The organism is Mesorhizobium sp. M8A.F.Ca.ET.208.01.1.1 (assembly GCF_004791315.1).
Lineage (GTDB): Bacteria > Pseudomonadota > Alphaproteobacteria > Rhizobiales > Rhizobiaceae > Mesorhizobium.
In genome coordinates this window covers 114,195-227,937 of the sequence record NZ_SRUT01000001.1, presented here as the reverse complement: position 1 = coordinate 227,937, position 113,743 = coordinate 114,195, and the positions used below count along the sequence as shown (strand labels likewise).

At 64.0% G+C, this 113,743-nt stretch carries 105 protein-coding genes, 1 other RNA gene and 2 pseudogenes (2 of these 108 only partly in view); 36 read left to right on the top strand and 72 right to left on the bottom strand.

What is annotated here, in order from left to right; translation table 11 throughout:
• On the bottom strand, positions 1-119 hold the 5' portion of the coding sequence (locus EN851_RS01070) for a dienelactone hydrolase family protein (protein ID WP_135928353.1). The gene continues 769 nt to the left of window position 1, outside the view; 119 of the gene's 888 nt are visible here — the first part of the coding sequence; the start codon lies at positions 117-119; its stop codon lies beyond the left edge, outside the window.
• 372 nt (positions 120-491) lie between these two features.
• On the opposite strand from EN851_RS01070, the gene EN851_RS36120 reads away from it, so the two are divergent.
• Positions 492-644, top strand: a complete 153-nt coding sequence (locus EN851_RS36120; protein ID WP_189521829.1) for a hypothetical protein — start codon at positions 492-494, stop codon at positions 642-644.
• A 9-nt stretch (positions 645-653) separates the two neighbouring features.
• On the top strand, positions 654-1,085 hold the full coding sequence (locus EN851_RS01065; RefSeq protein WP_127277585.1) for a hypothetical protein: 432 nt from the start codon (positions 654-656) through the stop codon (positions 1,083-1,085).
• A 279-nt stretch (positions 1,086-1,364) separates the two neighbouring features.
• Here EN851_RS01065 and EN851_RS01055 read toward each other — a convergent pair whose 3' ends face one another.
• Positions 1,365-3,680 (bottom strand): glucose/quinate/shikimate family membrane-bound PQQ-dependent dehydrogenase, encoded by a 2,316-nt coding sequence (locus tag EN851_RS01055; RefSeq protein WP_135928352.1) that lies wholly within the window; start codon positions 3,678-3,680, stop codon positions 1,365-1,367.
• Between the two features lie 258 nt (positions 3,681-3,938).
• Here EN851_RS01055 and EN851_RS01050 point away from each other — a divergent pair, with 258 nt between their 5' ends.
• On the top strand, positions 3,939-6,563 hold the full coding sequence (locus EN851_RS01050; RefSeq protein ID WP_135928351.1) for a UvrD-helicase domain-containing protein: 2,625 nt from the start codon (positions 3,939-3,941) through the stop codon (positions 6,561-6,563).
• A 39-nt stretch (positions 6,564-6,602) separates the two neighbouring features.
• On the opposite strand, the gene EN851_RS01045 is transcribed toward EN851_RS01050, so the two are convergent.
• The 4 genes from EN851_RS01045 to EN851_RS01030 all read right to left on the bottom strand — a co-directional run bounded on the left by EN851_RS01045 (position 6,603) and on the right by EN851_RS01030 (position 11,796).
• On the bottom strand, positions 6,603-6,917 hold the full coding sequence (locus EN851_RS01045) for a hypothetical protein (RefSeq protein ID WP_127871667.1): 315 nt from the start codon (positions 6,915-6,917) through the stop codon (positions 6,603-6,605).
• 55 nt (positions 6,918-6,972) lie between these two features.
• Positions 6,973-7,728: a DUF4239 domain-containing protein gene (locus EN851_RS01040; RefSeq protein WP_135881896.1), complete on the bottom strand. Its 756-nt coding sequence runs from the start codon at positions 7,726-7,728 to the stop codon at positions 6,973-6,975.
• An 89-nt stretch (positions 7,729-7,817) separates the two neighbouring features.
• On the bottom strand, positions 7,818-9,371 hold the full coding sequence (locus EN851_RS01035; protein ID WP_135928350.1) for a trimethylamine methyltransferase family protein: 1,554 nt from the start codon (positions 9,369-9,371) through the stop codon (positions 7,818-7,820).
• 13 nt (positions 9,372-9,384) lie between these two features.
• Complete coding sequence (locus tag EN851_RS01030) at positions 9,385-11,796, bottom strand: FAD-dependent oxidoreductase (protein ID WP_135928349.1); 2,412 nt, start codon at positions 11,794-11,796, stop codon at positions 9,385-9,387.
• Between the two features lie 281 nt (positions 11,797-12,077).
• Here EN851_RS01030 and EN851_RS01025 point away from each other — a divergent pair, with 281 nt between their 5' ends.
• Positions 12,078-13,547 (top strand): esterase-like activity of phytase family protein, encoded by a 1,470-nt coding sequence (locus EN851_RS01025; protein WP_135928348.1) that lies wholly within the window; start codon positions 12,078-12,080, stop codon positions 13,545-13,547.
• Positions 13,548-13,867: 320 nt separating this feature from the next.
• On the top strand, positions 13,868-15,328 hold the full coding sequence (locus EN851_RS01015; protein WP_245520671.1) for an MATE family efflux transporter: 1,461 nt from the start codon (positions 13,868-13,870) through the stop codon (positions 15,326-15,328).
• Positions 15,329-15,358: 30 nt separating this feature from the next.
• Here EN851_RS01015 and EN851_RS01010 read toward each other — a convergent pair whose 3' ends face one another.
• Together EN851_RS01010 and EN851_RS01005 are read right to left on the bottom strand one after the other, a co-directional pair.
• Positions 15,359-16,567 (bottom strand): MFS transporter, encoded by a 1,209-nt coding sequence (locus EN851_RS01010; protein WP_135928346.1) that lies wholly within the window; start codon positions 16,565-16,567, stop codon positions 15,359-15,361.
• Between the two features lie 191 nt (positions 16,568-16,758).
• Positions 16,759-17,187, bottom strand: coding sequence for an SH3 domain-containing protein (locus tag EN851_RS01005; RefSeq protein WP_245520670.1), 429 nt, complete (start codon positions 17,185-17,187; stop codon positions 16,759-16,761).
• A gap of 240 nt (positions 17,188-17,427) precedes the next feature.
• Here EN851_RS01005 and EN851_RS01000 point away from each other — a divergent pair, with 240 nt between their 5' ends.
• Positions 17,428-18,003 carry a TMEM175 family protein gene (locus tag EN851_RS01000; RefSeq protein WP_127280053.1) on the top strand — a complete coding sequence of 192 codons (576 nt, stop codon included), beginning with the start codon at positions 17,428-17,430 and terminating at the stop codon, positions 18,001-18,003.
• 57 nt (positions 18,004-18,060) lie between these two features.
• Here EN851_RS01000 and EN851_RS00995 read toward each other — a convergent pair whose 3' ends face one another.
• Positions 18,061-18,342 carry a hypothetical protein gene (locus tag EN851_RS00995; RefSeq protein WP_023792142.1) on the bottom strand — a complete coding sequence of 94 codons (282 nt, stop codon included), beginning with the start codon at positions 18,340-18,342 and terminating at the stop codon, positions 18,061-18,063.
• 137 nt (positions 18,343-18,479) lie between these two features.
• On the opposite strand from EN851_RS00995, the gene EN851_RS00990 reads away from it, so the two are divergent.
• Positions 18,480-19,346: an SDR family NAD(P)-dependent oxidoreductase gene (locus EN851_RS00990; protein WP_127871677.1), complete on the top strand. Its 867-nt coding sequence runs from the start codon at positions 18,480-18,482 to the stop codon at positions 19,344-19,346.
• 3 nt (positions 19,347-19,349) lie between these two features.
• Here the strand turns inward: EN851_RS00990 and EN851_RS00985 are convergent, their stop codons facing one another.
• The 3 genes from EN851_RS00985 to EN851_RS00975 all read right to left on the bottom strand — a co-directional run bounded on the left by EN851_RS00985 (position 19,350) and on the right by EN851_RS00975 (position 21,403).
• The gene (locus tag EN851_RS00985) at positions 19,350-19,775 is read right to left on the bottom strand and encodes a low affinity iron permease family protein (RefSeq protein ID WP_135928345.1); all 426 of its coding nucleotides are present in this window, start codon (positions 19,773-19,775) and stop codon (positions 19,350-19,352) included.
• A gap of 382 nt (positions 19,776-20,157) precedes the next feature.
• The gene (locus EN851_RS00980) at positions 20,158-20,799 is read right to left on the bottom strand and encodes a DapH/DapD/GlmU-related protein (protein ID WP_127280862.1); all 642 of its coding nucleotides are present in this window, start codon (positions 20,797-20,799) and stop codon (positions 20,158-20,160) included.
• Positions 20,800-20,884: 85 nt separating this feature from the next.
• Positions 20,885-21,403, bottom strand: a complete 519-nt coding sequence (locus EN851_RS00975) for a CreA family protein (protein WP_127280861.1) — start codon at positions 21,401-21,403, stop codon at positions 20,885-20,887.
• A gap of 194 nt (positions 21,404-21,597) precedes the next feature.
• On the opposite strand from EN851_RS00975, the gene EN851_RS00970 reads away from it, so the two are divergent.
• From EN851_RS00970 to EN851_RS00960, 3 genes are all read left to right on the top strand, one after another.
• Positions 21,598-22,176 carry an SCO family protein gene (locus EN851_RS00970; protein WP_135866380.1) on the top strand — a complete coding sequence of 193 codons (579 nt, stop codon included), beginning with the start codon at positions 21,598-21,600 and terminating at the stop codon, positions 22,174-22,176.
• A gap of 65 nt (positions 22,177-22,241) precedes the next feature.
• On the top strand, positions 22,242-23,114 hold the full coding sequence (locus EN851_RS00965) for a 50S ribosomal protein L11 methyltransferase (RefSeq protein ID WP_135928344.1): 873 nt from the start codon (positions 22,242-22,244) through the stop codon (positions 23,112-23,114).
• A gap of 232 nt (positions 23,115-23,346) precedes the next feature.
• Complete coding sequence (locus EN851_RS00960; protein ID WP_135928343.1) at positions 23,347-25,191, top strand: aminopeptidase P family protein; 1,845 nt, start codon at positions 23,347-23,349, stop codon at positions 25,189-25,191.
• Between the two features lie 244 nt (positions 25,192-25,435).
• Here EN851_RS00960 and EN851_RS00950 read toward each other — a convergent pair whose 3' ends face one another.
• Positions 25,436-25,732: an AzlD family protein gene (locus tag EN851_RS00950; protein WP_135881907.1), complete on the bottom strand. Its 297-nt coding sequence runs from the start codon at positions 25,730-25,732 to the stop codon at positions 25,436-25,438.
• Complete coding sequence (locus EN851_RS00945) at positions 25,729-26,457, bottom strand: AzlC family ABC transporter permease (RefSeq protein WP_127279895.1); 729 nt, start codon at positions 26,455-26,457, stop codon at positions 25,729-25,731. Before EN851_RS00945 ends, EN851_RS00950 begins: the two co-directional genes overlap by 4 nt.
• 220 nt (positions 26,458-26,677) lie before the next feature.
• On the opposite strand from EN851_RS00945, the gene EN851_RS00940 reads away from it, so the two are divergent.
• Positions 26,678-27,436: an SDR family oxidoreductase gene (locus EN851_RS00940; protein ID WP_135919267.1), complete on the top strand. Its 759-nt coding sequence runs from the start codon at positions 26,678-26,680 to the stop codon at positions 27,434-27,436.
• Positions 27,437-27,559: 123 nt separating this feature from the next.
• On the opposite strand, the pseudogene EN851_RS00935 reads toward EN851_RS00940, so the two are convergent.
• From EN851_RS00935 to mraZ, 21 genes and pseudogenes are all read right to left on the bottom strand, one after another.
• A pseudogene (locus EN851_RS00935) lies at positions 27,560-28,257 on the bottom strand (TIGR02453 family protein).
• Positions 28,254-30,458 carry an NAD-dependent DNA ligase LigA gene (gene ligA, locus EN851_RS00930; protein WP_127871685.1) on the bottom strand — a complete coding sequence of 735 codons (2,205 nt, stop codon included), beginning with the start codon at positions 30,456-30,458 and terminating at the stop codon, positions 28,254-28,256. The pseudogene EN851_RS00935 and the gene ligA overlap by 4 nt, the downstream one beginning before the upstream one ends.
• 134 nt (positions 30,459-30,592) lie before the next feature.
• Positions 30,593-32,266, bottom strand: coding sequence for a DNA repair protein RecN (gene recN, locus EN851_RS00925; protein ID WP_127871686.1), 1,674 nt, complete (start codon positions 32,264-32,266; stop codon positions 30,593-30,595).
• A gap of 183 nt (positions 32,267-32,449) precedes the next feature.
• The gene (locus EN851_RS00920) at positions 32,450-33,319 is read right to left on the bottom strand and encodes an outer membrane protein assembly factor BamD (RefSeq protein ID WP_127279708.1); all 870 of its coding nucleotides are present in this window, start codon (positions 33,317-33,319) and stop codon (positions 32,450-32,452) included.
• A 263-nt stretch (positions 33,320-33,582) separates the two neighbouring features.
• Positions 33,583-34,533, bottom strand: coding sequence for a UDP-3-O-acyl-N-acetylglucosamine deacetylase (gene lpxC / locus EN851_RS00915; RefSeq protein WP_127279709.1), 951 nt, complete (start codon positions 34,531-34,533; stop codon positions 33,583-33,585).
• 280 nt (positions 34,534-34,813) lie between these two features.
• Positions 34,814-36,493: a cell division protein FtsZ gene (gene ftsZ, locus EN851_RS00910; protein WP_135928342.1), complete on the bottom strand. Its 1,680-nt coding sequence runs from the start codon at positions 36,491-36,493 to the stop codon at positions 34,814-34,816.
• Between the two features lie 66 nt (positions 36,494-36,559).
• A complete protein-coding gene (gene ftsA, locus EN851_RS00905; RefSeq protein WP_010910249.1) occupies positions 36,560-37,867 on the bottom strand; it encodes a cell division protein FtsA in 1,308 nt (435 codons plus the stop codon).
• Complete coding sequence (locus EN851_RS00900) at positions 37,864-38,805, bottom strand: cell division protein FtsQ/DivIB (protein ID WP_135928341.1); 942 nt, start codon at positions 38,803-38,805, stop codon at positions 37,864-37,866. The genes ftsA and EN851_RS00900 overlap by 4 nt, the downstream gene beginning before the upstream one ends.
• Positions 38,793-39,719 (bottom strand): D-alanine--D-alanine ligase, encoded by a 927-nt coding sequence (locus EN851_RS00895; RefSeq protein WP_127280468.1) that lies wholly within the window; start codon positions 39,717-39,719, stop codon positions 38,793-38,795. Before EN851_RS00895 ends, EN851_RS00900 begins: the two co-directional genes overlap by 13 nt.
• A 676-nt stretch (positions 39,720-40,395) precedes the next feature.
• Complete coding sequence (gene murB / locus EN851_RS00890) at positions 40,396-41,361, bottom strand: UDP-N-acetylmuramate dehydrogenase (protein ID WP_135928340.1); 966 nt, start codon at positions 41,359-41,361, stop codon at positions 40,396-40,398.
• Complete coding sequence (murC, locus tag EN851_RS00885; RefSeq protein WP_127871689.1) at positions 41,358-42,758, bottom strand: UDP-N-acetylmuramate--L-alanine ligase; 1,401 nt, start codon at positions 42,756-42,758, stop codon at positions 41,358-41,360. Before murC ends, murB begins: the two co-directional genes overlap by 4 nt.
• Positions 42,755-43,882 (bottom strand): undecaprenyldiphospho-muramoylpentapeptide beta-N-acetylglucosaminyltransferase, encoded by a 1,128-nt coding sequence (murG, locus tag EN851_RS00880; RefSeq protein WP_135928339.1) that lies wholly within the window; start codon positions 43,880-43,882, stop codon positions 42,755-42,757. The genes murC and murG overlap by 4 nt, the downstream gene beginning before the upstream one ends.
• Before the next feature lies 1 nt (position 43,883).
• Positions 43,884-45,035, bottom strand: coding sequence for a putative lipid II flippase FtsW (gene ftsW, locus EN851_RS00875; protein ID WP_127275791.1), 1,152 nt, complete (start codon positions 45,033-45,035; stop codon positions 43,884-43,886).
• A complete protein-coding gene (gene murD / locus EN851_RS00870; RefSeq protein WP_135866372.1) occupies positions 45,035-46,435 on the bottom strand; it encodes a UDP-N-acetylmuramoyl-L-alanine--D-glutamate ligase in 1,401 nt (466 codons plus the stop codon). Before murD ends, ftsW begins: the two co-directional genes overlap by 1 nt.
• Before the next feature lie 8 nt (positions 46,436-46,443).
• Positions 46,444-47,526: a phospho-N-acetylmuramoyl-pentapeptide-transferase gene (mraY, locus tag EN851_RS00865; protein WP_015317207.1), complete on the bottom strand. Its 1,083-nt coding sequence runs from the start codon at positions 47,524-47,526 to the stop codon at positions 46,444-46,446.
• A gap of 17 nt (positions 47,527-47,543) precedes the next feature.
• Entirely contained in the window at positions 47,544-49,016 is a 1,473-nt protein-coding gene (locus tag EN851_RS00860) for a UDP-N-acetylmuramoylalanyl-D-glutamyl-2,6-diaminopimelate--D-alanyl-D-alanine ligase (RefSeq protein WP_135928338.1), read from the bottom strand.
• Positions 49,013-50,467 carry a UDP-N-acetylmuramoyl-L-alanyl-D-glutamate--2,6-diaminopimelate ligase gene (locus EN851_RS00855; RefSeq protein WP_127275794.1) on the bottom strand — a complete coding sequence of 485 codons (1,455 nt, stop codon included), beginning with the start codon at positions 50,465-50,467 and terminating at the stop codon, positions 49,013-49,015. The genes EN851_RS00860 and EN851_RS00855 overlap by 4 nt, the downstream gene beginning before the upstream one ends.
• Before the next feature lie 54 nt (positions 50,468-50,521).
• Positions 50,522-52,246: a penicillin-binding protein 2 gene (locus EN851_RS00850; RefSeq protein ID WP_127275795.1), complete on the bottom strand. Its 1,725-nt coding sequence runs from the start codon at positions 52,244-52,246 to the stop codon at positions 50,522-50,524.
• Positions 52,243-52,638, bottom strand: coding sequence for a hypothetical protein (locus tag EN851_RS00845; RefSeq protein ID WP_127275796.1), 396 nt, complete (start codon positions 52,636-52,638; stop codon positions 52,243-52,245). Before EN851_RS00845 ends, EN851_RS00850 begins: the two co-directional genes overlap by 4 nt.
• Positions 52,639-52,642: 4 nt before the next feature.
• The gene (gene rsmH, locus EN851_RS00840) at positions 52,643-53,659 is read right to left on the bottom strand and encodes a 16S rRNA (cytosine(1402)-N(4))-methyltransferase RsmH (protein ID WP_135866365.1); all 1,017 of its coding nucleotides are present in this window, start codon (positions 53,657-53,659) and stop codon (positions 52,643-52,645) included.
• Positions 53,656-54,129, bottom strand: coding sequence for a division/cell wall cluster transcriptional repressor MraZ (gene mraZ, locus EN851_RS00835; RefSeq protein ID WP_127275798.1), 474 nt, complete (start codon positions 54,127-54,129; stop codon positions 53,656-53,658). The genes rsmH and mraZ overlap by 4 nt, the downstream gene beginning before the upstream one ends.
• 407 nt (positions 54,130-54,536) lie before the next feature.
• Here mraZ and EN851_RS00830 point away from each other — a divergent pair, with 407 nt between their 5' ends.
• The gene (locus EN851_RS00830; protein WP_135928337.1) at positions 54,537-55,652 is read left to right on the top strand and encodes a cystathionine gamma-lyase; all 1,116 of its coding nucleotides are present in this window, start codon (positions 54,537-54,539) and stop codon (positions 55,650-55,652) included.
• Between the two features lie 8 nt (positions 55,653-55,660).
• Here the strand turns inward: EN851_RS00830 and EN851_RS00825 are convergent.
• The 4 genes and pseudogenes from EN851_RS00825 to EN851_RS00810 form a co-directional block, all read right to left on the bottom strand.
• Positions 55,661-55,953, bottom strand: a pseudogene (locus EN851_RS00825) (type II toxin-antitoxin system RelE/ParE family toxin).
• The gene (locus tag EN851_RS00820) at positions 55,950-56,234 is read right to left on the bottom strand and encodes a type II toxin-antitoxin system ParD family antitoxin (protein WP_135866360.1); all 285 of its coding nucleotides are present in this window, start codon (positions 56,232-56,234) and stop codon (positions 55,950-55,952) included. Before EN851_RS00820 ends, EN851_RS00825 begins: the two are co-directional and overlap by 4 nt.
• A gap of 178 nt (positions 56,235-56,412) precedes the next feature.
• Positions 56,413-56,812: RNase P RNA component class A (rnpB, locus tag EN851_RS00815), an RNA gene on the bottom strand.
• Positions 56,813-56,877: 65 nt separating this feature from the next.
• Positions 56,878-57,462: a transglycosylase SLT domain-containing protein gene (locus tag EN851_RS00810; protein WP_245520718.1), complete on the bottom strand. Its 585-nt coding sequence runs from the start codon at positions 57,460-57,462 to the stop codon at positions 56,878-56,880.
• On the opposite strand from EN851_RS00810, the gene EN851_RS36945 reads away from it, so the two are divergent.
• Positions 57,383-57,601 (top strand): hypothetical protein, encoded by a 219-nt coding sequence (locus EN851_RS36945; RefSeq protein WP_245520723.1) that lies wholly within the window; start codon positions 57,383-57,385, stop codon positions 57,599-57,601. The two genes, EN851_RS00810 and EN851_RS36945, sit on opposite strands and share 80 nt — an antisense overlap.
• Positions 57,602-57,808: 207 nt before the next feature.
• Here the strand turns inward: EN851_RS36945 and EN851_RS00805 are convergent, their stop codons facing one another.
• The 3 genes from EN851_RS00805 to EN851_RS00795 form a co-directional block, all read right to left on the bottom strand.
• Positions 57,809-58,564, bottom strand: coding sequence for an N-acetylmuramoyl-L-alanine amidase (locus EN851_RS00805; protein ID WP_127871694.1), 756 nt, complete (start codon positions 58,562-58,564; stop codon positions 57,809-57,811).
• Positions 58,561-59,280 carry a DnaJ family molecular chaperone gene (locus tag EN851_RS00800; RefSeq protein ID WP_127275803.1) on the bottom strand — a complete coding sequence of 240 codons (720 nt, stop codon included), beginning with the start codon at positions 59,278-59,280 and terminating at the stop codon, positions 58,561-58,563. The genes EN851_RS00805 and EN851_RS00800 overlap by 4 nt, the downstream gene beginning before the upstream one ends.
• Positions 59,281-59,419: 139 nt before the next feature.
• On the bottom strand, positions 59,420-59,626 hold the full coding sequence (locus EN851_RS00795) for a hypothetical protein (protein ID WP_127275804.1): 207 nt from the start codon (positions 59,624-59,626) through the stop codon (positions 59,420-59,422).
• Positions 59,627-59,811: 185 nt separating this feature from the next.
• Between EN851_RS00795 and EN851_RS00790 the strand changes: the two genes are divergently transcribed.
• The 3 genes from EN851_RS00790 to EN851_RS00780 are packed head-to-tail and all read left to right on the top strand — an operon-like array spanning position 59,812 to position 65,575.
• The gene (locus tag EN851_RS00790) at positions 59,812-63,564 is read left to right on the top strand and encodes a hydantoinase B/oxoprolinase family protein (protein ID WP_135928335.1); all 3,753 of its coding nucleotides are present in this window, start codon (positions 59,812-59,814) and stop codon (positions 63,562-63,564) included.
• Between the two features lie 32 nt (positions 63,565-63,596).
• Positions 63,597-64,895: a DUF3419 family protein gene (locus EN851_RS00785; RefSeq protein ID WP_135928334.1), complete on the top strand. Its 1,299-nt coding sequence runs from the start codon at positions 63,597-63,599 to the stop codon at positions 64,893-64,895.
• The gene (locus EN851_RS00780) at positions 64,892-65,575 is read left to right on the top strand and encodes a class I SAM-dependent methyltransferase (protein ID WP_135928333.1); all 684 of its coding nucleotides are present in this window, start codon (positions 64,892-64,894) and stop codon (positions 65,573-65,575) included. Before EN851_RS00785 ends, EN851_RS00780 begins: the two co-directional genes overlap by 4 nt.
• Here the strand turns inward: EN851_RS00780 and EN851_RS00775 are convergent, their stop codons facing one another.
• The gene (locus tag EN851_RS00775) at positions 65,576-66,955 is read right to left on the bottom strand and encodes a serine hydrolase (RefSeq protein ID WP_135928332.1); all 1,380 of its coding nucleotides are present in this window, start codon (positions 66,953-66,955) and stop codon (positions 65,576-65,578) included.
• Between the two features lie 287 nt (positions 66,956-67,242).
• On the opposite strand from EN851_RS00775, the gene EN851_RS00770 reads away from it, so the two are divergent.
• Together EN851_RS00770 and EN851_RS00765 are read left to right on the top strand one after the other, a co-directional pair.
• The gene (locus EN851_RS00770) at positions 67,243-68,043 is read left to right on the top strand and encodes a GH25 family lysozyme (protein ID WP_135928331.1); all 801 of its coding nucleotides are present in this window, start codon (positions 67,243-67,245) and stop codon (positions 68,041-68,043) included.
• A gap of 292 nt (positions 68,044-68,335) precedes the next feature.
• Positions 68,336-69,514, top strand: a complete 1,179-nt coding sequence (locus EN851_RS00765; protein WP_127279250.1) for a lytic murein transglycosylase — start codon at positions 68,336-68,338, stop codon at positions 69,512-69,514.
• Between the two features lie 187 nt (positions 69,515-69,701).
• Here EN851_RS00765 and EN851_RS00760 read toward each other — a convergent pair whose 3' ends face one another.
• A complete protein-coding gene (locus EN851_RS00760; RefSeq protein ID WP_189521739.1) occupies positions 69,702-69,983 on the bottom strand; it encodes a hypothetical protein in 282 nt (93 codons plus the stop codon).
• Positions 69,984-70,232: 249 nt separating this feature from the next.
• Positions 70,233-71,453 (bottom strand): alanine racemase, encoded by a 1,221-nt coding sequence (locus tag EN851_RS00755; protein ID WP_135928329.1) that lies wholly within the window; start codon positions 71,451-71,453, stop codon positions 70,233-70,235.
• Positions 71,454-71,731: 278 nt separating this feature from the next.
• Between EN851_RS00755 and EN851_RS00750 the strand changes: the two genes are divergently transcribed.
• Complete coding sequence (locus tag EN851_RS00750; protein ID WP_135881928.1) at positions 71,732-72,649, top strand: DMT family transporter; 918 nt, start codon at positions 71,732-71,734, stop codon at positions 72,647-72,649.
• 410 nt (positions 72,650-73,059) lie between these two features.
• Here EN851_RS00750 and metF read toward each other — a convergent pair whose 3' ends face one another.
• Both metF and EN851_RS00740 read right to left on the bottom strand, forming a co-directional pair.
• Positions 73,060-73,977: a methylenetetrahydrofolate reductase [NAD(P)H] gene (gene metF, locus EN851_RS00745; protein WP_135928328.1), complete on the bottom strand. Its 918-nt coding sequence runs from the start codon at positions 73,975-73,977 to the stop codon at positions 73,060-73,062.
• Positions 73,977-74,999, bottom strand: a complete 1,023-nt coding sequence (locus EN851_RS00740; protein WP_127279245.1) for a metalloregulator ArsR/SmtB family transcription factor — start codon at positions 74,997-74,999, stop codon at positions 73,977-73,979. Before EN851_RS00740 ends, metF begins: the two co-directional genes overlap by 1 nt.
• A gap of 177 nt (positions 75,000-75,176) precedes the next feature.
• Here EN851_RS00740 and tsaA point away from each other — a divergent pair, with 177 nt between their 5' ends.
• From tsaA to EN851_RS00720, 4 genes are all read left to right on the top strand, one after another.
• Positions 75,177-75,701 (top strand): tRNA (N6-threonylcarbamoyladenosine(37)-N6)-methyltransferase TrmO, encoded by a 525-nt coding sequence (gene tsaA / locus EN851_RS00735; RefSeq protein WP_135916652.1) that lies wholly within the window; start codon positions 75,177-75,179, stop codon positions 75,699-75,701.
• Complete coding sequence (locus EN851_RS00730; protein WP_135881930.1) at positions 75,698-76,012, top strand: DUF2293 domain-containing protein; 315 nt, start codon at positions 75,698-75,700, stop codon at positions 76,010-76,012. Before tsaA ends, EN851_RS00730 begins: the two co-directional genes overlap by 4 nt.
• A gap of 137 nt (positions 76,013-76,149) precedes the next feature.
• Positions 76,150-77,106, top strand: a complete 957-nt coding sequence (locus EN851_RS00725; RefSeq protein WP_135928327.1) for a D-amino acid aminotransferase — start codon at positions 76,150-76,152, stop codon at positions 77,104-77,106.
• A 154-nt stretch (positions 77,107-77,260) separates the two neighbouring features.
• Positions 77,261-78,100 carry an SDR family oxidoreductase gene (locus EN851_RS00720; protein ID WP_135928326.1) on the top strand — a complete coding sequence of 280 codons (840 nt, stop codon included), beginning with the start codon at positions 77,261-77,263 and terminating at the stop codon, positions 78,098-78,100.
• Between the two features lie 38 nt (positions 78,101-78,138).
• Here EN851_RS00720 and EN851_RS00715 read toward each other — a convergent pair whose 3' ends face one another.
• Together EN851_RS00715 and EN851_RS00710 are read right to left on the bottom strand one after the other, a co-directional pair.
• Positions 78,139-78,756 carry an MOSC domain-containing protein gene (locus tag EN851_RS00715; protein ID WP_135928325.1) on the bottom strand — a complete coding sequence of 206 codons (618 nt, stop codon included), beginning with the start codon at positions 78,754-78,756 and terminating at the stop codon, positions 78,139-78,141.
• A gap of 37 nt (positions 78,757-78,793) precedes the next feature.
• Positions 78,794-79,522 carry a TetR/AcrR family transcriptional regulator gene (locus tag EN851_RS00710; protein ID WP_245520669.1) on the bottom strand — a complete coding sequence of 243 codons (729 nt, stop codon included), beginning with the start codon at positions 79,520-79,522 and terminating at the stop codon, positions 78,794-78,796.
• On the opposite strand from EN851_RS00710, the gene EN851_RS00705 reads away from it, so the two are divergent.
• From EN851_RS00705 to EN851_RS00695, 3 genes are all read left to right on the top strand, one after another.
• Positions 79,522-79,941, top strand: a complete 420-nt coding sequence (locus EN851_RS00705; RefSeq protein WP_135928324.1) for a tautomerase family protein — start codon at positions 79,522-79,524, stop codon at positions 79,939-79,941. The two genes, EN851_RS00710 and EN851_RS00705, sit on opposite strands and share 1 nt — an antisense overlap.
• Before the next feature lie 5 nt (positions 79,942-79,946).
• Positions 79,947-80,363 (top strand): glyoxalase/bleomycin resistance/extradiol dioxygenase family protein, encoded by a 417-nt coding sequence (locus EN851_RS00700; RefSeq protein ID WP_135866336.1) that lies wholly within the window; start codon positions 79,947-79,949, stop codon positions 80,361-80,363.
• 117 nt (positions 80,364-80,480) lie between these two features.
• Entirely contained in the window at positions 80,481-81,047 is a 567-nt protein-coding gene (locus EN851_RS00695) for an isoprenylcysteine carboxylmethyltransferase family protein (protein ID WP_135928323.1), read from the top strand.
• A 20-nt stretch (positions 81,048-81,067) separates the two neighbouring features.
• On the opposite strand, the gene EN851_RS00690 is transcribed toward EN851_RS00695, so the two are convergent.
• The 3 genes from EN851_RS00690 to ettA all read right to left on the bottom strand — a co-directional run bounded on the left by EN851_RS00690 (position 81,068) and on the right by ettA (position 84,774).
• On the bottom strand, positions 81,068-82,189 hold the full coding sequence (locus EN851_RS00690) for a beta-ketoacyl-ACP synthase III (protein WP_135919289.1): 1,122 nt from the start codon (positions 82,187-82,189) through the stop codon (positions 81,068-81,070).
• Between the two features lie 117 nt (positions 82,190-82,306).
• Positions 82,307-83,077: a trans-aconitate 2-methyltransferase gene (gene tam, locus EN851_RS00685; protein WP_135928322.1), complete on the bottom strand. Its 771-nt coding sequence runs from the start codon at positions 83,075-83,077 to the stop codon at positions 82,307-82,309.
• 47 nt (positions 83,078-83,124) lie between these two features.
• Positions 83,125-84,774: an energy-dependent translational throttle protein EttA gene (ettA, locus tag EN851_RS00680; RefSeq protein WP_127278582.1), complete on the bottom strand. Its 1,650-nt coding sequence runs from the start codon at positions 84,772-84,774 to the stop codon at positions 83,125-83,127.
• A gap of 260 nt (positions 84,775-85,034) precedes the next feature.
• Between ettA and EN851_RS00675 the strand changes: the two genes are divergently transcribed.
• Positions 85,035-86,321: a GGDEF domain-containing protein gene (locus EN851_RS00675; RefSeq protein ID WP_135919291.1), complete on the top strand. Its 1,287-nt coding sequence runs from the start codon at positions 85,035-85,037 to the stop codon at positions 86,319-86,321.
• 49 nt (positions 86,322-86,370) lie between these two features.
• On the opposite strand, the gene EN851_RS00670 is transcribed toward EN851_RS00675, so the two are convergent.
• A complete protein-coding gene (locus EN851_RS00670) occupies positions 86,371-87,378 on the bottom strand; it encodes a ribonuclease (RefSeq protein WP_135928321.1) in 1,008 nt (335 codons plus the stop codon).
• A 189-nt stretch (positions 87,379-87,567) separates the two neighbouring features.
• Between EN851_RS00670 and EN851_RS00665 the strand changes: the two genes are divergently transcribed.
• From EN851_RS00665 to EN851_RS00655, 3 genes are all read left to right on the top strand, one after another.
• The gene (locus EN851_RS00665) at positions 87,568-88,500 is read left to right on the top strand and encodes an alpha/beta hydrolase (protein ID WP_135928320.1); all 933 of its coding nucleotides are present in this window, start codon (positions 87,568-87,570) and stop codon (positions 88,498-88,500) included.
• Between the two features lie 99 nt (positions 88,501-88,599).
• Complete coding sequence (locus tag EN851_RS00660) at positions 88,600-89,775, top strand: CaiB/BaiF CoA-transferase family protein (protein WP_135866325.1); 1,176 nt, start codon at positions 88,600-88,602, stop codon at positions 89,773-89,775.
• Positions 89,772-91,421, top strand: a complete 1,650-nt coding sequence (locus EN851_RS00655; RefSeq protein ID WP_135928319.1) for a thiamine pyrophosphate-binding protein — start codon at positions 89,772-89,774, stop codon at positions 91,419-91,421. The genes EN851_RS00660 and EN851_RS00655 overlap by 4 nt, the downstream gene beginning before the upstream one ends.
• Before the next feature lie 132 nt (positions 91,422-91,553).
• Here the strand turns inward: EN851_RS00655 and EN851_RS00650 are convergent, their stop codons facing one another.
• The 5 genes from EN851_RS00650 to EN851_RS00630 form a co-directional block, all read right to left on the bottom strand.
• Complete coding sequence (locus EN851_RS00650; RefSeq protein WP_127279293.1) at positions 91,554-91,997, bottom strand: CHRD domain-containing protein; 444 nt, start codon at positions 91,995-91,997, stop codon at positions 91,554-91,556.
• A 203-nt stretch (positions 91,998-92,200) separates the two neighbouring features.
• A complete protein-coding gene (locus EN851_RS00645) occupies positions 92,201-93,172 on the bottom strand; it encodes an ABC transporter substrate-binding protein (protein WP_027160663.1) in 972 nt (323 codons plus the stop codon).
• Positions 93,173-93,212: 40 nt separating this feature from the next.
• Complete coding sequence (locus EN851_RS00640) at positions 93,213-94,367, bottom strand: ABC transporter permease (protein ID WP_135928318.1); 1,155 nt, start codon at positions 94,365-94,367, stop codon at positions 93,213-93,215.
• Positions 94,364-95,242, bottom strand: a complete 879-nt coding sequence (locus EN851_RS00635) for an ABC transporter permease (protein ID WP_135919295.1) — start codon at positions 95,240-95,242, stop codon at positions 94,364-94,366. Before EN851_RS00635 ends, EN851_RS00640 begins: the two co-directional genes overlap by 4 nt.
• A gap of 396 nt (positions 95,243-95,638) precedes the next feature.
• Positions 95,639-96,430, bottom strand: coding sequence for an ABC transporter ATP-binding protein (locus EN851_RS00630; RefSeq protein WP_127871720.1), 792 nt, complete (start codon positions 96,428-96,430; stop codon positions 95,639-95,641).
• Positions 96,431-96,568: 138 nt separating this feature from the next.
• Here EN851_RS00630 and EN851_RS00625 point away from each other — a divergent pair, with 138 nt between their 5' ends.
• Positions 96,569-96,973, top strand: coding sequence for a cupin domain-containing protein (locus EN851_RS00625; RefSeq protein WP_135881947.1), 405 nt, complete (start codon positions 96,569-96,571; stop codon positions 96,971-96,973).
• 23 nt (positions 96,974-96,996) lie between these two features.
• Here EN851_RS00625 and EN851_RS00620 read toward each other — a convergent pair whose 3' ends face one another.
• The 5 genes from EN851_RS00620 to EN851_RS00600 all read right to left on the bottom strand — a co-directional run bounded on the left by EN851_RS00620 (position 96,997) and on the right by EN851_RS00600 (position 102,025).
• Complete coding sequence (locus EN851_RS00620) at positions 96,997-97,374, bottom strand: hypothetical protein (protein ID WP_135881948.1); 378 nt, start codon at positions 97,372-97,374, stop codon at positions 96,997-96,999.
• A gap of 2 nt (positions 97,375-97,376) precedes the next feature.
• The gene (gene hydA, locus EN851_RS00615) at positions 97,377-98,828 is read right to left on the bottom strand and encodes a dihydropyrimidinase (RefSeq protein WP_135928317.1); all 1,452 of its coding nucleotides are present in this window, start codon (positions 98,826-98,828) and stop codon (positions 97,377-97,379) included.
• A 64-nt stretch (positions 98,829-98,892) separates the two neighbouring features.
• A complete protein-coding gene (locus EN851_RS00610) occupies positions 98,893-100,143 on the bottom strand; it encodes a Zn-dependent hydrolase (RefSeq protein ID WP_135866313.1) in 1,251 nt (416 codons plus the stop codon).
• A complete protein-coding gene (locus tag EN851_RS00605) occupies positions 100,144-100,557 on the bottom strand; it encodes an endonuclease domain-containing protein (protein WP_245464486.1) in 414 nt (137 codons plus the stop codon). It abuts the gene before it with no gap.
• Positions 100,558-100,696: 139 nt separating this feature from the next.
• Positions 100,697-102,025, bottom strand: a complete 1,329-nt coding sequence (locus EN851_RS00600; RefSeq protein ID WP_127871725.1) for an aspartate aminotransferase family protein — start codon at positions 102,023-102,025, stop codon at positions 100,697-100,699.
• Between the two features lie 225 nt (positions 102,026-102,250).
• Between EN851_RS00600 and EN851_RS00595 the strand changes: the two genes are divergently transcribed.
• Positions 102,251-102,886, top strand: coding sequence for a TetR family transcriptional regulator C-terminal domain-containing protein (locus EN851_RS00595; protein ID WP_127279388.1), 636 nt, complete (start codon positions 102,251-102,253; stop codon positions 102,884-102,886).
• Positions 102,887-102,977: 91 nt separating this feature from the next.
• Here EN851_RS00595 and EN851_RS00590 read toward each other — a convergent pair whose 3' ends face one another.
• Positions 102,978-103,865, bottom strand: a complete 888-nt coding sequence (locus EN851_RS00590; protein WP_135928316.1) for a helix-turn-helix transcriptional regulator — start codon at positions 103,863-103,865, stop codon at positions 102,978-102,980.
• A gap of 103 nt (positions 103,866-103,968) precedes the next feature.
• Here EN851_RS00590 and EN851_RS00585 point away from each other — a divergent pair, with 103 nt between their 5' ends.
• Together EN851_RS00585 and EN851_RS00580 are read left to right on the top strand one after the other, a co-directional pair.
• Positions 103,969-104,808 (top strand): SDR family NAD(P)-dependent oxidoreductase, encoded by an 840-nt coding sequence (locus EN851_RS00585; protein ID WP_135928315.1) that lies wholly within the window; start codon positions 103,969-103,971, stop codon positions 104,806-104,808.
• Positions 104,805-105,527 (top strand): SDR family oxidoreductase, encoded by a 723-nt coding sequence (locus EN851_RS00580; RefSeq protein WP_135928314.1) that lies wholly within the window; start codon positions 104,805-104,807, stop codon positions 105,525-105,527. The genes EN851_RS00585 and EN851_RS00580 overlap by 4 nt, the downstream gene beginning before the upstream one ends.
• Positions 105,528-105,536: 9 nt before the next feature.
• Here the strand turns inward: EN851_RS00580 and EN851_RS00575 are convergent, their stop codons facing one another.
• The 7 genes from EN851_RS00575 to EN851_RS00545 form a co-directional block, all read right to left on the bottom strand.
• Complete coding sequence (locus EN851_RS00575) at positions 105,537-105,914, bottom strand: DoxX family protein (RefSeq protein WP_135928313.1); 378 nt, start codon at positions 105,912-105,914, stop codon at positions 105,537-105,539.
• A gap of 69 nt (positions 105,915-105,983) precedes the next feature.
• Positions 105,984-106,442, bottom strand: a complete 459-nt coding sequence (locus EN851_RS00570; protein WP_127871730.1) for a carboxymuconolactone decarboxylase family protein — start codon at positions 106,440-106,442, stop codon at positions 105,984-105,986.
• Between the two features lie 28 nt (positions 106,443-106,470).
• Positions 106,471-106,989 carry an Rrf2 family transcriptional regulator gene (locus EN851_RS00565; protein ID WP_135866435.1) on the bottom strand — a complete coding sequence of 173 codons (519 nt, stop codon included), beginning with the start codon at positions 106,987-106,989 and terminating at the stop codon, positions 106,471-106,473.
• Between the two features lie 406 nt (positions 106,990-107,395).
• On the bottom strand, positions 107,396-108,709 hold the full coding sequence (gene preA, locus EN851_RS00560) for an NAD-dependent dihydropyrimidine dehydrogenase subunit PreA (RefSeq protein ID WP_127873165.1): 1,314 nt from the start codon (positions 108,707-108,709) through the stop codon (positions 107,396-107,398).
• Between the two features lie 14 nt (positions 108,710-108,723).
• Entirely contained in the window at positions 108,724-109,566 is an 843-nt protein-coding gene (locus EN851_RS00555; protein WP_135928312.1) for a methyltransferase domain-containing protein, read from the bottom strand.
• A 5-nt stretch (positions 109,567-109,571) separates the two neighbouring features.
• On the bottom strand, positions 109,572-110,927 hold the full coding sequence (locus EN851_RS00550; RefSeq protein ID WP_135928311.1) for an NAD(P)-dependent oxidoreductase: 1,356 nt from the start codon (positions 110,925-110,927) through the stop codon (positions 109,572-109,574).
• Between the two features lie 116 nt (positions 110,928-111,043).
• On the bottom strand, positions 111,044-111,775 hold the full coding sequence (locus tag EN851_RS00545; RefSeq protein ID WP_135928310.1) for a gamma-glutamylcyclotransferase: 732 nt from the start codon (positions 111,773-111,775) through the stop codon (positions 111,044-111,046).
• Positions 111,776-111,952: 177 nt separating this feature from the next.
• Between EN851_RS00545 and EN851_RS00540 the strand changes: the two genes are divergently transcribed.
• Positions 111,953-112,729, top strand: coding sequence for a VOC family protein (locus EN851_RS00540; protein WP_135928309.1), 777 nt, complete (start codon positions 111,953-111,955; stop codon positions 112,727-112,729).
• 41 nt (positions 112,730-112,770) lie between these two features.
• On the opposite strand, the gene EN851_RS00535 is transcribed toward EN851_RS00540, so the two are convergent.
• Positions 112,771-113,259: a hypothetical protein gene (locus EN851_RS00535; protein WP_135928308.1), complete on the bottom strand. Its 489-nt coding sequence runs from the start codon at positions 113,257-113,259 to the stop codon at positions 112,771-112,773.
• A 200-nt stretch (positions 113,260-113,459) separates the two neighbouring features.
• Between EN851_RS00535 and EN851_RS00530 the strand changes: the two genes are divergently transcribed.
• A protein-coding gene (locus tag EN851_RS00530) for a DoxX family protein (protein WP_135928307.1) crosses the window boundary here: on the top strand, positions 113,460-113,743 show its 5' portion. It continues 112 nt past the right edge of the window; the window shows 284 of its 396 coding nt (coding positions 1-284); the start codon lies at positions 113,460-113,462; the stop codon falls past the right edge of the window.

Sequence of the window (113,743 nt, the reverse complement as noted above, 5' to 3'; positions counted from 1 at the left end):
CCAGCAAGCCTGGTCAGTTGCTCCATGAAGCGACGGCGATCGAGCGTCAGATGGGTGTATTCGTCATAGGCGTCGATCATCGCCTGGGTGATGACGGGCTTGGTGGTGACGTCGGTCATGGGCTTCCTCGATCTCGGTGTCTTGACTTCGGTTTCCTTGCCGTCCGCAGGATAGGGGCGAGCCTGTCATCGTCCACTGGACGGTGACACCTCGCCGCCTCCAAGACCGCCAGCCAGGCCGCTGAAGATCATCACGTTTTTGTCATCGGTGAATAATCTTGATGGCGCTGCCACAATAGTGGGGGAAACTGGCTGGCCGGCCGCTTTTGGCGGTCACGGTAGAGCAATTCCAGGAAAAGTGCGTAGCGGTTTTCCCGGGAGAAGCGCGCAGCGCTTCCCCTTGGGAATTGCGTAAAACAAGAAGTTAGAGTGGGGCGGAGGTTCTATCAAACTCTGAACCGCTCTAGGCCCGATCTGGAAGGAACAATGCCGATGACCATGACCTCGCCGATGCTCGCAACAGCTTTCATGGTTGCGGCCGCCGTTCTGGCGATGCGCGCGGCCGTTGTTGCGGCGAGCCGCAAGTCCATGGTCAAGGTACGCAGCCGCCAGCGTCATCCGGCAAACACGAAAAACCCAAGGTGAGGTGAAGTCATGGACGTCCAGGACATCGTGAACACCGTCTCGCAGAAGGCCGGTCTCGACCAGGCTACGACCGAAAAGGTCGTCGGCACCATTTTCTCGGTCCTCGAGCATGAGGCCGAAGGCACCAGCGCCTCCTCCTTCTTCGCCAAGATTCCGGGCGCCGATGCGCTGGCGCAGAAATACGACGTCATGGCCGCCCCGGCCGGCGGCGGCGGCTTCCTGTCCTCGCTGCAAGGCGCGCTTGGCGGCGTTCTCGGCGAGAAAGCCGGCGCGCTGGTCAACGGCCTCGCCGCGCTCAAGGCATCCGGCCTCGACATGGCGCAGATCCAGAAGGCAGGCGAGACGCTGGTCCAGCAGGCCGAGGCAGCCGCCGGCCCCGATTTGACCAACCAGGTGCTCGGCTCGGTGCCCAGCCTGAAGAGCCATCTGGGGCTCGGCTAAGACGGCGACGCCGGCCGCCCGGTCGAAGGCAGAAAAACGTCCTGCATTGCGACGCTTTGCTGACCATGGCTGGCGCTGCCCCTCACCTGCCTGCCGGCATCCTCTCCCCGTATAGTGACGGGGAGAGGGGCGCTGTCATCGCCGATTTCGCTAATCCCCAATGATGCAAGAAGGCGCCGCGGTTGCGTCCAGCCCCTTCTCCCCGTCACTATACGGGGAGAAGTGCCCGGCAGGGCGATGAGGGGCGGCGCTAGCGTCGCGAAAACTGGACCCCGCCCCTTACTTGGGCAGCGCGTAGGCCATCACATAATCGCCAGGCTTGGTGCCGACCGAGCCGTGGCCGCCGGCAACGATGACCACGAACTGGCGCCCGTCCGCGACCGTATAGGTCATCGGCGTCGATTGCCCCCCGGCGGGCAGCCGCGCCCGCCAGAGCTGCCTGCCTGAAGTCAGGTCATAGGCGCGCAGATAGTCGTCGACGGCGGCGCCCAGGAAGGCGACACCGCCGGCCGTGATCATCGGCCCGCCGATGCCGGGCACCCCGACCTTCAGCGGCAACGGCAGTGGCGTCATGTCGTAGACGGTGCCGTTGCGATGCTTGTAGGCGATCTGTCCGGTCCTCAGATCGACGCCTGCGACATAGCCCCAGGGCGGCGCCTGGCACGGAATGCCGAGCGGTGACAGGAATGGCCCCATGACCACCGCGTAGGGGGCGCCCTCATTGCGGTTCAGCCCCTGTTCGCTGCCGCGCCCCTCATCCGGCGGCGGCACCTGGTCGCGGGGGATGAGCTGTGACTTGAATGCCAGGTAGGTCGGCATGCCGAACATCACCTCCCGCACCGGATCGACCGCTACCCCGCCCCAGTTGAAGGTGCCGAAATTACCGGGATAGATCAGCGAGCCCTGTACGGAAGGCGGCGTGTAGCGGCCCTCATAACGCAGGCCCTGGAATTCGATCCGGCAGGCCAGCTGGTCGAACATGGTGATCCCCCACATGTCGGCGCCGGTCAGCGGCTTCGGCATGAAGGTAAGATCGGAAACCGGCTGCGTCGGCGATGTGTGATCGCCTTCGATGGCGCCGCCCGGCGCCGGCACTTCGTTCACCGCGACCACCGGCTCGCCGGTGCGCCGGTCGAGCACATAGAGGTCGCCCTGCTTGGTCGGCCCGACGAGCGCGGGCACGACGGAACCGTCGGCCTTGGTGATGTCGACCAGGCTCGGCTGCGCCGGCACGTCCATGTCCCAGAGGTCATGGTGCACGGTCTGGCGCACCCATTTCAACTGCCCGGTGTTGAGGTCGAGCGCGGTGATCGAGGAAGAGAATCTCTCGACATTGGCGCTGCGGCCCATGCCGAGCTGGTCCGGCGTCTGGTTGCCGAGCGGCACATAGAGCAGGCCGAGCTTTTCGTCGGCGCTCGGCGTCGACCACATGTTGGGCGAGTTGGCGGTGTAGGTCTGGCCGGCCGGCAATGGCGTCGTCTGGTCCGGATTGCCGGAATCCCAGTTCCATAGCAGCTTGCCGGTGCTCGCATCATAGGCGCGAATGACGCCGGACGGCTCCTGCGTCGAGTAATTGTCGTTGACCGCGCCGCCGGCGATGATCTTGCCGCCCGCGATCAGCGGCGCCGAAGTCGAGTAGTAATAACCGGACTTCGGATACGGCATGTTGGTCAGCAGATTGAGCGTGCCGCCCTCGGCAAAGGCTGGGCAAACCTGCCCGTTGGCGGCGTCGAGCGCGATCAGCCGCGCATCCGAGGTCGGCAGATAGACGCGCGTCGCGCAGGGCTGACCGGCGGCGCCGGCGGCATCGGCATAATAGGAGACGCCACGGCAGGTCTGGTGCTGCCGGTCCTTGTCGAGCTTGATCTTGGGATCGTAGCGCCACTTCTCCTTGCCGGTCGCCGCATCGACCGCGATGGCGAAATTGTGCGGCGTGCAGATATAGAGCGTGTCGCCCACTTTGAGCGGCGTCACCTGGTAGGTGGTCTCACCGACATCGTCCGGACCCTTCACGTCACCGGTGCGGTAGGTCCAGGCCGGCTGCAGATTGGCGACATTATCCGGTGTGATCTGGTCGAGCGGCGAATAGCGCTGGCCGAACTGCGTGCGCCCGTAATAGTGCCATTCGCCCGCCGGCACGTCGCCGCCGAGATTGGCGTTGGGGATCACCTTGTCGGTGTCGAGCGCGCCGCCGATGTCCTTCGGGTCCGTGGTCATCGAATAGCCGGCCACCGCCAGCGATGCCAGCACGGCAAGGATCAGTGGCGCGCGGCCGTCCGGACCGGCAAGGCCCCGCCGCGCCCACGGCGTCAGCAGCCACAGGGCCACCAGCACGATGATGCCGCCGCGCGGGCCGAGTTCCCACCAGTCGAAACCGGTTTCCCAGACCGCCCAGGCAAGCGTTCCGAGCACGATCGCCGCGTAGAGCCAGAGCGCCGTCGAACGGCGCCGGTAGAGCAGCCAGGCGGCGACCAGGAAGGCGAGACCGACGATGATGTAGTACCAACTGCCGCCCAGCGAAGCCAACCAGATGCCGCCGGCGCCAAGCGCCAGGCCGATGAGGAAGAGGATGAGGGAGGTGATCGTGACAGCCAAGATGATACTCCTTCGACTGTTGCGCGCATGGTGCGGCCCTAGGCAACCCGGCATTGCGTGCTGCCCCATACGCAACTTTCTCCCGACCGCCGCGCCTGTCAAGCGCAGGTCAAGGGTCCGCGGCGGCAACCTTGTCCCCCTGCGGTTGTTCACAACGCCGGCCGCCATATCGCTCGAGTGGCCGTATCAGGCACTTTACCCAGAACAAAACGTAGACAGTTCTGGTCTTTCCCTCCCGAATCACTACATTCGGGGGAGATGTCCGGCTTTTCCGAAGACATGCCCTTTTTCGACGAACCCAATGCGCGGCCCACGGCCCCGTCGGGCATTGCCGCGCGCGCCATGGCTGCCCGCGGCGGCCAGAACAATGCGCCGGACTATCTCAAGGGGTTGAACCCCGAGCAGCGGCTGGCGGTGGAGACCACCGAAGGCCCGGTTCTGGTGCTGGCCGGCGCCGGCACCGGCAAGACTCGCGTGCTCACCACCCGCATCGCCCACATCCTCGCCACCGGCAGGGCCTTCCCCTCGCAGATCCTGGCCGTCACCTTCACCAACAAGGCCGCGCGCGAGATGAAGCAGCGCATCGGCATCCTGATCGGCGAAGGCAATGTCGAGGGCATGCCGTGGCTCGGCACCTTCCACTCGATCGGCGTGAAGCTGCTGCGCCGCCATGCCGAGCTTGCCGGCCTGAGATCCGACTTCACCATCCTCGACACCGACGACGTCGTGCGGCTGATCAAGCAGCTGATCCAGGCCGAGGGCCTGGACGACAAGCGCTGGCCCGCAAAACAGTTCGCCCAGATGATCGACGGCTGGAAGAACAAGGGCCAGGGTCCGGCCGACATCGCCGAGGGCGATGCGCGCAGCTTCGCCAACGGCAAGGGCCGCGAGCTTTACAAGGCCTATCAGGAGCGTCTGCAGACGCTCAACGCCTGCGATTTCGGCGACCTGCTCTGCCACCCGATCCGCATCTTCCGCGCCAATCCCGATGTGCTGAAGGACTATCACCGGCGCTTCAAATACATCCTCGTCGACGAGTACCAGGACACCAACACCGCCCAATACATGTGGCTGCGGCTGCTCGCGCAGCGACCGGAAGGCAAGCCGATCTCCCCCCTTGAGGGGGAGATGTCCGGCAGGACAGAGGGGGGCGCCTCGCGCCACAGGGCCACCGTTAACATCTGCTGCGTCGGCGACGACGACCAGTCGATCTATGGCTGGCGCGGCGCGGAGGTCGACAACATCCTGCGTTTCGACAAGGATTTTCCCGGCGCCACCATCATCCGGCTGGAACGCAACTACCGCTCGACCGCACACATATTGGGCGCCGCTTCCCATCTCATCGCTTACAATGAGGGCCGTTTCGGCAAGACGCTGTTCACCGACCGCAACGATCCCGAGGATGGCAAGGTCAACGTCCACGCCGCCTGGGATTCGGAGGAGGAAGCCCGCGCCATCGGCGAGACCATCGAGGCCTACCAGCGCCAGAAGCACAATTTGAACGACATGGCGATCCTCGTCCGCGCGTCCTTCCAGATGCGCGCCTTCGAGGACCGCTTCATCACGCTCGGCCTGAACTACCGCGTCATCGGCGGCCCGCGTTTTTACGAGCGCATGGAAATCCGCGACGCACTGGCCTTCTTCCGCGTCGTCGCCAACGGCACCGACGACCTCGCCTTCGAGCGCATCGTCAATGTGCCCAAGCGCGGCCTGGGCGAAGCGACCATCCGGCAGATCCACGACACGGCGCGCGGCATGCGCATCCCAATGCTGGAGGCGGCGGGCACGCTCGCCGAAAGCGACGAGCTGAAGCCGAAACCGCGCGCCGCGCTGCGCGAGGTCGCGGCCAATTTCGAACGCTGGCAGAAGGCGCTGGAAACCACGCCGCACACCGAGCTCGCCGAGACCATTCTCGAAGAGAGCGGCTACACCGACATGTGGAAGAACGACCGTTCGGCGGAAGCCCCCGGCCGGCTGGAGAACCTGAAGGAACTGATCCGCTCCATGGAGGAGTACGAGTCGCTGCGCTCCTTCCTCGAACATGTCGCGCTGGTCATGGATGCCGAGCAGAATGCTGGGCTCGATGCCGTTTCCATCATGACGCTGCACTCGGCCAAGGGCCTCGAATTCGAGACCGTTTTCCTGCCCGGCTGGGAGGAAGGCCTGTTTCCCCATCAGCGCGCGCTGGACGAAGGCGGCCGTTCGGGGCTCGAGGAAGAGCGCCGCCTCGCCTATGTCGGCCTGACGCGGGCCAAGAAGAACCTGCATATCTGGTTCGTCTCCAACCGCCTCATCCACGGCCTCTGGCAATCGACCATCCCCTCACGCTTCCTCGAGGAACTGCCGGAAGCCCATGTCGAGGTCGCCGAAGCCGGCAACTCCTACGGCGGCTACGGCAATCCCTATGGCGGCGGCTCGTTCGCGTCCGGCCGTGGCGGCAGCCAAGGGGCAGGAAGACAGAACCCGTATGGCGCCTCGCGCTTCGACAATATCGGCGGCAATTCGGGTGGCGCGGAAAAATCCGGTGCCTTCTCCAACACCTATTCGACACCGGGCTGGCAGCGCGCGCAGGCCAACCGCACCGAGGCGACCGACCGCAACTGGGGCACGCGCTCGGGCCATCAGGTCGAGCGCATCGGCTATGGCGAGACAGACTCCGGCTACGGCGCCGGCCGCACCAGCGTAAAGGGCCGCACCATCGACGGCGAACTGGTCGCCAAATCCGTCTCCGACACCCCGTCGGCCTTCAGCGTCGGCGACCGCGTCTTCCACCAGAAATTCGGCAACGGCAACATCGCGGCCATCGAAGGCAACAAGCTGACCATCGACTTCGACAAGGCCGGCCAGAAACGCGTGCTGGACGGGTTTGTCGCGGCGGTGTGAGTTGGGGCCGTAGCTTTGACAAGAAGCCGGCGAAGCCGTTCAATCCACCTTCTTTTCGCCCCGCTCGCCGGCCTTCACGATATCCCCTGTCGTAAACAGGATTTCCTTCAGTTCCGCGCGCCAGTCGGTCTTCTGGCGCAGCAGGAATTCGAGGTCCATGCCGAAATGCTTGAACTCCTCGCTCTGCGCGTTCTTCATGATCGCCTTGGCTTGCGGGTCCTTCTCCACCGACATGCGCTGTTCGTACCAGCCGATCGCTTCCGCCTCCTCGATCAGCGAGGCGATCATGCGGGCGAAGGTGCGCACTTGCTGCGACAGTTCTTCCGGCGGTTCGTGATACTGGTCGAAACCCATGTCGTCCTCCATTGGCCATCCCGATGAATGTCTGGGGAATGCCGCCGGTTCCGCATCATCGCTGCAATTCCGCCAAGGCCCGCTCCAGCGGCGCCGACGAAATCTGGATCGGCCCGGAGAACGCCACATCCATGTCCAGGATCAGGTAGATCGCCCCGGCGATCAGCGCGGCCGAGACCATGAAGGTCGCGGCAGTGATCGCATTCCTCGGCGCCCTGAACCCGAAACTGGCGAAGATCAGCGCCAGCCACGTAACCAGCATGACGATCAGCGGCCAAGGGATCGTGCCCTCCGACTGCTCGATCAGCACCCAGCGCAGTTCCAGCACTTTCTGCAGCCGCTGACGGACGTCCTGCAAGACGGAGGCGCGCGCCGCGTCGGCCGGGGGCAGCGCGCTCAGCCGCGTGCCGATCTCCGTCAACAGATGTTCGGACAGCTCATTGCCGGCGGCAGGCGTCTCGTCGCCCTGCATGGCATCGGCCACCACCCCCTGCACATAGGCGACCAGCGGCTGGCGCACCGCGTCGGTTTGCGGTCCGTATTGGCGCAAGGTCCTGTCGAGCAGGATCAGCTCCGTCGCATAGGCATGCACATTGTGATCGATCGATTCGAAGGTGTTCTTGGCCGAGTTGATCATCAGCCCAAGCATCAGCGAGGTCATCACTCCGAACAGATTGGCGGCGAGCCGGACCACGGCATTCGTATCGTCGTCGCGATGCCTGACCGGCATCCTGGGCCACACGGCCATGGCGGCGAAAGCTGCCCCCGCCAGGCACAGGAAGATCACCGTTGCGATTAAAGTTTCGCGCATGCCGCTCATTTCTGCACGAGACGCGCGGATTGCCAATGGCTGCTGGAATTGAGCCAGCTTCAGACCTCTTGGTGCGCGTTTGCCGGCCTTCAGGAAACCGGTGCCGCTCCACCTTCTTCGGTGCGCCGGGCGATGAACGCGTCGAGCACGCCTGACGTGGCGGCGGCCGAAGCGGGCGGCTCGAAATCGGCCAGGATGCGCTTCCAGATGCCGGTGGCGCGTTCGGTGGCGTTCTTCGAACCGCTTTGCGTCCAGTTGCCGAAATTCGACCAGTCGGCCACCAGCGGTTCATAGAAGGCGGTGCGGTAGCGCGCCATCGTATGGCCAGCCGAGAAAAAGTGGCCGCCCGGCTGCACTTCGGCTATCGCCTCGAAGCCAATTGCGTCGTCGTCGCCGGGCGTCGCGGCGCAGAGTTCGGCGACAGTCTGCAGCGCCTCGATATCGGTAACCAGCTTTTCAAGGGAAACACTCAAGCCCCCTTCCAGCCAGCCGGCCGCATGGATGCAGACGGTGGCGCCCGACAGCACCGAGCCCCAAAGCGCGAACTGCGTCTCGTGCGCGGCTTGCGCGTCCGAAATGTTGGCCGCGCTGCCGCCGCCCGAGCGCCATGGCAGACCGGTGAAGCGCGCCAGTTGGCCCGCGCCCAGTGTGGCCTTGATATGCTCCGGCGTGCCGAACGCCGGTGCGCCCGATTTCATGTCGACATTGGAGGAGAAGGAACCGTAGACCACCGGCGCGCCCGGCCGCACGATCTGCGCCAGCGTCAGCCCGGCCAGCGCTTCGGCATGCTGCAGCGTCAGGGCGCCGGCCACCGTGATCGGCGCCATCGCACCGGCCAGGCAGAACGGCGTGATGATCAGCACCTGCCCCGCCTTGGCAAAATCGATGATGCCTTGCGCCATCGGGATGTCGAGCTGGCGCGGCGAGTTGGTGTTGATGACGGTGTAGCAATGCGCGCCGGAGTGGAACTCGTCTTCGGACAGCCCGCGGGTCAGCCTGATCATCTCGAAACTGTCATCGACCTGCGGCGTGCCGCGTGCGAACACGAACGGGAATTTGTCCGACAGGGTCAGCTGCGCCCGGTTGACGGCATAGTGGCGAAAACGGTTGTCGATGTCCTGCGGCTCGATGCACGGCCCCAGCATGTGCAAGACATCGAAATGCTGCACCAGCTTGATGAGCTCCTCGAAAGCGACCAGCGTTCCGGGTCGCCGGCCGCGGTCGAGATCGGTGACATTGGGCGCGCCGGAGCCCGCCAGGAATGTCATCGAACCCAGTTCGAGCAACAGATCGCGAGCACGCGCGCCTGCATTGGCGTGGATCGATCGCGGCGCCGAGGCCAAGGCTGCCATCACCATGTCGCGGCCGATGCGCACCATGTCGGTCTCGGGATCGACCAGCGCGCCGGCGCGGGCGAGCACTTCGCGCGCCTGCGGCAGCAGCACCTTGATGCCGAGCTCTTCCAGCACCCGCAGCGCCGTGTCGTGGATCGACGCCACCTGGTCGTCGGAAAAGATCGGCTGCGGGAGGAATGGATTCTTCAGCGACCGGTAATTGGGCTTGCGGCTGGATTCGCTGCCCGCCTCGCCGGTGCGTCCGCGCCGGCGTTCGCGCCTGCTGTCTCGTGCCGCCTCATCGATCATCGGAAGTTCCTCCTCATTGCCGCATCGCCTTGCCCTGGGGATCATAGGGCGAGGCAGAGATGACCCGCGCAGGCCGTTCGACGCCGACAATGTGTACCGAAAGCGCCGTCCCCTCCCCGGCGAAATCGTCGTCCACCAACGCCAGCGCGACGCTCTTGCCGATCGTGTAGCCAAATCCGCCGGAGGTGACGAAGCCGACGCGCCGGCCGCCATGCCAGACCGGCTCGAAGCCGCTGGCATCGGCATCGACGGCGTCGATCTCCAGCGTCACGATCCGCTGCGCGGCGCCGGCGTCTCGTTCCTTCAGCGCCGCGTCGCGGCCGACGAAATCGCCCTTGTCGAAGGCGATGAAACGATCGAGCCCGGTCTGGCCGGGCGTGTAGCCCTGCGTGAATTCGCGCGACCAGATGCCGAAGCTCTTCTCCAGCCTGAGCGCATTGAGCGCGTAATAGCCGATCTCGGCCAGGCCGAGGTCCTCGCCGGCGGCAAGCAGCGTTTCGCGCAATGTGGCGTGCATGGTCATGGGGCAGCTGATCTCGAAGCCTAGTTCGCCGGCGATGGAGAGACGGGCAACCCGCGTGTGCACCATGCCGACATCGAACGCGCCGCAGGCCATGAACGGCAGCGCCTTGCCCGACACGTCCTGATGCGTCGTTCGTTCCAGGATCTTGCGCGCATTCGGTCCGGTCAGCAGGAAGCCGCTCATGGCATCCGAAATGTCGGTGACCGTGACGCCCTCTCGCGCCTGTCTCTCGAACCAGCGCAGGTGGAACTCCCGGAGATAATAGGAGCCCATCAGCCAATAGTCGCCGCCGCCCCAGTTGATGACGGTCAGATCGCCCTTCAACCGCCCGTCCGGCCCGAGCATGGGCGCCAGCCGCGCCTGGCCGGCTTTCGGCAGCCGGCAGGCGAGCAGCCGGTCGAGCCACGCCTCGGCGCCCGGCCCTGAAATCGCGTAGCGCGAATAGGCCGAGATATCGATGAGGCCGGCGGCACGGCGCACCTGCAGCGCTTCGTCGCCGACGATGTCGAAGGCGTTGGAGCGCTTGAGCGTCGTGTTCTCGCAAAAACCCATCGGCGCGAAATAGGCCGGGATTTCCAGCCCCCAGGAGGCCGTCCATTCGCAGCCGGCAGCAGCCATCCCGTCATAGGCGCCCGGGCGCTTCAAAGGCCGGCCCGCCGGCAATCGCTCATTGGGAAAGGTCATGACGAAGCGGCGTGAATAGAACTGGCGTGTCGTCTGCCTGAGATATTCGCGGTTGGCGGCGAAGGCGCCGTAGCGGGCGATGTCCATGCCGAAGATGTCGGCCTGCGGCTCGCCGTAAATCATCCACTCGGCCAGCGACTTGCCGACGCCGCCGCCCTGGCTGAAGCCGGCCATGACGCCGCAGGCGACCCAGTAATTTTTCACGCCGCGCACCGGCCCGACGATCGGATTGCCATCGGGGGTGAAGGTGAAGGCGCCATTGACCCATTTGCGGATGCCGGCCGTCGCCAGGCAGGGAAAGCGTTCATGCGCCTTGGCGAGTTCCGGGCTGATGCGGTCGATGTCTTCCGGAATCAGCTCGATGCCATAGTCCCATGGCGCGCCGTCCATGTTCCAGTGCTTCGGGTTCTGCTCGTAAACGCCGAGCAGCACGCCCTTGCGCTCCTGGCGCAGGTAGGAGAAGCCGTCGAGATCGACGGCGATTCCGATCTCCCGGTCGAGCGCCGCGATCTCGGGAATGTCCTCGGTGACGAAATAGTGATGCTCCATCGGCGTCACCGGCAGGTCTACGCCGGCCATGCGGCCGACCTGCTTGGCCCACAACCCGCCGGCGTTGACGACATGCTCGGCAACGATGGTGCCCTGCTCGGTGACGACATCCCACTGGCCGTCGGTGCGCGCCTTCAGCTCGACCACGCGGTTACGCAGGATGACATCGGCGCCACGCTTCTTGGCAGCACCCGCATAGGCATGCGTCGTGCCGTAGGGATCGAGATGACCTTCGTTGGAATCGTGCAGGCCGCCGAGCACGCCGGTGACGTCGACGATCGGGCAGATCGCCTTGATCTCGTCGGGCGTAACCAGCCGGGCGGTCTCAATGCCAACCGATTGGAACACCGCCCACGCCGATTTCAGCCACTCCCAGCGCGCCGGATCACTGGCGATGTTGACGCCGCCGGTCATGTGCAGCCCGATATCCCAGCCGGATTCGGCCTCGATCTCGCGGTAGAGGTTGATGGTGTAGTCCTGCAGCGCAGCGACATTGGGATCGGCGTTGAGCGCATGGAAACCGGCCGCCGCGTGCCAGGTCGAGCCGGCGGTCAGTTCGGCGCGCTCGATCAGCGCCACATCGCTCCAGCCGAACCGCGTCAGGTGGTAGAGCACCGAGGCGCCCACCACGCCACCCCCAATGACAACTGCGCGGTAGTGCGACTTCAAGGCTTCCCTCCCGGTCTGTCAGAGGCAGCACCATATACGCGCTGTACATAAGTGTCTAGTACGCTGAATACTGCAGATGGACGGTCAACAATCTCATGCCGTCCAGCGTTTTCATCGGCACTTGGAGATCGCCGCTGGTCGGCGTCGCGCACTGTCACGCAAGCATCATGTTGACGCCTTAGATCGCTTTCGGGGAGGCATGCGCGGCATCATCGATGCGGCACCTCTTTCCGTTTGTCCTTCGGCCGCTCCGGCATGCTTCGTCACAAAGAGGATTGTCCATGAAACACCTGCACCGAACCGCCTCGCTCGGCGTCGCGCTGGCCTTGTTCACCGCTCTCACCCCGGCGCTTGCCGACGGCGTGGCCTACGTCAACAAGGGCCTGGTCGGCGTCGGCCGCATCCCGGCCGACCAGCGCGACAAGTTCGGCGAGACCTTCGGCTCGGGCTCCGGCATGGCGATCGACACATCCGGCTGGACGCATGATGCGGGCACCTACAAGGGATCGCTCTGGCTCCTGCCCGACCGTGGCTACAATGTCGCCGGCACCACCGACTACCGGCCGCGTCTCAACACCATCGGCATCGAGTTCACGCCTGTCGCGCCGGGCGCTGCTCCCGCCGCCGGCCAGGAGCAGAAGGGCGTCAAGGCGACGCTTGCCGACACGATGCTTCTTACTGACGACAAGGGCGCCGATGCCACCGGGCTCGATCCGCTGTCGGATGTGCGCCCGGCCGCCGGCGACATGCCGATGCTGCCCGTCGCCACCAACGGCAAGCTCGCTCTCGACAATGAGGCCATCGTGCGGCTGCCCGACGGTTCGATGTTCATCTCCGACGAGTACGGCCCCAACATCTACAGGTTCTCCGCGCAAGGCCGCCTGATGTCGGCGACCCAGCCGCCGGCGGCCCTCGTTCCGATGCGCAAGGGGACACCGAACTTCTCCTCCGACAATCCCGGCCCGGGCGCCGCCGACCCCGATCCGAAGGATCCCGAAACCGGACGCCAGAACAACCAGGGCCTCGAAGGCATGGCGATGACGCCGGACGGCAAGTTCCTGATCGCCGTGCTGCAGTCGGCTCCGAGGCAGGATGGCGGCGATTCACCCTCGACACGGCAGAACACCCGGGCGCTGGTCTATGATGCCTCCGACCTCGCCCATCTGAAGCTCGCGCATGAATATGTCGTGCCGCTGCCGGTGTTCAAGGATGCCAAGGGCAAGACCAAGGTCGCCGCGCAAAGCGAGATCGTGGCGCTTTCGGACACGTCCTTCCTGATGCTGGCGCGCGACAGCGGCAACGGCCAGGGCCTGAAGAAGGGTGACGCGTCACTCTACCGCCAGATCAACATCGTCGACCTGTCCGGCGCGACCGACATCGCCAGCGGGCCTTTCGATGCCGCCGACAAGCCGGTCGCGCCCAAGGGCGTGCTCGACCCGTCGGTGACGCCGGCCAAGCTGACACCGTTCATCGACATCAACGACGCCGCTGAGCTTGGCCGCTTCGGCCTGCACAATGGTGGGGCGAAGGACCACAATGAGCTCTCGGAAAAGTGGGAAGCGATGTCGGTCGCCAGCGTCCTCGATCCGAAGCTGCCCGACGACTATTTCCTGTTCGTCGGCAACGACAATGACTTCCTCGCCCAGGACGGCTTCCAGGTCGGCGCCCCCTACAAGGCCGATGACGGCGCCGATGTCGACACCATGTTCCTGGTCTATCGGGTGACGCTGCCGGGTCTCGGCAAGAAGTAACGATCACCGCACAAGCGGGCGCGCCTGGCGCGTCCGCCTGAGCAGGTCGTGAAGGCAGTTACTTCAAGAACTCGGCGTCCTTCGGCACGCCCGCATCGATCGGCTTGGCCGTCCTGCTCGACACGGCCATGATCTTGCCGGCGGCCGACAGGTTGGGCCGCACGAAGACCTGGGCGGGCTCCGTTGACCCGGCTGTCGAGGTCGATGATGTCCCATCATGGCGCGAACGCCTTGGACCGTCCGCCTACATCGACCTGTCCGGTTGAATCTGCGATCATCGCGCACCGGACTCGAGATAGGCCTTAGCCATGGACGAAAAAATGCCCGCGCGTCGGCGCACCGGCGACCTGACCAGCGGCCCGATCCCGCGCACGCTGCTGCTGTTCGCCCTGCCGGTGCTCGGCTCCAATGTGCTGCAATCGCTGAACGGCTCGGTCAATGCCGTCTGGGTGGGCCGATTCCTCGGCGAATCGGCGCTGACCGCGACCTCCAACGCCAACCTCGTTCTGTTCCTGATCCTCGGCACGGTGTTCGGCATCGGCATGGCGGCCACCATCCTGGTGGCGCAGTCGGTCGGCGCCCGCGACCTGCCGGAGGCGCGCCGCATCGTCGGCACCAGTGCCACCTTCTTCTTCCTCGTTTCGGTGGTCTTCGCGGTCTGCGGCTGGATCTGGGTCGATACCATCCTGGGCGCGCTTGGCACGCCGGCCGACGCCTTGCCGCTGGCGCGCTCCTACCTGCGCATCATCTTCGTCGCCGTGCCGATGATGAACCTTCTGTCCTTCGTCATGACCGTGCTGCGCGGTGCCGGAGATTCCCGCACGCCCTTCATCTTCATGGCGCTGGCGGTGGTGCTCGACATTGTGCTCAATCCCCTGCTCATCCGCGGCATCGGCCCGTTTCCCGAACTCGGCATCGCCGGTTCCGCCACCTCGACGCTGATCGGCCAGACCGTGAGCGTCATCGCCATCCTAGTCGTGCTCTACGCGCGCAAGCATCCGTTGCGGCTGGCCGGCGCCAATCTCGCTCTGCTGCGCCCCGATCCGGCGCTGCTGCGCATCGTCGTCTTCAAGGGCGTGCCGATGGGCCTGCAGATGATCGTCATCTCGGCGGCGGCGCTGACGGTGATGGGCATCGTCAACTCCTATGGTTCGCAGGTTGCCGCCGCCTACGGCATCGCCGCGCAGCTCTGGACCTACATCCAGATGCCGGCACTCGCCATCGGCGCCGCGGTCTCTTCGATGGCGGCGCAGAATGTCGGCGCGGGCCGCTGGGACCGGATCGGCCGCGTTGCCGCCTCCGGCGTCGGCTTCAATCTCGTCCTGACCGGCGCCCTCGTCGCGCTGCTATGGGTCTTCGACCGCTCGATCCTGGGCCTGTTCCTGAGCAGTGACAGCGCCGCCATCGATATCGCCGCCCACATCAACACCGTCGCATCCTGGTCGTTCGTCCTGTTCGGCATCACCATCGTCGTGTTCGCCACGGTGCGCGCCACGGGGGCCGTGATGCCGCCGCTGATCATCCTGGTGATTTCGGTGCTCATCGTGCGCACCGGCTTCGCCTATTACATGCGCGGCGTGATCGGCGAGGAAGCACTGTGGTGGAGTTTCCCGGCCGGTTCGATCGCCTCGCTGGTCCTGGCCGCGGCCTACTACCGCTTCGGCGGCTGGCGCAGCTTGCACATGATCGAGAACAGGCCGGCTGCCGGCGAACCGCCCGACACCGGCCTTGGCATGCCGCGCCAGCGCGCGAACATGACGCCTGAAACGCCGCACGGCTGAAGCACGGCTGCCGGCCAGTTGACGGCTGTCTCAGCGTCTTTGCCTGAGCCCGAAGGCAAGCGCCACCAGCGCGAACACGATGATCATGACCGCGAAGGCCAGGCTCGCCGCGACAGGGTTGGCATAGGTCGACACGACGCCGATGCCGATGACAGGCAGGGCGTTGCCGACAAAGCAGCAGACGAAGAAGCTGGACACCACTTCGGCACGGCGATCCTGCGGCGCGATCTCGTTCACCACCTGCAGGCCGCCCCGGTAGCCAAGGGCGGCCACGACACCGCAGCAGGCCGTCGCCACGATCATCAATGCCATCGAGGCCAGCATCTGCGCCGCCACCACCAGCAGCACGCTTGGGATCATCGAGGCCAGGGCGGCCAGCATGGCCTTGCTGCTCTGCACACGCATCAGCGCCACGATGCTGGCCGCCGCGACGATCGCCAGTTCAAAGAACAGAGCGCCGGCAACGGCATGGTTTGCCTCGTGCAGCTGCTGCGCCAGGATGCTCGGCGCCAACGCGGCATAGAAGCCGACCAACGCCATCGCGCCGAAACCGGTCACCGCCGGCGCGACGAAGCGCGTGCGTATCTTCTCAGGCACGGAGAGGTGCGGCCGCATCGAAATCCGCCCAAGGCCACCCGGTTTCGCCACGGTTTCACGGGTGCGCCAGACCAGGACCGCCACCACCGCGAGCGCCATGAGATAGACGATGAAGACCAGCCGCAGCGGCCAGGGCTCGTATTGAGCCAACAGGCCCGATATCAGCGACCCGAAACCGAGACCGAGGAAGTTGGTGCTGGTGGTGATGATGCTGGCACGTGATTTGTCGGCGGCCGGCAGAAGCTCGGCAATCCAGGCGGTCCCGGTCCCCGCGCCGATGCCGATACCAAGCCCGCTCAGGATGCGTGCCACGTCGAGCGACACGACATTTCCGGCGAACAGGAAGATAAGCGCGCTGACAATGGCCACAATCATCGCCGCCAGCGCTGCTGGCCGGCGTCCGACCACGTCCGACACGCCACCGAACACCAGCAAGGCGCCGAGATTGCCGACGACATAGACCGCGTAAATCAGCGTCAGAGTGATCTGCGAAAAGCCGAATTGCTGCTTGTAGATGATATAGAGAGGCGTCAGCACCGTGCTGCCGGCAAACAGCACCGCGATCATCGCCGCGACAGCCGGGATCGCGAGGACGTCGCCGCTGGCCTCGTTCTGGGTCTGCGCCAAATCGCGAAAGGCCATGGCCAACCTCGTCACCAGTTTCAGGGATCGCGACGTTAACGCGCCCTTACGACAGGCGTTCCGGTGAACGGCCACGCTCCTGACACCACGGTGGGCCTTGCCCCACCAGGCCCATTGCCAAAAACGCTGATCGGGGCCAGCGGCCCCGATCAGTCACGGCATCCCTTCGTGCCGTATTGGATGCAAGCGGTCTATTTGCAGGAAACCGGGCCTACTTGCAGGGAAAGCCGGGCGCGATCTTGCATTTGCCGGGACGCGGCTTGTGCGGCGGGCGGTGGTGCGGAGGACGGTGATGAGGCCGATGGTGCCAGTGCGGCGGCCGATGCGGCGGGCGCACGATGATGACCGGCGGATGCACGACATGGGTCCGCGAGAGATAGCCGGAACTGGCCCAGCCGCTGACAACCGCCGCCATGGATCCTGCACCAGCCAGGCTGGCAGCCGGTCACGTCGACCCTGAAGCCGGCCGGCAGCGTCCCGACCTTGGCGTATCCCGCGCCAGGCCCGGTGCGCACGTTGAGGCTGGTCGTGGTATGGGCGCCGTAGGCGAAGGCGGCGGCGGACGTCCCCAAGACGGCGGCCAGAATGGTCGCTATCGCAAGCAGAAATCGAAGTTTCATCAGTCCCTCCATTCGGTCGCCGGCCGTTCGACTGCTTCGGCCGGGACTGCATCGCAAGGGGAGAGGCAGCGCCAAGAAAAGTCAACAAGTGGCCAACGCCAACCACCACGATCACCGGTCCGGGCGTATGGTTTCCCCTGATATAGTTGAGGATTTTTTCGTGCGCCGTTTATCGGCGCGCCAACATCCGCTAACGATTTACTATCTTTCGGCAATTCGTCGCGGACCGAGGCAGTGATCATGGGCAAAGGCAGGGTCGAGGCATTCACCGACGGTGTGGTGGCGATCATCATCACCATCATGGTGCTGGACCTGAAGGTACCGGAGGGCGAGGATTTTTCGGCCCTGCTGCCGCAGTGGCCGATCTTCCTGTGCTACGTGCTCTCCTTCATCAATGTCGGCATCTACTGGAACAATCTGCACAACATGTTCCACACCGTGCAGCGTGTCGACGGCCACGTGCTGTGGGCGAACCTGCATCTGCTGTTCTGGTTATCCCTAATGCCGGTGACGACCGCCTTCATGGGCGAGAACCATTTCGCCACGGTGCCGGTCGCGGTCTACGGTTTCGACCTTGTAATGTGTGCAACCGCCTACAGCATGCTGGTGATTGCACTGCATCGGCTGCATGGGCCGGATACCGGATTCGCCAAGGCCATCGGTCGCGACCGCAAGGGAAGGATTTCGCTTGCCGTCTACGTAGCGGCCGTTGGGCTGACCTTCCTCGACCGGTGGATCGGCGTGGCGCTCTATGTTGCCGTCGCCCTGGTTTGGCTGGTGCCGGACACCCGCTTTGCACGGGTATTGGAAAAATAGCTTCTTTGTCCGGCGCAATTCCTGAGGGAAAACCACCTCACACTTTCCTGGACTTGCTTAACCGCGCATCGCTTTCAGCTTCTCCGCCACGGAAGCGGCAAGGTCGGCGTAGCGCTCTTCCAGCCGCTCCGCCGCCTTGATGATCGAGAAATCATGGCCGAACTTCTCCAGCGCCATGCGCAGTTTCTCGACGAACTCCGCTTGCTTTTCCAGTGCGGAGAACAAGGTTTTCACCTGAGCTTCGCTGATATCCGGGTTGGCCAGCATCTGTGGCACCTCGCGTCCCATCTGGTCGCCGGTGGCGGTCTGCTCCTTCAGAATTGCAACCCAATCCGTCAATCGGAAATCTCCCTTTTGGCGTCACAGCATGCGCAGCCACGACCGGACTGGTCAACCCGACGAGCCCCCACAAAGGCTTGCACAAGCCCGTTCCGGCGCTAAGTTCGGCGCCGTTCGAAAAAAGGAAACCACCGCCGATGATCCCCGACGCCGAGATCCAGACTGCCCTGCCAGCGCTTGGCCGAGGCAATACCGCCGTCATCACCGGCGCCGCCAGCGGCATTGGCCTCGCGGCGGCCAAACGGCTGGCGTTGATGGGCATGAAGATCGTGCTCGCCGACATCGCTGGTCCGCGCCTCGACGATGCCTCGCGGGCCGTTGCCGCCATCGCCGGCGACGACGCCGTGCTTGCGGTTGCATCGGACGTTTCGAAGGCCGATGAGGTCGATCGCCTCGCCGACCGGGCATTCGGCGCCTTTGGCGAGGTCTCGCTGCTGATGAACAATGCCGGCGTCGGCGACAATCCTGGAAAGCCCTGGGAAAACCGCGATGGCTGGAAGCGGCTGCTCGACATCAATTTCTGGGGCGTCGTGCATGGCGTCGAAGCCTTCGCGCCGCGCATGCTGGCGGCGGCCAAGCCGGGCCTGATCGTCAACACCGGCTCCAAGCAAGGCATCACCACGCCGCCCGGCAACCTCGCCTACAATGTTTCCAAGGCTGGCGTGAAGACCTTTACCGAAGGCCTGGCGCACGCGCTAAGGAACGAGCCCGGCGGCCGCCTGTCGGCGCATCTGCTCATCCCCGGCTTCACCTATACCGGCCTCACCGAAGGCGCGACGGAAAAGCCCGCTGGCGCCTGGACGGGTGAACAGGTCGTCGATTTCATGCTGGAATCGCTGGTCAGGCGCGACTTCTACATCCTGTGCCCGGACAATGAGGCGGCGCGGCCGCTGGACGAAAAGCGCATGGCCTGGGCAATCGGCGACATTATCGAAAACCGTCCTGCCCTGTCGCGCTGGCATCCCGACCACAAGGACGCATTCGCGGCGTTCATGAAAGGCTGAGCTTCAAGCCACGCTCTTTTTCGCGCCTCGCTTCTGGGCAACCGCCTTCTTTGCCGCCGTGGTTGCGATCTTCTCGTCGTGCCGCTTAGCGGCTCGCTCGCATTTGGCGCGGATCTCCTCGACCTCGGATTCGGTCAGGTGTTCGATGCCGATAAAGTTGTTGTGGCCCTCGCTGACCCGGATCAATTCGTCGAGCTTGGCCTGGATCGCCGCGCCGTCACGGTTCTGGGTGTTCTGGATGAGGAACACCATCAGGAATGTAATGATGGTCGTGCCGGTGTTGATCACCAGTTGCCAGGTGTCCGAGAAACCAAAGACCGGCCCGCTAACCGCCCAGACGATGACGACCAGGCAGCAGCCGGCAAAGGTCAGCGGCAGGCCGGTTATATGGGCGACCCAGTTGGCGGCCTTGGTGAAAAGCTTTTCCATGTATCGAGCGCCCTCAATGTTTGCGGCATTGAGAAACAAGCGGCGGACCTTTGGGTTCCCATCGAGAACCGAATGTAACCGGCGCAATTGAATGCACGCTCAGCGCGCATTCGGCGCAAAACACACCTTATCGGTTCAATGTCATGGTAACCGTGCAGGCAAAGAGCCTGTTCCTCCGCTTCACAGCGGTTTACCTCCAGCCCCTTCCGCCGCGCCACCCCCGCATGGCGGAAGGGGCTTCATTCCGGAAAGCGCGAAGAATAGTTCCCCGAAGAGCCAACTCGCACCCAGACAGCCGGCCGCTTCACTTACCCGCAAGGCATTGGCCTGTTGATACTCTGCACGGTCGCGACGGCCAGGCCCTGCCGTTCTCTGCCGGAACTCAAACGGCGTCGTTTTCCCAGCGGTCGAGGAAGGCCTCGATCGGCATCGCCTGCATGTCGGGAACCGCCCTGGCGAGTTTTTCGACCGGCCAGTCCCACCAGGCGAGAGCATCGATGCGCGCCGCTATTTCGGGGGCAAAGCGCGGCTTGATCGGCTTCGCCGGCACGCCGGCGACGATGGTGTAGGACGGCACGTCCCGCGTCACCACCGCATTGGCGCCGATGACCGCGCCATTGCCGATGGCGATGCCAGGCAAGATGACCGCGCCGTGGCCGATCCAGACATCATGGCCGATGGTCACGGCCTTCGAGCGCCGCCGCTCGCGGAATGCCGCATCGACGCCCAGCCAGCGAAAATATTCGTTCGGCCGATAGCTGACCTTGTGCTGGGTCAACCGCTCGATCGGATGTTCCAGCGCATTAATGCGGCTGTTGGCGGCGATCGAGCAGAATTTGCCGATCGTCGTATAGATCGCCTCGGCATGGCGTTCGAAATAGGAGAAGTCGCCGACGATGACCTCGCGCAGCACGACGCGTTCGCCGATCGCGGCGTAGCGGCCGAGCTTGCAGCCCTTCATCTCCGCGGTCGGGTGGATGCGCGGCTCAGGGTCTTTCGCGACGAGATCTTCGGAACGGTCCATGCCGGCGGCTTTACGCCGTGATGATTGGTCCCGCAAGCCGGGGCCGATCATCGGTCAGAACAGGACCAGGAAGACGTTCGCCCGCCTATTTCGGTTTGCCCTTGCTCCACACCACGTTCTGGCCGTAGAGCGGCACGGTCGTGACCGACATTTTGGCCGAGCCGTTCTGCACCTGGCGTGAATGCGACAGATAGATCAGCGTTTCGTTGGCCTTGTCGTAGATGCGGTTTACCACCTGCTTCTTCCAGATCAGGCTGATACCTTGCTTGAACACCTCCTCGCCGCCTTCGCTCGTATCAATATCGCCGATCGTGATCGGACCTGTCTGACGGCAGGAGATCGAGGAATCGCTGGGATCCTCGAACCAATTGCCCTTGTGCAGGCGGTCGATGACGCTGCGATCGAAATAGGAAACGTGGCAGGTGACACCCTCCACTTTCGGATCCTTGATCGCCTCGACGATGATGTCGTTGCCGATCCAGTCAACGCCGACCTTGCCGACTTCCTCGGCAACGGCGCTGCCGGCGCCAAGCACGACGCATGCGGCCAAGGCGCGGCCGATCAGTTTTCGCCCGGCCAGTTCGAGCCCAATCAGTTCGAGCAAAGAAGCCTCCTCGGTTCGAGTTGCCGGTCTCAGGTGGTGCAGACTGTGCGGCTTTGCAAGCAGATGGGTCAACACCACAACGGTTGCGGCAACGCGGCACTTTGCCTGCGCGGGGCCGAACCGCTAAGACTGTGGCCGAACAAGGCGCGCATGGTTTGGCCGGCGCCCCATGACGTTACAGACGGACATTTCTGATGATGCGTTCTATCCTGGTCGGCATTCTCGTTCTGATGGCCGCCGGCATCGGCTGGCTGACCTTCGACTGGTATCGCGGCCACTATGGCGGCGAACCGTTCGGCGCGCCCTTCACCCTGGTCGACCAGAAAGGCGCCCCGATCACCGAGGCTGCTTTCCGCGGACAGCCCAGCGTCGTCTTCTTCGGCTTTACCCATTGCCCCGAAGTCTGCCCGACGACGCTGTTCGAGCTCTCCGGCTGGCTGAAGACGCTCGGCGACGACGGCACGAGCCTGCACGCCTATTTCGTCTCGGTCGACCCGGAGCGCGACACGCCGCAGGTGATGAACGCCTATGTCAGCAATTTCTCCGACCGCATCACCGGCATCACCGGCGACCCGGACAAGGTCCACGCCATGGCCAAGTCGTTCGGCATCTACTGGAAAAAGGTCGACACCGGCGATGGCGATTACACGATGGACCACACCGCCTCTGTGCTGCTGCTCAACGCCAAGGGCGACTTCGCCGGCACGATCGCCTATGGCGAGAGTGCCGACACTGCCGTTGCCAAGCTGAAGCGCCTCGCCGCGAAGGGCTAGAGCTTGATCCCGAAAAGTGGAACCGGTTTTCGGACAAGATCAGGTCTGGAGGAACATAAATTCACATGACCCAGACGCGGCTCCATTTCACCACCGGAAAGATCGAGGCAGACCGCATCTTCGCGGCGCTCGAAACGGCCTTCGAGGATGAAGGCCTGCCGATCGCCGTGCTGGAGGTCGACGAAGACGCCGACATCCACGAGGTCTCGCTCTACGCCGATGGCGACGTCGACGCGGTCGAGGCGCGGCTGAAGGACATTCTCGCCGGCCTCGCTCTGTCGAGATCGATCGAGCGCGAGGCGCTGCCCGACATCGACTGGGTGGCACGGTCGCTGGAAGGCCTGAAGCCGGTGCGCGCCGGCCGTTTCTTCGTCCACGGCGCGCATGACAGCAGGAAGCGCCACAGCGGCGAGCTCGCCATCGAGATCGAGGCCGGCCTTGCCTTCGGCACCGGCCATCACGGCACCACCGCCGGATGCCTCGAAATGCTGGAGAAAGTCGTGCGGCGCGAGCACCCGCGCAACGCGCTCGACCTCGGCACCGGCAGCGCGGTGCTGGCGATCGCGGTCGCCAAGCTGGCGCATATTCCGGTGCTGGCCACCGACATCGATCCGGTGGCGGTCAGGGTCGCCGCCGCCAATGCGCGGCTGAACCACGTCAAGGGCCTGATCGAGACAGTGACCGCGCCGGGCTTTCACCACCCGATCTTTGCCAGGCGCGCGCCTTTCGACCTCATCGTCGCCAACATATTGGCGCGGCCGCTGATGCGGCTGGCGCCGCAAATGGCCAGGCATATCGCGCTTGGCGGCTCGATCGTGCTGTCTGGCATTCTCGACCGTCAGCGCGACGCGGTCATCTCGGCCTATGCCGGCCAGAACTTCCGCCATATCAGTACTTTGCACCGCGAAGGCTGGGTGACGATCCACCTCAAGCACTGAGGCCGGCAAGGCGGTTGCCGGTCCTCGCAGGCTAATTCCTAGAACTTGATGCGTATCGGCAAGGCGGCATCGCCGAGAGAATGCTGGCGCCGTCCTCTTTCACGCCATGGCTGGACCAGCCTCATTTGGTTGCCACCCGGGCAGTCGCTGTAGCAGTTTGCACCAGCCGGAAATCGATTCCGCATTTCCAGGCCCATAGGTTACGGTCGCGCGGATACCAAGGAGGCCCACCATGTTCCAGACCTTCGATTCCGCGGGCGACCCGGCGGTCGGCAAACCGCGCGTGGCGCTGCTGCGCCAGTGGCTCAGCGACAATGGCCTCGATGGCTTCATCGTTCCGCGCGCCGACGAGCACCAGGGCGAATACGTGGCTGATCGTTCGGCTCGGCTGAAATGGCTGACCGGCTTCAGCGGCTCGGCCGGTGTCGCCATCGTGCTGCGCGACCGTGCCTTTGTCTTTGTCGACGGGCGCTACACGCTGCAGGTGCGGGGCGAAGTCGACCTCGGCATCTTCTCGATCGAAAGCCTGGTCGACAACCCGCCCGCTGTCTGGCTCAGGGATCACCTGGGCAAAGGGGCGCGGCTGGGCTTCGATCCCTGGCTGCACACGATCGGCGAGGTCAAGGCGCTGCAGGCCTCCGCCGACAAGATCGGCGCGGTGCTCGTGCCGCTCGACAGGAACCCGATCGACATCATCTGGAAGGATCAGCCCGGCGCACCCGTGACCCCGGTCGAGCTGCACCCGATCGGCTTTGCCGGCGAGCTCGCCAAGGACAAGCTGGCGCGGCTGGCGACGGCGATCGGCAAGGAAGGCGCTACCCATGCGGTGCTGACCGACCCCTCCTCCATCGCCTGGGCCTTCAACATCCGTGGCGGCGACGTGCCGCACACGCCGCTGGCGCTCGGCTTCGCCATCCTCGCCGCCGACGGGGCGCACCAGCTGTTCATGGACAGCCGCAAGTTCTCGCGCCAGGTCGCCGCCTACCTCACCCAGCTTGCCGATCCGCATGAGCCCGGCGAATTCGAAGCCGCGATCGCAGCACTTGCCAAAAGCGGCGCGAAAATCGCGCTCGATCCGGTGCTGGCGGCCGACCGGCTGCGCATGCTGGTCGAGGACAATGGCGGCACGGTGATTGCCGCGCCCGACCCCGCCCGCATCCCTCGCGCCACCAAAAACCAGGCCGAGATCAACGGCTCGCGCGCCGCGCATCGCCGCGACGGCGCGGCGGTGGCCAAGCTTTTGTGCTGGCTCGACCGGCAGAAGCCCGGCTCGCTCGATGAGATAGCGGTCGTCACCAGGCTCGAAGAAACACGCCGGCAAACCGGCGAGGAAACCCAGATGCCGCTGCGCGATGTCTCCTTCGACACCATTTCCGGCGCCGGCCCGAACGGCGCCATCATGCATTACCGCGTCTCGCGCGCCACCAGCCGCAAGCTGCGGGCTGGCGAACTGTTCCTGCTCGATTCCGGCGCGCAATACCAGGACGGCACGACGGACATCACCCGCACCGTGCCGATCGGCCAGCCGACCGAAGAGATGCGCGAGCGCTTCACGCTGGTGCTGAAAGGCATGATCGGCATTTCCACGCTGCGCTTCCCCGCCGGCACGCGCGGCTCCGAGATCGACGCCGTCGCCCGCATGGCGCTGTGGAAGCATGGCTGCGACTTCGCCCATGGCACCGGCCATGGCGTCGGCTCCTATCTTGCCGTGCATGAGGGGCCGCAGCGCATCGCCCGCACCGGCACAGAAAAGCTGCTCGAAGGCATGATGCTGTCCAACGAGCCCGGCTATTACAAGGAAGGCGCCTACGGCATCCGCATCGAGAACCTCATCCTGGTGACGCCGGCCGAACAGATCGAGGGCGGCGACATCGCCATGCACGCTTTCGAGACGCTGACGCTGGCGCCGATCGACGTCAGGCTGGTGCGATCGGACTTGCTGACCCGTGACGAACTGCACTGGCTCGACGCCTACCACGCCCGCGTCGTGGCCGAGATCGGGCCGATGCTCGACGGCGAAACACTGGCCTGGCTGGAAAAGGCGACGGCACCACTGCCGCACGACGCGAAGATTTGAGTCGTCGGACATTCAGCTTTGGAAGGCTGGCGCTGCCCCTCATCTGCCTGCCGGCATCTTCTCCCCGTATAGTGACGGGGAGAAGGGGCTGATTGCACCCTCGCCGCTTTTTTTCTGCGGCGCCGGCGATTGGCGAAACCATCAGCGAGGGCGTCTTTCTCCCCGTCACTATACGGGGAGAAATGCCCGGCAGGGCAATGAGGGGCGGCGCAAACCTTCGAAGCAATAGCGCCGGCAGGGCTTCTCATCCCACGAACTGCCGTGCCACGATCAACACCGCAGCACCCGCCAGAAACATCGCCATCAGCCCGCCACGCAACGAGACCAGGGCGGTAACGACCAGCGCTGCCCACTCCGCCGGTCCGGCATTCAGCAGTTCCGGCGCCACCAGCGTCGTCAGCACTGCCGCCGGCACCGCGTTGAGGCCCGCCTCGACGCGCGGATGGATGTGGTCGAAGCGGGAGATTACCAGATGCCCGCCGATGCGCGTGAGATAGGTGGCGATCGCGCCGGCGATGATGATCCAGAATGTCGTGCTCATGGCCTTGTCTCCACGCCGCTATGGTGCGGCGGCAGGATGACAGCCAGCAGCACGCCGGCGATGGCGCCGATGGAGACGTGCCAGGGCGAACCCACCGTCTTGTAGGCAATGATGGACGCGCAGGCACTGGCGACGACCACCGGCAGCCACAGCGGCCGCTTGCGGAAGCCCATCACAAGGCCGAGGAAATAGATCGGCAGCAGGAAATCGATGCCCAGCGCATGCGTATCTGGAATGAGCTTGCCGAACAGCGCACCGAGCGCGCTTTCGACGATCCAGAACAGATAGACCGGCAGGCCAAGCCCCAGATACCAGGCGAAGCCCACAGTCTGGCCGGATTGCGCGCGTGCCTCGGCGACCGCGAATTGCGGATCGGTGAGGATGAAATAGCCGAGTGCTTGGCTGATGACAGGCCAGTGCGCGATGCGCCGGCCGATGCCGGCGGAATAGAGCACGTGACGGAAATTCACGGCGAAGATCGAGAGCACGACCAACCATGGCGCGACATGCTGGCCGAACAACTGGATGCCGACCATCTGGCTGGCGCCGCCATAGACCAGCGCGCTCATCAGGAAGGCTTCAAGGACCGAAAACCCATTGTCGACGGCGAGCGCACCGAACAGCACCGCGAACGGCGCCGAAGCCACCACAACCGGCATGGAGAGCCTAACCCCTTGCCAGAAATCGCTTTTCGCGCCGCTCTCTGAAATCACGTCCGTCGCCATCGGCCACTCCATGAGGAGTGGCGGTATGTAGGGGGCATGCCCAGCCTTGTCACACGAATTCGTTTGAGCCAAACGATCAGCGGAAATCATCGGCAAGCCTTTCACGCCGGAATTTGGCAGCGCTCCGTCATATCGACGCGAGATCACAATAGCTATGCAGTTCCGCGTAAAGGCACGCTATTGTCCGGCGATTGCAGATTGGCGAAAAAAGGGGTTGCGGATGATCGTCTATAATTTCACCGGCAGGCATGCGGTCGTCACAGGGGCTGGCGGCGGCATGGGCGAGGCGATTACCCTGGCGCTGCTCGATGCCGGCGCTTCCGTCACCGCCATCGACATCAAGCAACGCCCGGCATCGCTCGCCGCCTATGACGACAGGCTCATCTTCGCTCAGGGCGATCTCACCGATGCCGCCTTCGTCGAACAGGCGATCGGCACGGCAGGCCGCGAGCGCGGCGGCATCGACTATCTCGCCAATGTCGCAGGGGTACTCTGGTTCGGCCGAGACAAGTCGGCCCTGGAGATGGACCTCGACGTCTGGGATCAGGTCTTCAACATCAACCTGAAATCCTTCGTGCACACGGCGCGGGCGGTCGTGCCACATATGCGCGCGGGCGGCCGCGGCGGCGCCATGGTGCATTTCTCGACCATCCAGTGGTATCGCGGCGATCCGACCCCGCAGGATGCCTACCAGGCCTCGAAGGCCGGCGTCTGCGCGCTCTCCAAGTCGCTCGCCATGCAACTGGCCGGCGATCGCATCCGTTCGAACGCCATCTGCCCGGGCATGGCGCTGACGCCATTGCAGGCGCGCTGGGACACCGAGGAGAAGCGCGCCGCCGTCGCCAGCTACACGCCGCTCGGCCGCATCGGCACGCCGCAAGACATGGCCAACGCAGCACTTTTCCTGCTCTCCGACGCGGCAAGTTACATCACCGGAATTGAACTGGCCGTCGACGGCGGTCTTTTGATGCGGATGTAGCGCCGCAATCACAGCGCTGGGCTACAGTATGTCGCGGCGAATTGGATTCGCCGACCTCCTGTAAGCTTATGATTTTATGCATCTCGTTGTCTCGGAACCGAGAACATTTCCGGGCGACATGCATTAGCTTCCCGGCGCCGTGCCCTCGATCGCCCTGCCCCAGTCGAGCAACGGTTTGGCGCGCATGGCGAAATCGACCAGTTCCTCGACCAGTTCCGGCCCGTGGATAGCAGCCGGGTCGATTGCGTGGCGAACGGCGAAGTGCCGGTTGCGGATGGCGGCGACAAGATCTTTGTCGGCGACGTGTTCGAAGCCACGCGGCGTGCGTTTCATGCCGCCTTCGGCATCGAGTTCGAGGCCATTCTTGTTCAACGCCTTCACCATGGCGCGAAACCTCCCTGGCCACATCTCGATGGCCCGGCGCATCGCCAACAGCAGCGCGGCCTCCGGCTGCCACCAGGCGACGCCGGCAAAGCAACCTTCCAGCCCGATATGGACATAGAAGACGCCCTGCTCCATCTTGGTGCCGTCCGGCGACAGGATAGCCGACAGATGCCGGTTATAGGGTCGTTTGTCCTTGGCGAAGCGCACGTCGCGGTTGATGCGGAACAGCGACTTCTTACGATCGCCACGCAGGCCGAGGCCAGCCTGCGCAAAACGCAGCGTAAGCGTCTCGACCAGATCGCCCAGTGGGTCGCGCAATTCCTTTTCGAACAGAGGTCGCGGTTTTCCAGGAACCACTCGCGACTCTGGTGGAAATCCAATGCCTTCAGGAACGGAATGGCCTTTGGGCCGAACCCTTTGAATGCCCCGTCCGTCACGATTTGCCGACCCGCTGCAGCCAGGTGTCCTCATCGATGACTTCGACGCCGAGTTCGCTGGCAAGCTTGAGCTTGGAACCGGCGCCAGGACCGGCCACCAGCAAATCGGTCTTGGCCGAAACCGAGCCGGCCACCTTGGCGCCGAGACGCTCGGCCATCGCCTTGGCTTCCGAGCGGGTCATCTTTTCCAGCGAACCGGTAAAGACGATCGTCTTGCCGGCGACTTCGCTGTCGGCCGAGACGGTGACGATATATGGCTTCGGCTTGACCTGCTGCAGCAGCTTCTCGAGCACGTCGTCATTGCGCTCGTTGCCGAAGAAATCGCGAAGCGCATCGATCACCGTATCGCCAATGCCGTTGATCGATGGGAAGACCGCATGCGGATTCTCCGCCGCCGCAGTCTCCTTGCCGACTCGGATAAGCTCCTCGATGGTCGAGAAGGTTCGCGCAAGTACCGCGGCCGTGGTTTCGCCGATATGGCGGATGCCGAGCGCGAAAATGAAGCGGTCGAGCTCCGGCTCGCGGCGCGAATCGATTGCCGCAAACAGCTTGTCCAGGCCTTCATAGTTGCGGTCCTCGACGCTGCGCACATTCTTGCGCGTCTTGCCGGACGCCGCCTCGCGCTGCCTTGCCTGCTCCTCGCGCCGCTCGGCCAGCGCCTTGGTCACGGCGGGGCGGCGCTCCCTCAGCGTGAAGATGTCGGCGGCTGTCTTGATCAACCCGGCATTGAAGAACGTGTCGATATTCTCCGCGCCCAGGCCTTCAATATCCAGGGCGCCGCGCGACACGAAATGGCGCAGCCCTTCCACGGCCTGCGCCGGGCAGATCAGTTCGCCGGTGCAGCGGCGGCGCGAATCCTCCTTGCCGGTCTTCTCGTTGATCTCGCGCGTCGCCGGCGAGCCGCAGATCGGGCAGGTGTGCGGGAATTCGTATGGCACGGCATCGGGCGGACGCTTGTCGATGACGACACTGACGATCTGTGGAATGACATCCCCTGCCCGCTGGATCACGACGGTGTCGCCGATGCGCACGTCGATGCCGTCGCGGATCGGCTGGCCGGTGCTGTCCAGGCCCTTGATATAATCCTCATTGTGCAGCGTGACGTTTTCCACCACGACGCCGCCGACGGTCACCGGCGCAAGCCGCGCGACCGGCGCCAGCGTGCCGGTTCGGCCGACCTGGATGTCGATCTTCTGCACGGTCGTCATCGCCTGTTCGGCCGGGAATTTGTGCGCGACGGCCCAGCGCGGCTCACCGGTGACGAAACCCCAGCGGCGCTGCAGCTCCAGCTGGTCGACCTTGTAGACGACGCCGTCTATGTCATAGCCGAGCGACGAGCGCTGCTCCTCGATCCGGTGGTAGTGCGCGACCAGTTCCTCGACCGATTTGGCCCGCACCATCAGAGGGCTGATCTTGAAACCCCAATCGGCGAATTTCTGCACCGATTCGTACTGGGTCGGCGCCGGATCGGCCGTAGTATAGCCCCACGCATAGGCGAAAAATTTGAGGTTGCGGCTGGCGGTGACGGAGGGATCCTTCTGGCGCAGCGATCCGGCCGCCGTATTGCGCGGATTGACGTAATCCTGGCCGCCGACAGCCGCCGAGCGCGCCTTGAGCGCCTCGAATTCGGCATAGGTCATATAGACTTCGCCACGGATCTCGATGATTTCAGGCCAGCCTGATCCTTTGAGCTTCGCGGGAATGTCGGCGATGGTCCTCAAATTGGCGGTGATGTCCTCGCCGACCGCACCATCGCCGCGCGTCGCACCTTGCACGAAGACACCCTTTTCGTAACGCAGCGAAGCCGACAGCCCGTCGATCTTCGGCTCGGCGGTGAAAGCGATGTCGAGGTCCTTGTCGCGGTCGAAGAAGCGCCGGCCACGGTCGATGAAATCGGTGACGTCTTCGTCGGTATAGGCCTTGGCGAGGCTGAGCATCGGCACGGCGTGGCGCACCTTGGTGAAGCCTTCCGCCGGTGCGGCACCAACCCTGAGCGAGGGCGAATCCTCACGCACCAACCCGGGAAAGCGCTCCTCGATGGCAAGATTGCGCCGTCGCAACGCGTCATACTCCGCGTCCGTGATCGTAGGTGCGTCCTCGGCATGGTAGCGCCGGTCGTGACCGGCGATCTCTTCGGCAAGGCGCTGGAGTTCGGCTTCAGCCTCGCTTTCGCTGAGCGAATCGACGGGTTTTTCGGCCATGCTTTTTGTCCCTGAACGGTGGCGCGCCACAATAGAGCATGATCGTGAAAGGTGGGAACCGGTTTTCGGAAAAGATCATTCCTGAACAGCAGGATGGAGCCATATCCTGACTCGCCTCATGACGCCCGATAGTCTCATGCCGCGTTTGTATTCTCGCGCAGCAGCCGCTCGGCGGCGGCGCGCGCCTCGTCGGTGATAGTGGCGCCGGCCAGCATGCGGGCGATCTCCTCCTGCCGCGCCGTCCTGTCCATCTCGGCAATTCCGGTCGCGACACGGTCGGTGCTGCCCGATTTGGAGATCAGGAAATGTGTTGCCGCGCGCGCCGCCACTTGCGGAGCATGGGTGACGGAAAGCACCTGGACACGCTTCGACAGCCGCGCCAGCCGCTGGCCGATGGCGTCGGCCACCGCGCCGCCCACGCCGGTGTCGATTTCGTCGAAAACCAGTGTCGGCGCCGAACCGCGATCGGCAAGCGCCACTTTCAGCGCCAGCAGGAAGCGTGACAGCTCGCCACCCGACGCGACTTTCATCATCGGGCCGGGCCGCGTGCCAGGATTGGTGCGCACCCAGAACTCGATCTGGTCGATGCCCTCCTCCATGCGGCTCTCGGCCTCGCTCTTCATCTCGACGATGAAGGCCGCGCGTTCGAGCTTCAGCGCCGGCAATTCGGCCATCACCGCCTTGGTCAGGCCGACCGCCGCGGCATGGCGAAGCGAGGACAGCTGTGCGGCAGCGATGTCGTAGGTTTCGCGCGCGGCGGCGGCCTGCTTTTCCAGTCCGTGCAGGCGCTCCTCGCCGGCATCGAGGTCGGCTAGATCGGCAACCATCGTGTCGCGCAATTGCGCCAGATCGTCGACGGCGACGCTGTGCTTGCGCGAGGCCGCGCGCAGCGAAAACAGCCGCTCCTCGGCCTTCTCCAACCGTTGCGGGTCATATTCGGTGGCGCGAAGCGCCGCCTCGACGCCCGATTGCGCCGCGTCGAGCGACAACATCGCTTCATCCAGCGACTTGACCACGTCCTCGAGCAGCCCGGGCGCCTCCGTCGCCTTGCGCTGCAGCCGCCTCAGCAGGCTGGCCAGTTGCGGCAAGGGCGAGGACGGGCCCGAAAGCACATCCTGCGCGTCGTGGATTTCGGAGGCGATCTTTTCGGCGCGCATCATATGGGCGCGCAGCTCGGCAAGTTCGGTTTCCTCACCGGGCTGCGGATCGAGCTTGGTCAGTTCGGCGACCGCGGCGCGCAGATAGTCGGCCTCCCGGGCGGCGGCCGCCACCTTGGCGCGATGGCGCGTCAACTCCTGCTCGCAGGCGCGCCAGTGCCGCCATGCCTCGCCTGTCGCGCGGACGGCGCCGAGATGGCCGCCGAAAGCATCGAGCACATCGCGGTGCGCGCCCGGATCGACCAAAGCGCGTTCGTCATGCTGGCCATGGATCTCGACCAGTGCGCGGCCGACATCGCGCATCAGCGTCACGCTGGACGGCTGGTCGTTGACGAACACACGGGTACGGCCGTCCGCCGTCTGCACGCGGCGCAGGATGACGTCGCCGTCATCCTCGATGGCGTTTTCGGCAAGCAGCGCGCGCACCGGATGGTTGCGCGGAACATCGAACACGGCAATGACCTGGCCCTGCGACGCGCCATGGCGCACCAGCGAGGCATCGCCGCGCGCGCCGAGCGCCAGCGACAGGGCATCGAGCAGGATGGATTTGCCGGCGCCGGTTTCGCCGGTCAGCACGGAGAGACCCGGCTGGAAGTCGATGTCCAGCTTTTCGATCAGGACGATATCTCGGATCGACAGTCTGGAAAGCATGAGAAACCGGACCTATTGCATGCCGCCCAGAAGTGGACCCGGTTTCGGGATAACGACAGGCACGAAAACAAAAAGATTAAGGCGGCACCCGACAGTTGGAGTCGCAGCGCCGCACTATCTTTTTGTTTGAGCTTCGGATCAATCCGAAAAAGCACACTGCGCGCTTCGCTCGGAGCTCCGCGGTCAGGCGCCGGTGATCAGCTTCCCGGCCTTGGATATCCACGATCCGGCATTTTCGCGTGGCGCCAGACCGTTGCTCTGCAGCAGCTTATAGGAATCCTTGTACCACGAGCTGTCGGGATAGTTGGTGCCGAGGACCGCGGCCGCCGTCTGGGCCTCCGAGGTCAAGCCCAACGCGTAATAGCTTTCGGTGAGGCGGGCGAGCGCTTCCTCGACATGGCGGGTGTTGGAATAGTTTTCGACCACGGTGCGGAAGCGCTTGACGGCGGCGATGTACTCGCGGCGCTCCAGATAATAACGGCCGATCTGCATTTCCTTGCCGGCGAGCTGGTCGTTGGCGAAGCGGATCTTTTCCTTGGCGTCGTCGACATATTCCGACGTCGGCCAGCGCGTCACCAGGTCTTGCATCGTCTGCACGGTCTGGCGTGCTTCCTTCTGGTCCTGCGTCACGTCCTTGATCTGGCGATAGTAGCTGAGACCGATGATGTACTGGGCATAGGGTGCGTCATCCGTGGACGGATAGAGGGCCAGGTACCGCTTTGCCGACTGGATCGCGTCCTCGTAGCTGCCCTTCCGATAGTCGGCAAACGCGCCCATCACCATCGATTTGCGGGCCCATTCCGAATAGGGATGCTGGCGGTCGACGGCGTCGAACTTCTTGCTCGCCTCGTCCAGGCGTCCCGCATTCATGTTTGCGAGGCCCTGATTGTAGAGAACGTCGGCCGGCTCGGTCTGGTCGACATAGGTCGAAAGGTCGATATCTTTCTCCGACGACATGCAGGCCGACAGAAAGAGCGATGGAACAACCACCGAAAGCGCCAGGAAGACAGACCGCTGCGGCGCTTTCGATTGACCGACTCGCTTGAAGAACATGATTGGATTGCGCCCTTTCGGCGTTATTTTAGTGCCTCTTGCATGCTGTTGTCCCAAAAAATGGTCCCCACTTCTAGGCGACATGCATTAATCGACGGCAGCAGCCATAAACCATAACCGCCTTGCCCGGCAACGCTATGTCCAGCCAATCGCACATTTTTGTGGCGACGGACCGCAGCGCGAAAATCTATGCAATTTCGCTGATGGATGATGCATTCATGCAACACCCATACCGCCATGCAATGCGAAAAAGATTAAGAAAATCAGATCATCCAGGGCGCATAGAGCGGCGCGTTGACGGCGTTCATCTCGGCGGCCCGGCCACGCTCGCGGCGTGTCGTCTCGACGATCTCGAAGGCCGTGCGGTCCGACAGCAGGCGCCGCAGCGCGGCGGCGTTCAGCCGGTGGCCGCCGCGATAGGAGCGGAAACAGCCGATGAAGCGCGCGCCGGCCAGCGCCAGGTCGCCCATGGCGTCGAGCGTCTTGTGGCGCACGAATTCGTTGGGGTAGCGCAGGCCACCCATATTGATGACGCGGTTGTCGTCACCGATCACCAGCGAGTTCTCGAGCGAGGATCCCAGCGCATAGCCGGCGGCCCACAGCCGTTCGACGTCCTTCATGAAGCCGAAGGTGCGGGCGCGGGCGATGTCGCGGCGGAAAATATCGGCATTGATGTCCGATGCGAACAGCTGGCGGCCGATCGCCGGGCTTTCGAAATCGATCTCGACCTCGAAGCGGGTGCCGTCATAGGGCCTGAACTCGGCCCAGGAGGCGCCGTTCTCGATGCGGACCGGCTTGACCACCCTGATATAGCGGCGCTTGACGGCCAACACCTCGATGCCGGCCTGGTCGATGGCTTCGACGAACGCCATGGCACTGCCGTCGAGGATTGGGACCTCGTGGCCGTCGATCTCGATGATGACATTGTCGATGCCGAGCCCGAACAGGGCGGCCATGATATGCTCGACCGTGGCGATGTGCTCGCCCGAGGGATCGCCAAGCATGGTGCAAAGGTCGGTGGCGCCGATCTCGGAAAACAGGGCGCGGAACTCACGGCCCTGCCCGTCGCCATTGAGAAGCTGGAACACGATGCCGGTATCGGCATCCGCGGGCAGGAAACTGATGGAAACTTCTTTGCCGCTGTGAACGCCGGTGCCTGTAAGCGACGCGCGCGTCTTCACTGTCGTCTGGTGGTCGTGCAAGACAATCCCCATAAGCCCGTAGTGCCTAGGTCCGCTTCTCCAGCCCGAGGGCGCGGCTCTTGTTAAATCGGCAGGCAGGGCTACTTCCCCCGAAATCCCCGCATACCGACCATGGTAGGCAGCGAAGATAATGTCCCGGCAGGGAGACTCCAAATCACGGTTTCTTACTCTTTGTAACCGCGAACTGGAACCTGTGTGACACGATAACCTATTGATTATACAGCCTTTTAAACGTTAACAGGCAAGCAATTTCTTGCCTGCCTGTTAACAATTGTTACAATCCGTTAACCGCTCAGTTGGCCTGGCGGCGCAGGAACGCCGGAATCTCCAGCTGATCATCGTCCTGAGTCGCCCTCACCTGCGGCGTCAGACGGCCCTGGTCGTCCAGCTGGCCGCGGCGCGGCGCGTAGAGCTGGGCGTCCTGGCTGGCGAGGCGGCGCACTTCCGGTGCGGCCTGGCGCAGCTTGGGCTCGCGCGGCTGCGCCGGCTGCAGCCGTGCAGGCTCCTCTTCGCGGCGGGTCAGGCCATTGGTCAGGCGCTTCAGGAGACCCATCGGGCCGCTGTTCTCATGGTCGGCGGGACGGCTCTTGGCGTCGACCTCCGCTTTCACGACCGGCGGAAAATCCTCGACGCGCGGCATGCGCTGCGGCGCCATCGCCACCGGCTGCTGGACCTCACGCAGCATTTCGCGCGGCTGCGGAGCCGGCTGCATCATCTGCTGGACAACAGGCTGAGGCATCGGTTGCGCGGGCGGCGCCTGGAAGATCTTGCTCTGCGGGCGGAAATCGTCCGCATGGGCGACCGGTGCCGGACGAGCCTGCGCCATGGCAGCGGCGTTCGCTTCGGCCAACTGGATGGCTTCGGCAACAGGATCGGCGGCGCGCGGCTCATACACGGCCTGCTGGACCGGCGCCGGGCGGCTTTCCACCGCGGCGACGGCCGGCCGGGCGGCCGGCTTCGGCGGCGCCGTGCGGATCGAGATCGGCGCGGCGGCGATTTCAGCGGCCGACTTGTCGATGCCGGTCGCGACCACCGAGACGCGGATGACGCCCTCGAGTTCCTCGTCGAAAGTGGCGCCCAGGATGATGTTGGCGTCCTGGTCGACTTCTTCGCGGATGCGGGTCGCCGCCTCGTCGACTTCGAAAAGGGTCAGGTCGCGGCCGCCGGTGATCGAGATCAGCAAGCCCTTGGCGCCCTTCATCGAGGTTTCGTCGAGCAGCGGGTTGGCGATCGCGGCTTCCGCGGCGGCCATCGCGCGGCCTTCGCCCGAAGCTTCGCCGGTGCCCATCATCGCCTTGCCCATCTCGCGCATCACCGAACGCACGTCGGCGAAGTCGAGGTTGATCAGGCCTTCCTTGACCATCAGGTCGGTGATGCAGGCAACGCCGGAGTAGAGCACCTGGTCGGCCATCGCGAAGGCGTCGGCGAAGGTGGTCTTGTCATTGGCCAGCCGGAACAGGTTCTGGTTGGGGATGACGATCAGCGTATCGACGCACTTCTGCAACTCCTCGATGCCGAAGTCGGCCGTCTTCATGCGGCGCTGGCCTTCGAAGTGGAACGGCTTGGTGACGACGCCGACGGTGAGGATGCCCTTCTCGCGGGCTGCGCGGGCAACCACCGGAGCAGCACCCGTACCGGTGCCGCCGCCCATGCCGGCGGTAACGAAGCACATATGGGTGTTGGTGAGATGGTCGAGGATCTCGTCGATGCACTCTTCCGCCGCCGCGCGGCCGACTTCCGGCTGCGATCCGGCACCGAGCCCCTCGGTGACATGCGCGCCAAGCTGGATCAGCCGCGAGGCCTTCGACATGGTCAGCGCCTGCGCGTCGGTGTTGGCCACGACGAACTCGACACCGCGCAGTCCGGCGGTGATCATGTTGTTCACGGCATTGCCGCCGCCGCCGCCAACACCGAACACGGTGATGCGCGGCTTAAGCTCGGTGATGTCCGGCTTCTGCAGATTGATGGTCATTGTCTCCGTCCTTTGCCTTTCACGCCGCTTCGCCGCCGCGGCCGCCTATGGGGCTGTCCCCGTCAATTAGAAACTGTCTCTCAACCACTGACTCATGCGATGCAGTTTTCCACCCGTTCCGGTCATCCTGAGACCGGAAATACCTTTCGCCGGATGGCTCTCGAAGCTCGCCATCTGCGGATAGATCAGAAGCCCGACTGCGGCCGAGAAAGCCGGGCCTTTCGCTGCTTCTGGCAGGCCCGCCACGCCGAGCGGGCGGCCGATGCGCACATTGCGCCCCAGGATGCGGCGTGCCGCCTCGGGCAGGCCGGCCAGTTGGCTGGCGCCGCCGGTGAGCACGACGCGCTTGCCGACCGCATTGCCGTAGCCGGATTTGTTGAGCCGGTCGCGCAGGAGTTCGAGCGTCTCGTCGATGCGGGCGCGCACGATGCGCGTCATCACCGAACGCGGGATCTGCAGCGGCACGTCGCCATCGTCGCCGATCGGCTGGATCGAGACCAGATCGCGGTCGTCGGCGCTGCCCGGCAGCGCCGAGCCGTGCATCACCTTCAGCCGCTCGGCGGCATCGAGCGACGTCGAAAGCCCCTTGGCCATGTCGAGCGTCACATGATTGCCACCGATGGCGATGGCGTCGCCATGGACGAACTTGCCTTCCGAAAACACCGAGATCGTCGTCGTGCCGCCGCCCATGTCGATGCAGGCGGCTCCGAGTTCGAGCTCGTCGTCGACGAGTGCCGCCAGCCCGCTGGCATAGGGCGTCGCCACCATGCGCTCGACCGACAGGTGCGAACGGTTGATGGAGAGCTCCAGATTGCGCATCGGCGCCGCATCACCGGTCAGCACATGCATGTCGACGCCAAGCGCATCGCCCACCATGCCGCGCGGATCGCGCACGCCGCGCTCCGCATCGAGCGAGAAGCCGACGGGCAGCGAGTGGATCACCTCGCGTTCGGCCTTCAGCGCCTGCTTGGCGCCGGCGCCGAGCACGCGCTTGATATCGGCTTCGTCGGCCTCGTGGCCGCCGAGGTTGATGGTGGCCGAAAAGGCTTCGCTCTTCAGTCGTCCGGCGGTCATGTTGACGATCAGCGAATCGACCGTCAGCCCGGCCATGCGCTCGGCGGCGTCGACGGAGAGGCGGATGGCATGCTCGGCGCGGTCGAGATCGACGACGACGCCCGACTTCACCCCTTGCGATTTCTGGTGGCCGATGCCGATCACCTGGATCCGGTGAGAGCGGCCGCGCAGAAGCTTGCCGTCATCGTTCGGCTTCAGCTTGGCCACCATGCAACAGACCTTGTTCGAGCCGACATCCAGCACCGTCAGGGTGCCGGACCGGCGCGACGAGGCATCGCCAGAACCGCCAAGCCAGCTCATATCTTCGTCTCCGGCTTGCGCTTGAGGGTTTTCGGCTTCTCGTTGAGCGCGGCCTCGCGCTGCGTCGCCGCCTGCGGCGTCAGCTCCACGACCAGCCGGTCTGTCAGGCGCATGTCGACAGCGGCGATATCGCGCGACAACAGCCCCTTGTCATGGTCCATCTTGACGAGTTCGGCGAGCGCCTGGTCCTCGTCGTCTTCGGGCAGCTTGACGGTGATGCCGTTGTCCAACTTGAGGTCCCAGCGCCGCTCGCCGACGCGGACATAGCCTTTGATGCGGCTGGCGAGGTCGGGATATTGCTCGATCTTGGCCAGGAAATCAGGCGCCTTGGCCGGCGCGCCGGTGCCGATCAACAGCGGCAGGAGCACCTGCTTGCCGCCCGAGAACGGCGCGATGACGGCGCCATCCTTTTCGATGACGGAGAGATCATCGCCCTGCTGCCAGAGCGCGAAGGCTTCGCGCTCCTCGACGCGCACTTCCAGCGTGTGCGGATAGACCTTGCGCACCGCGGCAATCTCGATCCACGGCAAGGTAGCGATGCGCTCACGCGCGGCCTCGGCATCGAAGCCGATCAGCGACGTCCAGCCATCGAGCTCGAGCCGGTCGAGAATGTCGATCTCGGAAGTCTGGCGGTTGCCGACCACCTTGACCTGATCGACGGCAAAGCCGGCACGGGCGGTGATGCTTTGAATGATGCCGTCGGCATGACCGCCAAGATAGGCGCCATAGGCCCCGCTCGAAGCCAGCAGCATCGACGACATGATCGCGGCGGAGAAGCGCGGCGCCTGAAATTCACCATCACCCAGGCGCGTTAGGATGCGCACCGGGCGGCGAAGCACGCGCGGCAGAACGAAATGGTCCAACGACAATGGCAGGCCGAACAGCGACGGCCCGGCCGCGCCCCTCACCTTGCCCTGTCCCCATTTCAACGCAGACACGAAGCGTCCTCCACCATCCAACTCAACAGTTCACCAAACGAATGCCCGGCATGGGCGGCAATTTCAGGCACCAGAGACGTCGGCGTCATGCCCGGCTGAGTATTGACCTCGAGCCATACAACCTCGCCATTTTCGGAGTGACGATCGTCATAACGGAAGTCCGACCGGGAAACGCCCCGACAGCCGACAGCTTGGTGAGCCTTGAGCGCCAGTGTCTGTATTTTTTGGTAAATATTCGGTGAAACTTTTGCGGGGCATTCGTGTTTTGATCCGCCCGCGACATATTTTGAATCATAGTCGTAGAAGGAATGGCCCGTTGGGATGATCTCGCAGACGCCGAGCGCCACGTCTCCCATGACGGCGCAGGTCAGTTCGCGCCCATGGATGTAGCGCTCGACCATGACGGTATCGCCATATTTCCACTCGGACGACCCGATGACCTGCGGCGGATGCGACTGCCCCTCCGAGACGATAACGACACCGAAGCTCGACCCTTCGCTCACCGGCTTGACCACATAGGGCGGCTTCATCGGATGCTTGTTCTGGATGGAGAAACGATTGGCGACCTTTGATTCGGCGACAGGCACGCCGACCGATTTGACGATCTTCTTCGCCTGCTCCTTGTTCATGGCGAGCGCCGAGGCGAGCACGCCGGAATGGGTGTAGGCAATGCCGAGATATTCGAGGATGCCCTGGATGGTACCATCCTCGCCAAAAGGCCCATGCAGCGCATTGAAGGCGACATCGGGCTTGAGCTCGGCGAGCACCGAACCGACGTCGCGCCCGACATCGACACGGGTAACCTGATAGCCTTCCTGCTCGAGCGCATCTGCACAGGCCTTTCCAGAAGACAGGGACACGGGCCGCTCGGACGAGAAACCTCCCAGCAATACGGCCACATGCTTGTTCTTCATTCCCCGTCATCCCCTCTCACGGCGGACTAAAAACCCAAGGATTTCCGCAACATTGAGTCCGAGTCTCCCGGCAGGTTGCCCCCCAGACGGAAAACGCGGGTAACGCGTCGAACGACTCAAATCAGGAAACGCTTTAGGGCAGAGAATCAGAGAGTTGATTCCCTGGCAAGTGCTTATGATTCCGAGGGATTCACTTTGTGAGAAAACGGATGCGAAAACCGTCTCGCTGAGTCTTTGCGGCAACCATTCACGGCGTTTCTATCCCGTTGAAGTTCACGCATCACGTGAACTTCAATAGCGGCTAGCCAATTCCTCGGCACAGGAGTTCTGACGGATCGACTGAGCCTGCGTTGATTGACGGCATGCCTTGGCGATTAGCCGAAGCGCCAATCACTTCGTCATCCTATGGCGGAGCAAGGAGCGAAGCGACGCGGCGCAGACCATAGGATCCATGCCGCGACCGCGAAGCGTTACGGCGGTGCAGAATTCTGCTCCGCTGCACTCCACGGCCAAGGTCACGGAATGGATCCTCGGGTCTCCGCGACGGAGCTTCGCTCCTGCTCCGCCCGTGGATGACGAAGTCGGAGAGACATCTGCCAATCTCCAAGGTCTGCAATAGCTCGAACGATGGGCGGCTCCGGCCGGCAGACCAGCAACTCGCCAAATCCGCTGTGCCTTAAAGCAACTGGCCCAGGAACTCCTGCACGGCATGTCCGGAACGGAAATTGCCGATGCGCTTGATCTCCCACTGCAGCCGGATGCCCGAATGCTCGAGCACCCGCGCGCGCACCGTCTCGCCGAGATATTCGAGGTCGTAGCCGGTCGCGGTTCCGGTATTGATCATGAAGTTGCAGTGCATCGGCGACATCTGAGCACCGCCGATCATCAGGCCGCGGCAACCCGCCTTGTCGATTTCCTTCCAGGCCGAGGTGCCTTCCGGATTCTTGAAGGTCGAGCCGCCCGTCTTCTCGCGGATCGGCTGCACGGTCTCGCGGTGGTTCTGCACCGCGTCCATCGACGTCTTGATCACCGCCCTGTCCTCGGCAAAGCCTTCGAAGACGGCCGAGGTGAAGATCAGCCCGGCGGGCGCCGCCGAATGGCGATAGGCATAGCCCATCTCGGCATTGCTCAGCGTCAGGGCGTTGCCCCTGCGGTCGAGCGCCCGCACCTCGACGACGCGTTCGCGCGTCTCGACGCCATTGGCGCCGGCATTCATCCTGAGCGCGCCGCCGATGGCGCCCGGAATGCCGTGATAGAAATGGAAGCCGCCAATGCCGGCCTCCAGCGCCACCGCCGCCACACGCTTGTCGGGCGCGGCGGCGCCTGCCCTGATCCTGATCGGGGAAATGACTTCGGCCTCGCCAAAGCCCTTGGCGGAAAGCCTGACGACGAAACCCGGAATGCCGCCGTCGCGGACCAGAAGGTTCGAGCCGACACCGACAATCGTCAGGGGGATCTCTTCGGGAACCGCCTTGAGGAACGCCGCGAGGTCCTCCTCGTCGGCCGGCTGGAACAGTGCCTCGGCAAGGCCGCCTGCCCGGAACCAGGTGATCTTGTCCATCTCGGCATTTGGCGTGATGCGGCCGCGCAGGCCGGCCAGCCGGTCGCCAAGTCTGTCGATCAGGGCCTGGCCGTTCATCATGAGGCGGCGAGCTCCTTCGGCAGCGCATAGGCCCATTGGGTAATATTGCCGGCGCCCAGGAAGACGACGAAGTCGCCGGGCTTGGCGATGTCGCGGATGACAGGCGCGATATCGGCCGGCCCCTCGATGTAGCGCGCGTCGCGATGGCCGCCGGCGCGGATGCGCGACACCAGCGCGTCCGAGGTCACGCCGTCGATCGGCTCTTCGCCGGCGGCGTAGACCGGCGCCACCATCACCGTGTCGGCATCGTTGAAACAGGCGGAGAACTCGTTGAACAGATCGTGCAGCCGGGTGAAGCGGTGCGGCTGGGCAATGGCGATGACACGCCCATTGGTGGCGCTGCGCGCCGCCTTCAGCACCGCCGAGATTTCGACCGGGTGGTGGCCATAATCGTCGAACACGTCGACACCGTTCCAGGAACCGGTATGGGTGAAGCGGCGCTTGACGCCGGCAAAGGACGACAGGCCCTTCTTGATCGCCTCGGCCGACAGGCCGAGTTCGTGCGCGACCGCGATCGCGGCCGTCGCGTTGGACACATTGTGGCGGCCAGGCATCGGCAGGCGCAGGCCCGCTATCGTCGTCTGGCCGCGCCCCTTGCGGTCGCGGATGATCACGTCGAACTCCGAGGTCGCTCCCGCCATGCGGTGGTTGGTGAAGCGCACGTCGGCCTGAGCGTTCTCGCCATAGGTGATGACGCGCCGGTCCTCGATGCGCCCGACCAGCGCTTGCACTTCCGGGTGATCGGTGCACATCACGCCGAAGCCATAGAAAGGCACGTTCTCGACGAACTGGCGGAACGCTTCGCGCACATTGTCGAAGTTGCCATAATGATCGAGATGCTCGGGATCGATGTTGGTGACGACGGCAATGTCGGCAGGCAGCTTGAGGAAGGTGCCGTCGCTTTCGTCGGCTTCGACCACCATCCACTCACCGTCGCCCATGCGCGCATTGGTGCCGTAGGCATTGATGATGCCGCCATTGATGACGGTCGGGTCGAGCCCGCCGGCTTCGAGCAGGGTCGCCACCATCGAGGTCGTCGTCGTCTTGCCATGCGTGCCGCCGATGGCGACAGCCTGGCGGAAACGCATCAGCTCGGCCAGCATTTCGGCGCGGCGGACAATGGGCAGCAATTTCTCCCGCGCCGCCTTCAGTTCCGGATTCGACTTCTTGATTGCCGTCGAGACGACGATGACCTCGGCGTCACCGAGATTCTCGGCCTTGTGGCCGACGAAGCATTCGATGCCCTTGTCGCGCAGCCGCTGCACATTGGCGCTGTCCGCCTGGTCGGATCCTTGCACCTTGTAGCCGAGATTGTGCAGCACCTCGGCGATGCCGCTCATGCCGATGCCGCCAATGCCGATGAAATGCACGAGGCCAATGGTCTGCGGCATCTTCATGGGTGCGCCCCCTTCCTGAAATCCGATACTGTTTTGCGGGACGCAATAGCCTCTGTGAGATCGGCGAGCAACCGTGCCGCGTCCGGCCGGCCGACCGATTTGGCCGCGGCTGCCATCGTCGCGAGCCGCTCCGGCTGGTCTATCAGGGCGCCGAGCAGTGCCGCGATGCGCTCGGACGAAAGCGATGATTGCACATGCACTTCGCCGCCGCCGGCGGCGGCAAGCGCCGCCGCATTGGCCGCCTGGTCGTGGTCGAGCGCAAAGGGATAGGGCACCAACAATGCCGGCCGGCCGATGACGGCGATCTCCGAGACGGTCGAAGCGCCGGAGCGCGAGAGCACCAGATGCGCCGCGGCAATGCGCGCCGCCATGTCGGTAAAGAACGGCGAGACCTCGACGGCGACTCCGAGCGCGGCATAGGCCGCCTTCACCCGCGCCACGTCGTCCGCGCGAGCTTGTTGGGTAATGACGAGGCGTCTGCGCTGTGCATCGGAAAGCAGCGCGACTGCCCCCGGCATGGCATCGGAAAAGAATTGCGCGCCCTGACTGCCGCCGAACACCAGCAGGCGGAAAGGCTCATCCCCGGTTGAAGCCACGTAAGGTGTCCTGGCTGCTTCGAGCACCGCTGGCCTGACCGGATTGCCGGTCGTCACCGTCTTGGCGCCGGCCGCACTCTCATCTTGCGGCAGGAAGCCGCCGGCGATCGCGTCGACGCGGGCGGCCAGCGCCCGGTTGGCGCGCCCCATCACCGCGTTCTGCTCGTGGATCAGCGTCGGCACCTTGCGCCGCGTCGCCGCATAGAGCGGCGGCAAGGTCGGATAGCCGCCAAAGCCCACGACGGCCTCCGGCTTGATCCTGCCGATGACGGCGGAGGCCTGACGCACGCCACTCCAGATTTTCCAGAAGGCGCCAAGCAGGGCGAAGGGGTTTTTCGAGCCCAACGTCGCCGACTGGATGGGATGGATGGCCGCTGCCGGGAAATGGCCGGCAAACCGTTCGGCGCGGGTGTCGGTCGCCAGATGCACCGCCCAGCCGCGCTCGATGAGTTCATGCGCCAGCGCTTCGGCTGGAAACAGATGTCCGCCGGTTCCGCCCGCCGCGAGAAGGATAACGCCTCTGGCCATGTCACTCCGCCGGCATGGCGCGCTGCGGCAGCGCAAAACCCATCTGCTTGCGCTTTTCCGGCCGCTTGCGCGTCAGCGCCAGCACCATCCCCATCGAGATGGCGATGGCGATCTGCGAGGAGCCGCCATAGGAGATGAAGGGCAGCGTCATGCCCTTGGCCGGCACCAGCTGCAGGTTGACGCACATGTTGATGACGGCCTGCAGGCCGAACACGGTGACCAGACCGCCGACCGCATAACGGGTGAAGTCGTCATGCTCCTTCAGCGCCGTGTTGAGACCGCGCAGCACGATGAAGGCGAAGATCGACATGATGAAGAAGCACATGATCAGCCCGAACTCCTCGCCCGCGACCGAGAAGACGAAGTCGGCATGGCTGTCGGGGATGACCCGCTTGACGGTGCCCTCGCCCGGCCCGACGCCGAACCAGCCGCCATTGATCAGCGCGTCACGCCCCATGTCGACCTGGAACGTGTCGCCTTCGCCGGTAAGGAACTTGTCGATGCGCAACGCGACGTGCGGAAACACCGTATAGGCGGCGAAGACGCCGCCGACGCCGGCCGCGCCCAGCACGATGATCCACAGCCACGGCAGCCCCGCCATGAAGAACATGATGCCCCAGGTGCCGGTGGTCAGCATGGTCTGGCCGAGGTCCGGCTGCGCCACCAGCAGCGACACGACCAGCACCAGCAGCAGCATGGCGAACAGATTGCCGGGAATGTCGGGCTGGCGTTTGTGTTCGGCGAACAGCCAGGCGCACATGATGACGAAGGCCGGCTTGAGGAATTCCGACGGCTGGATCGAGAGGCCGGCGAGCGAGACCCAGCGCCGCGCGCCCTTCACCTCGACGCCGACATAGAGCACCGCCACCATCAGCACCAGCATGAGGCACAGCATGATCAGCGACATGCGCCGGATCTCTCTGGAATCGAGGAAGGAGACCGCCAACATCACGCCGAGCGCGGGCACGGTGAAGATGATCTGTCGGGTGGCGAAATGGAAACTGTCGAGGCCGATGCGTTCGGCGACCGCGGGACTTGCCGCGAAGGACAACACGATGCCGAGCCCCATCAGCGACAGGAACGCCGCCAGGAACCAGCGATCGATGGTCCACCACCAGGTTGCGACCGGACTTTTGTCGAGACGGCTCTGCATTATCGTGCCCCTCCGATAGGTTTGACGCCATCTATAGCGCTCGCAGCTTGCCTGAAGGCTTCGCCGCGGACCTCGAAATTCTTGAATTGGTCGAAACTGGCGCAGGCCGGCGACAACAGCACCACCGCCTCGCCGCTGTCGTCCTTGGCCGCGTCATGCGCGGCATGCTCGACCGCGGCCGCCAGCGTGCCCGAGATTTCGTAGGGCACGGCCTCGCCCAGCGTCGCCGAAAAGGCGGGGGCGGCCTCGCCGATCAGATAGGCCTTGGCGATGCGCGGGAAGAAGCCGCGCAACGGTTCGATGCCGCCCTCCTTGGGCAGACCGCCGGCGATCCAGTAGATGCGGCTGAAGCTGGACAGTGCGGGAGCAGCCGCATCGGCGTTGGTCGCCTTGGAATCGTTGACGAACAGGACATGGTCCTTGCGGCCGACCTGCTCCATGCGGTGGGCGAGGCCCGGGAAGCTTTCGAGCCCCGACTGGATCTCGCCGAGGTCGAGACCGACCTTGAGGCAGGCGGCGACGGCGGCCAGCGCGTTCTGCGCATTGTGCTGGCCGCGCAGCGAGCCGATGCCTTCGAGGAAGGCGACACGGCTGTAGCGGCCATGCACCGCTTCCATCAGGTTGGTGCCGTCGGCGAAATAGCCGTCGGTCAGCGGCAGCCGCTTGGAAATACGGATGACCTGCCGCCCCGCCCGCTCCAGCCGCTCGGCAATCTGAGCGCACCAGGAATCGTCGATGCCGATGATCGCAGTCTCGCTGCCCGCCACCAGCCGCTCCTTGATCGAGGCGTAGTGCTGCATGGTGCCGTGGCGGTCGAGATGGTCGGGCGTCAGGTTGAGCAGGATGCCGGCCGTCGGATTGATCGAGGGCGCAAGGTCGATCTGGTAGGACGAGCATTCGACCACATAATGCCGGTCGGGCGCCGGCGGATCGAGCGTCATCACGGCGCGGCCGATATTGCCGCCCATCTGCGTGTCGCGCCCGGAAGCTTGAAGGATATGCGCCGTCAGCGCCGTCGTCGTCGACTTGCCGTTGGTGCCGGTGATGGCGATGAAGGGAGCATCCGGAGCGCTGAGTGTCCTCTCCCGGCAGAAAAGCTCGATGTCGCCGATGACCTCAACCCCGGCGCCACGCGCGAGCTCCACCGTCCAGTGGGGCTTGGGATGGGTCAGCGGCACGCCCGGCGACAGCACGAAAGCTGAAAAGCCAGCCCAGTCAGCGCCACGCAGGTCGCCGGTTGCGATGCCGGTGGCGGCGGCCTTGGCGACGCTGTCGGGATTGTCGTCCCAGGCCAGCACTTGTGCACCGCCCTCGATCAGAGCGCGCGCCGTGGCGATCCCCGAGCCGCCGAGCCCGAAGAGCGAAACACGCTTGCCTGCGAAGGATGCGGCGGGGATCAAATGGCAGCCTATCTGAGCTTGAGGGTGGAGAGGCCGACCAGCGCCAGGATGACGGCGATGATCCAGAAGCGGATCACCACCTGGCTTTCGGTCCAGCCGAGCTTTTCGAAATGATGATGGATCGGCGCCATTAGGAACACGCGCTTGCCGGTCATCTTGAAGTAGCCGACCTGGATGATGACCGAGAGGATCTCGACCACGAACAAGCCGCCGACGATGACGAGCACGATCTCGTGCTTGGTGGCGACCGCGACCGTGCCGATCAGGCCACCCATGGCGAGCGACCCGGTATCACCCATGAAGATCGCCGCCGGCGGCGCGTTGAACCAGAGAAAGCCAAGGCCGGCGCCAATGACCGCGCCAAGCACGACCGCCAGTTCGCCGGTGCCGGGCACGAAATGGATCTGCAGGTATTCAGCGAAGACCGCGTTGCCCGAGAGATAGGCGATGACGCCGAAGGACGCCGCCGCGATCATGATCGGCACGATCGCCAGACCGTCGAGGCCGTCGGTCAGGTTCACCGCATTGCCGGCGCCGACGATGACGAAGCAGGAGAACGGGATGAAGAACCAGCCGAGGTTGATGATGAATTCCTTGGCGAAGGGGAATGTCAGTGACGACGAGAACGGCGCCTGGCCATTGTGCATGATCGCCCAGGCGGCGATGCCGGCGATAACGAATTCCAACGCAAGCCGCGCCTTGCCGGAGAAGCCGAGATGCGACTGCTTGGTCACCTTCAGATAGTCGTCATAAAAGCCGATCGAGCCGAAGCCGAGTGTCACCAACAGCACCACCCAGACATAGATGCTGGACAGGTTCGCCCATAGAAGCGACGAGCCGATGATACCGGACAGGATCATCAGTCCGCCCATGGTCGGCGTACCCGCCTTCTTGAAATGCGTCTGCGGCCCGTCGGCGCGGATCGGTTGGCCCTTGCCTTGCCTGAGCCGCAGCGAATTGATGATGGTCGGCCCGAAGATGAAGACGATCAGCGCCGAGGTGATCAGCGCCCCGCCGGTGCGGAACGTGATGTAGCGGAAGACATTGAAGACAGAGACCTTGTCCGCGAAATCGACCAGCAGTGTGAACATGCGCTTTCGTCCCCCGACTAGGTCTGGTTGCTGGTTGTCGTCTCGGCCGGGAATTTGCCCAGCAGCGCATCGACCAGTTTTGCAAAACCGATGCCCTTCGACGATTTGATCATCACCACGTCGCCCGGCCTTAGCGCGGCGAGCAGAACCGGCTTCAACTCCTCGACGCCGGCGCGGTATTCCGTCCTGATATCGCCCGGCAGCGCTTCCGCCAGCGACCGCATCTCCGGCCCGCCGAGAAAGACTGTCCGCGTGCCCGTGCCGACGATGAGATCGGCAAGGGCGGCATGCAGCTTTGCCGAATGGTCGCCGAGCTCCAGCATGTCGCCAAGCACGGCGATGCGTCTGCCCTCGCCCGTCACCGGCGTCGCGTTGAGCAGCGCCATGGCGGCCGCCATCGAGGCCGGATTGGCGTTGTAGCTCTCGTCGATCAGCGTGATCGGGCCACCGTGCCTCGGGCCACCGGGCTGGCCCGAAGTCGGGCCACCGGGATGCCGCAGCACATGGCGCTTGCCGCGCCCGCGCTCGGCGGAGAGATCGGCCAGCGCCAATGCCACCTTGTCGAGATCGGCGCCGACCAGATGCGCGGCGCCCAGCACGGCCAGCACGTTTTGCACCATGTGCCGGCCGGGCGCTCCGATACGAGCGATCATATCGTGGCCGCTGATCCTGGCGGCGATGTCGGAATGGTCGGCATGCAACTCGCACTTGACCAGCTTGAACGTCGAGCGCGCATTCTCGCCGAAGCCATAGACATGCTCGACGCCGGCAGCTTGCGCCATCTTGTCCAGCAGCTTGAAACGCGCATCGTCGCGGTTGAGAACCGCGGCGCCCTCGGGTTCCAGCCCTTCAAAAATCTCGGCCTTGGCCCTGGCGATCTCGTCCAGATTGCGGAAGAAGCCAAGATGCGCGGCCGCGATCATGGTGACGATGGCGACATGCGGCCGCACCATCTTCACCAGCGGCTGGATCTCGTCGGGATGGTTCATGCCGATCTCGAACACGGCATAATCGCAGTCATCGGGCATGCGCGCCAGGGTCAGCGGCACGCCCCAATGGTTGTTGAACGACTGCGCCGAGGCATGCACCTTGCCGACGGCCGAAAGCACGTGGCGCAGCGCCTCCTTGGTGGTGGTCTTGCCCGCGGAACCGGTGACCGCGATGATCTTGGCCTGCGAGCGGGCGCGCGACGCGACACCGAGCTTTTCCAGCGCAACCAGAACGTCCTCGACGACGATGATCGGCGCGGTCAGCCGGCCAAGCGACGGCAGCTTGCCTTCTGCCACCACCAGCACGCCGGCGCCGGCCTTGATGGCCGCGGTGACGAAGTCATGGCCGTCCATCGTCTCGCCCTTGATGGCAAAGAAGGCGTCGCCCGGCTGCAGGCTGCGGCTGTCGATCGAAATGCCCGATATACCTTCGGGCATGGGGCCGAGCGGCCGCCCGTCCGTGGCGGCAACCAGCGCTTCCGAAGTCCACAGCAAACTCATGCGGCACGCTCCCTGAGCGCGGCGCGCACTTCCTCGTGGTCGGAGAAATGCAGGGTTTCCGAGCCGATCGTCTGGCCTTCCTCATGGCCCTTGCCGGCCACGATCAGCGTGTCGCCGGCATGCAGCATGCGGACAGCCTCGTGGATTGCCTTGCGCCGGTCACCGATTTCGATGGCGCCGGGCGCCGCGGCAAGAATGGCGGCGCGGATGCTTTCGGGCACTTCGGAGCGCGGATTGTCGTCGGTGACGATGACGACATCGGCGAGCCGGGTCGCGATCTCGCCCATGATCGGTCGTTTGCCCCGGTCACGGTCGCCGCCGCAGCCGAACACGACCATCACGCGACCGGTGGTGAACGGACGCACCGAGGCCAGCACATTCTCCAGCGCATCCGGCTTGTGGGCGTAATCGACATAGACCGGAGCCCCGCTCGCCGTGGTACCGACGAGGTCGAGCCTGCCCGGCGCGCCTTTCAATTTCTCCAATGCCCCCAAGGCCTTGGCGACAGGTGTTCCGGTGGAAATGGCAAGCCCCGCCGCAACCAGCGCGTTGGCGATCTGGAAATCGCCGGCGAGCGGCAGGTCGATTTCGTGGATCACACCGTCGGCTTCGACCTCGGCACGCTGGCGATGACGCTCATGCTCGACCCGCTTCAGCCTGAGGAAATCGCCATGACGGCCGACCGTCAGCACGTCGAGCCCGGCGGCCCGAGCCGCCTTTATCGTGGGTTCCGACCAAGGATCGTCGGCGAAGACGATCGCCGGTGCGCCCTTCGGCAGCAGCGTGTCGAACAGGCGCAATTTGGCACGGTGATAATCCTCGACCGTCGGATGGTAATCCATGTGGTCGCGGCCGAGATTGGTGAAGCCGCCAGCCGAGAGCTTCACCCCATCGAGGCGGCGCTGGTCGAGCCCGTGGCTGGAGGCCTCAATCGAGGCGTGGCTAACGCCGGCATCCGCCAATTCCCGCAGCAACTGATGCAGGGCGACCGGATCGGGTGTCGTCAGTGAACCATATTCGTTGCGGCCAGGCGCGACCACGCCGGTGGTACCGATCGAGGCGGCAGCGTATCCCGCCTGCTCCCAGATCTGCCGGGTGAAGGCGGCGACCGACGTTTTGCCACTGGTACCGGTCACGGCGACCATGGTTTGCGGCTGCCTGCCGAAATAGCGGGCGGCACTCAACGCCAGTGCCAGGCGCGGATCATCGACCGCCAGCACCGGAACCGGCAAATCGGCCAGGCCACTGCCTTTGCCCGTGACGATCGCTGCAGCGCCACGTCGGGCCGCGTCGGCGGCGTAGCTCGCGCCATCGGCCTTGGTTCCGGCAAGCGCGAAAAAGACGACGCCGGGTTTCACCTGGCGGGAATCGGACGAGATGCCTGTAACCTCCAGATCGACGGAAGCTGTTCCTTCGACTGGCAGGATACCGGCTAGATCTTTGAGCTTCATCGAGTCCCGTTCACCGCAACAAAATAGCGCGCAGTTGCCGGCGCGCCCCAAGAATCACTGATAGGAAACCAGCGTTGCACCATTTTCATGGCTGAAATCTGGCTTCACGCCAAGCATGGCCGCTGCACGCCTGATGATATTGCCCGCCATGACCCCCGCATTGTTGGCCGCGACGTCGGTCATCCCAGGCTTTTCCGGATGCGGGGCGTCGGCGATCGTGAACACCAGATATTGCGGATCATCCATCGGGAAGGCGGCGACAAAGGTGTTGAAATTCAATTCCTTCGAGTAACGGCCGTTGATGACCTTCTCGGCCGTTCCGGTCTTGCCGCCGACGCGGTAGCCGGGAACCCGGGCATTTCTGGCCGAACCCTTCTCGGCGTTGAGCGAATAGAGGTAGCGCATGCCCTCGACGGTCTTTTCGGTAACCACTTTCTTGGCCGCCGCCATCGCATCCTCCTGGCTGCGGACCAGAAATGTAGGCTGCATCAGAAAGCCGCCATTGACCAGCGCCGCGCAGCCGACAGCCGCTTGCAGCGGCGTCGTCGACACGCCATGGCCGAAGGCGATGGTGAACGAATTGACCTGCTTCCACACCTTCGGCTCGGTCGGGCGGGCGACTTCGGGCAGTTCGGTCTGCATCTTCTCCAGAATGCCGAGGCGATGCAGGAATTCGCGGTGCGCCTCGATGCCGACCAGCTCGGCCTCCCTGGCCGACCCGATGTTGGACGAATAGAGGAAGACCTCCGGCAGCGACAGCACACGGTTCTTGCCGTGGAAATCGTGAATGGCCTGGTGGCCGACCCGGATTGGATGCGAAGCGTCGAAGCGGCTCGACATCGTCGCCTTGCCGGAATCGAGCGCCATGGCCGAGGTGAAGCTCTTGAAGGTCGAGCCCATCTCATAGAGCCCCGCCGACATCCGGTTAAGCCGGTCCTTGTCCTGCGCGTTGTAGGGATTGTTCGGATCGAAATCCGGCACCGAGGCCATGGCCACCACTTCGCCGGTCTTGACGTTGAGCACGACGGCGCCAGCGCCCATGGCGCGATAGCGCTCCAGGCCGGCGGCGATCTCGTCGCGCACCACATGCTGGACGCGCAGATCGATCGAAAGCTTCACCGGCCTGAGATCCTTCGCCACCGCCAGGCCCGACGCCTGCAGGTCGCTCAGGCCCTGCTCATCGATATATTTCTCCATGCCGGAGATGCCCTGGTTGTCGATGTTGGTCAGGCCGACGATGTAGGAGGAGGTCTCGCCGCTCGGATAAAAACGGCGCTTTTCGGTGCGGAAGCCAAAGCCGGGAATGCCGAGCTGCATGATGTCGGCCTGCTGCTTGGGCGTCAGTTGCCGCTGCAGCCAGACGAAGCCGGCGCCGCTCTTCAGCTTGTGATAGGTCTGCTCGTAGTCGATTTCGGGCAGCACCGTCGACAGCTTCTCGATAGCCTCATCGGCATCGACGATGCGGCGCGGCTCGGCGAACAGCGACGCCGTCTTGATGTCGGTGGCCAGAACTTCACCGTTGCGATCGACAATGTCGGGACGTGACGCCGTCACCCGGCTTTGCGGACCGCCCGACAGGTCGGGTGTCTGGAAACCGAGATAGACCAGCCGCCCCGATATGGTCGAGAAGATGCCGAAGAACACCGCCATCGTCATCACGATGCGGGCCTTGCCCTTGCCGCCGGTCGCCTTGCGGGCGCCTTCGACCACGATCGACCCGTCCTCGCTTGTCCTGGCGCGGCCTACCGTGGCGAAGCGCTTCAGCAGTTTGCCGATCATTGGGCGATGTCTCCGGTGACGACGGGATCCTTGTCGCCCGAGGGCGCCTTGTCGGAATTGTCGGCCACGGCGCCCTGGCGCCCGTTCAGGATGTCCTGGATGTCGAGCGCCTTGGCCGGCAGGTCGCCCAGGCCCACGATCTGCCGGCCACTGACCGGCTCCAATGCGAGCTGCGCCTTATAGAGTTCGGCCAGCTTCTGCAGCCGCGACGGCTGGGTGAGCAGGCTCCAGTCGGCCTTGAGCAGGTCGATCGTGTCCTCCTCAAAGCGTATCTCGGCATGGATCTTCTGCACGGCCGCCAACTGGTCCTCGGCCTCGCGCTTGGCCTTGTAGGTCAGGGCCGCTGCCGAAACCATGACGGCGATCAGGACAATGTCGCTGGTACGAAACACGTGCTTACCTCTCCCCCGGCCGATCGATGCCGGGAAGCTTTGGAAGGCCGAAAATCGAAAAATCGTCGCCGCGCGCCGGCGCCTCGGTGCGGACCGCCGCGCGCAGCCTGGCCGAGCGGGCGCGTGGGTTGGCCGCAACCTCGGCGTCGCCTGCCGTCACGCCGCCACCAGCCTTGCGGAAAGTCGCGGTGCGCGCCTGCGCCTCCGGCATGTGGCGCGAGCCGGTCATGGCGTCGGCGCGATCGGCGATGAAGCGCTTGACGATGCGGTCTTCAAGCGAATGGAACGTCACCACGACAAGTCGGCCGCCTGGCTTCAGCGCGCGTTCGGCCGCGAACAGCGCCTTGGCCAATTCACCGAGCTCGTCATTGACGAAGATGCGCAGCGCTTGAAAAACGCGGGTCGCCGGATGGATCTTGTCCTTCGGCGCGCGGCCGATATGCGTCTCGATGGCGTCGGCGAGTTCCAGCGTGCGCTCGAACGGCCGTTTTTCCCGGCGCGCCTCGATCATGCGGGCGATACGGCCGGCGTGACGCTCCTCTCCGAGGAAGCCGAAGATGCGGGCAAGGTCGCCCGGCTTGAAACTGTTGACGACATCGGCGGCGCTCAGGCCCGCCTGCGCCATGCGCATGTCGAGCGGGCCGTCGAAGCGGAAGGAAAAGCCGCGCTCGGCCTGGTCGATCTGCATAGAGGAGACGCCGATGTCGAGGACGACGCCATCGGCGCTGTCGATGTGTTCGTCGAGCGTCGAGAACGGCGCCTGCACCAGCCTCAGCCGACCGCCGGACTGCGCCTCGAGGTCGCGGCCGGCCGCGATGGCATCCGGATCGCGGTCGATCGCAACCACGGACGCGCCAGCCGCCAGGATGGCCTTCGTATAGCCACCGGCGCCGAACGTACCGTCGATGATGATGTCGCCCTCCGCCGGCGCCAGCGCTTCCAGCACTTCGCCAAGGAGGACCGGAATGTGGCGGACCGATCCGCCAACGGCGTTGTTATCATCGCCGTGGCCCACCATCATTCCGGTCGCTCCCCAGCCTTGGCCTCGTGAGCCTTCGTCCCCTGCCGAAGCTGCAAAAGCCTGGCCCGCGCCTGCGCCCCATAGGTCGCAAGCCGTCCCGGCTCCCAGATCTGAAAGAAATTGCCGCGCCCGACAAAGGCCACTTCCGCCGAGATGCCGGTATGTTCGCGAATGAAATCGGTCATGGTTATGCGGCCGTCCTGGTCGAGTTTCAGGAACGCTCCGTCGCCATGGCAGAAGAACGACATGTCGTCCGCCGTCTGCAGGAAGGGGTCTTCCCGGGCGATGCGCTGCTCGTAACGGTCGAGCAGGTCGAGCCCGCCGACATCCATCGCCGTCAGGTCCAGGCAACGCAGCGCATAGAGCTCTGAATAACCGCGCTTCTGCACCACGGCACGAAAATGCGCGGGAACGGACACCCGCCCCTTCGCATCGATCCTGCTCACCGTGTTCGACAGAAACCGGTCCATCACACGTTACGGCCGCTTGCGCCGCCGCACCCCTCTTCATCGTGTCGCACGCGCCACCGCCGCGCGTTGCCTGCCCCGCACCCACCTCGTCCACACGGGCGAAAACCGGCAAACGCACAGCCGCCGCGGCTGCCCGATTGGCGTACGCTTTACCCTGACGCGGAACGAAGGCTTTGATGTCGAAATGGGATATCATGGGGCACTATGGGCGTCAACGGGAATAGGCTTCTCAAACACGCGCGCCACGCCGACGAGAAAGGCTTTGACAGCGCGCCTCGTCTTTATGATCCATTAAGCCTAACGAAGCGTTTAGAGCCTGCCTGGCCCAACTGGAGGCGCCTTGCCGCAAACCGCGGCCGGGCATAGCGTCTCGTCCATCTCACCGATCACCAAGGGATTTGAAATCGATGCCTGAAACTGCGAAGTCGCGCGCTGCGGCCCTTCCCCATTTGCGTCGCAGCGGGTTCGCCATGGGCGATTCCATTCCCCTGCCGCTGACCATGGCCGCCATCTTCCATGCACCGGGCGACGCCACCGGCTTCAACCAGTACGGCCGCTTCAGCAACCCGACCTGGGATGCCGTCGAACACATGTTGTCCCATCTGGAAGACGCGCCTTGCGTCGGTTTTCCCTCGGGGATGGCGGCGATCTCGGCGGCATTCTTTGCCGTGCTCAAGGCCGGCGACCATATCCTGCTGCCTTCGGACGGCTATCACACCACCAGGGCGCTGGCCGACCGCTTCCTGAAGCCGCTCGGCGTCACCTACGATGTCAGGCCGACATCGACCTTCCTCGACGGCGGCTTCGCGGGTTACCGCCTGGCCTTCGTCGAAACGCCCGCCAATCCGGGACTGGACATCTGCGATATCGCCGCTATCGCCAAAGCCGTTCACAAGGCGGGCGCGCTGCTGGTGGTCGACAACACGACGATGACGCCCTTCGGCCAGCGCCCTCTCGATCATGGTGCCGATATCGTTGTCGCCGCCGACACCAAGGCGCCCAATGGCCATTCCGACGTGCTGTTCGGCCATGTCGCCAGCCGCAATGCGGACATCATCGCCGCCGTGACCGGCTGGCGCGAGGTCTCGGGCAGCATCCCCGGCCCGTTCGAAGCCTGGCTGGTGCATCGCGGCCTGGAAACATTGGACGTGCGTTTCGACCGCATGTGTTCGTCGGCGGAAGTGATCGCGCGGCGGCTGCAGGGCCATAGGGCGATCAGGGGCCTGCGTTATCCCGGCCTGGAAGGCGATCCCTCGCACAATCTTGCCCGCGCCCAGATGGAGCGCTTCGGCTTCCTCATCTCCTTCGAACTCGCTTCCGAGCAGAAAGCCGAGGATTTCATCAACGGCTGCGAATTGATGCAGGCCGCGACCTCCTTCGGCGGCGTCCACACCTCGGCCGAGCGGCGTTTGAAGCGAGGCGACGCGGTGCCGGCTGGCTTCGTACGCCTGTCGGTCGGCTGCGAGCCGGTGGAAGAACTCTGGAAGGCGATCGAGGCCTCGCTGGACAGGGTCAGCGGCTGACAAATCCACTACGAGCCGAGGTCATCGGCTTCGATGTTGCGGCGACCATGCAGCACGCGAAGAATTTCGATCGCATCACCGCCGACCCGGTACAAGGTGAGGTAGTCGCCGACGACCAGGTGACGAATACCGGTGCTATGTCGTCGCGTGGCGCACCTGAGACGGGATGCAACGTCAGCAAATCCCAACGTCTTTCCAGCGCATCCACGAAGCGAACAGCAGCGCGCGGGTCGTGGCTGGCGATGTAGTCGCCGATGCTTTCGAGATCGACGGTGGCTTGAGGAAGCAGTCGGTATTTCACTCCTGGAAGCCTTGGACCTCGGCCCTCTTCAGGTATTTCGCGCGCAGTCGTTCCATGATTGGCTGGCCGTCTTGCGCAGGCCCGCTGTCGATCCCCTCCTGCACCAGCTTGCGCAGTTCTTCGACCGTGTAGCCCATCAGGTCGCGGCGGTCCTTCCATTGCCGCAACGCATCGCGGATCACCTCGCTCGCCGAGGCGTATTCTCCAGCCGCGACCACATCGTCGACCGCCCGCGCCAGTTCCGGCGAAAGCGTGATGCTGCGTTTGTCCACCTGACCCATGATAGGCTCCCGATGATGAGCCGCGATGGTACGATTTAATCGCACCAGTTTCAAGGAAGTCGGCGGAGATCTCTGGCTGTGGCGACGCAAAGTAGCTCCGCGCCCTTAAATCAGAAGGTGCGGCCAGGGGCGCAACCTTCTGATATCGAAAGACTTAATCCATATATGATGGAGAAAAATTGCCAGCCGGCCTGTAAGCCGGGTTTTGTATGGCCCTCGCCCCTTGCGAAGCGAGAACGTGGCGGCCATTCATCTTGGGCGCATGTTGCCATGCGCCTCACGCAACCTACCCGGACGGTGAGCCGGAAACAGCCCTCGAGGGTTTCCCCTCGCACCGCCCCTATTCGGCCTTGCTCCCGGTGGGGTTTACCGTGCCGCTCCTGTTGCCAGTCGCGCGGTGGGCTCTTACCCCACCCTTTCACCCTTACCCCGACAAAGTCGTGGCGGTTTGCTTTCTGTGGCACTTTCCCTGGGGTCGCCCCCGCCGGCCATTAACCGGCACCGTGTCTCCATGGAGCCCGGACTTTCCTCACCCGCGGCCTTTCGGCGTTTGCGGGTGCGGCCGCCCGGCCAGCTGGCAGAGCGTATAAAGGGGTTCACACCCCAAAACGCAACCGAAAAAGCCGATTGTGACCGGTTCTCGTCAAGCCGGCGCGCCGACAGCCGCCAGCTGAACCTTGACCTTGCTGCAGTAAGCCGCGGAAACCGGGTTCATGCGAGTGGCGCCATGGCCGGCATTGTATTTGAGGATCGTGCCGCAGGTCGTGCCGCCACCGAGGTCGCGCGCCATGGCGAGGTACTTCATGCCGTATTTGATGTTGGTGTCTGGATCGAACAGGCCCTTGGCCGACCCGTTGTAACCCATCATCCGCGCGGTTGCCGGCTTGATCTGCATCAGGCCGATCTCACCGGCGCCGCCGACCATGTTCGGCCGATAGTTGCTCTCGATCTTGATCACGGCGTGGGCCAGCGACACCGGAACCCCGTAGCTCGCCGCGTAGCGGGCGACAATCGCGGAATATTGGCCGCTGCTCGCCACTGCCGCGGTCGCCGCGGCGACGTTGCTGAGACCGATCGATGCCGTCGTCGTCATGTCAACGGTTTTGCGGCCGCGTTTCGTCTGCCTTTTGGCGGGGGATTTCCTTGCCTTGGTCCAGCTTGCCTTTTCCACTTTCGCGGAAGCCTGCTTCGTCGTCGCCTTCGCACTCTTGGTGCTTTTGGCCGAAATGGCCTTGCCTTTGGCGGATGTCGCGACCAGACCCTGGTCGGCCCGCTGGCTTAACGGCGCGGCGTCGGCTGCGCTGGAGGCAAAACTCATTACCCCGGCAGCAAGAGCTGCCGTTAAAACGGTCAATTTCTGCATGTGATCCTGTTCTGTTGGGACCACGCGAAGATTTTCGCGCGGCATCGCTTGATCAATATCGGATCACCCGGGGGCTGGACGTCCGACAAACTGTACGAAAGGCCCTTTGAAGCCCGATTTGGCGCCAATGAAGGCGGGGCAAGTCACTTTAAGTGACAGGTTGTAACTTTACGGTTGAGGAGGATTACTTGGACCGGCTCTTGACGTGAGGTCAACTCGTGACGGAGGCAAGCAGCCTCTGGAGCGTGCGCATCGTCGAGCCGTCGGCAACTCCGTCGACCCGGCGCGGCCGGAAATGCCGTTGGAAGGCCTCGACGACGATCCGTGTCCGATCGTCGAAAACGCCCGTTATCTCGACACCATAGCCATAGAGCGACAGCATCGACTGCAGCGCCTCGACATCGGCACCGTAGTCGCCTGGCTTCAGCGCGGCTCCGCGCCTGACGGGCGCGGCTGGCACGAGATGACCGACACCGGCCTTAAACAGCACGGCCCATGGAAACTTCTCGCCAGGATCGATCTTGCGACCAGGCGCCACGTCGGAATGCGCCAGCACCCGCTCGGCGGCGATCGCATGCCGTGCTGCAATCCCCTTGCACAGCCTGATCACCGCATTGATCTGGCGTCGCGGAAAGCCGGGATAGCCCAGCGAATGGCCCGGATTGACGATTTCGATGCCGACCGAGCAGGAATTGATGTCGGTGTGTCCGAACCAGGAACTCTGGCCGGCATGCCAGGCTCGGTCGCTTTCCCGGACCATCTGCACGATGTGGCCATTCTCATGGACGAGATAGTGCGACGAGACTTCACTCGCCGGATCGCACAGCCAGGCTTCGGCACCGATACCGGTCGCCATGCCCGTATAGTGCAGCACGATCATGTCGGGCTTCTGCCTGTCGCGCCTTGGCCCGAAATTCGGCGATACCCTGACCTCGGCACTCGGCTCGTCGGGCAGGAAGCCGCTCATGCGTGCCGCAGGCCCCGCTCGATCATCTCGTAGGCGGCGTTGATCGCCGCGACCCTGGTCGTCGCGATCTTGATGAATTCCTGCGGCAGTCCGCGCGCGATCAGCCGGTCCGGGTGGTTGTCGGACACCAGCTTGCGGTAACGCTTCCTGACCTCCTCGAACGGCTTGCCGCGCTCGATACCGAGCACGACATAGGGGTCGCCGGCGCCAAGATTGACATGCCGCGCCATGATCGATTCGTAGTGCGCCTCATCGATGCGGAAGATCTCGGCGATACGATGCAGGAAAATGCCTTCGCGCTCATGCACCAGCCCGTCGGCCTTGGCGATGTGGAACAGGCCGTCGAGTATGTCTTCCAGCATCACGCAATTGGAGTGCCCGGAGCCGCACATCTGCGCCATGCGCTCGGCATAGGTTTCGAAACCGGCCACATCCCGCTGGGCGAGATCGAACAGCCGCGCGACATTGCGCGTCTCTTTCGCCGGCACTTCGAAGATTTCCTGGAAGGCGCGCACCTCATCCTGGGTGACGATGCCGTCGGCCTTGGCCATCTTGGCCGAAAGCGCGATCATCGCCACTGAGAAGGCGACGCGGCGGCGCAGGTCGGCGTCGCCGGAGAAAACCGTGCGCACAGCCTCGACCACGTCGGCGACGCCAGACGTGGTTGAAGACGAAACCCGGGTGATGAAGTCGCCGAGGCGGTCCCAAATCGACATGGCCAGCTTCATAGAGCCAACCGGTCCCCGCTATCAAGCCAATAACGGCCAACTTGTGGGGCCTGTGAACGAAGGGCCCCTACGAGAAAAAGGCCGACATCAAGCCGGCCTTCCTCCCAAGACACTTACTGCTTACAAACTACTGCGCGGGCGCAGGAGCAGGCGTTGCCGGAGCCGGCTCGGCAGGCTTGGTCGAATTGTCAGCCGGGGCCGCCGGCTTCATCGGCTGCTCGGCGGCCGGCGGATTGGTGCTCTGGGTCGTGGTCTTGTCGGTGCCGCTATCGCTGCATGCCGCGACGCCAAGCAGGACAAGCGCCGAAACCGACGCAAGAATGAGCTTTTTCATGACATCTCTCCTTCAACACACGCTCACGTTGCAGTGAACGGTCGAAGGGAAAATGCATGACCGGGCCAAGGGTTTCGTAACGTTGCGTTTCCACCTGTAACATCAATGGCATGCAGGCGACATTGCTGCCGGCGCTTCGGCGCTTTAACAACGACACCGGACAACGGAATACCGGAGACAACCGCATGACCGCCAAATGGGATTTCTGGATCGATCGCGGCGGCACCTTTACCGATATTATCGGCCGTGACCCGCAAGGCGGGCTGCATCCGCGCAAGCTGCTGTCGGAGAATCCCGAAGCCTATGCCGATGCCGCCATTCAGGGCATCCGCGATCTGCTCGGCCTTGGACCGGCCGCCGCGATTCCGTCCGGCCTGATCGGCGACATCAAGATGGGAACCACGGTGGCCACCAACGCCCTTCTGGAGCGCAAGGGCGACCGTGTGTTGTTGCTTGTCACCAAGGGGTTTCGCGATGCGCTAGGGATAGCCTACCAGGCGCGACCCGACATTTTCGCCAAGGAGATCATTCTTCCCGAGCAACTCTACGAGCGCGTCATCGAGGTCGGCGAGCGCGTGCTCGCCGACGGCTGCGTCGAACGGCTGCTCGATATCGCGGCTTGCCGGCCGGCCATAGAACAAGCGAAAGCCGATGGCATCGATGCCGTTGCCATCGTCTTCATGCATGCCTGGAAATATCCAGACCACGAGAAGGCGGTGGCCAAGGTCTGCCGCAAGCTCGGTTTCGGCCAGGTCTCGGTCAGCCACGAGGTCTCGCCGCTGATCAAGCTGGTCGGGCGCGGCGACACTGCGGTGGTGGATGCTTATCTGTCGCCCATCCTGTCGCGCTATGTGCAAAGGGTGGCGGGAGAACTGGGCGCGGCGCCAATCTCCCCCCTCGTGGGGGAGATGTCGGCGAAGCCGACAGAGGGGGGCGCTGCCCCGCCAACGTCTCGTTCTGTCGCGCCCCCCTCTGCCCTGCCGGGCATCTCCCCCACAAGGGGGGAGATCAGCCAATCCCCGCCTCGTCTGATGTTCATGATGTCTTCTGGCGGGCTCACCGCCGCAGACATGTTCCAGGGCAAGGACGCGCTGCTGTCAGGTCCGGCCGGCGGCGTGGTCGGCATGGTCGAGACGGCCAAGCTCGCTGGCTTCGACAAGGTCATCGGCTTCGACATGGGCGGCACCTCCACCGATGTCGCCCACTATGATGGCGAATATGAGCGAGCCTTCGACACCGAAGTCGCCGGTGTGCGCGTCCGCGCGCCGATGATGCGCATCCACACCGTCGCCGCCGGCGGCGGCTCGATCCTGCATTACGAGGCAGGCCGTTTCCGCGTCGGACCGGACTCCGCGGGCGCCAATCCCGGCCCCGCCGCCTACCGGCGCGGCGGCCCGCTGGCCGTCACCGATGCCAACGTCATGCTCGGCAAGCTGCAGCCCGATTTCTTCCCCTCGATCTTCGGCCCCGGTCAGGACGCGCCGCTCGACGCGCAAACCGTGCGCGCGAAATTCGCGTCACTTGCCGCCGGGATCGGCGATGGCCGCTCACCGGAAGCGGTCGCCGAAGGCTTCGTCACGATCGCTGTCGAGAACATGGCCAATGCGATCAAGAAGATTTCCGTGCAACGTGGCTACGACGTCACCGAATATCTGCTGAACTGCTTTGGCGGCGCCGGTGGCCAGCACGCCTGCCTGGTCGCGGATGCACTCGGCATGGAGGCGGTGCTGATCCATCCTTTCTCCGGCCTGCTTTCGGCCTATGGCATCGGGCTGGCGTCGGTCTTTGCCTCACGCCAGCAGGCGCTGCTCAAGCCGCTCGCCGAGGAATCCAGAGCGGAGATCGGCAACCTCATCGCCATCTTGAAAAGGGCCGTGGTCGCGGAGCTTGCGGCGCAAGGCATCGCCGAGGGCTCGGTCGCCACCAGGCCGGTGCTGCACATCCGTTATGACGGCACAGATACGGCACTGCCGGTGAATTTCGAGGCAGACTCGATCTTCCAGGCCAGGCGCGATTTCGAAATCGCCCACAAGGCGCAATTCGGCTTCGTCTATGACGACAAGCCGATGATCGTCGAGACCGTCGGCGTCGAAGGCACCGAAACCGGCCAGACGACCGCCGAAGCCTATGCGCCCACCGGACCTGCAAGGGTCAACTCAGCCGCTTCCGAGAGCCGGCGTATCTATACGGAAGGCCGGTGGCATGAAGCAGGCGTCTACCGTCGCGAGAACCTCAGGCCGTCCAGTCTGGTCGCAGGCCCCGCCTTGATCACCGAGCCGAACCAGACCATCGTCGTCGAGCCGGGTTGGCAAGCCGAAATCACCAACCTCAATCACGTCGTCATACGCCGCACGGAAAGGAAAGCGCGCGCCGCCGCCCTTGGCACGCAAGCCGATCCGGTGATGCTCGAAGTCTTCAACAATCTGTTCATGTCGATCGCCGAGCAGATGGGCGTGACGCTGCAGAACACCGCCTATTCCGTCAACATCAAGGAAAGGCTGGATTTCTCCTGCGCCGTCTTCGACCACACCGGGGCGCTGGTCGCCAATGCGCCGCACATGCCGGTGCATCTCGGCTCCATGGACCGCTCGGTCGAGACCATCATCAGGCTGAACTCCGGCGACATCCACGCCGGCGATGTCTTTGCCTTGAACGCCCCCTATAATGGCGGCACGCATCTGCCCGACATCACCGTGGTGACGCCGGTCTTCGACGATACCCAGAAGAACATCCTCTTCTGGACGGCCTCGCGCGGCCACCATGCCGACATTGGCGGCACCGCCCCCGGCTCGATGACGCCGCTCGCCACCACGGTCGACGAGGAAGGCGTGCTGTTCGACAATTTCCGCATCGTCGACCGCGGAAAATTCCGCGAGACGGAGCTGCACACGCTGCTCACCGAGCATCGCTATCCGGCCCGCAACCCGCACCAGAACATCGCCGACCTGAAGGCGCAGATCGCAGCCAACGAGAAGGGTGTGGCGGAGCTGCGCAAGATGGTCGCGCATTTCGGTCTCGACGTCGTCGAGGCCTATATGGGCCATGTCCAGGACAACGCCGCCGAAAGCGTGCGCCGCGTGCTGGAACGGCTGCCGGACACGTCGGATTATGAATATCCGACCGATACCGGTCAGGTCATCAAGGTGAAGATCACGGTCGACCGGCAAAAGCGTGAGGCGACTGTCGACTTCACCGGCACGTCGCCTGTCATGAAGAACAATTTCAACGCGCCCGAGCCGGTCGCCCGTGCCGCCGTGCTCTACGCCTTCCGTGTCATGGTCGAGGACATGATCCCGATGAATGCCGGGTGCCTCAGGCCGATCAACATCGTCATCCCCGATGGCTGCATGCTCAAGCCCACCTACCCTGCCGCCGTCGTCGCCGGCAATGTCGAGACTTCGCAGCACGTCACCAACGCGCTGTTCGGCGCCATGGGCGCGATGGCCAATGCGCAAGGCACGATGAACAACCTGACTTTCGGCAACAAGCAGTACCAGTATTACGAGACGATTTGCTCCGGTTCGCCCGCCGGACACATGAACTCCGGCCGCGGCTTTGCCGGCACGTCGGGCGTGCACACCCACATGACCAATTCGCGCCTCACCGACCCGGAGGTGCTGGAGCTGCGCTTCCCCGTGGTGCTGGAGGATTTTCACATTCGCGAGGGTTCCGGCGGCAAGGGCAAATGGAATGCCGGCGACGGCACCAAACGCACCATCCGCTTCCTCGAGACGATGGAATGCGCGATCCTGTCCTCGCACCGCAACCGCCCGCCGGAAGGACTGGACGGCGGCGGCGACGGCGAGACCGGCTCGACCAAGGTGCGCCGCAACGACGGCACTGTTGAGACGCTGAAGGCTTGCGACCAGACCGTGCTCGACGCTGGCGAAGCCGTCATTGTGACCACGCCGACGCCCGGCGGGTTCGGTAAGTTGTAAGAAAGGCGTCAACAGGCTGTCACCGGCCTGTCATGACCCTGCGTTACCCGCTTGCGCCAAAGCAAATGGGGAATCACTTTGCCATGACGGACGTCTCCTCGGATCTGGTTTTTCGCCGCGGCAAGGAAGTTGGAAAGGCCGTCTACCAGAACCGCGCGCTTTCGAAAGCCGGCATCTCCGAGCGGCTGTTCGCCTTCCTGTTTTCCGGCCTCGTCTATCCGCAGATCTGGGAAGACCCCGACGTCGACATGGACGCGATGCAGCTCGGCCAGGGCCACCGCGTCGTCACCATCGCCTCGGGCGGCTGCAACATCCTGGCCTATCTGACCCGCTCCCCGGCACAGATCGACGCCGTCGACCTCAACGCGGCCCACATCGCGCTGAACCGCATGAAGCTGGAGGCGGTTCGCCATCTGCCTTCGCAAGGCGACCTGTTCCGTTTCTTCGGTGCGGCGGACACGAGCCACAATTCCGAAGCCTACGACCGCTTCATCGCCCCGCATCTCGATCCGGTCAGCCGCCATTACTGGGAGCGCCGCAACTGGCGCGGCAATAGGCGCATCGGCGTTTTCGATCGTAATTTCTACCAGACCGGCCTGCTCGGCCTGTTCATCGCCATGGGCCACCGCACGGCGAAATTCTTTGGCGTCGACCCAGCGGGCATCATGCAGGCCAGCAACATCGGCGAACAGCGCCGCTTCTTCAACGAAGAACTGGCCCCGGTCTTCGACAACAAGCTTCTGAAATGGGCGACCTCGCGAAAAGCCTCGCTGTTCGGTCTCGGCATCCCGCCGGCGCAATATGATTCGCTGATCACCTCCGGCGACGGCACCATGGCCAGCGTCCTGAAGGCCCGGCTGGAAAAGCTCGCCTGCGATTTCCCCCTGGAAAACAATTACTTCGCCTGGCAGGCTTTCGCCCGCCGCTACCCGGAACCAGGCGAGGCCGCCCTGCCCGCCTATCTCGAAAGGCAAAACTACGAGACCATCCGCGGCAATATAGACCGCGTCGCCATTCATCACGCCAACCTGATCGAATTCCTCGCCGGCAAGGATGCCGGCGCCGTCGACCGCTTCATCCTGCTCGACGCGCAGGACTGGATGACCGACGACCAGCTCAATGCGTTGTGGTCGGAAATCACCCGGACCGCCTCGGCCGGCGCCCGCGTCATCTTCCGCACCGCCGCCGAGCCCAGCCTGTTGCCGGGGCGCGTCTCGACCTCGCTGCTCGATCAGTGGGACTATCAGGACGAAGCATCGCGCGAATTCTCGGCCCGCGACCGCTCCGCCATCTATGGCGGCTTCCACCTCTATGTGAAGCGCCCGGCATGAGCACGACGGAACTGCCGGCCAGCCCCGAATTCAAGGCTAACCATGCCGAACTGATGGACGGCGTCTACCGCTGGCAGCGCCACATCTATGACCTGACCCGCAAATACTACCTGCTTTGCCGCGACCGGCTGATCGCGGGGCTGGACGTGCCGCCTGGCGGCGCCGTTCTGGAACTCGGCTGCGGCACCGGCCGCAATATCATCCTGGCTGCCCGCGCCTATCCCGATGCCCGCTTCTTCGGCCTGGATATTTCGGCCGAAATGCTGGAAACGGCGAGCAAGGCGATCGACCGCGAAGGCCTGTCGGACCGCGTCGTGCTGGCACGAGGCGACGCCACCGATTTCGACGCCAAGGCACTATTCGGCAAAGGCAGCTTCGACCGGGTCTTCGTCTCCTATTCGCTATCGATGATCCCGGGCTGGGAGAAGACGGTCTCGGCAGCACTTGCCGCGCTGGCCCCGACGGGGTCGCTGCACATAGTCGATTTCGGCCAGCAGGAAGGTCTGCCGGGGTGGTTCCGCGCGTTGCTGCGCGGTTGGCTGAAGAAATTCCACGTCACGCCACGCGAATCCCTGCGTGATGTTCTGGAATCGCAGGCCGAGCGAACCGGCGCAACCTTCCGTTTTCGCACGCTTTATCGTGGCTATGCCTGGCTGGCGGTGATTGGGCCACACAGCTAGCTAGTGCAGCGCCTTCACCAGCGCCCCCACCATCGCCCGCGGGCGATAGTTGAGTTTGGCCGGCGTTAGCCCGAGCCTCACCACGACCAATTGCTCGGACGGGATGATGGCGACGGTCTGCCCGTCATGCCCTTCCATCCAGTAAGTCTCCCTGGGCAGGCCTGCCGCAACGCCGGCGCCGGGGTTTTCCTCGTCGCCCGGTGCCTCGATCCACAGCTGGCCCTTGCCGTAGACTTTCGAGGCGGGCGCCGGTTCGCGCATCCAGTCGACGAAGCCGGCCGGCAGCACCTGGTTGCCGTTCCACACCCCGCCTTGCAGCAGGAACTGGCCGAAGCGAGCCCAGTCATGCGCCGTGGCATAGAGGTAGGACGAGCCGACGAAGGTGCCTTGCTCGTCGGTTTCCAGCACCGCGCTGTGCATGCCGAGCGGCTCGAACAGAGCCGTGCGCGGCCATGTCAGCGCCTTGGCCTTGTCGCCGATCGCGTCCTGCCAGAGGCGCGACAGCATCACCGCCGTGCCGCTCGAATAGGAAAACATCTTGCCGACCTCGCCGGTGAGCGGCTTGGCTTCGGCAAAACCCGCCATGTCGGGTTCGAGATAGAGCATGCGCGTCACATCGGCGACGTCGCCATAGTCTTCGTTGAATTCCAGCCCGCTCGACATCGCCATCATGTCGGCAAGGCTGATCGCGGCGCGGCCGTCCCTCTTCCAAGGCGTAAACAGGTCCTTGTTGTCGACCGCCATCTTGCCGTCCTTGACCAGCGTGCCGACGATGGCGGCGTTGACCGTCTTGGTCATCGACCAGCCGAGCAGCGGCGTCTTGGCCGAAAAGCCGTCGCCATAGCGCTCCGCGACCACCCGCCCGTTCTTGACCACGACGATCGCGCGCATGCCGGCGCCGGCCATGGCATCGTCGCCGACGACCTTCGAGACCTCTGGATTCTGCGATGCATCGACCCGTTCGCCCTCCGGCCACGGCGCATCCTGGTTTGTCGCCGCGGGTTCGGCATGGACCGTCGTGCGCCGCGCCTTGCCGACATCGCCGTCCGGAACCGAGGCGCAGCCCAGCCCGTCGCGGGCGACCGCCTCGCTCTTGCCGAGGAAGCCGAGCAGGCCGGCCGAAACCGTCCCCCGGTTCTTGTCGACGGAGACCCGCATCAGCCGTAGCAGCGGATGGCCGGGCGCCTGCACATCGACGGCCAGCACCTCATTGGCGTCGCGGCCGGCGATGAAGACGTTGGAGCAGACGATCTTGGCCGAATAGCCCGAGCCGACGCGGATGAGTTCCGGCGGCGCGATATAGAGCCAGGCAAACAGCGCGGCGACCGCCAGCACGATCAGGCCAAGCAGCCATTTGACGATCTTGACGACGAACCGCATCCATTGCCTCCCAGGCGCTCGCCTGACCTTATGTCATCGATTTGCCGCCATTGCTTCCGCAAAATCGGTGTTCTTGTCGAGCGCCATCAACGGATTATCAACCATGATCGGCGATCACAGGGATGCATGTCGCCCAGAAGTGCGCAGCGGTTTTGGGACAACGACATGCACGAAAAACGACTATGCTGGGCGATGCGTGGGGCGATCGCCTGGAGGGGGCCAGACCAACTTCGGCCATCGGTGCACAGACCCATCAGCGACCGGCTGATTCCGGCTTGGAAGTTGCGATGCGCCGTCTTGCGGTCCTTTTCATGCTGACGCTGCTCGGCGCCTGCTCGACCGTCGACGATTTCTCGCCGCTGTCGCCGTCCGCATCGAGCAGTCCGACGGTGGCCGTGCGCGCGCCGCGCTTTGCCGATTCCAAGCCGCATGAGTGGGACAGCGGCGCGCCGTGGAACTATGCCGTCCACGGCACCGACGTCTCCAAATACCAGACCTCGGTCGACTGGCCGACGGCCAAGGCCAGCGGCATCTCCTTCGCCTTCATCAAGGCAACCGAGGGTGGCGACCGCTTCGATGAATATTTCAGCGAGCACTGGGCGCGCACCAGAGCCGCCGGCGTTCCGCGCGCTGCCTATCATTTCTTCTATTTCTGCACTCCGGCGGCGCAGCAGGCGCGCTGGTTCATCCAGAACGTGCCTGTCGACCGCTCCGCCATGCCGCCGGTTCTCGACATGGAATGGAACCCGAAATCGCCGACCTGCCGCCTGCGCCCCGACCCGGCCACCGTGCGAGCTGAGATGACCACCTTCCTCGAAATCGTCGAGCGGCATTACGGCAAGAAGCCGATCATCTACACCTCGGTCGATTTCTTTGATGACAACGAACTGTCGACCTTCCGTGGCTATCCCTACTGGCTGCGCTCCGTCGCCGGCCACCCGCGCGAAAAGTATGGCAGCCACCCCTTCACCTTCTGGCAATACACCGGAACCGGCATCGTTCCCGGCATGACCGGCAAGTCCGACATCAACGTCTTCAACGGCTCGGAAGCCGCCTGGAACAAGTGGCTGCGGCAGAACACACGTTGACCCCGTGGCAAAGGCTGCGAAGACACCAGGAATAGGGCCGCCGCAGAAGACCCGTTGACACCATGGCAACGGTAGCGAGGCCGGCTGGATTGGTGGCTGCGGCAGAAGACCCGTTGACACCGTGGCAACGGCAGCGAAGCCGTCTGGAAGAAGGGCCACCGCAGAAGACCCGTTGACACCGGGCCTGCCGCCTGCTTTTCGACACTACCAGCGGTAAAGAGTGCAACCGCTGGTAATTCAGGGCGTTGGCCTCCAGGCACGACAAAGCCCTCTTCGTTTCGAAAGGAAGCTGATGCGACTGCGTTCTCAAGCCCTCGCGGCGCTGTTCTTGTGCGCCACGGCCTTGCCGGCGATGGCGCAGGAATGCGGCGGCGATTTCGAAACCTGGAAACAGGGTGTGGCGGCGGAAGCCAAGGCTGCCGGTGTCGGCGCCGTCGGTCTCGATGCGCTGGAGGATGCCAGGATCGACGAGAAGGCTCTGGCTCGCGACCGCGCCCAGGGAGTCTTCACGCAAACCTTCGTCCAGTTTTCTAACCGCATGATCTCGGCCTACCGGCTGAAGCAAGGTGCGGCGAACATGAAGAAATACGCCGATATCTTCGCCCGCGCCGACCAGCAGTTCGGCGTCCAGGCGCCTGTCATCACCGCCTTCTGGGCGCTTGAAACGGATTTCGGCGCCGTCCAGGGTGATTTCCACACGCTGAGCGCACTGGTGACGCTGTCGCATGACTGCCGCCGCCCGCAATTGTTCCGGCAGCAACTGGTCCCGCTCTTGGAACTGATCGATCGCGGCGTGCTGCCGGCCGACGTCACGGGCGCCTGGGCCGGCGAGATCGGCCAGACGCAGATCCTGCCATCCGACTATCTTGCGCGCGGCGTCGACGGCGATGGGGACGGCAAGATCGACCTGCGAAACAGCGTGCCGGACGTGATCATGACCACCGGCAACAAGGTGCTGTCGCGCGGCTGGAAGCGCGACGAGCCCTGGATCCAGGAAGTGCGCGTGCCCGACGAGATGCCATGGGACCAGACCGGCCGCACCAACAAATTGCCGCTGACACAGTGGGCGCAGTGGGGCGTCACCAACCCCGACGGCTCGCCGCTGGTCGACAAGGGCCTGCAGGCCGGCCTGGCGCTGCCCATGGGCCGCAAGGGTCCGGCCTTCCTTACCTATGAGAATTTCGACGTCTATCTCGAATGGAACCAGTCCTTCACCTACGCGCTGACCGCGGCCAATCTTGCCGCGCGGCTGGCGGGCGCACCGCCCCTCGATCCGCGCAATCCCGAGCCGGGTCTCAACAACGACCAGATGAAGGCGCTGCAGACCAAGCTTGAGGCCAGCGGTTACGATGTCGGCACGGTCGACGGCATTCTGGGCACCAATACCCGCGAAGCCATCCGCAAGGAGCAGATGCGGCTAGGCCTGCCGGTTGATGGCTGGCCGACGCCGGAGTTGCTGGGAAAGCTGTAGCTCCCTCTTCCTTCTCCCCTTGTGGGCCTGTTGCGTAATTGGCTGGTTGTGATTCTCTGAGATGAAACTCGGATGAATCGCAATGGCGGTGAAGCAAACGGGTCAGCTTGGCGGAGGTTTTTCTTGGCGGCAAGGTGGCTGGCGGGTCTTTCGCATTTCCTCCCCAGCGCTCCGATTCTGTCGAAAATCAGCCTAAATAGCAGATAGAATTATTTTCTGGATTTATTTTCACAAATAATTTTTCCCCCACATCCATCCTGTCACTAACTTTGTGTAAATTGTCACGGAGGATAGAATGGAAAAGTCTCCCGTTAAATTCGTATCGCACTTCCAGGCAATAATCCGGAGGATCGGATCCCTGCAAAAGACGATCTATTACTGTCGCTTCGACAGATGGCCAGTGAGCAGATTTCCTTTTATAATACGCATTTTGAACATAACCAGAAACGGCAATAATAAAAGCCGCCATCAAAATAACGCCTATAAGGAAATATAATACCATAGTAGCCGCTCGATACAAACTTCCACCGACGCCCTAGACACTTCTCTTCGGCTTAGCGTCCATCGTCAAGTAGCTCTTTCGCAGGTCCATGCCGCAAGAACTCTTCGCCCCGAAGGTGCTGGACCTGGCCCGCATTGCGATTCCTCCGAGCTTCATCTCAGGGAATCACAACCAGCCAATTACGCAATAGGCCCACAAAAGGAGGAGGAAGAAAGCTTAATCCGCCATCGTCTCCAGGCTCGCAAATCCCTGTGGCGCGTCGCCCTCGTCGAAGGGCGTCGTCACCTCGACGAAAGTATCGGGATAAAAGCCATTGAAGCGTGTCCTGAGCGACAGCGAGTAAGCGCCGATATGGCCGATCTCGATCCAGTCGCCGGTATCGACGGTTTCCGGCAGCCAGAACGGCCGCGACAGGATATCGACGGAATCGCAGGTCGCGCCGCACACTTTGAACGGCACGATGTTGTTCTCGTCGCCATTGCGCGTGCGGATCGCCGGATCGGGGATGAAGCGCGCCGGCAGCGTGATCTTGCCGGTCCATGAATCCGATAGCGACGCCCAGATGCCGTCATTGATGTAGAGCCGCTTGCCCTTGCGCAGGAGCACGCGCACGATCAGCGACAGGCAGCGCGCCACGATCACCCGGCCCGGCTCCGCCACGAGCGGTACCTGGTCGAATTGATATTCCTTCAGGTCGCCGGAGAGCCGCGACATGATCTGGCCGAGCGACGGCATCTCGATCTGCTTGCGGTTGGGATCATGTCCGTATTCGGCCGGAAAACCGCCGCCGACATCGAGCCCCGCAATGTCGAAGGTCAGCCGGTTGCGCACCCAGTCGGCCGAGGCCAATGCCCGCTCATAGGTGTCGGGGTCCTCGATCTGGCTGCCGACGTGGAAGCACAGGCCGACCTTGTAGCCGGTGCGGTTCAGCCGCTCGGCGAGTTCGACCGCATAGGCCGGCCCGGCGCCGAATTTCTTCGACAGCTCGTAGGCGGCATGCCCCTTGGTCTGCACGCGCACGAAGACGGTGACCGCGCCCGGATCGATATCGAGCGCCCGCACCACCCGGGTCAGCTTAGTGATCTCGTCCTCATGGTCGAGCGAAATGACGCGGATGCCGTATTTTTCCAGCGCCAGCTTGATGTCGGACTGTGCCTTGACCGGGTGCATGTAGAGCATCTCGGCATCGGGCGAGACAGCGCGCACGGCGGCGAACTCGCCTGGGGAAGCGACGTCGAAGGCAGTGACGCCGGCCTCGACCAGCGTCTTCAGCACGATCTGCTCGCCATTGGTCTTGACCGCATAGGCGGTCTTGCCGGGGAACATGCCCATGAACTGCCTGGCATCGGCCTTCAGCACCTGCGGGCGGAAGCAATAGACCGGATCGTCCGGGCGAAGCGCCAGTGCCGCCTCGCGGGCATTCTCGAATCGCTGCATGGACGAATCCTCGACTTCGACTGCGCACAATTAATCCAAGCTAGCGGCTAGCGCATGACCCCGAAAGTCAATTTCGACTTTCATCTTGCAGCGTCCTTTGCGCGTCTCTGGAGACGCGCGGCGCTGCAATGAATACAATTCTCTGTCTCGCGCCCCCTGACGGTGCCGCATTGGCTTGTCAGAAGGCCATCGGTCCAGTTTCGGGTGGCCCTTGTCGGCGAACCGGATATGGCTTCTGCCTTGTGGTTGGCATTCCGGCCATCTGGGGGAGGATTCATATGGCAGTGACCGCTACATCTGCGTCACGTGGACCGATGGCGCTCAAGGACTGGGGCCAGTTGCTGCTGCTCGGCGCGATCTGGGGCGGCTCGTTCTTCTTCGCCCGCATCGCGGTGGCGGAACTTCACCCGCTGGTGCTGGTGCTGTTTCGCGTCGCCATCGCCGCGATCGCGCTGCAGCTCTATCTCGGCTTGCGCGGCCCGTCTTTCCGCCTCGCTCTGCCGCATGCCGGCCTGTTCTTCCTGCTGGCCTTCACCAACAACGTCGTCCCCTTCTCGCTGATCTTCGCCGGCCAGACCCAGCTCGGTGCCGGCGTCGCCTCGGTGCTGAACGCGACGACACCGTTCTGGACGCTGATCCTCGCCAATGCCCTGACCTCGGACGAAAAGCTGTCCTGGAACAAGCTCGCCGGCATCGGGCTCGGTGTCGCCGGCACCGCCGTGATGATCGGTCCCGGCCTGCTCGCCGGGCTCGGCGGCCCGGTCTGGGCCAAATTCGCGCTGATCGGCGCATCGCTCTCCTATGGCGTTGCGCTGATGGTCGCCCGCCGCTTCAAGGGCGTGCCCTCGCCGGTCGTCGCTACCGGACAATTGACGGCCTCGACCATCATCATGATCCCGATCGTGCTCTTCGCCCATGGCCCCGCCGGCCTGTTCTCCGCCTCGCCGCCGGTGTGGGCGGCGGTGCTGGCGCTGGCGCTTCTATCGACGGCCTTCGCCTATATCCTCTACTTCAACCTCGTCGCCTCGGCTGGGGCCACCAACGCCTCGCTGGTCACGCTGATCGTGCCGGCCAGCGCCATGCTGCTCGGCTTCCTGTTCCTCGGCGAACGGCTCGAACTGTTCGAGATCGGCGGCGTGGTGCTGATCGGTCTCGGCCTTGTCACCATCGACGGGCGCCTGTTCGGAAGACGTTAGTGCGCGGCATGCCCGAATCGCGGTAGCGCTGTCATGACACGCCAACGACACCATCCGGCCATAATTTATTCACAGGCATGAAGCCGGCTTTTGCCGAAGAGTTTCAACGGCTAACGGCAAAACCGAGGTCGCGAATTCCACATTTACGTCGCAATGCAGCACATTTTCCGCTTGCCTGTGGCACAAATGAACCTAGACTCCGGGGCATAGCTCTTTAAGAGGAGGCTATGTCATGGGACTTACGAGGCCAATCAACGCATTGATGATTTGTGCTGCGTTTGCTTTCATCGGCGCCCTCATTATGGGCGTCCTTCCCTGAACCCGCCAAGACGGGGAAGACCAGCACCTAATAGTCCAACCAATTCGAAAGGCCGGGTTTTTACCCGGCCTTTTGCTTTTCCAGCCGACCGTTACGCAGCAGCGGAACCCGCGACCTCCGCCTCGTGCGAGCGGATGCCGATCATGTGGCAGACGGCGAACACCAGATCGGCCCGGTTCATCGTGTAGAAGTGAAAATCACCAACGCCGCGCTCGACCAGGTCAAGCACCTGCTCGGCGGCCACCGCGGATGCCACCAGCGCATGCGTCTGTGGGTCGTTCTGCAGGCCGTCGAAGCGCTCGGCCAGCCAAGCCGGCACCAGCGCGCCGCAGCGCGCCGAGAAATTGGCGACCTGGGTGAAATTGTGCACCGGCAGGATGCCGGGCACGATCGGGATGTAGATGCCGGCGCGGCGCGCGCGCTCGACGTAACGCTCGTAGAGATCGTTGTCGAAGAAGAACTGGGTGATGGCCCGCGTCGCGCCATTGTCGACCTTGCGCTTCAGCATGTCGATGTCGGTGGCGAAATCAGGGCTTTCCGGATGCTTTTCCGGATAGGCCGAAACCGAGATGTCGAAATCGCCGGCGCCCTTCAGCGCCCCGACCAGCTCGGCGCCATTGGCGTAGCCGTCCGGATGCGGCCGGTAGGCAGCGCCGACGCCTTCCGCCGGATCGCCGCGCAAGGCGACGAAGCGCTTCACGCCCATGTCGGTGAATTCCCGGATCACAGCGTCGACCTCATGGCGGGCGGCATCGACGCAGGTCATGTGCGCCGCCGGCGTCAGGCTGGTCTCCTTCAGGATGCGGCCGATGGTGCGCGCCGTGCGCTCACGTGTCGAGCCGCCGGCGCCATAGGTCACCGAGACGAATTTCGGCTGCAGCGGCTCCAGCCTTGTGACCGTATCCCACAGCCTTGCCTCCATCTCGTCGTTCTTCGGCGGGAAGAACTCGAACGAAACCCTGACCTTGTCGCCGATATCGGGACGGCGGGAAAAACGAAACTGGTTCATCAGGCGATTTCCCCTATCGAGCTCACTCTGGTCTGCTGGCTGGCGTTGGCAGGATCGGCGATCAGCAGGCGCCGGTCGCGGCCAAGCCAAAGCTTGACGGTGAGCCTGGCCTCGTTGCCGCCGCGCGGTTCGAATTCCTGGGCATCCTCGAGATCGAGGCCGGCTTCGGAGAACCACTCCCCGATCTGCCGGTCGGAAAAGCCCAGCCGCATATGCGCATGCTCGTCGCGCAGGAACTCAAGCGCGTGCGGCGCGAAATCGACGATGACCAGACGGCCCGCCGGGCGCAGCAGCCGCGCTGCCTCGTGGATGGCGCGGGCCGGATCGTCGAGATAGTGCAGCACCTGGTGGATGGTGACGAGATCGAAGGCATCGCGCTCGACCGGCGGCGAGAAGATATCGCCCTGCCGCACCTGCGCATTCGAAACGCCGGCCTTGTCGAGATTGGCGCGCGCCACGGTCAGCATCTCGCGCGACATGTCGATGCCGATGCCGCGCCGGTAGAGCGGCGAGAAGATTTCGAGCAGCCGCCCGGTGCCGGTGCCAAGGTCGAGCATCGACTGGAACGGCCGCTTGCCGACCAGCTTCAGCATCGCGGCCTCCACGGCGCGGTCGGGCACATGCAGCGAGCGGATATGATCCCAGCTTGCGGCATTCTGCGAAAAATACTCGGTGGCGCGGTCCTGGCGCTTGCGCTTGACCGAGGTCAGCCGCTCCAGGTCACGCTCGACCTGCGGGTCGGCGCCCCGAATGCCGGAGACCAGCCCCATAACGAAGTCCCGCGCGGAATCAGCGTCCGACAGGCGGAAGAAGGCCCACGACCCTTCCTGGTAACGGCCGATCAGCCCGGCCTCGAGCAGCAGTTTCAGGTGCCGCGAGACACGCGGCTGCGACTGGCCGAGAATTTCGGTAAGGTCGGAAACGGTGAGGTCGCCGCGCGACAACAGTGCCAATATGCGCAGGCGGCTGGATTCGGCCGCCGCCTTCAGCGTATCCACCATGGTGTCGAGCGAGACATGCATTAGCGTATTCTCTTTGAAAAAGATATAAACATATGTTTATGTCGATTTTCGAAAGCACGCAAGCGCTATGTCGCTTCCGGACAAGAAAATGCCGCATGCGTGATTTTTCGGTGCATGGCGTCCAAAAACGTGTAGCGGTTTTGGAACAATGACATGCATCAGCAGGAAGATCGGCCGATGAGCGAACCGCGTGAGATGTTCGAGGCACGCGAAGGCGAGCGGAGACTGGACCAGGATCCGGCGACGATGCCGCCGGATGGCGGCATCGTCTTCATCGGCCGTATCGCCTCGCCTTGGACCACCCGGGAAAGCTGCCCGAAGAACATGCGCGCCGCACGCGAAACGGGACAGCCGGCGGTGCTGACCATCGACGCGCCCTACCGCAGCGGCCTGCAAGGCCTGGAGCGCGCCAGCCACGTCGTCATCCTGTCCTGGCTGCACCACGCACCGCGGAATCTGATCGTGCAAAAGCCCCGCCATGCGGCTGATGCCAAAGGCGTATTCGGGTTGCGCTCCCCTGCCCGGCCGAACCCGGTCGGCCTGCACGTGGCCAAGCTCGTCGCGCTCGACGTTTCCACTGGGCGCATCGACCTCGACGCCATCGACGTGCTCGACGGCACGCCGGTCATCGACATCAAGCCCTATTTCGCCTCGACCGATGCCATTGCCGAGGCGACCGTTGGGGGGCGCGAGGAGCGATGACCGCTCCGACCGGCCGCCGCCGCGCCATCGCCAAGGCGCTGACAGCACTTCTGCCGCTGGCCCCCTATGCCGACATGGAGAAGATTCGCACCGACGCCGGCTCGGTGCATATGAAGACCTTGCCGCCCACGATCGCGGTCTGGCTGGCGACGATTGCCCATATCCGTCACATGCACACCGACTACGAAAAGCTGCTGGCCGAGGGCTATGATCGCGACTCGGCGCGTTTCTTCGTCATCGAGCAGACCAACATCGTGCTCACACGCTGGCGCGCCACCCGCCTGCTCGACGCCGATGACGAGGAGGAATGAGGTTGTGCCGGGCCGCATGGCGCTCACCGCGTCATGCTGGCCGGGTCTTCATCTCGAGGATGACTGAAGTCGGACCACTGGCTCTATGCGCTCGGGCTGCCGGCAATAGCTTGTGACGCCATGGCTAGGAGCTGCCGATGAGCCAAATCGCACAAGATATACCGTCCCTGCCCCAGGTCGGCGACCACCACGTAGACCCGCATTCCTATCCCGACGGCATCGCTTTCCTCGACGGCCAGTACCTGCCGATGTCGCAAGCCAAGGTCTCGGTGCTGGATTGGGGCTTTCTGCACTCGGACGCCACTTACGATACGGTGCATGTCTGGAACGGCCGCTTCTTTCGCCTCGATCTGCATCTCGATCGTTTCTTCGGCGGGCTCGACAAGCTGCGCATGACGATCCCATTCGATCGCGATGGCGTGGCCGGGATCCTGCACAATTGCGTAGCACTTTCGGGTCATCGCGCCGCCTATGTCGAGATGCTGTGCACGCGCGGCGCTTCGCCGACCTTCAGCCGCGACCCGCGCCAGGCGATCAACCGCTTCATGGCGTTCGCCGTGCCGTTCGGCTCGGTCGCCAATGCCGAGCAGTTGCAGCGCGGCCTGCGTGTCGCCATCAGCGACAAGGTGCGCATTCCGCCGGCCTCGATCGATCCGGCGATCAAGAACTACCACTGGCTCGACCTCGTGCGCGGCCTTTACGATGCCTATGATCGCGGCGCCGAGACGGCCCTCATTCTCGACTTCAACGGCAATGTCGCCGAAGGTCCGGGCTTCAACGTCTTCCGCGTCAAGGACGGCAGACTGTCGACGCCGGCCATCGGCGTGCTGCCGGGCATCACCCGCCGCACTGTCTTCGATCTCTGCGCGGAGGCCGGCCTCTCGGCAACGGCCAAGGACGTCAGCGTGGCCATGTTGCGCGGCGCCGACGAAGTCTTCATCACCTCGACCGCCGGCGGCATCATGCCGGTGACGGAGATCGACGGTGCTGAGATCGCGGACGGCAAGGTCGGGCCGATCACCAGCCGACTGATGGCGCTCTACTGGCAAAAGCACGACGACCCTGCCTGGTCGACCCCGGTGAACTACCCCTGATTCACACGATTTCTTGTTCTGCGGGGAAGCCCCGAGTTCAAAAAGGTTCCCCTCGCCTCTGGAAAATCACCGGACAGGCCGTATATGCCCGGAAGCGGAGAAGCCTCCGTTTCCATCCAGAAATTGCGCCCGCAGGGGCAAGGGATCCCACATCATGACATCAAAGGTTTGGTTCATCACCGGTTCGTCGAAGGGCTTTGGCCGCGTCTGGGCCGAGGCCGCATTGGCGCGTGGCGATCGCGTTGCCGCGACCGCCCGTGACACAGGCACGCTCGCCGATCTCGTCGAAAAATACGGCGACAACATCGCCGCGCTAAAGCTCGACGTCACCGACAAGAAAGCCGTCGATGCCGCTATCGCCGAGGCGCACAAGCGCTTTGGCCGGCTCGACGTCGTCATCAACAATGCCGGCTACGGCCATTTCGGCGCCATCGAGGAAGTCAGCGAGCAGGAAGCCCGCGACCAGATCGAAACCAATGTGTTCGGCGCGCTGTGGGTCACCCAGGCTGCCCTGCCGATCATGCGGGCGCAGCGGTCCGGCCACATCATCCAGATCTCGTCGATCGGCGGCGTCAATGCCTTTGCCTCGCTCGGCCTCTACCATGCCTCGAAATGGGCGCTGGAAGCCTTCAGCCAGTCGCTAGCCATCGAGGTCGCGGAATTCGGCATTCATGTCACGCTGGTCGAACCGGGCGGTTTCTCCACCGACTGGTCGGGAGCATCGGCCAAGGTCTCCAAGCCGATCGAGGCCTATGCGCCTGCCCGCGCCAAGATGGCCGAGCGCCGCGCCAACTCGGTTGCCGGCGACCCCGAGGCGACAGGGCCGGCGATGCTGGCCATCGTCGATTCGGCCGAGCCGCCGCTGCGGATATTCTTCGGCGATGGCGGCCTGCCGATGATCCGCCAGGAATACGCCAACCGCCTCGCCACCTGGGACAAGTGGGACCACGTCTCCGTCATGGCGCAAGGCGCCAACACGAACCGCAAGGGCTGACATCTGGTATTTGCTGCGCCGCCTCCCGGGCGGCGTAGCTATGCCTGGTAGATCCACTGCTCCGGCACGCGCACCGAAATCTCTTCGCCGGTGCTGACGATGCCGGGCTTTTCAACCCAGGCGACCACGCCGCGCAACCGCTTCGCCGCCTTGGGAAACAATAGCGCACCGGCTTCGACATCGGCCATTCCGACGTTCTCGGCGATCGATCGTCCGGCGATACGGCATGGTCCGTTCTGGGCGTCCACCTTGAGGGTCACGCCGCCCTTGAAGAACAACAGCGTGCCGGCCGGCAGCATCGACAGATGCGGCACGTCTTCGATCACCAGATTGGCACCGATCCACTCGGGCTTGATTTCGGCGAGCCCCATCCGTTCGGCGACAACGGCCAATTCGTCCGCCGCCACGATGGACAATTGCCTTTCATTGCGCATCTCGGTGCCGCGTCGGTACCACGGCTCGCGTCCGCCCGAGCGCCGCGTCGGCCCGGCGTGGAAATCGCCCGATATGCCGTCGAAACCCAGCCGCAATTCGTCCACCGAACGCGTCTGGAAATGATCCGATGGCGCGACATAGAGCGCGGCCGCGCGGGCTGAAAGCTTCTTCGCCGGGATGATTTCGACCGGCTTCTCGGCCTCGGGGAAGAGATCCAGCATGGGCTTCAATCCTTGATGACGCGCTCTGGTTTTGCCCTTAGGCCGGCAAGGCCGCAAGAGCGGTTTGGGCCAAAACGCGCAACTCTTCGGCCGACGCACCGTCCCGCGCCTGGATCGACATGCCATTCATGACACCAGCAATATATCTGGCGAAGTCTTCGACAGAGAGGTTTTGGGGCAAATCGCCTTCTGCCTTGCCTTTGGCAAGCCGCGCCGCGATCGCCGCTTCGCTTTCCTTGCGGTAGGTCCTGAGTTCATCCGCAATGGCTTGTGCCTGCGGTGAAGCCGCCAGCGCGCCACTGACGAAAAGACACCCTCCCGGCTTGCCGGGCCTGGAATAGGCCTCCGCGGCGCCCAGCAACAAGCGCCGCATCGCCTCCCCCGTCGACACCGGCGCGCTCAGCGCTTCCAGGGCGAAGCCTATCTCGGTCTCGTGGTAGCGCATCAACGCCTTGCGAAACAAAGTCTCCTTGTCGGTGAAGGCGTTGTAGATCTGTGGCGGCGTCAGCCCCATCGCTTCGCGCAGCATGGCCAGCGACGTCGCCTCATAACCATGCTCCCAGAAAAGATGCATCGCGGCATCGAGCGCCCGGTCGGGGTCGAATGCGCGCGGCCGGCCGCCGCGTTGCTTGTCCGAATTTTCCATAGTGATCGATACGAAACCTGTTGACTCGCCTCTCCCACATAACATATCGATTGATACGAAACTAGGCAAACCGGAAGATGGCCTCCCGGTGAGGCCGTACACCCAAAAGGAGAGCAGCAATGCCGATCACAGTGACCGCGCCGGAAGGCGTCCTGACCCCGGCGGGAGAGCGCGAAATCCTGCCACGCCTGAGCGCTGCCCTCATCGAAGCCTCCGGCGCCGCCGGCAATTCATTCTTCACCGCGATCGTCGGCGGCACCGTCCATGTCCTGCCGGCGCGCAACATTTATGCCGGCGGTGCCAACCGGCCAGTCGTCATGGTCGAATTGAAATTGCCCAATATCGGCCTTGGCTCCGTCGAAGCCCGCGAGACCTTTATCACTGCCGCCGCCCAAATTGTCGCCGAACTCTGCGTACCGGGGCACAGGCCGGAAAACACCTGGATCAACATCGTCAACGCGCCCGACGGCGGCTGGGGCATCGGTGACCGGCAATATACAGGCGACGCGCTGATCGCGGCCGCTGCCGCCGCGCATTGACGAACATGCGGCTCTCCCCTTCGCTGTTCTTCACCACCAACTGCGAGCCCGCGCTGGCCTTCTACGAACAATGCGGTCTTGGCCGGGGAACGATCCTGCTGCGCTGGGGCGACAACAATATGCCGGTGCGCACCGAGGCCATGCGCGGAAAGGTCCTGCATGCTCGCTTCGAAGGTCCGGGTGTGCTGTTCCACGCGTCGGACAATGACGACGCGGAGCCGATGAAGGGCTCCGCCATGATGCTCGAATTCGACGGGCCCGCCGCGGCGCCAGAGGTTCTCGCCCGCCAGGAGCTTTTCGCCCGCATGGCCGAGGGCGGCCGGATTACCGTGCCGTTTGCCCGGCAATATTGGGGGACCAGCTTCGGCATGCTGGTCGACGCCTTCGGCGTGCAGTGGATGTTCAGCTGCTCCAATGAATAGACGCCGGTCGCCAACCGCCTCGATCACGACCTTCTTACCGAAGAACGGCGCCGCGCAGCATTGTCGCCGCGCTGCGTCGGCTTCATGGTGAAGTCGGGACCGTCGACGGAGGTTCTCATGCGTCCCGGAGCGGCGATCGCAGCGCTTTGGTTGATCTGGGTGGTCACATGGCTCGCGGCTGCCCTATGGGCCGATCCGGCCCAAAAGCGCATCACCATCGGGGCGGAGGCTCGCTATCGCGTCTTCTGGCTGGCCGGCACCGTCCTGCTGTTCGTTCCAGCGCATGGCTATGAAGGCCGGCTGAGATTGTGGACGCCGACCCTTGCCGAAGCCTGGGCCTGCGTTGCCCTGATCGCGGTCGGCATCGGCTTTGCGTGGTGGGCGCGTATCCATCTCGGGCGGTTGTGGTCCGCCACGGTCACCGCCAAGGCGGAGCATCGCGTGGTCGACACGGGCCCCTATCGCCTGGTCCGGCATCCGATCTATACCGGGCTGCTGCTGGCAGTGCTCGCCACGATGGTCGCGAAGGGCACGATCTGGGGCATTGCGGGCGCGGCCCTGCTCATCATCGGCGTCGTCGTGAAAGCCAGGCTGGAGGAGCGTTTCCTGCGCGACGAACTCGGCCCAGCCTATGACGACTACGCCAGGCGGGTGCCGATGCTGGTTCCCTTCACGCCGGCCTGACGCGGCGCGGCGTCCTCCATTCAGAGCATGCGCAAAAGCGCGCCACCGATCGAATATCCCGCGCCGAAGGCACAGATCAGGCCGAAATCGCCTGGTTTCATGTCGGCATGGTTCTCCGACAGCGCGATGATGGCGCCGGCTCCCGCCGTGTTGCCGAGCCGCTCCAGCACCATGGGTGCGCGGTCATGGCCGACATCATGGCCAAATGCCAGTTTCAGGATCATCGCATTCATGCGCGCATTGGCCTGGTGCAGCCAGAAGCGCCTGATCGCCTCCGGCGTCAGCCCGTGTTCGGCGAGGAATTCGACGATGAATTTGTGCCCGGCGACGGTGACTTCCTTGAACACCTTGTTGCCGACCTGCTTGATGAGATTGCCCTCCAGGTCGATCCTGTAGGGATCATCCTGGGCAGTGCGGGTGTGATAGCCGAGATTGGTGCGGATGTTGTTCGACATCTGCGTCCAGAGGCGCGTGTCCAGCACCTCGAAGCGGCCCGGCCGCCTCTCGCCCTGGGCGAGCCCCTCCACCACCATCGACACCGAAGCGTCCCCGAAGATGAAGTGCGTCTGCCGGTCGCGGAAATTGAGATGGCCGGTGATGATCTCGGGCGTGGTCACTAGGACGCGCTTGTGGGCGCCCGAGCGCACCAGATTGACCGCCATGTGCAGCGCCGCCGCCGCCGACGAACAGCCAAGCCCCATATCGAAGCCGGCACCCCGTGTACCCAGCGCCTCCTGCATTTCAATGGCGATCGCCGGATATGGCCTCTGCTGATGCGAGGACGAGCAGATCACCAGATCGATGTCCGACGCCTCGATGCCGGCGTGCTCGATCGCCTTCCCCGCCGAAGCGACGCCGAATTCCGCCTGCAGCGAGAGCGCGTCATCCGGGCGCGCCGGAATGCGCGGCGCCATGCGGGTCGGGTCGAGAATGCCTTCCCGTTCGATCACGTGGCGGGCGCGCACGCCCGAGGCATGGACGATGAAGTCGGCATCCGATTTCTGCAGCAGCGTCTCGCCGGCAGCCTGGCGCCGCGCGTTCTCCGTGTCGACCCAGGCGTTGAAACTGGCGACCAGTTCCTCATTCGTGATGACAGGCTTGGGGATTTCGGCGCCGATGCCGCTGATGATGACGCGATGCATGTTTCAGTCCGTCCCATCCGCGAGCGATGCGGCTTCATGTGGGCGCCGAAACGCTTCGGCGCAACACTTTTCTCATCAGGCCGGTTTACGCCGGATTAAACCAAGATTTACGCGAGCCTATCCAGCCCGTTTGGCGACAATGAAAATGCGGGGGAACCGTAGCAGCACCTTGCCATCGGCGGTCTTCGGATAGGCCTTGGCAATCTTGGCCGTGTAGCTGTCGAGGAACAGCTTGCGCTCGTCCGCGTCCAGCGGATCGAGGAACGGCTTCAGCCCTGTGGCCTTGACCCACTCGACGATCGCCTCGGCGTCGGCCAGTGGATGGTTGTAGATGGTGTGCCAGATGTCGAGCCGAGCGGAGAGCGGCGACAACAGGTCATAGTAGAACGATACCGGCGGCAGCGGCGCACGCGCCGCTCCCTGTATCTTTGCCGCGAAAGGCGCTTCCGCGGCGGTTTCCCGCATCAGGCGGTGCGAATCCTCGCCCATATTGTCGGGCATCTGGATCGCCAGCGCGCCACCGGGCGCCAGAAAACCCATCAGGCGCTGGAACACCGCCGGATGTTCCGGCAGCCACTGGAAGACGGCGTTGGCGAAAATGACGTTGACCGGCGCGGCCGGCTGCCATGTCGCCGCATCGGCGAGGTCGAAGCTGACATTGGGCAGGCGCGCCCTCGCCTTTTCGATCATGTCGGGCGAGGTGTCGAAGCCGCTCACTTGCGCATCCGGCCAGCGCTCGACCAGAAGTTCGGTCGAATTGCCCGGCCCGCAGCCGATGTCGACGACCCGGCGCGGAAAGTCGACCGGCACCTGTGCTACGAGGTCACGCGCCGGCCGTGTGCGTTCGTCCTCGAATTTCAGATATTGGGCGGCGGACCAATCAGCCATTTGAGCTCTCCTCGTATCCCAGAGAAATTCGCCGCCCAATCAACCCCTTACCGCGTCAGCCGCTTGTGCGTCATGCGGTGCGGGGCCGCTGCTTCCGCGCCCAGGCGGCGCAGCTTGTCCTTCTCGTATTCCTCGAAATTGCCCTCGAACCATTCGACATGCGCGTCGCCCTCGAAGGCGAGCATGTGGGTGGCCATGCGGTCGAGGAACATGCGATCGTGGCTGATGATGACCGCGCAGCCTGCATAGGCTTCCAGCGCGTCTTCTAGCGCGCCCAGCGTTTCGGTGTCGAGGTCGTTGGTCGGTTCGTCGAGCAGCAGCACATTGCCGCCGCCCTTCAGCATCTTGGCGAGGTGCACGCGGTTGCGCTGACCGCCCGAGAGATTGCCGACCTTCTGCTGTTGGTCGCCGCCACGGAAGTTGAAGGACGAGCAGTAAGCGCGGCTGTTGATTTCGTGCTTGCCGAGCTTGATGACCTCGGCGCCGCCTGAGATCTCTTCCCACACCGTCTTGTTCGCATCGAGTGCGTCGCGGCTCTGGTCGACATAACCGAGCTTGACCGTCTCGCCGATGCGCACTGTGCCCGCGTCCGGCTTCTCCTGGCCGGTGAAGGTCTTGAACAGCGTCGTCTTGCCGGCGCCGTTCGGGCCGATGACGCCGACGATGCCGCCCGGTGGCAGCCTGAACGACAGGTTCTCGATCAGGAGCTCGTCGCCAAAGCCTTTGTTGAGGCCTTCGACCTCGATGACGACGTTGCCGAGGCGCTCGCTCGACGGGATGACGATCTGCGTGTCGGTCGGCTTGCGGTTCTGCGACTGCTCGACCAGTTCCTCATAGGCCTTGATACGCGCCTTGGACTTGGTCTGGCGTGCTTTGGGCGACGACTGGATCCACTCGCGCTCGCGCCAGATCGACTTCTGGCGGGCATCGTCCTCGCGGCCTTCCTGGATCAGGCGCTTGGCCTTGGCGTCGAGATATCTGGTGTAGTTGCCCTCGTAGGGAATGCCGCGGCCACGGTCGAGCTCGAGGATCCAGCCTGTGACGTTGTCGAGGAAGTAGCGGTCGTGGGTGATGATCAGCACCGAGCCCGGATAGTCGCGCAGGTGCTTTTCCAGCCAGGCGGTGGTCTCCGCGTCGAGATGGTTGGTCGGTTCGTCGAGCAACAGCAGATCCGGCTGTTGCAGCAGCAGCCGGCACAGCGCGACGCGGCGACGCTCACCGCCCGACAGGTTGGTCACTTCAGAATCGGCCGGCGGGCACTGCAGCGCGTCCATCGCCATCTCGACCTGCTGCTCGAGATCCCACAGGTTGAGCCGGTCCATCTCGTCCTGGAGCTTGGCGGACTCATCCGCCGTCTCGTCGGAATAGTTCATCATCAGCTCGTTGTAGCGCTCGATGATGGCGGTCTTCCTGGCAACGCCGTCCATGACGTTTTCCATCACGGTCTTGCTGTTGTCGAGCTGCGGCTCCTGTGCCAGGTAGCCCACGGTCGCGCCCTCGGCCAGCCAAGCCTCGCCCTGAAACTCCTTGTCGAGCCCGGCCATGATGCGCAGGATCGTCGACTTACCCGAACCGTTGGGGCCGAGGATGCCGATCTTGGCGTCCGGATAGAAGGACAGATGAACGTTGTCGAGCACCTTCTTGGTGCCATAGGCCTTCGACAGGCCGGACATGTGATAGATGAACTGGCGTGCCACGCGCGCTTTCCCTGAAAAACTGACTGGATTTTGCCGAATTGAATGGAGGTTGGCCGCTATGTAGGCGATGCGGCGGCGAACGGCAATCGCTTTTGCCAGATCGGGCCAACCACACGGACAAGTGTGCACCGGCAGCCAAGTTTTCAACCGGTCGATGGCGCACGGAAATCTCCGGTTAACCCTTCCGCGTCAAAACAGGATCGGGTTGGAATCGCCGGCTTGCCCCGATTCCTGGCGCGAGAGAGATCGGATCGACGGCATTGCTGAACAGTTTCCTGCTCCTTGCCGAAGCGGTCGTCTACTTCAGCGTCATGGTGACGCTTTTCCGCTTCCGCAAGCGCATCGGCCTCGGTGTCTTCGTCTGCGCGCTCGGCGTCATGCATTTCCTGGAGACTTATCTCGCCAGCGTCTTTTACGTCGCCCTGCCGTTCGGCATGGTCTCGCCAGGCTCGGCGGTGCTCTTTTCCGGCAAGCTCGTGATGCTCCTTCTGCTCTACATGAAGGAAGACGCCGCCACCGTGCGCCAGCCGATCTACGGCCTGCTGCTCGGCAATGCGCTGATGATCGGGCTGGTGCTGCTGCTTCGCCTGCACGCCATCGCGCCGCTGCCGGACGGCCGGCTCCCCGACATCGGCTTCATCGACGAGATGGGCTGGCTGATGGTGTGGGGCACGACGCTGCTGGTCATCGACGCCATCCTGATCATTCTGCTCTATGAAAAGCTTGGGCGCACCCTGCGCAAGGCACAGTTCGCGCGCATCCTGATTTCGGTCGCCTGCGTGCTCACCTTCGACCAGGCCGGCTTCTTCACCGCGCTGCATTTTGTTGCCGGGGCGCCGATCGCGGTCTTCTTCGGCGGCTGGTTCGCCAAGATGGCGGCGGCACTGACTTTCAGCGCCATGCTGGTTGCCTACCTCAAATGGTTCGAGGTCCGGGACGTCCAGATGCCGCGTGGGCTGACCGACATTTTCGAGACGCTGACCTATCGCGAACGCTACGAAGCGCTGGTCGAGCATGTCGGCCGCGACGGCCTGACCGGCCTGTTGCACCGCGGACGCTTCGACGCCGACGGTGAAGCCGCCGTCCAGGCCAGCCTGCGCACGGCGAGGCCACTCAGCCTGCTCATCGTCGACGTCGACCACTTCAAGTCGATCAACGACCGTTTCGGCCATGCCGAAGGTGACAAGGCGCTGAAGGCGGTCGCAACCGTACTTTGCGAGGCGGCGGGCGCCGAGGACCAGGTGTTCCGGATCGGCGGCGAGGAATTCGCCATCCTCAGTTCGCGTCCGCATTCCGTCGCCAGGCTGTTTGGCGAAAGCGTCCGCACCGCGCTCAAGGCATCGGCCGCCACCAGCCGGTTCGAACTGACCGTCAGCGCGGGCGTTTCCAGCGTCAGCGAAACGACGCAGTGCCTGGCCGACCTGTTCGCACTCGCCGACCAGCGCCTTTACAAGGCAAAATCGACCGGACGCGACCGAGTCGTCGGTGAACCCGGCGGGCATGAGGCCGACGCCGCCATCGCCTGGACCAGGTCAGCCCAGGTTTAGCCCTATCCGCGACGGCCGCGCCGGCTTGCCGGAAACGGCGATCCCGCACTTACTGGAACCCGATCGCGTCGACCGTGCCGGTCGGGCAACCGGCCTTGTTGGTCGGCACCGAGGCCAGCAGCAGGTCCTTGAGCGAGCTGTTCGGGCCGATCGGGCCGGCAAGGCCGAGCGTCAGTTCGCCGATCAGCCGCCGGCCGTTCGACGGATCGATGACGCAGGACACCCGCACCCTGTCGCCTGCTCCCGCGCCGAAGGCCTGGTCGAAGGCACCGCGAATCTGGTCCGCCGTCAGCTTGCCACCGATATTCCTGGCGAAGAGGTCGCGCACGGGCGAGCTGTTGACCTCGCGCATCAGATGGAGGGCGTCGGAAAAATACTCCTGCTGGCTTTTGCCGTAGCAGGTGCCGTGCTTGATCCATTCATGCCGTTCCAGCTTCGAGGCGGTGCCCGGCATCACCTTGTCGAGCTCCGCGCGGGTATCGGCATCGAGGTTGACCGGCGGCAGGTCCTGCCAGTGGGCCGGATTGTCATTGGCCTTGTCGCTGGCCGAAGCCTGGCAATAGAAATTGCCGTTCGGCTGCGGCCACAGACCGTGCAGCGTGAAATTGGTGGCATCGAATTCGCTAGGATTTTGCGCCTTGCATTCGGTCTTGTTCGACTTGGTCTCGCAGAAGGCCGGCTGCCAGCTCAAGGCGAAGACATATTCGGGTTTTCCCGAGGCGGCGGGCTTGCCTTGCCCACCCGGCGCCGCCGGCACGGTCGCCGCGCTGCTGCCCGAAAGGTGGCCGCAACTCACCTTCACCCAGCGGCGCTCGGGATCGGCGCCCGGCACCTGGATGAGGTAGTGGGTCGGCGTGTCCTTGTTGCCGGCAAGCAGCTGATAGCTCTGTCCGGCATCGGTCGAGACATTGCCGGGGTTCTTGCCGTTCTTGATCGCCTGAGTCGCGGGACACGCAGCGTCGGCCACGAAGGTGCCGCTCATCTTGACGTCGGCATGCGCCGCGCCTGCCAGCGAGCCCGCCAACAAGGCCAATCCGAAAATAACAGCAATGCGCATGGAGAATCCCCGGCTGGAAGAAAGTGGGCGACAGACTGAAGCTGTCTCCATGTCAGAATTGCGATATTTTGCAGGCCCGTGGCAAGAAAGATCGTCGCGGAAAAGCCGGCAGGCCAGATTGACGCAAATCTGGCACCGGCGCACACGTTTGGACATGACAAAGGCGGAACCAGGGGGAGACCGGCCGGCATGCCATTCAGCCAGCAGCGCGTGGTTCGCTCGCCGACCGGCGCAGACCTCAATCTGTTCGTCCGGCGGGCCGACAGCCCTGCGCGTGCGGTGGTCCAGATCAATCACGGCCTGGCCGAACATGCCGCCCGCTACGACCGCTTCGCCGATTTCCTCGCTGCCCGGGGCTTCCACGTCTACGTTCATGACCACCGTGGCCATGGCGCGACCAAGGCGCCCGACGCGCCGCTCGGCAGATTCGCCGACACGGACGGCCCGGCCAAGGTGATCGCCGACACCGACGCCATCCACGATCTCATCGCCGGCGAGCAGCCTGACCTGCCGGTAATCCTTTTCGGCCACTCGATGGGCGCGTCCGTGGCGCTGAACTACCTGTTGCGCCATTCCAGGCGCATTCATGCCGCCGCGATCTGGAACGGCAATTTCTCACAGGGCCTGCTCGGCCAAGTGGCGCTCGGTATCCTCGCCTGGGAACGGATGCGGCTCGGCTCCGATGTCCCGTCGCGCCTGCTGCCGAAACTCACCTTCCAGGCCTGGGGCAAGGCGGTGCCCAACCATCGCACTCTGTTCGACTGGCTGTCGCGCGACGAGGCGGAGGTGGCGAAATACATCGCCGATCCGCTCTGCGGCTGGGATGCCTCCATCTCGATGTGGCGCGATGTGGTCGCCATGGCGCTCAACGGCGGCAAGGATGCCGGCTTTGCCGCCGTTCGCCGCGACATCCCCGTCGCCATCGTTGGCGGCGAAAAAGACCCGGCCGCGGACTACGGCAAGGGGATCACCCATCTCGCCGATCGTATGCGCAAGATGGGCTTTTCGAATCTGGTTTCAAAGGTTTACGCCGACACCCGCCATGAAAGCCTGAACGAGGTGAACCGCGACATCATCATGGACGATTTCGCCAGCTGGGCGGACAATGTCTTGAAAGCGTGACGGGTTGGCCCATTGCAAGGACCGTGACAGCCGCTGCCGGGCTTGATAGAGGCACTGCTTTCGCGGCAATCACGGTGATTGCGGCAACCACGGTGATTTATGGCCGAACCCCCGCTGAAAGGCGTCCGCGTCGTCGAACTCGCCCGCATTCTTGCCGGCCCCTGGGCCGGGCAGTTGCTTGCCGATCTCGGCGCCGATGTCATCAAGGTCGAGAGCCCGGATGGCGGCGACGACACCCGCAAATGGGGTCCGCCCTTCGTCATGAGCCATGACGGCGAGAACCTGTCAGCCGCCTATTACCATTCCTGCAATCGCGGCAAGCGTTCCATCGCCATCGACTTTTCGACGCCGGAAGGCGCCGAGACGGTGCGCCGGCTGGTCGCGACGGCGGATGTGCTGATCGAGAACTTCAAGCTCGGCGGCCTGAAGAAATACGGGCTCGACTACGGCAGTCTGAAGAAAATCAACCCTCGCCTGGTCTACTGCTCCATCACCGGCTTCGGCCAGGACGGGCCTTATGCGCCACGCGCCGGTTACGACTTCATCATCCAGGCCATGGCCGGCATGATGTCGATCACCGGTGAGGCCGGCCGCGAGCCGCAAAAGGCAGGCGTCGCCATCTCGGACATCTTCACCGGTCTCTATTCGGTGATCGCCATCCAGGCCGCACTTCGCCATGCCGAACAGACCGGCGAGGGCCAGCACATAGACATGGCGCTGTTCGACACCCAGATCTCGGCGCTCGGCAACCAGAACCTCAACTATCTCGTCTCGGGCAAGTCGCCAGTGCAGATGGGCAATGCGCATATGAACATTGCCCCGTACGAAGTGCTTCCGGTCAGGGACGGCCACATCATCCTGGCCGTCGGCAATGACGGCCAGTTCGGCAAATTCTGCGCCGCCGTCGGGCTGGACGATTTGCCGGCGAATCCCGATTTCGCCACCAATCCCGCCCGCGTCGCCAACCGCGTGGACCTTCGCGCACGCATCATCGAGGCGCTGAAGACCTGGGATCGCGATCCGCTGCTGGCGAAGCTCGAAGCCGCCAGCGTGCCGGCAAGCCCGATCAACACGATCGGCCAGATGTTCGCCGATCCGCAGACCATTGCCCGCGGCATGCGGCTCGACCTTGACGACGGCCATGGCAACCGCCTGCCGTCGGTGCGCGCGCCGATGGTGATGTCGGGCACACCGCTCAGCTATGAGCGCCCCTCGCCGCGCCTTGGCGAGCACACTGACGAAATCCTTGCCGAACTGGAGAAGTCTGGGAAATGAAGACCGGTGGACAACTGATCGTCGACGCCCTCGAAGCCAACGGCACCGACCGTATCTTCTGCGTGCCGGGCGAATCCTACCTTGCGGTGCTCGATGCGCTGCATGACTCTTCGATCCGCACCATCGTCTGCCGCCAGGAAGGCGGCGCCGCCATGATGGCCGACTGCCAGGGCCGGTTGACCGGCAAGCCCGGCATCTGCTTCGTCACCCGCGGCCCCGGCGCCACCAACGCTTCGGCCGGCGTCCACATCGCCATGCAGGATTCGGTTCCGCTCATCCTGTTCATCGGCCAGGTCGCCAGCCATGCCAAGGAACGCGAGGCGTTCCAGGAGGTGGACTATGTCAGGTTTTTCGGCGACATCGCCAAGTGGGTGGTCGAGATCGACGACGCCTCGCGCATCCCCGAATTCGTCACCCGCGCCTTCGCCGTGGCAACGTCGGGCCGGCCTGGCCCGGTGGTCATCTCGCTGCCGGAGGACATGCTGACCAGCGAGGTCAAGGCGCCGCAAGCACTTCCCCATACGCCGGTCGAGACCTATCCAGGCGGGGCCGAGCTCGACGCGCTGGAAATGCTGCTGAGCAGCGCCAAGCGACCGTTCGTCATCCTCGGCGGCACGCGCTGGAACGCGGACGCTGTGGCGCGGATGCACGAAATCGCCGAGACCTGGTCGGTTCCTGTCGGCTGTTCCTTCCGCCGCCAGATGCTGTTCGACCATCTGCACCCGAACTATGCCGGTGATGTCGGCATCGGCATCAATCCGAAGCTGGCGGCGGCGATCAAGCAGACCGACGTCGTTCTCTTGATCGGCGGCCGCATGGGCGAGATGCCATCTTCGGACTATACGCTGCTGAAGAGCCCTTATCCCGACCAGGCACTGGTGCACGTCCATGCCGATGCCGGCGAACTCGGCCGGGTCTACCGCCCGACGCTGGCGATCAATGCATCGCCCGCGGCTTTCGTGGAGGCTTTCGCTAAGCGCAAGCCGGCCGGAATGCCGGCCTGGGCGGAAGAAACGCCAAAGTTGCACGCCGCCTATCTCGACTGGTCGACGCCGCCGGAAAGCGGCCCCGGCCCGGTGCAGATGGGGCCGATCATGAATTACCTGGAAAAGGTATTGCCCGACGACGCCATCCTCACCAATGGCGCCGGCAATTACGCCACCTGGGTGCATCGCTTCCATCGCTTCCGCCGCTTCGCCACGCAAGGAGCACCGACCTCCGGCTCGATGGGTTACGGCACGCCAGCGGCCGTCGCCGCCAAGGCGCTTTATCCGGAGCGCACCGTGGTCGCCTTCGCCGGCGACGGCTGCTTCCTGATGAACGGCCAGGAATTCGCCACCGCCGTGCAATACGACCTGCCTATCATCGTCGTCGTCGTCAACAACGGCATCTACGGCACCATCCGCATGCATCAGGAGCGCGAATATCCGGGCCGTGTGCTCGGCACCGACCTGAAAAATCCCGACTTCGCGTCGCTTGCCCGCGCCTATGGCGGCCATGGCGAGACTGTCGAGAAGACCGAAGACTTTGCGCCTGCCTTCGAACGTGCCCGCGCCAGCGGCAAGCCGGCGATCGTCGAGGTCCGGCTCGATCCCGAGGCGATCACGCCGACCCGCACGATGACGCAGATTCGCGACAAAAGCTGAAGGAACCGATCGGCTCCAAAGAGAAGGTGCTGCATTCCAAGCTGCCGATCTCCCCCCAGGTGGGGGAGATGTCCGGCAGGACAGAGGGGGCGCTGTCCCGCCGGCCTTCAAGCGCGAGCGGCGCTCCGGACCCTACATCGCCTTTTCGATTTGGCCACGAATCTCGCCGTCCTTGTGGGCGGCCGTGTGCACGTTGACGTAATACTTGCCGGCCTCCAGGTCAGCGGCCTGCGCATCGGTCAACGTGGCCGACCCCTTGATCGGGCTCTTCAGCTTGCCTTTGAACGGGATCACGGGATCAGCGTTTTCACCCATTGCCGCCGGGCCGTGGATATGCGCGGCCACTGCCGGGCCACTGAGGCCGGAATACTTCACGTTCCAGCTGAGCTTCTTCTTGGTCGTGTCGAAGGTGAGAGTGGCCGTCCCCTTGCCTTTGGTGGTGACGGCCGGGCTCTGCTGGCCGCCATCGAGGGTCGCCTTGTATTTCACCATCTCGGCCATTGCCGGTGATGCGAACAGGAAAGCGGTGGAAATAGCGAGCGCCGATAGCGCCGGAAGGAAGGAGTGAGCGCGCATGAAGAACCTCCGATTGAATATTGAATAAAGCATGCGTCGCGGTTCCCCCGACGCGCGCATGCTTCATTGCAACGGATGGGCGGCGCAATGTATCCCTGCACACGGTTTTGTGATTGGAGCGCATGGAAAAGGGGCGGTCGCCCGCCCCTTTTGGTATCAGCCGTCAAACCGGTCGCAGGCGCTGTTGATCACGCCAGTCCGGCTTACTTGACCGCCTTGTCGGTAATGGCCGTGGTGTAGGCGCCGGTCGGCTCCTTGGTGATGATCTTCTGGTCGAGCAGCGCCTTGGCGGTGCGCTCATAGGTCGCCGGGTCGAGCTTGCCGTCGGCATTGTCGATCAGCTTGGCGACTTCGCTCATCATGCGCTTCTGGTGGTTCTCGTCCTGGCCACCGCCGTCCATGACGATCCCGGCAGCTTCGTCATTGTTGTCGACGGCGTATTTCCATCCCTTCATCGAGGCGCGCACGAAGCGCACCATCTTGTCCTCGAAGGCCGGATCCTTGAGCTTGTCTTCCGAGGCGTAGAGCCCGTCCTCGAGCAGGTCGTTGCCCATCGCCGAGTAGTTGAACACGGTGAGCTGTTCGGGCTTGTAGCCGGCGTCGATCAGCTGCCAGTACTCATTGTAGGTCATGACCGAGATGCAGTCGGCCTGCTTCTGGATCAGCGGCTGCACGTCGAAGCTCTGCTTCAAGACGGTGACGCCGTCCGGGCCGCCCTCGGTCTTGAGCCCGAGCTTGTTCATCCATGCGTAGAAAGGATATTCATTGCCGAAGAACCAGACGCCCAGCGTATGACCCTTGAAGTCGGCTTCGGTCTTGATCGGTCCATCCTTCGGGCAGACCAGTTCCATGCCGGCCTTCTTGAAGGGCTGGGCGATGTTGACCAGCGGCACGCCCTTTTCGCGCGCGGCGAGCGCGCCACCCATCCAGTCGACGATGACGTCGGCGCCGCCGCCCGCGATCACCTGCTCGGGTGCGATGTCGGGGCCGCCCGGCTTGATGTCGACATCGAGGCCTTCGGCCTCATAGAAGCCCTTGGCCTTGGCGACATAGTAGCCGGCAAACTGCGCCTGCGTGACCCATTTCAGCTGCAAGGTCACCTTGTCGGCGGCCATTGCCTGGAACGCGGCCAGCGACATCGCGCCGGCCAGAACTGGAATAATAAGTCTTTTCATTTTTTTACCCTCTGAAGTTAGTGCCCTAAACCCACCGCCCCTATCCACCACGGACAGAGGGATGCCAAAACGTGACGGCCCTTTCGACAAGGGCGACCACGCCATAAAAGACCGAACCCGCAAGTGCTGCAACTGCGATTTCGGCCCAGACCATGTCGATGTTCATCCGCCCGACCTCGGTCGAAATGCGGAATCCCATGCCGACGACTGGCGTGCCGAAGAACTCGGCGACGATGGCGCCGATCAGCGCCAGCGTCGAGTTGATCTTCAGCGCGTTGAAGATGAAGGGTGCTGCCGCCGGCAGCCGGAGCTTGATGAGCGTCGGCCAATAACCGGACGCATAGGTGCGCATCAGGTCGCGCTCCATATGGCCGGACGCGGCGAGCCCGGCGACCGTGTTCACCAGCATCGGGAAGAAGGTCATGATGATGACCACGGCCGCCTTGGACTGCCAGTCGAAGCCGAACCACATCACCATGATCGGCGCCACGCCGATGATCGGCAGCGCCGAGACCATGTTGCCGATCGGCAAGAGCCCGCGCCGCAGGAACGGCACGCGGTCGGCAAGGATCGCGGTGATGAAGCCGGCGCCGCTGCCCACGACATAGCCGAAGAGCACCGCCTTGAAGATGGTCTGCCGGACATCGGCGCCGAGTATCGGCAGCGAACTGGCGATGCGCGCGCCGATCGCGCTCGGCGGCGGCAGCAGGATGAAGGGGATGCCGGCGCCCCGCGTCACCGCCTCCCAGATGATCAGTATCCAGGCGCCGAAGATGGCGGGGATGATCAGACGCAAAGCGGTCCGCGCCCAACCCGCTATCGGGCGGAGCCCCGACAGCACCGCGACGCAACGCCAGCCTAGCAGCCAGACGGCCGTCAGCAGCAGGAAATACGGCGCCAGTGCCGTGCCTTCGAAACCCGCGATCCCCGATATCAGCAGCCAGGCGACGAGATGCGCGCCGATGAACAGCACGACGGCCTCTGCAACGGATGGAATCCTGACCATCGAGATCAGCGCCACGACCACGGCAAGGCCGAGCATCAAGCCCTTCGTTCCCAGATAGGGATAGTTGATGCTCGCCGTCGGGTCCGCAAGCGCTGCCGCTTCCGGCCTCGACATGGCGCCAAGCGCGACCGCGATCAGGCACAGCGCAATCGCCAGCACCGCTTGCCAGGAAGGTTTCAGCCAGTTCATGCCGGCCTCCCGCCCATGGCGCGGTCGACGATGCGGCCGGCAATGCCGACCACCATGACCAGAAGTGCCGCCACGATCGAGCCCGCGACCAGCGCCGACCAAATGTCGATCGATTGGCTGTAATAGGCGCCGGCCAAAAGCTTGGCGCCGATGCCGGCGACCGCGCCTGTCGGCAGTTCGCCGACGATGGCGCCGACCAGGCTTGCCGCCACCGCCACCTTCATCGAGGTGAACAGGAACGGCACCGAGGCGGGCACGCGCAATTTCCAGAAGGTTTGCGTGCGGCTGGCATTGTAGGTGTGCATCAGGTCGAGATGCATGATCTCGGGCGAGCGCAGGCCCTTCACCATGCCGACCGTCACCGGGAAGAACGACAGATAGGTCGAGATCATCGCCTTCGGGATCAGCCCGGTGATGCCGATCGCCGCCAGCACGACGATGATCATCGGCGCCACCGCCAGGATCGGAATGGTCTGCGAGGCGATGATCCACGGCATCAGGCTGCGGTCGAGCGTCGCCACATGCACGATGCCGACGGCAATGACGATGCCGAGCGCGGTGCCGAAGGCAAAGCCGAGCAGCGTCGAGGACAGCGTCACCCAGGCATTGTAGACGAGGCTTCGGTTCGAGTTGATGGGCCGCAGAAACGTGTTCTCGTAGAAATTCACCGCCACCTGATGCGGCGCCGGCAACGTCGGCTTCGGCTGCAACAGCGTCTTGCCGATGAACTCGACAGTGCCGGGGGTTTCGTTGGCACGGGTGTCGAGATCGCGCTGGAACGGAGCGTTGAGGATGACGGCGAAAACGTACCAGAGCACGACCACGCCAGCGAGGATCGAGGTGACGGGGACGAGTTTGTCGCGGAAGGTGTCCATCAGGAGGCCTCGCCAGCGAGGCGCCCTCCTCTCCCCATCGGGGAGAGGGTGGCCGGAGCGAAGCGGAGGTCGACCACCTTCGCGCTCGTCATCCTAGGGCGGAGCGACGCGAAGCGTCGCGCAGACCCTAGGATCCATTCCGTGACGTCGATCAAGGAGTGTAAGCAGTAGAGAAAATTCCCCTTCGAAGGCACAGCGGAGGGTGCATCGTTTTGCACCGTTGCGGAGCTCAGAAGTAACGGCATGGATCCTAGGGTCTGCGCCGCGTCGCTTCGCTCCTTGCTTCGCCCTAGGATGACGAAATCGCGGCGGGCGGCTTCCATAGCGCAGGCCGCTGCGCGCCTGCTCCACCCCAGGATGACGAAGGCGAGGTTGATCGCTCGCTTGCCGGGGCGCTCAATCATCATAACTATGCCCCGCCCTCAACCCGTCGCGCACCCGCGCGGCGATCGCCAGGAATTCGGGTGTCTCGCGGATGTCGAGCGGCCGCTCCTTCGGCAGCGTCGATTCGATGATGTCGCTGACCCGGCCCGGACGCGGCGACATGACGACGATGCGGGTCGACAGATAGACGGCCTCCGGAATGGAGTGGGTGACGAAGCAGATGGTCTTGTTGGTCCGGCCCCACAGTTGCAGCAATTGCTCGTTGAGGTGGTCGCGCACGATCTCGTCCAGCGCGCCGAACGGCTCGTCCATCAACAGGAGGTCGGCGTCGAAGGCCAAGGCGCGCGCGATCGAGGCGCGCTGCTGCATGCCGCCGGAAAGCTGCCAGGGATATTTCTTCTCGAAGCCGGTGAGGTTGACGAGGTCGAGCGTGCGCTTGATCCGCTCCGCCTGCTCGGTCTTGGACAGGCCCATGATCTCCAGCGGCAGCGCCACATTGCGCTCGATGGTGCGCCAGGGAAACAGGGCGGCTGCCTGGAAGACATAGCCATAGGCGCGTTTCTCGCGCGCCTGTTCCGGCGTCATGCCGTTGACCGAAATCATCCCCGAAGTCGGCTTCTCCAGATCGGCGATGACGCGCAGCAGCGTGGTCTTGCCGCAGCCGGACGGCCCGATGAAGGAGACGAACTCACCCTTGCCGATGGTCAGGTCGACATTGGACAGCGCCTGGACCGGGCCGTCATTGGTCTGGAAGGTGAGGCCAAGCTTGCTTGCCGAGACGACGGCTGGCGAAGATCCCGTCATCGGTTGCGGCCTGCCTTGTCACCGCACCGGGGCGCCGGCTGAAATCCGGTTGCTTTTATCGCGATGTTGTTTTCCACTTGCCCTGTCCCATTGGCCCACCGACCTTGTTCCACTCAATCGACGCCCGGAGTTTCCCCGATGTCGCCCAAACCCACTTGTCGTCTTATTCGCCCTGACAGCACCTATGAAGGCAAGCAGGGGTTGACCTATCTGGCCGGCATCGCGACCGAAACGGTCGGTTCATCCGGCATCTGCATGCACGTGCTGACCATACCGCCCGGCGCCCGCGCCAAGGCGCATCTGCACGAGAACCACGAGACGGCGATCTACGTGCTCTCCGGCGAAGTCCATACCTGGTATGGCGACCGGCTCGAGCATCACATCGTCGTCAAGGCCGGCGACCTCTTCTACATCCCGGCTGGCGTGCCGCATCTGCCGGCCAATCTCAGCAACGCCCCTTCCTCGGCCGTCATTGCCCGCACCGATCCCAACGAACAGGAAAGCGTCGTCCTGCTGCCGGAACTGGATGCGCTCGTCGCCTGACACCGACGCGAGGGTGGTCGCCATCATTTGCACCGGGAGACTTCACCCATCACATTGCCGTCCTCGTCGACGACAGAAAGTTTCTTGGCATTCTTGGCGCTGCGCTTGATGGTGAAGGTGGCCGGCGACTTGCCGTCCTCACCTTCGGCTTCGCACTCGGCCTTGATCGTCAACGAGCCATCGGCCTGCGCCTTCGTCTCGGTGAAGGTGCAGGCGCTGGCCGCCGTGATCAGTTCCTTGTCGGTCAGAAGCAGCATCTGATCGGCGGCGACTTCCTGACCGTTCTTGTTGATGCAGCCATACTTGTCGCCATAAGGCTTGCTGAGATCGATGCCGGCTGCCGACGCATGGCCCGCTGACAACAGCGCCGCGGCGGCCATGGCAAGATGAATGGCGCGCATGGTCAAACCCCCGTCGCCGGGATGCCCGTCCGCTCGACCTTGCGAGGCGCGGTGATCTCTTTCCACGTCGACAGCGCCCGGTTGACCGCGGCGTTCGGCTCCCGTCCGACGAACTCGCCATGGCCGGGCTTCGCCTTGACCTCTGCCTCCTCGATCGACAGTTCGCCGCGCGAGAAGACGAAGCGCGGCAGGCCGGTCACCTCGACGCCTTCGAACACATTATAGTCGATGACAGACTGCTGCTTCTTCGAAGATATGGTCTTCTTGCGCTTTGGATCCCAGACGATGATGTCGGCATCCGCGCCTTCGACGATGGCGCCCTTCTTCGGATACATGTTGAGGATCTTGGCGATGTTGGTCGAGGTCACCGCGACGAACTCGTTCATCGTCAGCCGTCCGGTGTTGACGCCCCTGGTCCACAGCACCGGCAGCCGGTCCTCGAGCCCGCCGGTGCCGTTGGGGATCTTGGTGAAGTTGCCGACGCCGAAACGCTTCTGGTCCGTGGTGAAGGCGCAATGGTCGGTCGCCACCACCTGCAGCGATCCGGCCTGCAGGCCGGCCCACAGCGAATCCTGGTGTAGCTTGTTGCGGAAGGGCGGGCTCATCACCCGGCGCGCCGCATGGTCCCAGTCCTTGTCGAAATATTCGCTCTCGTCGAGGGTCAGGTGCTGGATCAGCGGCTCGCCGAACACCCGCATGCCTTTCTGGCGCGCCCGGCGGATCGCCTCATGGCTCTGCTCGCAGGAGACATGCACGACATAGAGCGGCACGCCGGCCATGTCGGCGATCATGATGGCGCGGTTGGTCGCCTCGCCCTCCACTTCCGGTGGACGCGAATAGGCGTGGCCCTCAGGCCCATTATTGCCGGCCGCGAGCAGCTTCTGCGACAACGCCGCGACCACATCGCCATTCTCGGCATGGACCAGCGGCAGCGCGCCAAGGTCGGCGCAGCGCTGGAACGACGCATACATCTCGTCGTCGTCGACCATCAGCGCGCCCTTGTAGGCCATGAAGTGCTTGAACGAGGTGATGCCCCTGTCGACCACCGTGGCCATCTCGTCGAACACCTGCTTGCCCCACCAGGTGATCGCCATGTGGAAGGAATAGTCGCATGCAGCCTTGGAGGTCTTGTTGTCCCACATCTGCAGGGCTTCGAGCAGCGATTGCTGCGGCGCCGGTAGGCAGAAATCGACCACCATCGTCGTGCCGCCGGCAAGGGCCGCTCGCGTACCGGATTCGAAATCGTCGGCCGAATAGGTGCCCATGAACGGCATTTCGAGATGGGTGTGCGGGTCGATGCCGCCCGGCATGACATAGCAGCCGGTGGCGTCGTACTCATGGTCGCCGTGCAGGTCCGAGCCGATGGCGACGATCTTGCCGTGGCTGAACAGCACATCGGCCTTCCACGTGCGGTCGGCGGTGACGACAGTACCGTTCTTGATGACTTTGGTCATTTATCTGTTCCCTGTTCTCTTCGCGCTTCTTGGTGAGCGGCGTTTCGAATGTAGATCTCTTAGTTCACTCCACGATGACGGCCGTCTCCACCACCGCGTGGAACAGCACATCGGCGCCGGCCGATGCCCATTCCTTGGTGATCTCCTCGGCCTCGTTGTGCGACAACCCGTCGACGCAAGGGCACATCACCATGGCGGTCGGCGCCACGCGGTTGATCCAGCAGGCGTCGTGGCCGGCGCCCGAGACGATGTTGCGGTGCGTGTAGCCAAGCCGATCGGCGGCATCGCGGATTGCCTTGACGCAGTCCTTGTCGAAGGTGACCGGATCGAAATGGCCGACCTGCTCGATCTCGTATTTGATATCCAGCGCGTCGCAGATCGTGTCGATGCCTTCGCGGATGCGGCCATCCATGGCATCGAGCACTTCCTTTTCGGGCGAACGAATGTCGATGGTGAAGATGGTGCGACCGGCGATGATGTTGCGCGAGTTCGGATAGACTTCCATGTGCCCGACAGCGCCGACCGCGTCGGGCTGGTAGTCCATGGCGATCTCGTGCACCAGCTCGATCACGCGCGCCATGCCGAGCCCGGCGTTGCGGCGCTTGGGCATCGGGGTCGAGCCGGTATGCGCCTCCTTGCCGGTCAGCGTCACCTGCAGCCATTTCAGGCCTTGGCCGTGGGTGACGACGCCGATGTCGATGTCTTCGTCCTCGAGGATCGGGCCCTGTTCGATATGCAGTTCGAAGAAGGCGTGGATCTTGCGGTCGCCGACCTTTTCGGTGCCCTTCCAGCCGATGCGCTCCAGTTCCTCGCCGAATTTCTTGCCGTTCTTGTCCGTGTGCTCGTAGACGTCGGCCTGGTCGAGCACGCCGGCGAACACACCGGAGGCCATCATCGCCGGCGCGAAGCGCGCGCCTTCCTCGTTGGTCCAGTTGGTGACGACGATCGGATGTTTCGTCTTGATGCCGAGATCGTTGAGCGAGCGCACGATCTCCAGGCCGCCGAGAACGCCGAGCACGCCGTCATATTTGCCGCCGGTCGGCTGCGTATCGAGATGGCTGCCGACATAGACCGGCGGCAGGCTGGGGTCGGTGCCTTCACGACGGGCAAACATGGTGCCCATTTCGTCGACGCCCATTTCTAGCCCGGCCGCATCGCACCAGCGCTTGAACAGATGCCGGCCCTCGCCGTCCTCGTCGGTCACGGTCTGGCGATTGTTGCCGCCGGCAATGCCGGGGCCGATCTTCGCCATCTCCATCAGCGAATCCCACAAACGGTCTGAATTGATTCGCAGATTTTCGCCGGGTGCGGCCATTCAAAACCTCTCCAATTGCGCGGCGTCCCCCTCCCCCTCAAGGGGAGGGTGGCCGCGAAGCGGTCGGGTGGGGTCGCCTGACATAAGCTCGACCTTCCCCTTGACCGCCTGCGCGACATGCCAGGCGCTGTTTATGACATCGGGCTCGTCAACACGAAAGATATCGAACCCGAGCGAACGCAGATAAGCATCACGAACGGCGTCGTGCCGTTTGCCCTTTTCGTGTTCGTGCAGATCGCCATCCACCTCGACCACCAGTTTCACACCAAAACAGGCGAAGTCGACGATGTACGGTCCAATCGGGCACTGGCGGCGGAATTTGATGCCGGTCGATTTCAGCTCGCGCAGTTCATACCAGAGCAGGGATTCGCCCTTGGTCGCGTGAACTCGAAGCGCGCGCGCCTTCTGGCGCATTTCGAAACTCACGCGAGTCCGGGGCATCAACGGCGGCCTCGCGGCAAAAGATCAGGTCGGCGCCCAGTCGCACCGACCCCACCCGACCGCTTCGCGGCCACCCTCCCCTCGAGGGGGAGGGATATCCGCGCCCAGATCTTCAATCGATAGACCTCAAAACTTCACGCACATGGTCGATCAGTTCGTTGATCTGGCCCTTGGTGATGATCAGCGGCGGCGACAGTGCGATGATGTCGCCGGTGGTGCGGATCAGCGCGCCGCGCTCGAAGGCCTTGACGAAGGCGGAGAAGGCCCGCTTGGTCGGACTGCCGGCGATCGGCGCCAGCTCGATCGCGCCGATCAGGCCGATGTTCCTGATGTCGATGACATGCGGCTCGCCCTTCAGCGAATGCAGCGCATCTTCCCAATAGGGCGACAGTTCCTCGCCGCGCGTCAGCAGTCCTTCTTCCTTGTAGGTGTCGAGCGTGCCGAGTGCCGCCGCACAGGCGATCGGATTGCCCGAATAGGTATAGCCGTGGAAGAACTCGATCATGTGCTCGGGGCCGGTCATGAAGGCGTCGTGGATTTCCTTCTTGACGAACACCGCGCCCATCGGGATGACGCCGTTGGAGACGCCCTTGGCGGTGGTCATGATGTCGGGCGTGACGCCGAAATAATCGGCGGCGAACGGCGCGCCGAGGCGGCCGAAACCGGTGATGACCTCGTCGAAGATCAACAGGATGCCGTGCTTGGTGCAGATCTCGCGCAGCTTCTCGAGATAGCCCTTCGGCGGCAGGATGACGCCCGTTGACCCGGCGACCGGCTCGACGATGACGGCGGCAATGGTCGAGGCATCATGCAGGGCGACGATGCGCTCCAGCTCGTTGGCGAGCTCCGCGCCATGCTCCGGCACGCCCTTGGAGAAGGCGTTCTTCTCCGGCAGGTGGGTGTGCGGCATATGGTCGACGCCGCCCAGCAGCGTGCCGAACATCTTGCGGTTGGTGACGATGCCGCCGACCGAGATGCCGCCGAAATTGACGCCGTGATAGCCGCGCTCGCGGCCGATGAGCCGGGTGCGCGAGCCCTCCCCCTTCACGCGGTGATAGGCGATCGCCATCTTCAGAGCGGTCTCGACCGATTCCGAACCGGAATTGGTGAAGAACACGTGGTCCATGCCCTTGGGCGCGATGTCGACCAGGCGGTTCGCCAGTTCGAACACGATCGGATGGCCCATCTGGAAGGCCGGGGCGTAGTCGAGTTCGGCGGCCTGGTGCTGGATCGCCTCGGTGATCTTCGGGCGGCAGTGGCCGGCGTTGACGCACCACAGGCCGGCGGTGCCGTCCAGCACCTTGCGGCCGTCGCTGGTGGTGTAGTGCATGTCCTTGGCGGACACGAACATGCGCGGCGCCTGCTTGAACTGCCGGTTTGCCGTGAACGGCATCCAGAATGCGCTGAGATCGTTCGGCGTGACTTTCAGCCGGTTGGACATGACCAAGACTTCCCCTTGTAACCTGTTTCGGTGCGTCCAACGCTTGGTCTTTGCCGTGCTTTCATGCTACGCAAATTTTGACCGATTGGACAAACGTTAGCACCGCCCTGTCGGCGGTCAAGGATTACTAGCGGAAATGCGGCTCCTGAAGTGCGTTCCACAGGCTAGGGAAAAACTGGTCCAGAGAATTGGTCCAGATGACCGTCAATGCGAGGGTCCGCAACGGTGACCATCAGCACGCAAGCCCCTCGCCGCACCCGCATCCAGCAGGAAAAGCGCGAACTGATCCTGGAGGCCGCGCTCGAAGTGTTCTCCACCAACGGCTTCCGCGGCTCGACCATCGACCAGATCGCCGAAGCCGCCGGCATGTCGAAGCCGAACCTGCTCTACTATTTCCGCCGCAAGGAAGACATTCACGAGACGTTGATGGAACGGCTGCTCGAAACCTGGCTGGCGCCGCTGAGGGAACTCGACGATATCGGCGATCCGATGACCGAGCTCAGGAGCTACATCAGGCGCAAGCTGGAAATGGCGCGCGACTTTCCGCGCGAGAGCCGGCTGTTCGCCAACGAGATCCTGCAGGGGGCACCGCGCATCATGCCGCTGCTGGCGGGCGAGCTGAAGACGCTGGTCGACGAGAAAGCAGCGGTCATCAAGGGCTGGATGCGCGCCGGAAAGATCGCGAGGACCGATCCCTGGCACCTGATCTTCTCGATCTGGGCGACCACCCAGCACTATGCCGATTTCGACGTCCAGGTCCGCGCCGTGCTCGGCCCGAACCGCGGCGGCGACGGCCGTTTCGAGGACGCCGCGAGATTTCTCGAGCAGTTATTCTTGGATGGGCTGAAGCCGAAAGGCTAAAATGGTTTCGTCATTTGAGGGCGAAGCAAGGAGCGAGGCGACGCGGCGCAGCCCCTAGAATGACGACGTCGAGGGCTGCTACCAGCCAATCTCAGGCGCTGCGCCGTTCGGCCGGCATCGCGTCGAGCAATTGTTGAAGCTTGGCAACCGAGTTCTGCTCGGCAAGCGGTGTATAGACGATCAGCCGCATGTCCGAGCCGTCGTCGATCGACAGGCTCATATGCTCGAAAGCCATCAAGCCCGCCTTGGGATGCCGAACGTGCTTCACGCCGGTCAGCCTGCGCGCCACGTCGCGCCGCGGCCACCAGTCACGGAACTCGGGACTCGAGCTCATCATCAGGGCGATCAGCCTGTCGAAATCGGGATCGCCGACATATTTGGCGCTTTCGGCACGAAACGAGGCAAGCACCACGCGGGCGAGTTCTTCCCAGTCGACCAGCAGGCGGCGATGGTGCGGATTGGTGAACACCATGTGGACGATGTTTCTGCTGTCGCCGTCCAGCAGGCCATAGTCGCCGAACACAGCCGCCGCGGCCGGGTTCCAGGCGAGCACATCCCAGCGCCGGCCGACCACTTGGGCCGGCTGCAGGACGAGGCTTTGCAGCATATGCAACAGCGTAGCGTCCACCTTCTCGGGCGCCGCCACACGACGTTCCGGCTGCTGGCGGCCGGCGAGAATGAACAGATGCCGCTTCTCGACGGCGTCGAGGCGCAAAGCCCCGCAGAGCGCCGAGAGCACTTCGACCGAGGGCCGCACGTCCCTGCCCTGTTCGAGCCAGGTGTACCAGGTGGTGCCGACACCGGCGATCATCGCAACTTCCTCGCGCCGCAGACCCGGCGTGCGCCGTCGCGGACCTGTTGCGATGCCGGTGGCCAACGGCGTCAGCCTTTCCCGGCGCGAACGCAGGAAGGCGCCGAGTTCGCGCCGGCGGCTCTCGTCGGCTGATTGGGTGGGGGCAGCAGAGATGGAAGCGTTCATACCGGCTATTATAGCAGTATTGATACCAGGATAAAGTTTGAACTGTTTGCCGTGGGCGAAGCGTCCCATCTTGCGTTCGGAGCAGCAACAGGAGGCTCTGAACATGGAATTGAAAGACAAGACCATCCTCATCACCGGATCGACCGACGGCGTCGGCCGGGTCGTGGCGCAAAGGCTGGGCGCCTCCGGCGCACGGGTACTGGTGCATGGCCGCGATGCCACACGCGGTAAGGCCGTTACCGCCGAGATCGAAGCCGCCGGCGGCAAGGCCGAGTTTCTCGCGGCCGATCTCGCGTCGCTGGCGGAGGTAAGGCGCCTCGCCGAGGCCGTGCGCGCCAGGACGAGCCGCCTCGACGTCCTCATCAACAATGCCGGCGTCGGCACGGCTGGCGACAAGCGACAGACGAGCGCCGACGGCCACGAACTTCGCTTTGCCGTCAACTATCTCGCCGGCTTCCTGCTGACCTCGGAACTGCTGCCGCTGCTCAGGGCAAGTGCCCCGGCGCGCATCGTCAATGTGGCGTCCGCCGGCCAGCAGGCGATCGCCTTCGACGACGTCATGCTGACCCACGGCTATAGCGGCGTGCGCGCCTACTGCCAGAGCAAGCTGGCGCAGATCCTGTTCACCATCGATCTGTCCGAGCAGTTGAAAGGCAGCGGCGTCACCGTCAATGCGCTGCATCCGGCGAGCTACATGAACACCACCATGGTCCGTCAGGCGGGGGTGAAGCCATGGAGTTCGGTCGAAACCGGCGCCGACGCCATCTTGAACCTCGCCACCGCGCAAAAGCTCGAAGGCCGCAGCGGCCTCTATTTCGACGGACTGCGCGAATCCCGCGCCGACGCCCAGGCTTACGATGCCAGGGCAAGACAGCAATTGCGAAGCCTGAGCCTCGACCTCGTCGGGCTGGCTTCGCCAAAATCGAAGGAAGAACCGTCATGACCGTCACAACCGAACACACAGTCATCATCGGCGGCTCGTCCGGCATCGGCCTGGCGACAGCGCGCAAACTGCTCGGCCCGGGCATGAAGGTCACCATCACCGGGCGCAACCAGGACAAGCTCGTCAGCGCCTGGAAAAGCCTTGGTGGCGCAGCCGACAAGGCCGCCTTCGACGCGTCGAAGCCCGATGAGGTGCGCCAGTTCTTCGATCGGCTCGGTCCGTTCGACCACCTCGTTCTGGCGGCGAGCGGCGGCAAGGGCCTCGGACCGTTCGAGACGCTCGATCTCGCCGACATCGCCGGCGGCGTCGACGAAAAGGTGCGGCCGCAACTGTCCTGCCTGCAGGCCGCGTTGCCGACGTTGAGCAAATCCGGATCGGTCACCTTCATCTCGGCGGTCTCAGCTCAGGTCACCATGCCCGGTGTCGCCGGCATCGGTGCCGTCAACGGCATGCTGCTGACCGTGACGCCGATCCTGGCTGTCGAGCTGAAGCCGCTACGCGTCAACGTCGTGGCGCCCGGCGTCATCGACACGCCCTGGTGGGACTTTCTGCCGGAGGAACAGAGGCAAGCGGTGTTTGCCGAATATGCGGGGAAGACGCCCGTCGGCCGCATCGGTCGCGCCGAGGACGTCGCATCGGCGATCGCCTTCCTCGTCTCCAACAACTTCATGACCGGCCAGGTGCTGACCTGCGACGGCGGCCTGCGGTTCGCGGCCTGACTTCGGCCATCAAACGGATTGTGCGATCAGCGTCAGGAACCCACCGCCGAGCGCGACATTGCCGATGAAACCGTTGATGCGGGACGCCCGGTCCGGACCCTGATGATCCCAGAAATTGTGGAACATCGGCGTCGCGACGACCAGGAACAGCACCAGCGCCGCGCAGGCGATCACGGTCCAGAGGCCTGATATCACCAGCGCCTCTGCAATGACCTGCAGGACAATGCCTGCCCACAGTGCCAGCCGAGCCTGCGGCACGCCGCGCGCGGCCATCAACCCGGTCAGGAAGGCCGCGTTCTGGATGTTGCGCAGGCCGGCGAAGACGAAAGCGCCGCCGGCCAGCAGGCGGCCGAAAAACAGCAAGGTCGAAGGCAAATCGGCAGGCATCAAACGCTCCCCTTGAAACAGTAGAAGCGCCGCCTTCTTCGGCGGCGCCCCAACAAACATCCGGACCGATCAGGCAGCTTTGGCGGCCGGCATCGGATGGATGGCGTGGAACGGGATGCAGAGCCGGTTCCAGGTGTTGATCATGCCGACCGCGACGGACAGCTTGACCAGTTCCTCTTCCGAAAAATGCTCCAGCGCGCGCGCATAGAGCTCGTCCGGCACCCCGTTGTCGGCGACCAGCGTCACCGCTTCGGTCCAGGCCAAGGCGGCGCGTTCGCGCTCGGAAAACAGCGGCGATTCCTTCCAGGCGGAAACCAGATAGAGCCGTTGCTCGGTCTCGCCGTCGCGCCTGGCTTCGCGGCTGTGCATCTCGACGCAGAAGGAACAGCCATTGATCTGCGAGGCCCTGAGCTTGATCAGGTGCAGCAGGCTCACCTCCAGCCCGCATTCGTCGACCGCCTTGTTGAGCGCCGAGACCGCCTTCATGATTTCGGGCGCCTTGGCGAAGAACTGCATTCTCTGTTTCATCGTCTTTCCTTTCGCATCGTCGGGAGGGTTAGGTTTGGTTGGTTGAACTGGATTTCTGCGGCCGCTGATGGCGCTCGACAAAGGCGCAGCTCGCGGCAAACGATCTGGGGTCGCCTTCCGCCGCGTAATCCGCCACGATGTCGGACAGTTTCACCTCGGCCAGCGCTGCCCGGTAGGCGCGCTCCGCTTTCAGCATCGCGGCATTGATGCCGCAAGGTTTGACATAGGCCGAGGCATCGATCTTGACCGGACCGTTGCGGCGGATCTCGCCGCAGCGAAACGCCGGTTCGCGGCCCTCGACGGCCAGCACGATGTCGAGCAGTGTGATGCGTTCCGCAGCCCGCGCCAGCCGATAGCCGCCCGCCGGACCCGGCACCGATTCCAGAATGCGCGCCGCGCTCAACATATTGAGATGCTTCAGGAGATAGCTCGGCGACAGGCCGAACGCTTCCGCCAGTGCCGCGCCCGGCATGGTGCTGTTGCCGTCCACACTGGCCAGCGTCGCCGCACAGTGGATGGCCGCCTCAACGCCCTCGCCCAGCTTCATCGTGATGATCTCCAATTCATGGACATCTTTTATCGTGGATAATTTTTATCGGCAATAGGAAAATGGAACGTCCTGCTTTTTAGAACGGGAACACGTTGATGATCGGCGAAATGGGCGAGGACAGCGTCTTTCTCCCCGTCACCATACGGGGAGAAATGCCCGGCAGGGCAATGAGGGGCGGCGCCAACTTTGCGATCCAATTACTGAGATCATAGAAAATCGCCCGGTGCCAAACACCAGGGCAGGTTGCGCAGATCGTCAGTGACGCCCGAGGTGCGGGTGCGGTGCGCAGATTATCTCAAAAGGTCGCGCTGCCCCTCATCCGCCTGCCGGCACCTTCTCCCCGTATAATGACGGGGAGAAGGGAAAGCTGCTGCGCCCTCGGCGCTCTTCTCGTGACGAAACCCTACTCCGCCGCCACCTTGGCCATCGGGTTGTTCGGGTGCGTCGTCCAGTTGGCGTAGACCGGCGACACGGGCTTGCCGGTGCGTTGGTCCATCACGCCCGCCGCCAGCGGCTCCATGGTGATGCAATTGTCGACCGGGCAGACATTGACGCACAGATTGCAGCCGACGCACTCGGCCTCGATCACCTCGAAGTGCCTGACGCCGTCGACCATGTTGGTGATCGCCTGGTGCGAGGTGTCCTCGCAGGCGATGTGGCAGCGGCCGCATTTGATGCAGGCGTCCTGGTCGATATGCGCCTTGGCGACGTAGTTGAGGTTGAGATACTGCCAGTCGGTGACGTTGGGCGTGGCGCGCCCGACAATGTCGTCGAGCGAGCGGTGGCCCTTCTCGTCCATCCAGTTTTCGAGACCGGCGATCATCTCTTGCACGATCTTGAAGCCATAGGTCATCGCCGCCGTGCAGACCTGCACATTGCCGGCGCCAAGCGCCATGAATTCGGCGGCGTCCCGCCATGTGGTGATACCGCCGATGCCGGAGATCGGCAGGCCGCGCGTTTCGGGGTCGCGGGCGATCTCGGCCACCATGTTCATGGCGATCGGCTTCACCGCCGGGCCGCAATAGCCGCCATGCGAGCCCTTGCCGTCGATGGTGGGCATCGGCGCGAAACTGTCGAGGTCGACGCCGGTGATCGAATTGATGGTGTTGATCAGCGATACCGCGTCGGTGCCGCCGGCATGGGCAGCGCGCGCGGGCTTGCGGATGTCGGTGATGTTGGGCGTCAGCTTGGTGATGACCGGCATGCGCGTGTATTGCTTGCACCAGCGCACCACCATTTCGATATATTCCGGCACCTGGCCGACGGCCGCGCCCATGCCGCGCTCCGACATGCCGTGCGGGCAGCCGAAATTGAGCTCGATGCCGTCCGCCCCCGTCTCCTCGACCAGCGGCAGGATGGCCTTCCAGCTCTCTTCCTCGCAAGGCACCATGATCGAGGCGATCAGCGCACGGTCGGGCCAATCCATCTTGACCTGCTTCATCTCGCGCAGATTGGTCTGCAAGTCGCGGTCGGTGATCAGCTCGATGTTGTTGAGGCCGAGCAGACGCCGGTCGGCGCCCCAGATCGCGCCGTAGCGCGGGCCGTTGACGTTGACCACCGGCGGCCCCTCTTCGCCCAGGGTCTTCCAGACCACACCGCCCCAACCCGCCTTGAAGGCGCGGATGACATTGTAGGCCTTGTCGGTCGGCGGCGCCGACGCCAGCCAGAACGGGTTGGGCGATTTGATACCGACGAAATTGTTTCTGATATCAGCCATGACAGGGGTCCCTTTCAACCGAGACGAAGAAGCAGTTCGACGGGCGCGAGAATGCCGCCCTCGAGGGCAGCGATGAGGTTGGCCATCTTGGTGCGGGCGTCCTCGCCCATGACGAGGCCGAGGCCGGGCGATGGCTTCCTGCCTTCGGCTTGCGCGGCGGCCAGCCGGGCACGCATCGCGGCGAAAAACTCGATGGCGAAGGCGCCGCGCTGCCGCTCCGCGGTCACCGAGAAGCCCGCCGCTGCGGCGGCCGAGCGGTAATCGTCGGGCGTGGCGACGAAGGATATGGTCTCATTGGATGCCCAAGGCAGCGGATAGGTCAGATCGTCGTCCTTGAGCCGCATCACATCGTAGACGGCAAAGACGCCGCCGGGTTTCAGCACACGGGCGGCCTCGCTCATCAGCTTCGCCTTGTCGGGAAGGTTCATGCCGACATGCAGGATCATTGCCGCATCGAAGCCGGCCTTGGCGAACGGCATGTCGAGCGCGCTGCCTTGCACGAAGTGGGTCTTGCCGGCCATTCCCGTCCGCCTCGACAGGCTGGTCGCGATATCGACATAGCTTTGCGTCAGGTCGATGCCGGTGACGTCGACGCCGGCATTGTTGGCGACAAAGCGGGCCGGTCCCCCTATCCCCGATCCGATGTCCAGCAGCCTGGCTCCTGGCTTCAACCCAAGCTGGCCGATAAGGTCCCTGGTGGCGGCCACGCCGCCAATGTGGAATTCGTCGACCGCTTCGAGATCGCCGGCGCGCAAATGGGCAACATCGACACCCGCACCGGCGAGCGCGGCAAGGATTCGCTCCTCCAGGCCTGAAATCTCGTAGTGACGGGCAATGCCCGGTTCCACCGTGGCCATGATCCTTATCCCTGGGTCAGACTCCTGTGGATGCTCTCAGCCGCGTCGCGCCCTTGCGCCACGGCGGACACGGTGAGGTCGTCGCCACCGAAAATGCAGTCCCCGCCGGCCCAGACCTTGGCGAGCGACGTGCGCCCTTCACCATCGACCTTGATGCGGCCAGCTTCGAGGTCGATCGATGCCCCGCTGCCATTGAGGGCAGCCGGGACAAAACTCTGGCCGATGGCCTTGAACACCTGGTCGGCAACCAGCGTCAGCGTCTCGCCGGTGCCGGCAAGCCTGTCGCCATTGAGCGCGGTGTATTCCAGTTCAATGCCCGACACCTTACCACCTTCGGCAATCACCCGCTTCGGCTGCAGCCAATGACGGATGGTGACGCCGTTGGCGGCCGCCAGGTCCTGCTCGAATTCGGAGGCGTTCATATGCTCCTGGCCACGCCGGTAGCAGACCGTCACCTCCTCGGCGCCAAGCAGCTTCGACTGCACGGCGGCATCGATCGCCGTCATGCCGCCGCCGATGACGACGACGCGGCGGCCGACCGGCAGCCCGGAGAGGTCGCTGGCCTGGCGCAGTTCGGCAATGAATTCGACCGCGTTGGTGACGCCGGCCGCATCCTCGCCATCGGCGCGCAACGCGTTGACGCCGCCCAGCCCCATGCCGAGGAACACCGCGTCGTAATTGCGGATCAGGTCGGAGAGCTGGTAGTCGCGGCCGAGCGCCTTGCCGTTCTGGATGTCGATGCCGCCGATCGCGGTGACATAGTCGACCTCGGCCTGGGCAAAGTTGTCGACGCTCTTGTAGGCGGCGATGCCGTATTCATTGAGGCCGCCGGCCTTCGGACGCGCCTCCAGGATGGTCACGTCATGGCCATGGCGAGCGAGCCGGTGCGCGGCGGCAAGGCCGGCCGGGCCGGCGCCGACCACGGCGACCGTCTTGCCCGTCGCTGTCGCGCGCGGATAAAACTGCTTATTCTCGGCCATCGCGACATCGGTGGCGTAGCGCTGCAAACGGCCGATCTGCACCGGCTTGCCTTCCGCCACCTCGCGCACGCACACCTCCTCGCACAGCGTCTCGGTCGGGCAGACGCGGGCGCACATGCCGCCCAGGATGTTCTGGTCGAAGATCGTCTTGGCCGAACCGATCGGATTGCCGGTCGAGATTTGGCGGATGAACAGCGGGATGTCGATCGAGGTCGGGCATGCATTCATGCACGGCGCGTCGTAGCAGAAATAACAGCGGTCGGATTCGACCAGCGCCTCGTGATGATCGAGCGGCGGATGCAGGTCGGAAAAATTGTCCGCGTATTGGTCAGCCGCAAGGCGGCCGCCGACAATACCCTCTTTGAACTGACCCTCTGGCATTTTCAGTTCCCCATGTTTTCGTTTTGGGGAAGGCTAGCACGTTTTATTTTTTTATCAATTGGTCAATTTTTGAGGCAAGTTGCTGAAAAGACTGGATAAAAACATGATAATTGCGGTCAAGTTATTGGTGGCGGTGACGCGAGGATATGGCCGCCGTCCATGCCAATGCCATGGATCGACCTGATCTCATCGGCGACCAATTTCTGCAACGTCCAGAGATTGCGGTCGCGGATGCCGAATTCCTCGAGATGGCTGACCGTGTTGTAAAGATATTCCGCGCCTGAGCCGACATGGCCGCAGGCGCGCGCCAGCACCCGTGCCACGGCTTCCAGCGGCTGCCCGAGCGAAGTGCCTCTGCCCGTCACCCCGACCCAGAAACCCAGCGCCCGCAACGGCCCTTGCGCGGTACGCACCGGAACCCACCGGACCGAAGCGACGCTCTCATGATCGTCGATCTCGCGCCGCAACAGTCTTTCGATCTGAGCAGTTTTCTCCCCTTCCGGTAACCGATAGATCACGCCATCACATCGGCCGCCGCGTTCGAGCGCCATCATCAGTCCAGGCTGCGCGACACTGCCGCGCCAGCGGACCATGTCGATGCAGAAGGAGCGGTGCCAGCCATGGGCGGTGGCGCGCTGGCGTTCGACGGACTCGAAAGCCGGCTTCCAGATCAGCGAGCCATAGGCGAACACCCATAGCGGCCCCGCATCGGCTTCATTGAACAGCCGCGCCGAAAGGTTCCGAAAATCCTCGTCGCTCAGTTGCGTCCAGCTGCCGCTAGGCCCGGGATCGGCCTCCTCACGATGGCACAGTGCAACAAGCTCAGCTGTAAGTGACATCTGCCGCATGGATCGAGCCCCCCTTTTCGAAGCCAAGCAAAGGCGAAAATCGCAAGGCACGCAAGATTGCCAGGAGGCTGCGCCTTGCCGTTCCCGATTTCTAGCCCAGATGTCGGATTTCTGTCGTCGAGATCGTCCTAGGATGAATCGAACGACGATCGGCGCACAACGGTGAGGAGACCGACCATGCCAAAATCCCCGATGCCCTTCTTCTGGTACGAATTGATGACGTCGGATCTCGACGCCGCGGAGGCTTTCTACACAACCGTGGTCGGCTGGACGGCGCAGCCCTTCGACAAGGCGCCCGGCATGCCGCGCTATATCGTCATGAATGTTGGCGAGCGTGGCGTCGGCGGCCTGATGACGATGCCCGAGGATGCGGCCAAGATGGGCATGCCGCCCGCATGGCTGGGCTATATCCACGCCAGGGATGTCGACGCGGCAACAGCGTCACTGGAAAAGGCAGGCGGTGCCGTTCACCGCCGGCCCGACGATATTCCAGGCGTCGGCCGCTTCGCCGTCGTCGCCGATCCGCAAGGCGCCACCTTTATGTTCCTGCAGCCGAACGGTCCGGACCAGCCCGTCGTGCCGGCCAGCACGCCTGGCCATATCGGCTGGCACGAACTCTACACGAGCGATTGGAAGGCCGCGTTCGATTTCTATTCCAGCCAGTTCGGCTGGGCCAATTCAGGCGAATTCGACATGGGGCCGATGGGCATCTACCAGACCTTTACCGCCGGCCCTGAATCCGGTGGCGGCATCATGAACAAGCCCGACCAGATTCCGGTGCCGGTCTGGCAGTTCTATTTCAATGTCACCGGCATCGACGCAGCGGCTAAACGCGTGACCGACAATGGCGGCAAGATCCTGATGGGACCCATGGAGGTCCCCGGAGGCAGCTGGGTCGTGCAATGCCAGGATCCGCAAGGCGCGCATTTCGCTTTGATGGCGCCGGTGCGGTAAGCGCTACGCCAACCGCTGATACCACGCGTGCTGGCGTCGGCTCATTCCGGCGCCAGCACAGCGACCTTGAGGGTCTCTTTCTTGGAACCGCTAAACTGGACAGTGGCTGTGCCGGCGGCCAGCTTGAAGCGCACGCTCTTGCGGACACTGGGGCAAGTCTTGACGCCGCTATAGCCGGACGATTTCACGGCCTTGCCGTCCTGGATGACATCGATCCAGGCCTCGCCCGACAGGCTGATCTGGATGGAGCCGTCCGGCGGCACCGCCACGCTGGCAACGGCGCCGAACGTGCCCTCCGCAGGGGCGCGTTCGGGCGGCACCGCGAAGCCGGCCTTTTCGGCCGGCAGCAGCGCCAGGTCCGCGGCGGCCCCCACCGCCAGCGTCGCTCCAGACGGTGTCGAGGGTGCCTCTGCAAACAGCGCCTGTTCGCGCGTCACCGGCCATTTAAAAGCTTCGCAGCCCGCGTCCTCGGCCATGGCGAGGCTGGTGCCCATAAGGATTGCGAACAGGCTGATGGCGACTTTTTTCATGGCAAGGGACCCACATGTCTGGAGTACTCACAATCAATACAACCATAGCGATATAATTGCAACTCTGACGGGTACAACAGCAAAAGCCGGACCGGGGAACATTTCCAATCACCAATTGTTGATGGCAGGCCGGGGGAAGTGAATGGTCCGTTGCCCGGTGATAATCTATGGCCGGCCGGGAAGCTGAAATGGAGTTTTAGATGAAGCTTTTCGATGGCCTCTCCAAACACCAGCCGCAGGCGCTTGCCGTGCTGCGCATCATGACCGCGCTGCAGTTCGTCGAGCACGGCACGCAGAAACTGTTCAATTTCCCAGCCAGCGACCACGCCGCCGCCGCATTGAGCGGACTGCCGCTAGCCGCCGGTATCCTCGAATTCGCCGGCGGCGTTCTGCTCGCCTTGGGGCTACTTACCCGCCCGGTCGCGTTCCTTCTGGCCGGCGAAATGGCGATCGCCTATTTCATGGCCCACTATCCGCGCGACTT

Excerpts from the sequence above, each read along its gene's own strand:
- EN851_RS00550 (WP_135928311.1), bottom strand. The coding sequence starts at position 110,927 with ATGCCAGAGGGTCAGTTCAAAGAGGGTATTGTCGGCGGCCGCCTTGCG.
- EN851_RS00565 (WP_135866435.1), bottom strand. The coding sequence starts at position 106,989 with ATGAAGCTGGGCGAGGGCGTTGAGGCGGCCATCCACTGTGCGGCGACG.
- EN851_RS00655 (WP_135928319.1), top strand. The coding sequence starts at position 89,772 with ATGAAGACCGGTGGACAACTGATCGTCGACGCCCTCGAAGCCAACGGC.
- EN851_RS01045 (WP_127871667.1), bottom strand. The coding sequence starts at position 6,917 with ATGGGTTTCGACCAGTATCACGAACCGCCGGAAGAACTGTCGCAGCAA.
- EN851_RS00860 (WP_135928338.1), bottom strand. The coding sequence starts at position 49,016 with ATGAGTTTGCTGTGGACTTCGGAAGCGCTGGTTGCCGCCACGGACGGG.
- EN851_RS00665 (WP_135928320.1), top strand. The coding sequence starts at position 87,568 with ATGCCATTCAGCCAGCAGCGCGTGGTTCGCTCGCCGACCGGCGCAGAC.
- EN851_RS00575 (WP_135928313.1), bottom strand. The coding sequence starts at position 105,914 with ATGCCTGCCGATTTGCCTTCGACCTTGCTGTTTTTCGGCCGCCTGCTG.
- EN851_RS01010 (WP_135928346.1), bottom strand. The coding sequence starts at position 16,567 with ATGGCCTTTCGCGATTTGGCGCAGACCCAGAACGAGGCCAGCGGCGAC.
- EN851_RS01015 (WP_245520671.1), top strand. The coding sequence starts at position 13,868 with ATGCCCGCGCGTCGGCGCACCGGCGACCTGACCAGCGGCCCGATCCCG.
- EN851_RS00605 (WP_245464486.1), bottom strand. The coding sequence starts at position 100,557 with ATGCGCCAGAAGGCGCGCGCGCTTCGAGTTCACGCGACCAAGGGCGAA.
- EN851_RS00660 (WP_135866325.1), top strand. The coding sequence starts at position 88,600 with ATGGCCGAACCCCCGCTGAAAGGCGTCCGCGTCGTCGAACTCGCCCGC.
- EN851_RS00980 (WP_127280862.1), bottom strand. The coding sequence starts at position 20,799 with ATGGACCGTTCCGAAGATCTCGTCGCGAAAGACCCTGAGCCGCGCATC.
- EN851_RS36120 (WP_189521829.1), top strand. The coding sequence starts at position 492 with ATGACCATGACCTCGCCGATGCTCGCAACAGCTTTCATGGTTGCGGCC.
- ftsA (WP_010910249.1), bottom strand. The coding sequence starts at position 37,867 with ATGAGCTGGCTTGGCGGTTCTGGCGATGCCTCGTCGCGCCGGTCCGGC.
- EN851_RS00610 (WP_135866313.1), bottom strand. The coding sequence starts at position 100,143 with ATGGCCGCACCCGGCGAAAATCTGCGAATCAATTCAGACCGTTTGTGG.
- EN851_RS00795 (WP_127275804.1), bottom strand. The coding sequence starts at position 59,626 with ATGAAAAAGCTCATTCTTGCGTCGGTTTCGGCGCTTGTCCTGCTTGGC.
- EN851_RS00750 (WP_135881928.1), top strand. The coding sequence starts at position 71,732 with ATGGCAGTGACCGCTACATCTGCGTCACGTGGACCGATGGCGCTCAAG.
- EN851_RS00630 (WP_127871720.1), bottom strand. The coding sequence starts at position 96,430 with ATGACGGGATCTTCGCCAGCCGTCGTCTCGGCAAGCAAGCTTGGCCTC.
- EN851_RS00945 (WP_127279895.1), bottom strand. The coding sequence starts at position 26,457 with ATGGCGACGGACGTGATTTCAGAGAGCGGCGCGAAAAGCGATTTCTGG.
- tsaA (WP_135916652.1), top strand. The coding sequence starts at position 75,177 with ATGAGCGAACCGCGTGAGATGTTCGAGGCACGCGAAGGCGAGCGGAGA.
- EN851_RS00990 (WP_127871677.1), top strand. The coding sequence starts at position 18,480 with ATGATCCCCGACGCCGAGATCCAGACTGCCCTGCCAGCGCTTGGCCGA.
- EN851_RS00695 (WP_135928323.1), top strand. The coding sequence starts at position 80,481 with ATGCGTCCCGGAGCGGCGATCGCAGCGCTTTGGTTGATCTGGGTGGTC.
- ftsW (WP_127275791.1), bottom strand. The coding sequence starts at position 45,035 with ATGCAGAGCCGTCTCGACAAAAGTCCGGTCGCAACCTGGTGGTGGACC.
- EN851_RS00650 (WP_127279293.1), bottom strand. The coding sequence starts at position 91,997 with ATGCGCGCTCACTCCTTCCTTCCGGCGCTATCGGCGCTCGCTATTTCC.
- EN851_RS00720 (WP_135928326.1), top strand. The coding sequence starts at position 77,261 with ATGACATCAAAGGTTTGGTTCATCACCGGTTCGTCGAAGGGCTTTGGC.
- EN851_RS00820 (WP_135866360.1), bottom strand. The coding sequence starts at position 56,234 with ATGGGTCAGGTGGACAAACGCAGCATCACGCTTTCGCCGGAACTGGCG.
- EN851_RS00755 (WP_135928329.1), bottom strand. The coding sequence starts at position 71,453 with ATGCAGCGATTCGAGAATGCCCGCGAGGCGGCACTGGCGCTTCGCCCG.
- EN851_RS00570 (WP_127871730.1), bottom strand. The coding sequence starts at position 106,442 with ATGAAACAGAGAATGCAGTTCTTCGCCAAGGCGCCCGAAATCATGAAG.
- EN851_RS00725 (WP_135928327.1), top strand. The coding sequence starts at position 76,150 with ATGAGCCAAATCGCACAAGATATACCGTCCCTGCCCCAGGTCGGCGAC.
- EN851_RS00895 (WP_127280468.1), bottom strand. The coding sequence starts at position 39,719 with ATGAAGAACAAGCATGTGGCCGTATTGCTGGGAGGTTTCTCGTCCGAG.
- EN851_RS00730 (WP_135881930.1), top strand. The coding sequence starts at position 75,698 with ATGACCGCTCCGACCGGCCGCCGCCGCGCCATCGCCAAGGCGCTGACA.
- EN851_RS00535 (WP_135928308.1), bottom strand. The coding sequence starts at position 113,259 with ATGAAAAAAGTCGCCATCAGCCTGTTCGCAATCCTTATGGGCACCAGC.
- EN851_RS01065 (WP_127277585.1), top strand. The coding sequence starts at position 654 with ATGGACGTCCAGGACATCGTGAACACCGTCTCGCAGAAGGCCGGTCTC.
- EN851_RS00760 (WP_189521739.1), bottom strand. The coding sequence starts at position 69,983 with ATGGCGGCTTTTATTATTGCCGTTTCTGGTTATGTTCAAAATGCGTAT.
- EN851_RS00855 (WP_127275794.1), bottom strand. The coding sequence starts at position 50,467 with ATGAAGCTCAAAGATCTAGCCGGTATCCTGCCAGTCGAAGGAACAGCT.
- EN851_RS00640 (WP_135928318.1), bottom strand. The coding sequence starts at position 94,367 with ATGAACTGGCTGAAACCTTCCTGGCAAGCGGTGCTGGCGATTGCGCTG.
- EN851_RS00600 (WP_127871725.1), bottom strand. The coding sequence starts at position 102,025 with ATGTCCAACCGGCTGAAAGTCACGCCGAACGATCTCAGCGCATTCTGG.
- EN851_RS01040 (WP_135881896.1), bottom strand. The coding sequence starts at position 7,728 with ATGCGCGAAACTTTAATCGCAACGGTGATCTTCCTGTGCCTGGCGGGG.
- murC (WP_127871689.1), bottom strand. The coding sequence starts at position 42,758 with ATGAAGATGCCGCAGACCATTGGCCTCGTGCATTTCATCGGCATTGGC.
- EN851_RS01025 (WP_135928348.1), top strand. The coding sequence starts at position 12,078 with ATGAAACACCTGCACCGAACCGCCTCGCTCGGCGTCGCGCTGGCCTTG.
- EN851_RS00770 (WP_135928331.1), top strand. The coding sequence starts at position 67,243 with ATGCGCCGTCTTGCGGTCCTTTTCATGCTGACGCTGCTCGGCGCCTGC.
- metF (WP_135928328.1), bottom strand. The coding sequence starts at position 73,977 with ATGAACCAGTTTCGTTTTTCCCGCCGTCCCGATATCGGCGACAAGGTC.
- EN851_RS00555 (WP_135928312.1), bottom strand. The coding sequence starts at position 109,566 with ATGGCCACGGTGGAACCGGGCATTGCCCGTCACTACGAGATTTCAGGC.
- EN851_RS00970 (WP_135866380.1), top strand. The coding sequence starts at position 21,598 with ATGATGCGTTCTATCCTGGTCGGCATTCTCGTTCTGATGGCCGCCGGC.
- lpxC (WP_127279709.1), bottom strand. The coding sequence starts at position 34,533 with ATGGGGATTGTCTTGCACGACCACCAGACGACAGTGAAGACGCGCGCG.
- EN851_RS00540 (WP_135928309.1), top strand. The coding sequence starts at position 111,953 with ATGCCAAAATCCCCGATGCCCTTCTTCTGGTACGAATTGATGACGTCG.
- EN851_RS00705 (WP_135928324.1), top strand. The coding sequence starts at position 79,522 with ATGCCGATCACAGTGACCGCGCCGGAAGGCGTCCTGACCCCGGCGGGA.
- EN851_RS00740 (WP_127279245.1), bottom strand. The coding sequence starts at position 74,999 with ATGCATGTCTCGCTCGACACCATGGTGGATACGCTGAAGGCGGCGGCC.
- murB (WP_135928340.1), bottom strand. The coding sequence starts at position 41,361 with ATGATGAACGGCCAGGCCCTGATCGACAGACTTGGCGACCGGCTGGCC.
- ftsZ (WP_135928342.1), bottom strand. The coding sequence starts at position 36,493 with ATGACCATCAATCTGCAGAAGCCGGACATCACCGAGCTTAAGCCGCGC.
- EN851_RS00620 (WP_135881948.1), bottom strand. The coding sequence starts at position 97,374 with ATGCGCGCCATTCATCTTGCCATGGCCGCCGCGGCGCTGTTGTCAGCG.
- EN851_RS01000 (WP_127280053.1), top strand. The coding sequence starts at position 17,428 with ATGGGCAAAGGCAGGGTCGAGGCATTCACCGACGGTGTGGTGGCGATC.
- EN851_RS00715 (WP_135928325.1), bottom strand. The coding sequence starts at position 78,756 with ATGCTGGATCTCTTCCCCGAGGCCGAGAAGCCGGTCGAAATCATCCCG.
- EN851_RS00635 (WP_135919295.1), bottom strand. The coding sequence starts at position 95,242 with ATGGACACCTTCCGCGACAAACTCGTCCCCGTCACCTCGATCCTCGCT.
- EN851_RS01035 (WP_135928350.1), bottom strand. The coding sequence starts at position 9,371 with ATGATCGATGAGGCGGCACGAGACAGCAGGCGCGAACGCCGGCGCGGA.
- EN851_RS00920 (WP_127279708.1), bottom strand. The coding sequence starts at position 33,319 with ATGTTCTTCAAGCGAGTCGGTCAATCGAAAGCGCCGCAGCGGTCTGTC.
- EN851_RS00625 (WP_135881947.1), top strand. The coding sequence starts at position 96,569 with ATGTCGCCCAAACCCACTTGTCGTCTTATTCGCCCTGACAGCACCTAT.
- hydA (WP_135928317.1), bottom strand. The coding sequence starts at position 98,828 with ATGACCAAAGTCATCAAGAACGGTACTGTCGTCACCGCCGACCGCACG.
- ligA (WP_127871685.1), bottom strand. The coding sequence starts at position 30,458 with ATGGCCGAAAAACCCGTCGATTCGCTCAGCGAAAGCGAGGCTGAAGCC.
- EN851_RS00850 (WP_127275795.1), bottom strand. The coding sequence starts at position 52,246 with ATGATCGGCAAACTGCTGAAGCGCTTCGCCACGGTAGGCCGCGCCAGG.
- EN851_RS00580 (WP_135928314.1), top strand. The coding sequence starts at position 104,805 with ATGACCGTCACAACCGAACACACAGTCATCATCGGCGGCTCGTCCGGC.
- EN851_RS00670 (WP_135928321.1), bottom strand. The coding sequence starts at position 87,378 with ATGCGCATTGCTGTTATTTTCGGATTGGCCTTGTTGGCGGGCTCGCTG.
- EN851_RS00800 (WP_127275803.1), bottom strand. The coding sequence starts at position 59,280 with ATGTCGATTTGGGACCGCCTCGGCGACTTCATCACCCGGGTTTCGTCT.
- EN851_RS00585 (WP_135928315.1), top strand. The coding sequence starts at position 103,969 with ATGGAATTGAAAGACAAGACCATCCTCATCACCGGATCGACCGACGGC.
- EN851_RS00775 (WP_135928332.1), bottom strand. The coding sequence starts at position 66,955 with ATGCGGTTCGTCGTCAAGATCGTCAAATGGCTGCTTGGCCTGATCGTG.
- EN851_RS00590 (WP_135928316.1), bottom strand. The coding sequence starts at position 103,865 with ATGAACGCTTCCATCTCTGCTGCCCCCACCCAATCAGCCGACGAGAGC.
- EN851_RS00700 (WP_135866336.1), top strand. The coding sequence starts at position 79,947 with ATGCGGCTCTCCCCTTCGCTGTTCTTCACCACCAACTGCGAGCCCGCG.
- EN851_RS00940 (WP_135919267.1), top strand. The coding sequence starts at position 26,678 with ATGATCGTCTATAATTTCACCGGCAGGCATGCGGTCGTCACAGGGGCT.
- recN (WP_127871686.1), bottom strand. The coding sequence starts at position 32,266 with ATGCTTTCCAGACTGTCGATCCGAGATATCGTCCTGATCGAAAAGCTG.
- mraZ (WP_127275798.1), bottom strand. The coding sequence starts at position 54,129 with ATGGACCGGTTTCTGTCGAACACGGTGAGCAGGATCGATGCGAAGGGG.
- EN851_RS00790 (WP_135928335.1), top strand. The coding sequence starts at position 59,812 with ATGACCGCCAAATGGGATTTCTGGATCGATCGCGGCGGCACCTTTACC.
- EN851_RS00960 (WP_135928343.1), top strand. The coding sequence starts at position 23,347 with ATGTTCCAGACCTTCGATTCCGCGGGCGACCCGGCGGTCGGCAAACCG.
- EN851_RS00690 (WP_135919289.1), bottom strand. The coding sequence starts at position 82,189 with ATGCATCGCGTCATCATCAGCGGCATCGGCGCCGAAATCCCCAAGCCT.
- EN851_RS00780 (WP_135928333.1), top strand. The coding sequence starts at position 64,892 with ATGAGCACGACGGAACTGCCGGCCAGCCCCGAATTCAAGGCTAACCAT.
- EN851_RS00805 (WP_127871694.1), bottom strand. The coding sequence starts at position 58,564 with ATGAGCGGCTTCCTGCCCGACGAGCCGAGTGCCGAGGTCAGGGTATCG.
- EN851_RS00950 (WP_135881907.1), bottom strand. The coding sequence starts at position 25,732 with ATGAGCACGACATTCTGGATCATCATCGCCGGCGCGATCGCCACCTAT.
- EN851_RS00545 (WP_135928310.1), bottom strand. The coding sequence starts at position 111,775 with ATGCGGCAGATGTCACTTACAGCTGAGCTTGTTGCACTGTGCCATCGT.
- EN851_RS01005 (WP_245520670.1), bottom strand. The coding sequence starts at position 17,187 with ATGAAACTTCGATTTCTGCTTGCGATAGCGACCATTCTGGCCGCCGTC.
- rsmH (WP_135866365.1), bottom strand. The coding sequence starts at position 53,659 with ATGATGGTGGGCCACGGCGATGATAACAACGCCGTTGGCGGATCGGTC.
- EN851_RS00765 (WP_127279250.1), top strand. The coding sequence starts at position 68,336 with ATGCGACTGCGTTCTCAAGCCCTCGCGGCGCTGTTCTTGTGCGCCACG.
- mraY (WP_015317207.1), bottom strand. The coding sequence starts at position 47,526 with ATGTTCACACTGCTGGTCGATTTCGCGGACAAGGTCTCTGTCTTCAAT.
- EN851_RS00985 (WP_135928345.1), bottom strand. The coding sequence starts at position 19,775 with ATGGAAAAGCTTTTCACCAAGGCCGCCAACTGGGTCGCCCATATAACC.
- tam (WP_135928322.1), bottom strand. The coding sequence starts at position 83,077 with ATGGCTGATTGGTCCGCCGCCCAATATCTGAAATTCGAGGACGAACGC.
- EN851_RS00830 (WP_135928337.1), top strand. The coding sequence starts at position 54,537 with ATGCCTGAAACTGCGAAGTCGCGCGCTGCGGCCCTTCCCCATTTGCGT.
- EN851_RS00645 (WP_027160663.1), bottom strand. The coding sequence starts at position 93,172 with ATGAAAAGACTTATTATTCCAGTTCTGGCCGGCGCGATGTCGCTGGCC.
- EN851_RS01050 (WP_135928351.1), top strand. The coding sequence starts at position 3,939 with ATGTCCGGCTTTTCCGAAGACATGCCCTTTTTCGACGAACCCAATGCG.
- EN851_RS00785 (WP_135928334.1), top strand. The coding sequence starts at position 63,597 with ATGACCCTGCGTTACCCGCTTGCGCCAAAGCAAATGGGGAATCACTTT.
- EN851_RS00965 (WP_135928344.1), top strand. The coding sequence starts at position 22,242 with ATGACCCAGACGCGGCTCCATTTCACCACCGGAAAGATCGAGGCAGAC.
- preA (WP_127873165.1), bottom strand. The coding sequence starts at position 108,709 with ATGGCTGATATCAGAAACAATTTCGTCGGTATCAAATCGCCCAACCCG.
- murG (WP_135928339.1), bottom strand. The coding sequence starts at position 43,882 with ATGGCCAGAGGCGTTATCCTTCTCGCGGCGGGCGGAACCGGCGGACAT.